The 114,539-nt window shown below is 65.3% G+C and carries 107 protein-coding genes, 1 tRNA gene and 3 pseudogenes (2 of these 111 running past the window's edge); 39 read left to right on the top strand and 72 right to left on the bottom strand.

Annotated features, from left to right (window positions below; genetic code table 11):
* The 3 genes from ACWDUN_RS06125 to ACWDUN_RS06115 all read left to right on the top strand — a co-directional run.
* On the top strand, positions 1-205 hold the 3' end of the coding sequence (locus ACWDUN_RS06125) for a hypothetical protein (protein ID WP_449925826.1). The gene continues 281 nt to the left of window position 1, outside the view; the window shows 205 of its 486 coding nt (coding positions 282-486); its start codon lies beyond the left edge, outside the window; the stop codon is at positions 203-205.
* Between the two features lie 61 nt (positions 206-266).
* Complete coding sequence (locus ACWDUN_RS06120) at positions 267-776, top strand: hypothetical protein (RefSeq protein ID WP_449925823.1); 510 nt, start codon at positions 267-269, stop codon at positions 774-776.
* A 3-nt stretch (positions 777-779) separates the two neighbouring features.
* Complete coding sequence (locus ACWDUN_RS06115) at positions 780-1,076, top strand: DUF503 domain-containing protein (protein WP_449925820.1); 297 nt, start codon at positions 780-782, stop codon at positions 1,074-1,076.
* Positions 1,077-1,079: 3 nt separating this feature from the next.
* Here the strand turns inward: ACWDUN_RS06115 and ACWDUN_RS06110 are convergent, their stop codons facing one another.
* The gene (locus ACWDUN_RS06110; RefSeq protein WP_449925818.1) at positions 1,080-1,916 is read right to left on the bottom strand and encodes a tRNA (adenine-N1)-methyltransferase; all 837 of its coding nucleotides are present in this window, start codon (positions 1,914-1,916) and stop codon (positions 1,080-1,082) included.
* Positions 1,917-1,989: 73 nt separating this feature from the next.
* Between ACWDUN_RS06110 and ACWDUN_RS06105 the strand changes: the two genes are divergently transcribed.
* From ACWDUN_RS06105 to ACWDUN_RS06095, 3 genes are read left to right on the top strand one after another with little or no spacing between them, the layout of a single operon-like run.
* Complete coding sequence (locus ACWDUN_RS06105; RefSeq protein WP_449925816.1) at positions 1,990-2,820, top strand: RecB family exonuclease; 831 nt, start codon at positions 1,990-1,992, stop codon at positions 2,818-2,820.
* Positions 2,817-3,608 (top strand): thioesterase family protein, encoded by a 792-nt coding sequence (locus ACWDUN_RS06100; RefSeq protein ID WP_449925813.1) that lies wholly within the window; start codon positions 2,817-2,819, stop codon positions 3,606-3,608. The genes ACWDUN_RS06105 and ACWDUN_RS06100 overlap by 4 nt, the downstream gene beginning before the upstream one ends.
* Complete coding sequence (locus ACWDUN_RS06095; RefSeq protein WP_449925810.1) at positions 3,605-4,096, top strand: DinB family protein; 492 nt, start codon at positions 3,605-3,607, stop codon at positions 4,094-4,096. Before ACWDUN_RS06100 ends, ACWDUN_RS06095 begins: the two co-directional genes overlap by 4 nt.
* A gap of 11 nt (positions 4,097-4,107) precedes the next feature.
* Here ACWDUN_RS06095 and ACWDUN_RS06090 read toward each other — a convergent pair whose 3' ends face one another.
* Entirely contained in the window at positions 4,108-5,148 is a 1,041-nt protein-coding gene (locus ACWDUN_RS06090; protein ID WP_449925807.1) for an Ldh family oxidoreductase, read from the bottom strand.
* Between the two features lie 137 nt (positions 5,149-5,285).
* Between ACWDUN_RS06090 and ACWDUN_RS06085 the strand changes: the two genes are divergently transcribed.
* The 4 genes from ACWDUN_RS06085 to ACWDUN_RS06070 all read left to right on the top strand — a co-directional run bounded on the left by ACWDUN_RS06085 (position 5,286) and on the right by ACWDUN_RS06070 (position 9,299).
* Positions 5,286-6,191 (top strand): LysR family transcriptional regulator, encoded by a 906-nt coding sequence (locus tag ACWDUN_RS06085; RefSeq protein WP_449925804.1) that lies wholly within the window; start codon positions 5,286-5,288, stop codon positions 6,189-6,191.
* A 128-nt stretch (positions 6,192-6,319) separates the two neighbouring features.
* Entirely contained in the window at positions 6,320-7,309 is a 990-nt protein-coding gene (locus tag ACWDUN_RS06080; RefSeq protein WP_449925801.1) for a Bug family tripartite tricarboxylate transporter substrate binding protein, read from the top strand.
* On the top strand, positions 7,306-7,794 hold the full coding sequence (locus ACWDUN_RS06075) for a tripartite tricarboxylate transporter TctB family protein (protein WP_449925799.1): 489 nt from the start codon (positions 7,306-7,308) through the stop codon (positions 7,792-7,794). Before ACWDUN_RS06080 ends, ACWDUN_RS06075 begins: the two co-directional genes overlap by 4 nt.
* A complete protein-coding gene (locus ACWDUN_RS06070) occupies positions 7,794-9,299 on the top strand; it encodes a tripartite tricarboxylate transporter permease (RefSeq protein WP_449926313.1) in 1,506 nt (501 codons plus the stop codon). Before ACWDUN_RS06075 ends, ACWDUN_RS06070 begins: the two co-directional genes overlap by 1 nt.
* A gap of 64 nt (positions 9,300-9,363) precedes the next feature.
* Here the strand turns inward: ACWDUN_RS06070 and ACWDUN_RS06065 are convergent, their stop codons facing one another.
* Complete coding sequence (locus ACWDUN_RS06065; RefSeq protein ID WP_449925796.1) at positions 9,364-10,221, bottom strand: fumarylacetoacetate hydrolase family protein; 858 nt, start codon at positions 10,219-10,221, stop codon at positions 9,364-9,366.
* 126 nt (positions 10,222-10,347) lie between these two features.
* Between ACWDUN_RS06065 and ACWDUN_RS06060 the strand changes: the two genes are divergently transcribed.
* Genes ACWDUN_RS06060 through ACWDUN_RS06050 form a run of 3 tightly spaced genes read left to right on the top strand, consistent with a single transcriptional unit; the run spans position 10,348 to position 11,769 of the window.
* A complete protein-coding gene (locus ACWDUN_RS06060; protein ID WP_449925793.1) occupies positions 10,348-10,665 on the top strand; it encodes an ArsR/SmtB family transcription factor in 318 nt (105 codons plus the stop codon).
* Positions 10,662-11,177, top strand: coding sequence for an SRPBCC family protein (locus ACWDUN_RS06055; protein ID WP_449925790.1), 516 nt, complete (start codon positions 10,662-10,664; stop codon positions 11,175-11,177). Before ACWDUN_RS06060 ends, ACWDUN_RS06055 begins: the two co-directional genes overlap by 4 nt.
* Positions 11,167-11,769, top strand: a complete 603-nt coding sequence (locus ACWDUN_RS06050; protein ID WP_449925787.1) for a flavodoxin family protein — start codon at positions 11,167-11,169, stop codon at positions 11,767-11,769. The genes ACWDUN_RS06055 and ACWDUN_RS06050 overlap by 11 nt, the downstream gene beginning before the upstream one ends.
* Here ACWDUN_RS06050 and ACWDUN_RS06045 read toward each other — a convergent pair.
* The 6 genes from ACWDUN_RS06045 to ACWDUN_RS06020 all read right to left on the bottom strand — a co-directional run bounded on the left by ACWDUN_RS06045 (position 11,753) and on the right by ACWDUN_RS06020 (position 18,671).
* Entirely contained in the window at positions 11,753-13,132 is a 1,380-nt protein-coding gene (locus ACWDUN_RS06045; RefSeq protein ID WP_449925784.1) for an FAD-containing oxidoreductase, read from the bottom strand. The two genes, ACWDUN_RS06050 and ACWDUN_RS06045, sit on opposite strands and share 17 nt — an antisense overlap.
* Positions 13,132-13,632, bottom strand: a complete 501-nt coding sequence (locus tag ACWDUN_RS06040) for a DUF4126 family protein (RefSeq protein WP_449925781.1) — start codon at positions 13,630-13,632, stop codon at positions 13,132-13,134. The genes ACWDUN_RS06045 and ACWDUN_RS06040 overlap by 1 nt, the downstream gene beginning before the upstream one ends.
* A 78-nt stretch (positions 13,633-13,710) precedes the next feature.
* Positions 13,711-14,556, bottom strand: coding sequence for an ATP phosphoribosyltransferase (gene hisG / locus ACWDUN_RS06035; RefSeq protein ID WP_449925779.1), 846 nt, complete (start codon positions 14,554-14,556; stop codon positions 13,711-13,713).
* Positions 14,556-14,837 carry a phosphoribosyl-ATP diphosphatase gene (locus tag ACWDUN_RS06030; RefSeq protein ID WP_449925776.1) on the bottom strand — a complete coding sequence of 94 codons (282 nt, stop codon included), beginning with the start codon at positions 14,835-14,837 and terminating at the stop codon, positions 14,556-14,558. The genes hisG and ACWDUN_RS06030 overlap by 1 nt, the downstream gene beginning before the upstream one ends.
* 27 nt (positions 14,838-14,864) lie before the next feature.
* Positions 14,865-17,189 carry a putative bifunctional diguanylate cyclase/phosphodiesterase gene (locus tag ACWDUN_RS06025; RefSeq protein ID WP_449925774.1) on the bottom strand — a complete coding sequence of 775 codons (2,325 nt, stop codon included), beginning with the start codon at positions 17,187-17,189 and terminating at the stop codon, positions 14,865-14,867.
* A 12-nt stretch (positions 17,190-17,201) separates the two neighbouring features.
* On the bottom strand, positions 17,202-18,671 hold the full coding sequence (locus tag ACWDUN_RS06020) for a sugar porter family MFS transporter (RefSeq protein WP_449925771.1): 1,470 nt from the start codon (positions 18,669-18,671) through the stop codon (positions 17,202-17,204).
* Between the two features lie 218 nt (positions 18,672-18,889).
* On the opposite strand from ACWDUN_RS06020, the gene ACWDUN_RS06015 reads away from it, so the two are divergent.
* Complete coding sequence (locus ACWDUN_RS06015) at positions 18,890-19,726, top strand: serine hydrolase (protein ID WP_449925769.1); 837 nt, start codon at positions 18,890-18,892, stop codon at positions 19,724-19,726.
* Here the strand turns inward: ACWDUN_RS06015 and ACWDUN_RS06010 are convergent, their stop codons facing one another.
* On the bottom strand, positions 19,727-20,410 hold the full coding sequence (locus ACWDUN_RS06010) for an HAD family hydrolase (RefSeq protein WP_449925766.1): 684 nt from the start codon (positions 20,408-20,410) through the stop codon (positions 19,727-19,729).
* Positions 20,411-20,477: 67 nt separating this feature from the next.
* On the opposite strand from ACWDUN_RS06010, the gene ACWDUN_RS06005 reads away from it, so the two are divergent.
* Positions 20,478-21,278, top strand: coding sequence for an NAD(P)H-binding protein (locus ACWDUN_RS06005; protein WP_449925763.1), 801 nt, complete (start codon positions 20,478-20,480; stop codon positions 21,276-21,278).
* A gap of 3 nt (positions 21,279-21,281) precedes the next feature.
* Here the strand turns inward: ACWDUN_RS06005 and metH are convergent, their stop codons facing one another.
* On the bottom strand, positions 21,282-25,022 hold the full coding sequence (metH, locus tag ACWDUN_RS06000; RefSeq protein WP_449925760.1) for a methionine synthase: 3,741 nt from the start codon (positions 25,020-25,022) through the stop codon (positions 21,282-21,284).
* Positions 25,023-25,416: 394 nt separating this feature from the next.
* Here metH and ACWDUN_RS05995 point away from each other — a divergent pair, with 394 nt between their 5' ends.
* Positions 25,417-26,286: a PAC2 family protein gene (locus tag ACWDUN_RS05995; protein WP_449925757.1), complete on the top strand. Its 870-nt coding sequence runs from the start codon at positions 25,417-25,419 to the stop codon at positions 26,284-26,286.
* Here the strand turns inward: ACWDUN_RS05995 and ACWDUN_RS05990 are convergent.
* The 8 genes from ACWDUN_RS05990 to ACWDUN_RS05955 form a co-directional block, all read right to left on the bottom strand.
* Positions 26,283-27,164 carry an SDR family oxidoreductase gene (locus tag ACWDUN_RS05990; protein ID WP_449925756.1) on the bottom strand — a complete coding sequence of 294 codons (882 nt, stop codon included), beginning with the start codon at positions 27,162-27,164 and terminating at the stop codon, positions 26,283-26,285. The genes ACWDUN_RS05995 and ACWDUN_RS05990 overlap by 4 nt on opposite strands.
* A 17-nt stretch (positions 27,165-27,181) precedes the next feature.
* Complete coding sequence (gene mshC, locus ACWDUN_RS05985; protein WP_449925754.1) at positions 27,182-28,420, bottom strand: cysteine--1-D-myo-inosityl 2-amino-2-deoxy-alpha-D-glucopyranoside ligase; 1,239 nt, start codon at positions 28,418-28,420, stop codon at positions 27,182-27,184.
* A gap of 95 nt (positions 28,421-28,515) precedes the next feature.
* Positions 28,516-29,283, bottom strand: coding sequence for a 3'(2'),5'-bisphosphate nucleotidase CysQ (locus ACWDUN_RS05980; RefSeq protein ID WP_449925751.1), 768 nt, complete (start codon positions 29,281-29,283; stop codon positions 28,516-28,518).
* Positions 29,284-29,334: 51 nt separating this feature from the next.
* Positions 29,335-30,165: an SCO1664 family protein gene (locus ACWDUN_RS05975; protein ID WP_449925749.1), complete on the bottom strand. Its 831-nt coding sequence runs from the start codon at positions 30,163-30,165 to the stop codon at positions 29,335-29,337.
* Positions 30,149-30,736 (bottom strand): DUF3090 domain-containing protein, encoded by a 588-nt coding sequence (locus tag ACWDUN_RS05970; RefSeq protein ID WP_449925746.1) that lies wholly within the window; start codon positions 30,734-30,736, stop codon positions 30,149-30,151. The genes ACWDUN_RS05975 and ACWDUN_RS05970 overlap by 17 nt, the downstream gene beginning before the upstream one ends.
* A 31-nt stretch (positions 30,737-30,767) precedes the next feature.
* Positions 30,768-31,469 carry a histidine phosphatase family protein gene (locus tag ACWDUN_RS05965; RefSeq protein WP_449925743.1) on the bottom strand — a complete coding sequence of 234 codons (702 nt, stop codon included), beginning with the start codon at positions 31,467-31,469 and terminating at the stop codon, positions 30,768-30,770.
* Between the two features lie 25 nt (positions 31,470-31,494).
* Positions 31,495-32,325, bottom strand: coding sequence for an undecaprenyl-diphosphate phosphatase (locus ACWDUN_RS05960; protein ID WP_449926310.1), 831 nt, complete (start codon positions 32,323-32,325; stop codon positions 31,495-31,497).
* Between the two features lie 36 nt (positions 32,326-32,361).
* Positions 32,362-32,673, bottom strand: a complete 312-nt coding sequence (locus tag ACWDUN_RS05955; RefSeq protein ID WP_449925741.1) for a hypothetical protein — start codon at positions 32,671-32,673, stop codon at positions 32,362-32,364.
* Positions 32,674-32,781: 108 nt separating this feature from the next.
* Between ACWDUN_RS05955 and ACWDUN_RS05950 the strand changes: the two genes are divergently transcribed.
* Genes ACWDUN_RS05950 through ACWDUN_RS05940 form a run of 3 tightly spaced genes read left to right on the top strand, consistent with a single transcriptional unit; the run spans position 32,782 to position 35,095 of the window.
* Positions 32,782-33,792, top strand: a complete 1,011-nt coding sequence (locus ACWDUN_RS05950; protein WP_449925738.1) for a hypothetical protein — start codon at positions 32,782-32,784, stop codon at positions 33,790-33,792.
* Complete coding sequence (locus ACWDUN_RS05945; RefSeq protein ID WP_449925736.1) at positions 33,789-34,031, top strand: DUF5703 family protein; 243 nt, start codon at positions 33,789-33,791, stop codon at positions 34,029-34,031. The genes ACWDUN_RS05950 and ACWDUN_RS05945 overlap by 4 nt, the downstream gene beginning before the upstream one ends.
* Complete coding sequence (locus ACWDUN_RS05940; protein ID WP_449926307.1) at positions 34,031-35,095, top strand: quinone-dependent dihydroorotate dehydrogenase; 1,065 nt, start codon at positions 34,031-34,033, stop codon at positions 35,093-35,095. Before ACWDUN_RS05945 ends, ACWDUN_RS05940 begins: the two co-directional genes overlap by 1 nt.
* 75 nt (positions 35,096-35,170) lie before the next feature.
* On the opposite strand, the gene ACWDUN_RS05935 is transcribed toward ACWDUN_RS05940, so the two are convergent.
* Positions 35,171-35,704 carry a YbhB/YbcL family Raf kinase inhibitor-like protein gene (locus ACWDUN_RS05935; protein ID WP_449925733.1) on the bottom strand — a complete coding sequence of 178 codons (534 nt, stop codon included), beginning with the start codon at positions 35,702-35,704 and terminating at the stop codon, positions 35,171-35,173.
* A gap of 17 nt (positions 35,705-35,721) precedes the next feature.
* On the bottom strand, positions 35,722-37,077 hold the full coding sequence (locus ACWDUN_RS05930; RefSeq protein WP_449925731.1) for a M20/M25/M40 family metallo-hydrolase: 1,356 nt from the start codon (positions 37,075-37,077) through the stop codon (positions 35,722-35,724).
* A 117-nt stretch (positions 37,078-37,194) separates the two neighbouring features.
* Between ACWDUN_RS05930 and ACWDUN_RS05925 the strand changes: the two genes are divergently transcribed.
* A tRNA-Leu gene (locus ACWDUN_RS05925) sits at positions 37,195-37,280 on the top strand.
* Here ACWDUN_RS05925 and ACWDUN_RS05920 read toward each other — a convergent pair.
* The 4 genes from ACWDUN_RS05920 to ACWDUN_RS05905 all read right to left on the bottom strand — a co-directional run bounded on the left by ACWDUN_RS05920 (position 37,262) and on the right by ACWDUN_RS05905 (position 42,490).
* Positions 37,262-38,908, bottom strand: coding sequence for a recombinase family protein (locus ACWDUN_RS05920; RefSeq protein ID WP_011560558.1), 1,647 nt, complete (start codon positions 38,906-38,908; stop codon positions 37,262-37,264). The two genes, ACWDUN_RS05925 and ACWDUN_RS05920, sit on opposite strands and share 19 nt — an antisense overlap.
* A 189-nt stretch (positions 38,909-39,097) precedes the next feature.
* Positions 39,098-40,603 (bottom strand): replication initiator, encoded by a 1,506-nt coding sequence (locus tag ACWDUN_RS05915; RefSeq protein WP_079612974.1) that lies wholly within the window; start codon positions 40,601-40,603, stop codon positions 39,098-39,100.
* Between the two features lie 4 nt (positions 40,604-40,607).
* The gene (locus ACWDUN_RS05910; protein ID WP_011560560.1) at positions 40,608-42,053 is read right to left on the bottom strand and encodes an FtsK/SpoIIIE domain-containing protein; all 1,446 of its coding nucleotides are present in this window, start codon (positions 42,051-42,053) and stop codon (positions 40,608-40,610) included.
* A gap of 92 nt (positions 42,054-42,145) precedes the next feature.
* On the bottom strand, positions 42,146-42,490 hold the full coding sequence (locus ACWDUN_RS05905) for an SCO3933 family regulatory protein (RefSeq protein WP_011560561.1): 345 nt from the start codon (positions 42,488-42,490) through the stop codon (positions 42,146-42,148).
* A 253-nt stretch (positions 42,491-42,743) separates the two neighbouring features.
* On the opposite strand from ACWDUN_RS05905, the gene ACWDUN_RS05900 reads away from it, so the two are divergent.
* A complete protein-coding gene (locus ACWDUN_RS05900) occupies positions 42,744-43,544 on the top strand; it encodes a hypothetical protein (RefSeq protein WP_011560562.1) in 801 nt (266 codons plus the stop codon).
* 6 nt (positions 43,545-43,550) lie between these two features.
* Entirely contained in the window at positions 43,551-44,018 is a 468-nt protein-coding gene (locus ACWDUN_RS05895) for an NUDIX hydrolase (protein WP_005110618.1), read from the top strand.
* Positions 44,019-44,026: 8 nt separating this feature from the next.
* Here the strand turns inward: ACWDUN_RS05895 and ACWDUN_RS05890 are convergent, their stop codons facing one another.
* The 7 genes from ACWDUN_RS05890 to ACWDUN_RS05860 all read right to left on the bottom strand — a co-directional run bounded on the left by ACWDUN_RS05890 (position 44,027) and on the right by ACWDUN_RS05860 (position 50,868).
* Entirely contained in the window at positions 44,027-44,563 is a 537-nt protein-coding gene (locus ACWDUN_RS05890) for an HD domain-containing protein (protein ID WP_005110615.1), read from the bottom strand.
* Positions 44,564-44,912: 349 nt separating this feature from the next.
* Positions 44,913-45,155 carry a hypothetical protein gene (locus ACWDUN_RS05885; protein WP_005110614.1) on the bottom strand — a complete coding sequence of 81 codons (243 nt, stop codon included), beginning with the start codon at positions 45,153-45,155 and terminating at the stop codon, positions 44,913-44,915.
* Positions 45,152-46,927, bottom strand: coding sequence for a ThiF family adenylyltransferase (locus tag ACWDUN_RS05880; protein ID WP_011768281.1), 1,776 nt, complete (start codon positions 46,925-46,927; stop codon positions 45,152-45,154). Before ACWDUN_RS05880 ends, ACWDUN_RS05885 begins: the two co-directional genes overlap by 4 nt.
* Positions 46,924-47,937, bottom strand: coding sequence for an SMODS domain-containing nucleotidyltransferase (locus ACWDUN_RS05875; protein ID WP_005110610.1), 1,014 nt, complete (start codon positions 47,935-47,937; stop codon positions 46,924-46,926). Before ACWDUN_RS05875 ends, ACWDUN_RS05880 begins: the two co-directional genes overlap by 4 nt.
* Positions 47,924-49,039: a CBASS cGAMP-activated phospholipase gene (locus ACWDUN_RS05870; RefSeq protein WP_011560565.1), complete on the bottom strand. Its 1,116-nt coding sequence runs from the start codon at positions 49,037-49,039 to the stop codon at positions 47,924-47,926. Before ACWDUN_RS05870 ends, ACWDUN_RS05875 begins: the two co-directional genes overlap by 14 nt.
* A gap of 177 nt (positions 49,040-49,216) precedes the next feature.
* On the bottom strand, positions 49,217-49,960 hold the full coding sequence (locus ACWDUN_RS05865; protein ID WP_011560566.1) for a nucleotidyl transferase AbiEii/AbiGii toxin family protein: 744 nt from the start codon (positions 49,958-49,960) through the stop codon (positions 49,217-49,219).
* Positions 49,957-50,868, bottom strand: coding sequence for a hypothetical protein (locus tag ACWDUN_RS05860; RefSeq protein ID WP_017205323.1), 912 nt, complete (start codon positions 50,866-50,868; stop codon positions 49,957-49,959). Before ACWDUN_RS05860 ends, ACWDUN_RS05865 begins: the two co-directional genes overlap by 4 nt.
* A 682-nt stretch (positions 50,869-51,550) precedes the next feature.
* Between ACWDUN_RS05860 and ACWDUN_RS05855 the strand changes: the two are divergent.
* Positions 51,551-51,817: pseudogene (locus ACWDUN_RS05855) on the top strand (transposase); the annotation flags it as partial.
* 12 nt (positions 51,818-51,829) lie between these two features.
* Here the strand turns inward: ACWDUN_RS05855 and ACWDUN_RS05850 are convergent.
* Together ACWDUN_RS05850 and ACWDUN_RS05845 are read right to left on the bottom strand one after the other, a co-directional pair.
* A pseudogene (locus tag ACWDUN_RS05850) lies at positions 51,830-51,991 on the bottom strand (DDE-type integrase/transposase/recombinase); the annotation flags it as partial.
* Positions 51,992-52,347: 356 nt separating this feature from the next.
* Positions 52,348-52,656 (bottom strand): transposase, encoded by a 309-nt coding sequence (locus ACWDUN_RS05845; protein ID WP_005110601.1) that lies wholly within the window; start codon positions 52,654-52,656, stop codon positions 52,348-52,350.
* A gap of 68 nt (positions 52,657-52,724) precedes the next feature.
* On the opposite strand from ACWDUN_RS05845, the pseudogene ACWDUN_RS05840 reads away from it, so the two are divergent.
* Positions 52,725-53,168: pseudogene (locus tag ACWDUN_RS05840) on the top strand (DDE-type integrase/transposase/recombinase); the annotation flags it as partial.
* A gap of 40 nt (positions 53,169-53,208) precedes the next feature.
* On the opposite strand, the gene ACWDUN_RS05835 reads toward ACWDUN_RS05840, so the two are convergent.
* The 14 genes from ACWDUN_RS05835 to ACWDUN_RS05770 form a co-directional block, all read right to left on the bottom strand.
* Entirely contained in the window at positions 53,209-54,408 is a 1,200-nt protein-coding gene (locus ACWDUN_RS05835; protein ID WP_011856018.1) for an acyl-CoA dehydrogenase family protein, read from the bottom strand.
* Positions 54,409-54,568: 160 nt separating this feature from the next.
* Positions 54,569-55,675 (bottom strand): NDMA-dependent alcohol dehydrogenase, encoded by a 1,107-nt coding sequence (locus ACWDUN_RS05830; protein ID WP_011560572.1) that lies wholly within the window; start codon positions 55,673-55,675, stop codon positions 54,569-54,571.
* Positions 55,676-55,823: 148 nt separating this feature from the next.
* Complete coding sequence (locus ACWDUN_RS05825) at positions 55,824-56,234, bottom strand: SCP2 sterol-binding domain-containing protein (protein ID WP_005110592.1); 411 nt, start codon at positions 56,232-56,234, stop codon at positions 55,824-55,826.
* A 91-nt stretch (positions 56,235-56,325) separates the two neighbouring features.
* Entirely contained in the window at positions 56,326-57,384 is a 1,059-nt protein-coding gene (locus tag ACWDUN_RS05820) for a BtrH N-terminal domain-containing protein (RefSeq protein WP_005086581.1), read from the bottom strand.
* 49 nt (positions 57,385-57,433) lie between these two features.
* A complete protein-coding gene (locus ACWDUN_RS05815) occupies positions 57,434-58,579 on the bottom strand; it encodes an acyl-CoA dehydrogenase family protein (protein ID WP_449925708.1) in 1,146 nt (381 codons plus the stop codon).
* Positions 58,580-58,617: 38 nt separating this feature from the next.
* A complete protein-coding gene (locus tag ACWDUN_RS05810; protein ID WP_017205326.1) occupies positions 58,618-60,237 on the bottom strand; it encodes a fatty acid--CoA ligase in 1,620 nt (539 codons plus the stop codon).
* A 26-nt stretch (positions 60,238-60,263) separates the two neighbouring features.
* Entirely contained in the window at positions 60,264-60,917 is a 654-nt protein-coding gene (locus ACWDUN_RS05805) for a transglutaminase-like domain-containing protein (RefSeq protein ID WP_011560574.1), read from the bottom strand.
* Complete coding sequence (locus ACWDUN_RS05800) at positions 60,914-62,371, bottom strand: cytochrome P450 (protein WP_011560575.1); 1,458 nt, start codon at positions 62,369-62,371, stop codon at positions 60,914-60,916. The genes ACWDUN_RS05805 and ACWDUN_RS05800 overlap by 4 nt, the downstream gene beginning before the upstream one ends.
* A gap of 115 nt (positions 62,372-62,486) precedes the next feature.
* Positions 62,487-64,016 carry a flavin-containing monooxygenase gene (locus ACWDUN_RS05795; RefSeq protein ID WP_011856019.1) on the bottom strand — a complete coding sequence of 510 codons (1,530 nt, stop codon included), beginning with the start codon at positions 64,014-64,016 and terminating at the stop codon, positions 62,487-62,489.
* A 76-nt stretch (positions 64,017-64,092) separates the two neighbouring features.
* Entirely contained in the window at positions 64,093-65,058 is a 966-nt protein-coding gene (locus ACWDUN_RS05790) for an alpha/beta hydrolase (RefSeq protein WP_012296509.1), read from the bottom strand.
* Positions 65,055-66,572: a flavin-containing monooxygenase gene (locus ACWDUN_RS05785; RefSeq protein ID WP_011560579.1), complete on the bottom strand. Its 1,518-nt coding sequence runs from the start codon at positions 66,570-66,572 to the stop codon at positions 65,055-65,057. The genes ACWDUN_RS05790 and ACWDUN_RS05785 overlap by 4 nt, the downstream gene beginning before the upstream one ends.
* A 44-nt stretch (positions 66,573-66,616) precedes the next feature.
* Complete coding sequence (locus tag ACWDUN_RS05780) at positions 66,617-68,104, bottom strand: flavin-containing monooxygenase (RefSeq protein WP_449925698.1); 1,488 nt, start codon at positions 68,102-68,104, stop codon at positions 66,617-66,619.
* Positions 68,101-69,024, bottom strand: coding sequence for a hypothetical protein (locus ACWDUN_RS05775; RefSeq protein ID WP_005086594.1), 924 nt, complete (start codon positions 69,022-69,024; stop codon positions 68,101-68,103). The genes ACWDUN_RS05780 and ACWDUN_RS05775 overlap by 4 nt, the downstream gene beginning before the upstream one ends.
* Positions 69,025-69,037: 13 nt before the next feature.
* Positions 69,038-69,892 (bottom strand): SDR family NAD(P)-dependent oxidoreductase, encoded by an 855-nt coding sequence (locus tag ACWDUN_RS05770; protein ID WP_449925694.1) that lies wholly within the window; start codon positions 69,890-69,892, stop codon positions 69,038-69,040.
* 197 nt (positions 69,893-70,089) lie between these two features.
* Between ACWDUN_RS05770 and ACWDUN_RS05765 the strand changes: the two genes are divergently transcribed.
* Positions 70,090-70,653: a TetR/AcrR family transcriptional regulator gene (locus ACWDUN_RS05765; protein WP_005131302.1), complete on the top strand. Its 564-nt coding sequence runs from the start codon at positions 70,090-70,092 to the stop codon at positions 70,651-70,653.
* A 181-nt stretch (positions 70,654-70,834) separates the two neighbouring features.
* On the opposite strand, the gene ACWDUN_RS05760 is transcribed toward ACWDUN_RS05765, so the two are convergent.
* Positions 70,835-71,704, bottom strand: coding sequence for a metal-dependent hydrolase (locus ACWDUN_RS05760; protein WP_011560583.1), 870 nt, complete (start codon positions 71,702-71,704; stop codon positions 70,835-70,837).
* A gap of 69 nt (positions 71,705-71,773) precedes the next feature.
* On the opposite strand from ACWDUN_RS05760, the gene ACWDUN_RS05755 reads away from it, so the two are divergent.
* The 6 genes from ACWDUN_RS05755 to ACWDUN_RS05730 all read left to right on the top strand — a co-directional run bounded on the left by ACWDUN_RS05755 (position 71,774) and on the right by ACWDUN_RS05730 (position 80,034).
* On the top strand, positions 71,774-72,448 hold the full coding sequence (locus tag ACWDUN_RS05755; RefSeq protein WP_011560584.1) for a TetR/AcrR family transcriptional regulator: 675 nt from the start codon (positions 71,774-71,776) through the stop codon (positions 72,446-72,448).
* 343 nt (positions 72,449-72,791) lie between these two features.
* A complete protein-coding gene (locus ACWDUN_RS05750; RefSeq protein WP_011560585.1) occupies positions 72,792-74,393 on the top strand; it encodes an acyl-CoA carboxylase subunit beta in 1,602 nt (533 codons plus the stop codon).
* Positions 74,394-74,398: 5 nt separating this feature from the next.
* A complete protein-coding gene (locus tag ACWDUN_RS05745) occupies positions 74,399-76,432 on the top strand; it encodes an ATP-binding protein (RefSeq protein WP_005116476.1) in 2,034 nt (677 codons plus the stop codon).
* A gap of 54 nt (positions 76,433-76,486) precedes the next feature.
* Positions 76,487-77,641 carry an acyl-CoA dehydrogenase family protein gene (locus ACWDUN_RS05740; RefSeq protein WP_011560586.1) on the top strand — a complete coding sequence of 385 codons (1,155 nt, stop codon included), beginning with the start codon at positions 76,487-76,489 and terminating at the stop codon, positions 77,639-77,641.
* Positions 77,642-77,667: 26 nt separating this feature from the next.
* The gene (locus ACWDUN_RS05735; RefSeq protein ID WP_011560587.1) at positions 77,668-79,221 is read left to right on the top strand and encodes an acyl-CoA synthetase; all 1,554 of its coding nucleotides are present in this window, start codon (positions 77,668-77,670) and stop codon (positions 79,219-79,221) included.
* 219 nt (positions 79,222-79,440) lie between these two features.
* Positions 79,441-80,034 (top strand): TetR/AcrR family transcriptional regulator, encoded by a 594-nt coding sequence (locus tag ACWDUN_RS05730; protein WP_011560588.1) that lies wholly within the window; start codon positions 79,441-79,443, stop codon positions 80,032-80,034.
* Here ACWDUN_RS05730 and ACWDUN_RS05725 read toward each other — a convergent pair.
* The 11 genes from ACWDUN_RS05725 to ACWDUN_RS05675 all read right to left on the bottom strand — a co-directional run bounded on the left by ACWDUN_RS05725 (position 80,031) and on the right by ACWDUN_RS05675 (position 89,166).
* On the bottom strand, positions 80,031-81,755 hold the full coding sequence (locus tag ACWDUN_RS05725) for an acyclic terpene utilization AtuA family protein (protein ID WP_011560589.1): 1,725 nt from the start codon (positions 81,753-81,755) through the stop codon (positions 80,031-80,033). The two genes, ACWDUN_RS05730 and ACWDUN_RS05725, sit on opposite strands and share 4 nt — an antisense overlap.
* Entirely contained in the window at positions 81,752-82,564 is an 813-nt protein-coding gene (locus ACWDUN_RS05720) for a TIGR03084 family metal-binding protein (protein WP_011560590.1), read from the bottom strand. The genes ACWDUN_RS05725 and ACWDUN_RS05720 overlap by 4 nt, the downstream gene beginning before the upstream one ends.
* 1 nt (position 82,565) lies before the next feature.
* Positions 82,566-83,333 (bottom strand): enoyl-CoA hydratase/isomerase family protein, encoded by a 768-nt coding sequence (locus ACWDUN_RS05715; RefSeq protein ID WP_011560591.1) that lies wholly within the window; start codon positions 83,331-83,333, stop codon positions 82,566-82,568.
* Positions 83,334-83,376: 43 nt separating this feature from the next.
* Positions 83,377-83,847: a hotdog family protein gene (locus ACWDUN_RS05710; protein WP_011560592.1), complete on the bottom strand. Its 471-nt coding sequence runs from the start codon at positions 83,845-83,847 to the stop codon at positions 83,377-83,379.
* A complete protein-coding gene (locus ACWDUN_RS05705; RefSeq protein ID WP_017205330.1) occupies positions 83,844-84,335 on the bottom strand; it encodes an FAS1-like dehydratase domain-containing protein in 492 nt (163 codons plus the stop codon). Before ACWDUN_RS05705 ends, ACWDUN_RS05710 begins: the two co-directional genes overlap by 4 nt.
* A gap of 32 nt (positions 84,336-84,367) precedes the next feature.
* On the bottom strand, positions 84,368-84,793 hold the full coding sequence (locus ACWDUN_RS05700) for a dihydroxy-acid dehydratase (RefSeq protein ID WP_011560594.1): 426 nt from the start codon (positions 84,791-84,793) through the stop codon (positions 84,368-84,370).
* Complete coding sequence (locus ACWDUN_RS05695; protein WP_011560595.1) at positions 84,790-85,248, bottom strand: FAS1-like dehydratase domain-containing protein; 459 nt, start codon at positions 85,246-85,248, stop codon at positions 84,790-84,792. Before ACWDUN_RS05695 ends, ACWDUN_RS05700 begins: the two co-directional genes overlap by 4 nt.
* Positions 85,241-86,284 (bottom strand): LLM class flavin-dependent oxidoreductase, encoded by a 1,044-nt coding sequence (locus tag ACWDUN_RS05690; protein WP_014382413.1) that lies wholly within the window; start codon positions 86,282-86,284, stop codon positions 85,241-85,243. The genes ACWDUN_RS05695 and ACWDUN_RS05690 overlap by 8 nt, the downstream gene beginning before the upstream one ends.
* A complete protein-coding gene (locus ACWDUN_RS05685; RefSeq protein WP_011560597.1) occupies positions 86,281-86,718 on the bottom strand; it encodes a Zn-ribbon domain-containing OB-fold protein in 438 nt (145 codons plus the stop codon). Before ACWDUN_RS05685 ends, ACWDUN_RS05690 begins: the two co-directional genes overlap by 4 nt.
* Complete coding sequence (locus tag ACWDUN_RS05680; protein WP_011560598.1) at positions 86,715-87,881, bottom strand: thiolase family protein; 1,167 nt, start codon at positions 87,879-87,881, stop codon at positions 86,715-86,717. Before ACWDUN_RS05680 ends, ACWDUN_RS05685 begins: the two co-directional genes overlap by 4 nt.
* 280 nt (positions 87,882-88,161) lie before the next feature.
* Positions 88,162-89,166, bottom strand: coding sequence for a helix-turn-helix domain-containing protein (locus tag ACWDUN_RS05675; RefSeq protein WP_011560599.1), 1,005 nt, complete (start codon positions 89,164-89,166; stop codon positions 88,162-88,164).
* Positions 89,167-89,280: 114 nt separating this feature from the next.
* Here ACWDUN_RS05675 and ACWDUN_RS05670 point away from each other — a divergent pair, with 114 nt between their 5' ends.
* From ACWDUN_RS05670 to ACWDUN_RS05660, 3 genes are read left to right on the top strand one after another with little or no spacing between them, the layout of a single operon-like run.
* Complete coding sequence (locus ACWDUN_RS05670) at positions 89,281-89,601, top strand: 2Fe-2S iron-sulfur cluster-binding protein (protein ID WP_011560600.1); 321 nt, start codon at positions 89,281-89,283, stop codon at positions 89,599-89,601.
* A gap of 30 nt (positions 89,602-89,631) precedes the next feature.
* Positions 89,632-91,020: a cytochrome P450 gene (locus ACWDUN_RS05665; protein ID WP_011560601.1), complete on the top strand. Its 1,389-nt coding sequence runs from the start codon at positions 89,632-89,634 to the stop codon at positions 91,018-91,020.
* The gene (locus ACWDUN_RS05660) at positions 91,017-92,216 is read left to right on the top strand and encodes an NAD(P)/FAD-dependent oxidoreductase (RefSeq protein ID WP_011560602.1); all 1,200 of its coding nucleotides are present in this window, start codon (positions 91,017-91,019) and stop codon (positions 92,214-92,216) included. The genes ACWDUN_RS05665 and ACWDUN_RS05660 overlap by 4 nt, the downstream gene beginning before the upstream one ends.
* A gap of 16 nt (positions 92,217-92,232) precedes the next feature.
* Here the strand turns inward: ACWDUN_RS05660 and ACWDUN_RS05655 are convergent, their stop codons facing one another.
* From ACWDUN_RS05655 to ACWDUN_RS05640, 4 genes are all read right to left on the bottom strand, one after another.
* Complete coding sequence (locus ACWDUN_RS05655; RefSeq protein ID WP_005110548.1) at positions 92,233-92,814, bottom strand: TetR/AcrR family transcriptional regulator; 582 nt, start codon at positions 92,812-92,814, stop codon at positions 92,233-92,235.
* Between the two features lie 90 nt (positions 92,815-92,904).
* Positions 92,905-93,816 (bottom strand): alpha/beta fold hydrolase, encoded by a 912-nt coding sequence (locus ACWDUN_RS05650; protein WP_011560604.1) that lies wholly within the window; start codon positions 93,814-93,816, stop codon positions 92,905-92,907.
* Positions 93,816-94,253, bottom strand: a complete 438-nt coding sequence (locus tag ACWDUN_RS05645) for a PaaI family thioesterase (RefSeq protein WP_011560605.1) — start codon at positions 94,251-94,253, stop codon at positions 93,816-93,818. The genes ACWDUN_RS05650 and ACWDUN_RS05645 overlap by 1 nt, the downstream gene beginning before the upstream one ends.
* A 45-nt stretch (positions 94,254-94,298) precedes the next feature.
* Positions 94,299-94,952, bottom strand: a complete 654-nt coding sequence (locus ACWDUN_RS05640; RefSeq protein WP_370474583.1) for a TetR/AcrR family transcriptional regulator — start codon at positions 94,950-94,952, stop codon at positions 94,299-94,301.
* Positions 94,953-95,036: 84 nt separating this feature from the next.
* On the opposite strand from ACWDUN_RS05640, the gene ACWDUN_RS05635 reads away from it, so the two are divergent.
* From ACWDUN_RS05635 to ACWDUN_RS05625, 3 genes are read left to right on the top strand one after another with little or no spacing between them, the layout of a single operon-like run.
* Positions 95,037-96,530 (top strand): acetyl-CoA acetyltransferase, encoded by a 1,494-nt coding sequence (locus ACWDUN_RS05635; RefSeq protein ID WP_024445489.1) that lies wholly within the window; start codon positions 95,037-95,039, stop codon positions 96,528-96,530.
* The gene (locus tag ACWDUN_RS05630; protein ID WP_011560608.1) at positions 96,527-97,627 is read left to right on the top strand and encodes a zinc-dependent alcohol dehydrogenase; all 1,101 of its coding nucleotides are present in this window, start codon (positions 96,527-96,529) and stop codon (positions 97,625-97,627) included. The genes ACWDUN_RS05635 and ACWDUN_RS05630 overlap by 4 nt, the downstream gene beginning before the upstream one ends.
* Before the next feature lie 35 nt (positions 97,628-97,662).
* Positions 97,663-98,241 carry a carboxymuconolactone decarboxylase family protein gene (locus ACWDUN_RS05625; protein WP_014382408.1) on the top strand — a complete coding sequence of 193 codons (579 nt, stop codon included), beginning with the start codon at positions 97,663-97,665 and terminating at the stop codon, positions 98,239-98,241.
* Positions 98,242-98,364: 123 nt separating this feature from the next.
* On the opposite strand, the gene ACWDUN_RS05620 is transcribed toward ACWDUN_RS05625, so the two are convergent.
* A complete protein-coding gene (locus ACWDUN_RS05620) occupies positions 98,365-99,207 on the bottom strand; it encodes a helix-turn-helix transcriptional regulator (RefSeq protein WP_449925664.1) in 843 nt (280 codons plus the stop codon).
* 78 nt (positions 99,208-99,285) lie between these two features.
* Here ACWDUN_RS05620 and ilvD point away from each other — a divergent pair, with 78 nt between their 5' ends.
* Positions 99,286-101,130, top strand: coding sequence for a dihydroxy-acid dehydratase (gene ilvD / locus ACWDUN_RS05615; protein ID WP_449925661.1), 1,845 nt, complete (start codon positions 99,286-99,288; stop codon positions 101,128-101,130).
* A gap of 4 nt (positions 101,131-101,134) precedes the next feature.
* Here ilvD and ACWDUN_RS05610 read toward each other — a convergent pair whose 3' ends face one another.
* The 4 genes from ACWDUN_RS05610 to ACWDUN_RS05595 all read right to left on the bottom strand — a co-directional run bounded on the left by ACWDUN_RS05610 (position 101,135) and on the right by ACWDUN_RS05595 (position 109,448).
* On the bottom strand, positions 101,135-101,293 hold the full coding sequence (locus ACWDUN_RS05610; RefSeq protein ID WP_449925658.1) for a hypothetical protein: 159 nt from the start codon (positions 101,291-101,293) through the stop codon (positions 101,135-101,137).
* A gap of 118 nt (positions 101,294-101,411) precedes the next feature.
* Positions 101,412-103,916, bottom strand: coding sequence for an ABC transporter (locus ACWDUN_RS05605; protein WP_449925655.1), 2,505 nt, complete (start codon positions 103,914-103,916; stop codon positions 101,412-101,414).
* A 33-nt stretch (positions 103,917-103,949) separates the two neighbouring features.
* On the bottom strand, positions 103,950-107,909 hold the full coding sequence (locus ACWDUN_RS05600) for a molybdopterin-dependent oxidoreductase (protein ID WP_449925653.1): 3,960 nt from the start codon (positions 107,907-107,909) through the stop codon (positions 103,950-103,952).
* 120 nt (positions 107,910-108,029) lie between these two features.
* Positions 108,030-109,448 (bottom strand): nitrate/nitrite transporter, encoded by a 1,419-nt coding sequence (locus ACWDUN_RS05595; protein ID WP_449925650.1) that lies wholly within the window; start codon positions 109,446-109,448, stop codon positions 108,030-108,032.
* Positions 109,449-109,806: 358 nt separating this feature from the next.
* Between ACWDUN_RS05595 and ACWDUN_RS05590 the strand changes: the two genes are divergently transcribed.
* Positions 109,807-111,471, top strand: a complete 1,665-nt coding sequence (locus ACWDUN_RS05590) for a DUF222 domain-containing protein (RefSeq protein WP_449925647.1) — start codon at positions 109,807-109,809, stop codon at positions 111,469-111,471.
* Between the two features lie 6 nt (positions 111,472-111,477).
* Here ACWDUN_RS05590 and lgt read toward each other — a convergent pair whose 3' ends face one another.
* The 3 genes in view from lgt to trpB are tightly spaced (each overlapping or abutting the next) and all read right to left on the bottom strand, a layout consistent with a single transcriptional unit that may run on beyond the window.
* Positions 111,478-113,625: a prolipoprotein diacylglyceryl transferase gene (lgt, locus tag ACWDUN_RS05585; RefSeq protein WP_449925645.1), complete on the bottom strand. Its 2,148-nt coding sequence runs from the start codon at positions 113,623-113,625 to the stop codon at positions 111,478-111,480.
* The gene (gene trpA / locus ACWDUN_RS05580; RefSeq protein WP_449925643.1) at positions 113,622-114,410 is read right to left on the bottom strand and encodes a tryptophan synthase subunit alpha; all 789 of its coding nucleotides are present in this window, start codon (positions 114,408-114,410) and stop codon (positions 113,622-113,624) included. The genes lgt and trpA overlap by 4 nt, the downstream gene beginning before the upstream one ends.
* Positions 114,407-114,539, bottom strand: the end of a protein-coding gene (gene trpB / locus ACWDUN_RS05575) for a tryptophan synthase subunit beta (protein WP_449925642.1). Its footprint extends 1,127 nt past the window's final position; the window shows 133 of its 1,260 coding nt (coding positions 1,128-1,260); its start codon lies off the right edge, out of view; its stop codon occupies positions 114,407-114,409. Before trpB ends, trpA begins: the two co-directional genes overlap by 4 nt.

The raw sequence follows: 114,539 nt of genomic DNA, 5'->3' as shown, positions 1-114,539 counted from the left end.
CGCGGCGCGTGAGGGTAAATTCCCGCTGACCTTCAACGTCGCCGACATCGACATCAACGGCCCGGTCGCGACCGCCAATGTGACGGCCACCGCCGCCACCGGCGGCACGGCGACCCAGCCCGTCACCTTCGTCGCCGGACCGAGCCCCACCGGCTGGCAGGTCTCCAAGCAGTCCGCACTCGCGCTGCTCTCGGCGGCCGGCTGACCGCGAGGCGATGCGCCGCACTGGATCGTCCCCCGTCGCTTCGCTCGCCTCGAAGCGGGCATTGAGCGCCGTCACCTCGGTGGCGGCGCTCTTGCTGTCGGGGTGTGCCGCCGATCCCGTCCCGCCGGCACCCGAGCCGACGACACCGTCGGCCGCGGCCTCGCTGACCGCCGGTGCCCCGGCCGCACCGCTGCCGGCCCCCGAGGCGCTGACCGGCGTGCTCAGCCGGCTGGCCGACCCTTCGGTTCCCGGTGCGCAGAAGGTGGCACTGGTGCAATTCGCCACCGCGGACGATGCGGCCGCGCTCGACCGATTCGCCAAGGCCACCGTCGATGCCGGCCTGGCCCCGTTGAGCTTCCAGGCCGCCGATCTGACCTGGTCGGCCACCGAATACGGCGACGTGGTGGCCACCGTCACCGTGGCGCCGGTCAACCCCGTCCCGGGCGCCACCCCGTTCACCTTTCCCATGCAATTCGCCCTGCACGAGGGTGCCTGGCAGCTGACCCGCGAGACCGCCGACCAACTGCTCGAGATGCAGGCGCAGACCCCGCTGCCCGAGCCGCCCCGCTGACCGATGTGGATCGGCTGGCTGGAGTGCGATCTGCTGCTCGGTGATGTGCACTCGCTCAAGCAGAAACGGTCGGTGGTCCGTCCCATCGTGGCCGAGCTGCGCCGCCGGTTCGAGGTGAGCGCCGCCGAGACGGGACACCTCGACCTGCACCGGCGCGCGGGGGTGGGCGTGGCGGTCGTCGCCGCCGACCGCGCACATGTGGTCGAGGTGCTGGACTCGGCCGAGCGACTGGTCGCCGCCCGCCCGGAGATCGAGCTGCTGTCGGCGCGCCGCGGGATGTCCCGCAGCGACGACGACTAGCTGTCAGACCTGCTGCTTGCGACGTTTCAGCGGCGTCGGCGTCACCGTCCCGGGAGCCAGCTTGCGGGCGCTGATCAGGAACGCGGTATGCCCTCGCATGTTGTGTTGTGGCCGCACCGCCAGGCCGACCACGTTCCAGCCGCGCTGCATGGTCTCCCATGATCGCGGCTCCGTCCAGCACTGCTGCTCGCGCAGTGCCTCGACGGTTCGGGACAGCTGGGTGACGGTGGCGACGTAGACGATCAGCACCCCGCCGGCGACCAGTGCGTCCGAGACGGTGCCGAGCACTTCCCATGGGGCCAGCATGTCCAGCACCACGCGGTCCACCTGCTCAGCGTCGGCCGGGTACTCGTTCAGGTCGGCAATGCGCAGATCCCAATTCGCCGGGCGCTCCCCGAAGAACGTCTCGACATTGCGGATGGCATGCACGGCGTGATCGTCACGCACCTCGTAGGAGATCACCTGCCCGGTCGGCCCGACGGCGCGCAGCAACGAGCAGGTCAGCGCGCCCGACCCGGCACCGGCCTCCAGCACCTTTGCGCCGGGGAAGATATCGCCCTCGTGCACGATCTGGGCGGCGTCCTTGGGGTAGATGACCTGAGCGCCGCGCGGCATCGAGAGCACGTAGTCGATCAACAGCGGCCGCAGCACCAGGAACGGGTCTCCGTTGGTGGATTTCACGACGCTGCCCTCGGGCTGACCGACCACGCTGTCGTGCGGGATCGCGCCGCGATGGGTGTGGAACTCCGCGCCAGGGCTGAGTACCAACGTGTAGTGCCGCCCCCGGGCGTCGGTGAGTTGCACACGATCGCCGATGACGAACGGACCAGTGATTGCCACGAGGGTCTAGCCTGCCAGACGCGCTGCCGCGCGATTTCCCGGGATTGTCGGGGCCCGGGCATAGGCTTGCGGTATGAGCGCCCCAGCTGCAACCGGCCGGCGGCCCGCCCTGTCCCCGTCCCGAGCCGGTGATTTCAAGCAGTGCCCACTGCTGTACCGGTTCCGGGCGATCGACCGGCTGCCCGAGCCGGTGTCACCGGCCCAGTTGCGCGGTTCGGTGGTACATGCCGCGCTCGAGGAGCTCTACGCACTGCCCGCCGCACAGCGTGTGCACGACACGGCGCTGTCACTCGTCGACCCCGCGCTGGAGCGCATCGCGGCCGAGACCGCCGAAGCCGGTCAGCAGCTCGACGCGCAACTGCGGGTCGAGCTGCTGCGCGACGCCCGCAAGCTGCTGTCGGGCTACTACCGGCTGGAGGATCCGACCCGCTTCGACCCGCACAGCTGCGAGCAGCGCGTCGAGGTCGAACTCGCCGACGGCACGCTGCTGCGCGGGTTCGTCGACCGCATCGATGTGGCGGCCACCGGCGAGATGCGGGTGGTCGACTACAAGACCGGCAAGTCACCCTCGGAACTGTGGGCGCTGGCCGAGGCTCAGGCGCTGTTCCAGATGAAGTTCTACGCGGTGGCGCTGTGGCGGTCACGCGGGGTGCTGCCAGCCCGGCTGCGGCTGATCTATCTCGCCGACGGCCAGGTGCTCGACTACTCCCCCGACGTCGACGAGTTGACCCGCTTCGAGCGGACCCTGACGGCCATCTGGAAGGCCATCCAATCCGCCGGTAGCACAGGCGATTTCCGGGCCAAGAAATCGCGGTTGTGCGCCTGGTGCGCCCACCAGGCGCTGTGCCCCGAATTCGGTGGCACCCCGCCGGCGTATCCGGGCTGGCCGCAGGTGGCCGAGTGAGCTCACCGCACTACCGCCGGATCGGTACCGACGGCGATATCGGCGTGTTCGAGTCGACCATCGGCACCGCCAGCAACTGGGATCCCCGCATCCAGCACGGCTCGCCGCCGTTGGCGTTGTTGACCAGGGCCATCGAGGACCTGTTCGCAGACCGCCCGCAGCTGCGGGTAGGCCGACTGGTGCTCGACATCCTGGGGGCAATCCCGGTGGCCCCGGTGCGGGTGCGGGCCTGGGTGGAGCGGCCGGGCGCCCGCATCGCGATGGCCGTCGCCGAGATGAGTACCGTCGAACGACCGGATCGCCCGGTGGCCCGGGTGAGCGCCTGGCTGCTGGCCACCAGCGATACCGCCGACGCCGCGACCGACCGGTACCACCCACTGACCGAGGGCGCAGCGGTGGACACCCCGCACGCCTGGTCGGGTGCCCCCGGCTACCTCGAGACCGTGAGTTGGCGTCGGCAGCACAGTGATCCGGGAGAGGCGGCGGTTTCCTGGATGGGACCGCTGGTGCCCTTGATCGACGATGAACCAACGACAGCGTTGCAGCGGCTGGCGCAGGTGGTCGACTCCGCCAACGGAGTGGGCGCCGCGCTCGATCCGAACGAGTTCGTATTCATGAACACCGATACCGCGGTACACCTGCACCGGGCCCCGCGCGGCAATGATTTTGCGCTGCGCGCCCGGGGTTCGATAGGCCCCGACGGTATCGGGGCCACCACCGCCGAGATCTTCGACCGTGATGGCTTCATCGGCACCGCCGCGCAGACGCTGCTGGTGCAGCGTCTGTGACCATCCTGAGCGAACAGTTCGACCTGGTCTGGGGATTGGCCGAGCTTCATCTGAGTGCGCTGGCCGAAGAAGACTTCCTATGGGAGCCGTCGGCAAACGTATGGACGGTGCACCGGGGCGCCGACGGGATCTGGCGACCGGATTTCACCACGGCCGAACTCGATCCGATTCCGGTGCCGACCATCGCCTGGCTGAGCTGGCACATCGACTGGTGGTGGTCCGCGACGTTGGCTGCATTGGCTGGTGACCATGTGCCGGCGCACACCGAGGTGCACTGGCCGGGCAGTGGGGCCGCTGCGGTCCAGCGGATTCGCGAGCTCGCCGACGTGTGGCGGACGGTGCTGTCCGACGCCGACCTCGCCCAACCCGTCCCGTATCCGTGGGATCAGCCGAAATCCTTGGCCCACACCGCATCCTGGCTGAACGTCGAGTTGATGAAGAACGTTGCCGAGATCGGTCAGCTGAGACTTCTGCGCGCCCTGTGCTAGATGAAATCGGTTCAGTTGATCGACCGTACCGCGCTGAGCTCATGCATCCGATCGAGATCGCTGGCCGGAATCTCCACACCGTCGCGGCGCTGGCGCTTCCAGTTCTGGAGTTCCAGCTGACCGGGCAGCCGCACCGGCGAGGCCGGGTCAGCGGCCGGCGTGTCGATCAGGCGCTGCCGGAAATCCGCTGTACGACTCCGTAATTCATCAGTGCTGCAGAACGTTGAAGTGTCGATCACCAGAAAGAAGTGGCCAAGGTCCTGCGGCACCTCGGGATGGGCGCTCCAGGAACTGATGCGGTCCAGATAGGACGCACCGGACAACAGTCCGGCGAACAGATCCACCATCACCGACAACCCGTAGCCCTTGTGACCGGCGATCGGCTGGAGGAAGCCGGCCAGTGCTGCCGCGGGATCATCGGTCGGGACACCGTCGGCGTCGGTGGCCCAGGTCGTGGGAATCTTCGTGCCGGCGGCGGCCGCCGCGCGGATCTTCGCCCGAGCGACGACGCTCAGTGCGACGTCGAACAGAATGGGTTCGTCATCTCCGCTGGGCACCCCCCACCCCAGGGGGTTGTTCCCGACCTTGGTGGCCTTACCGCCCCAAGGCGCGATGGTCGTGGTGGCATTGCTTGCGATGATCGAGGCGAAACCGCGACCGGCGGCCTCGAACAGATACGGCATCACCGGGCCGAAGTGATTGCTGCCCTTCACGAACGCGACGCCGACCCCCGTCGTCGCCGCCGCCTCGAGAGCCGCGAGCAACGCGCGACGGCCGACGAGTGGGCCGATACCGTTGTCCCCGTTGATCATTCGAATCGACGGGGCGGGATCGTGGACGGTGATGTTCGGCCGGGCATTGACTCCGCCGAGGTTCACCCTGTTCAGGTACTGGGGAATCCGCGCAACGCCGTGGGTATGGATGCCGAAAAGGTCCGCCGCGACGAGGACGTCGGCGATGTCGGCGGCGTCGGTCGCCGGGACACCACCTTGCGTCAGAGCTGAGCAGGCCAGGGTGTGGAGATCTTCGACGGCGATGGAACGGGTCTTCATTGGAGGTCCTGTCGAACGTGCACCGGTGCGGTTGGCAGTCGGGCTGGAGTGGTTGAGGCACCGAATCTGTCACGCTCCGTGAGTTAAGAGAAGAGATCATTTCTTCATTTAGAATGAAGAAGCTCTACTATCGCTGCATGAAGTTCGACCTTGAACGACTGGCCGTGCTGGTCGCTGTCGCCCAACACGGTTCGATGACGGCCGCCGCCGAGGAACTGTCCTACACACCGTCAGCGGTGTCTCAGCAGATCCGACGACTGGAATCGGACCTGCGCACGCCGATGGTCGACCGACATCCCCGTGGGGTCCGGCTCACCGAGGCGGGTCGGGCGGTCGTGGCCCGCGCCGAAGCCATCACGAGTCAGCTGCGCGGACTAGAGAACGACCTGAACGATCTTGCAGGTCTACGCGCGGGCATACTCCGAATCGGCGTCTTCCCGACATTTGCCGCGTCCCTGCTGCCGTCGGTGATCACCCGCTTCCGGTCCCGCCATCCGGGCGTCACGGTCGAGATCCGCAGCAGCCGCGATGCCCCCATCCGCGAGCTGTTGATCAGCGGCGAGATCGATCTCGGATTGGTCTGGGACTACGACTGGAATCGAGTGGAGGATGCGAGCGTGACGGCCGAGCAGCTGATGGACGATCCGACGGTGCTGCTGCTGCCCGCGTCCCATCCGCTGGCTGCCCGGATGACCGTCGACGTGCAGGATCTGCGGGCTGAAACCTGGGTCGTACGCGCCGATCACCAGACGCGGGACGTGCTCGAGCGCTGTGGCCGCCAGCACGGCTTCACGCCGGAGACGTCGGTCGAGACGCATGACTACCCCGAGATGCAGGCGATGGTGGCTGCCGGTTTCGGCGTCGCGATGTGCCCGGCGTTGGCCACCCAGCCACTGCGGGATGACCTGGTGATCAGGCGCATTGCGCCCGATGTACCGGCACGCCGGATCAGCACCGCCCACGCTCCCGGCCGGGCGCCCAGCCCGGCGCACCGGGCGATGGTATCGGCCATGCGCAGCGTGGCCGCAAGCCGCACGCTATGAGGTTGAAGCACGGCTAAACGAAGTTATTACAAATGCGCACTGGTCTTCAGGCAGTGAAGCGTGTCACTGTGGCGGTCGCCATATAGGCGCCAGCGGGGCGCCCGTGCGGAAGCGTGAAAGGTTCGACAATGCATAGGTCCAAGCTCGTCAGATTATCCGCCGTGCTGAGCTGCGTGGTGCTCGCGGCGACAGCCTGCGGTGCCACCGGGAAGTCGGCCGACAACGGAGAGACTTCGGTAGACAACCTGGAGATCCTGGTAGGAAACTCCCCCGGCGGCGGATACGACACGATGGCGCGCCAGATCGCCGCGGTGCTCGACGGCGACCAGATTGCCTCGGGTGTTCGGGTGATGAACAAACCCGGCGCAGGAGGGACAGTGGCGCTGCAGGACCTGGTGAACCTGAACGGCAATGGTCAGACGATCATGACCACCGGCCTGGCCGTCGTCGGTGCCGTCATCACCAACGACTCCCCCGTGACGCTCGCCGACGTGACGCCGCTGGCCCGCGTGCTGGAAGAGCCGATGATCATCGCAGTGGACGCCGCATCGCCGTTCCAGACTCTCGACGACCTGGTCCAGGCGTGGAAGGCCGATCCGGCGGCGGTCACCGCCGGCGGCGGCGCGATCGGCGGGCCGGACTATCAGCAGGTCATGTTGCTTGCCCAAGCCGTCGGCATCAACCCACAGGACGTCAACTTCGTGACCTACGACGGTGGCGGCGAGCTGTTGCCGGCAATCCTCGGCGGGCGAGTGCAATTCACGGCGTCCGGCTACGCCGAATGGGCCGAACAAGTCGACTCCGGCACCATCCGGGTGCTCGCCGTGTCCGGTGGGCAACGCCTGGAGTCGGTGGACGCACCGACCCTGCAGGAGGCGGGTGTCGATCTGGTGTTCACCAACTGGCGTGGGTTCGTCGCACCGCCGGGCCTCAGCGAAGAGCAACGAGAAGTGCTCGTGGACGTGTTCGAGCAGTTGCACGACTCCAGCGCGTGGCAGGACCGTCTCAAGACAAACGGTCAGCTCGACGCATTCCTCGCGGGTGACGAGTTCGACCAGTTCGTCGACGAGCAGCAACAATCGGTCGCCGGGATCCTGCACGAAGCCGGACTGCGATGATCCTCGCGCGAGTCCGTCGGCCGTCCGAGTTCATCATCGTCGGCGTTCTGGCGGTCTTGGCGGCACTTCTGATCTGGGACACGCTGACCGCCCCGGCGCAGACCATGGCCCGGGGTCCGTTGGGGCCGAGCGCTTTTCCGATCCTCGTGGGCTGCATGCTGTTGGTCTGCGCAGCGGGTATCGCCGTGGACCTGCTGCGCGGAGGTGTCGGTGAACCGGAAGAGGGCACCGTCGATGAGCGATCTGACTGGGTAACCTGGGCGGTGGTTCTCGGCGCCGTGCTGCTGGCCGCCGTCGCCATCGAACCGCTCGGCTGGGTGCCGGCCGGTGGCGCGGTGTTCTTTCTCTGCGTGTACGCATTCGGGGGTCGCCGGCATATCCAGAATCTGATCGTGTCTGCGGTGATGGCGCTGACCTCGTTCTACTTCTTCTTCAGCGTTCTCGGGATCAATCTGCCGGCCGGGATCCTGGAGGGAATCCTGTGATCGACACCTGGAACCTGTTGGCCGAGGGGTTCGCTACGGCGATGACGCCGACGAATCTGATGTACGCGGCGATCGGAGTTCTGCTCGGTACCGCTGTCGGTGTCCTGCCCGGGCTCGGCACCTCGCTCACCGTCGCGCTGTTGCTGCCCATCACCTTCGCCCTGGAACCGACCAGTGCGTTCATCATGTTCGCCGGTATCTTCTACGGCGGCGCCTATGGAGGGTCGACCACGTCGATCCTGTTGCGCACGCCAGGTGAGAGCTCGACCGTCGTCACGGCCATCGAGGGTCACCTGATGGCCAAGAACGGTCGTGCCCCACAGGCTTTGGCAACTGCGGCGATCGGTTCGTTCATCGCGGGCACCATCGGTTCGGCGCTGCTGGTCGGCCTGGCCGAACCAGTGGCCAAACTCGCGCTGAGCATGGGTGCACCCGAGTACTTCGCGGTCATGGTGTTGGCCTTCGTTTCGGTGACCGCCGTACTGGGCAACTCGCGCGTTCGCGGATTCGCTTCCCTGGGTATCGGTCTACTGATCGGGATGGTCGGCCTGGACATGCAGACCGGCCAGCAGCGGCTCACCTTCGGGATGCCCCAACTGTTCGATGGTCTGGACATCGTGTTGGTGGCGGTCGCGATCTTCGCGATCGGTGAGGCACTGTGGATCGCGTCGCGCACCAATACCGACCCCGAGCGGCCGATCCCGGTCGGCAGGCCGTGGCTCAGTCGCTCGGACCTCTCCCGATCGTGGCGCCCGTGGTTGCGCGGTACCGCGCTGGGTTACCCCTTCGGCGCGATCCCGGCCGGTGGAGCCGAGATCCCGACATTCCTGTCGTATGTGACCGAACGCAAGTTGACCAAACACCCGGAAGAGTTCGGCAGGGGCGCCATCGAGGGTGTCGCCGGACCGGAGGCCGCCAACAACGCATCGGCCGCCGGGTCGATGACCTCCATGTTGACCCTGGGGCTTCCCACCAGCGCTACCACCGCCGTGATCTTGGCGGCGTTCACGACCTACGGCATCCAACCGGGCCCTCAGCTGTTGGAAAGCGAGAGTCAGCTGGTCTGGGCGCTGATTGCCAGCCTGTTCATCGGCAATCTGCTGCTGCTGCTGATCAACCTGCCGCTGGCACCGCTGTGGGCGAAACTGTTGAAGATCCCGCGCCCGTATCTGTACGCCGGCGTCGTCTTCTTCGCGGTGCTGGGCACATATTCGGTCAACTCTCAGCCCCTCGACATCGTCTTCCTCGGTGTTATCGGTGTCCTCGGATTCATGATGCGCAAGTATGGGTTGCCGGCGCTGCCGCTCATTGTCGGCGTGATCCTCGGCCCGCGTGCAGAACTGCAGCTGCGCCGCGCCGTGCAGATCAGCGACGGCGACGCCTGGACGCTGGTGTCCAGTCCGCTGTGCATCGGCATCTACCTCGTGATCGCGGTCGTTATCGCGTGGCCATTGATCTCACGTCTTCGCAAGCGCAGCGTCGACAAGCAGTTGATCGAAAGCTAGACCGCACCACCAGGGCCCCTCCGCACCGAGTGCGAAGGGGCCCTGGTGGTCGTTCCGGCCCGGGTCAATTCATCGAACCCACCACACCGTTGACGAGTTCTCCGATGCCGTCGATTTCGATGACTACCCGGTCATCCGGATGCAGTGGCTCGGTGCCGCCGGGAGAACCGGTGAGAATGAGGTCGCCGGGGTGCAACGTGGCGAACGCGCTCAGGTACTCGATCACGAACGGTATGTCGTAGGTCATGTCTGCGGTCCAACCATCTTGACGCAGAACACCATTGACGCTGCATCGCAGGCGGACTCCGGTCACTGGGTCCAGGTCGGTCTCGATCCACGGACCGACCGGGCAGAATGTGTCGAACCCCTTCGCCCGCGTGATGTGCGGATCCTTGCGCTGTAGGTCGCGCGCGCTTACGTCGTTGGCACACGTGTAGCCGAAGACATAGCTCATGGCATCGGCCGAACGAACGTTTCGCGCCGTCCTGCCGATCACGACTGCAAGCTCGGCCTCATGCTCGACGTGGCGGGACAGGTGTTCGGGTGGCAGCACGATGTTCTCGTCGGGCCCGATGACGGTGGCGGGGCCTTTCATGAAGACCGATGGCGAACCGTCGTGCTGAAATCCCATCTCAGATCGGTGATCGGCATAGTTGCGGCCCAGACAGAAGATCTTCGACGGCGTCGCCGGCGCCAGAAGTTGTGCGGCCCCACGCGGAATGTCCGGCCCCACCACCTGGTGCTCACCGTAGAGATCCCCGGCGATGGCACGAAATCCGTTCTCATGCAACGTAGCCCAGCTGCAACATCCGTCCACCCGTATGCGCGCGTACTTCACATCTGCCCCTTCCCGCGTGCTCCGCGGTAATACCGGGCGCCGCCAACGGGCACCTCTCAGCAACCCAATGGTCGCAGTGCCCAAGGGTTTTGAGCCAGTGACGGTTAGTTGACAACGCGTTAAGCGGCGCTAATGGGCAGGGATCGGACTGAGCGGTCGTCCCCCATATATACATTTGCATCTATATAGATTGAATGCAATACTGGGGCGATGGATGTCTTTGAGGCGGTGGCCGAACCCAGTCGGCGCATTCTGCTCGACGTGCTGCGCGACGGTGAACGGACCGCGGGCGACCTGGTCGCCAGCCTGCCCGGGCTGACCCAGCCGACGGTATCCCGGCATCTGCGGGTGCTGCGCGAGGTCGGGCTGGTGGAAGTCCGTTCGGACGCCCAACGGCGGATCTACGCCCTGCGCGCCGACGGCCTGGTCGAGATGGACGAATGGCTCGACCGCTACCGGCATTTCTGGTCGGCGCACCTGGATGCCCTGGAACGACACCTCGACGCCACCCGCGGAGGCCGCACATGACCCATGCGCCAGGCGAACTCGTCATCGACGGCGACCGTGCGACGCTGCGCTTCGAGCGCTGGCTGCCGCACCCCGTGGAGGAGGTGTGGGCCGCGATCACCGAACCCGCCGAGCGCGCGCAGTGGATGGGCCCCACCACTGTCGAACCCCGCGAAGGCGGACTGATCGACATGGTGCCCGCCGACCCGCCCGCGCCCGCCGAGGCCAAGCGGATGACGGGACGGATCACGGTGTGGGATCCGCCGCGGGTGTTCGAACACGAATGGAACCAGCGGATCGTCGAGCCCGGCCTGGTGCGCTACGAACTACATCCCGAGAACGACGGCACCCGACTGCTGTTGATCCACCGCGGCCTCGGAGTGCGAAATGCCAACGGCTTCCGACCCGGTACCCATGCCTTCCTGGACCGGCTGATCGCCCTGCTCGACAACTCACCCATGCCGGACTGGTCGCAACGTTATCGACAACTGGCCCAATCGATCTACACCGAGGGAGACACCCATGACATCTGACATCGCGCCCACCGTCGCGGTGGCCTACCACTCCGGGTTCGGCCACACCGCCGCACTGGCGGCCGCCGTGGCCGATGGCGCCCGCGCCGCCGGGGCGCACGTCACCGTCGTCACCGTTGCGGAGATGACCGATGCGGACTGGGCGACCCTGGACCGTGCCGACGCCATCATCTTCGGCACGCCGACCTATATGGGCAACGTGGCGGCCGGATTCCAGGCCTTCACCGAGCAGACCGGGCGGCGATGCATCACCGGCGCCTGGCGCGACAAGGTGGCGGCGGGGTTCACCAATTCCGGGGCCAAGAGCGGTGACAAGCTGGCGACCCTGATCTCGCTGTCGGTGTTCGCCGCGCAGCACCACATGCACTGGGTCAGTCTGGGTCTGGGCCCGGGCTGGAACAGCTCGGGCGGCAGCGAACACGACCTGAACCGGTTGGGCTTCTGGCTCGGCGCCGGTGCGCAGACCGACGTCGATGCCGGGCCGCAGGATGTCCACGCCGCCGACCTGGCCACCTTCGCCCATCTCGGGCAGCGCGTCGCGGCGGTCACCGCACAGCTGAACGCGGGACGGGCGGCTACGTCAGCGGCTTGAGATCCTGCAGCAGCGTGGGCACCAACTCGCTGACGGTGGGATGGATGTGCATGGTGCGTGAGATCGCGGTGTAGGGCAGCTCGGCGGTCATCACGTCGAGGATCGCGTGCACCACCTCGTCGCCGCCGACACCGAGAATGGACGCCCCGAGGATCTGCTCGGTCTCGGCATCCACCACCACCTTCATGAACCCCTGCGTCTCGCCCTTCTCCACCGCACGACCGACCCGCGTCATCTTGCGCTTGCCCACCAACGCCTTTCGGCCGGAGCGACGCACCTCGTCGGCGGTCATCCCGGCGCGGCCCAGCGGCGGATCGATGTACAGGGCGTAAGTGGTCACGCGATCGCTGACCCGGCGCGGATCGTCGTCGAGCAGGTTGGCCGCGACGATCTCGTAGTCGTTGTAGGAGGTGTGGGTGAAGGCGCCCTTGCCGTTGCAGTCCCCCATCGCCCAGATGTGCTCGACATTGGTGCGCAACTGATCGTCGACCTGGATGTAGCCGCGGGCATCGGTCTGCACACCGGCGCGGTCCAGGCCCAGGTCGTCGGTGTTGGGTGCCCGCCCGACCGCGATCAGGGCATGGCTGCCGACGATGGGTTCGGCACCGGCCCGCGGGGTCACCTCGAAGCCGTTGTCCCGCTTGGCGAACCGGATATCGTCGGCGCCGGTGTGCACGACGATGCCCTCGTTCTCCAGGATCTCCCGGATGCCGGCCGACACATCCTCGTCCTCGCGCGAGGTCAGCCGCGGCCCGCGCTCGAGCACGGTCACCCGCGCACCGAACCTCCGGTACATCTGCGCGAACTCCAGGGCGATATAGCTGCCGCCCACCACCACCAGGTGATCGGGCACCGTATCGAGTTCCAGCACAGAGACATTGGTCAGATAGTCGATATCGGACAGCCCGGGCAGATCCGGCACCACCGCGCGTCCGCCGACATTGAGGAAGATGCGGTCGGCGCTGATCAACCGGCCGTCGACGTCCACGGTGTGCGGATCCACGAACCGGGCATGACCGCGCAGCAGGGTGGCGCCGGCCATCCCGTCGATCCACGATTCGACCCCGCTGCGGTCGGCGGCCACGATACCGTCCTTGCGCGCCTTCACCTTCGCCATGTCGACGGTGACCTCACCGGTCCCGATCCCGAAATCCGCTGCACGACGGGCGATATGGGCGGCGTGCGCGCTGGCCACCAAGGTCTTGGTGGGGATACAGCCGTAGTTGACGCACGTTCCGCCGACCAGTTTGCGCTCGATGACCGCCACCCGCTGGCCGGCCTGGGTGAGGCGTCCGGCCAACGGCGGTCCGGCCTGGCCCGCCCCGACGATGATGGCGTCGAACGCGGTTGTCTCGGCGGCCATCAGATCAGTGACGCGAGGAAGACGACGACGAAACCACCGACCACCGCGATGGCATCCTCGACCAGCGCGACCGGAAGGTCCTTGCCACCGTTGCGTTCGACGAGCGCCTTGCGCGCCCGGTAACCGCCCATGGTTCCCAGCACCGCGCCGACCACACCCGCACCGATACCGGAGATGACGTTGCCGACCGTCGCATCACCGATGACTCCGCTGACCAGAACGGCACCGGCGAACGCGCCGGTCAGCAGCCGCGCGGCGAACTGCATGGTGACCGTGCGCGGCGGCGTGCTGGGCAGCTGATCGGTGACCAGTTCCACCACCAGCAGGATGGTCAGCACCGCCACGGTGACGGGATGGGTCAGAAATCCCGCCCAGGTGCCGTCGAGATCGATCCAGCCGAGCATGCCGCCCCAGGCCACCACCGCCGGCGGGGTGAGGGCACGCAATCCGGCGACCACACCGATCAGCAACGCCAACAGCAGAACCAGAACAACCGTCATGACCACCTCCGCGCCGGACCACAGGATCTCCGGACGCTAACACGCACGACGGCCGTCGGCGCGGCGATCGGGCCGGTATCAGAAGCGGCAGAACCGGATGTCGGAGGCCAGGATCGCCTTGGCGCCGATCGCGGCGAGCTCGTCCATGATGGTGTTGACGGTGCGCCGGGGCACCAGCGCACGGACCGCCACCCAGTCGGGGTCGGCCAGCGGCGCGATGGTCGGCGACTCCAATCCGGGCGTCACCGCCGTCGCCTGCTCAAGCAGCGACCGGGGACAGTCATAGTCGAGCATCAGGTACTGCTGCCCGAAGACCACGCCCTGCACCCGGGCCGCCAGTTGATCGCGCGCGGGATCAGGCTCGGAGTCGGCCTGCTCGATCAGGATCGCCTCGGAATCGCACAGCGACTCACCGAAGGCCACCAGATTGTGCAGCCGCAGGGTGCGTCCCGAACCGACGATATCGGCGATGACATCGGCAACCCCGAGTTGGATCGAGATCTCGACCGCGCCGTCGAGGCGGATGACGGTCGCCTCGATTCCTTTGTCGGCCAGATCTTTCCGTACGAGGTTCGGGTAGGCCGTGGCGATCCGCTTGCCCGCCAGCTCGCCGACCTGCCAGTCCCGTCCGGCGGGCGCCGCATAGCGGAAGGTCGACGCGCCGAAGCCCAGTGCCAGTCGTTCCTTGACCGGGGCATCGGCGTCGGCGGCCAGGTCGCGGCCGGTGATGCCGAGGTCGAGTTCGCCCGAACCGACGTAGATCGCGATGTCCTTGGGCCGCAGGAAGAAGAACTCGACATTGTTGGCCGGGTCGACGACCGTCAGGTCCTTGGGATCCGTGCGGCGACGGTAACCGGCCTCCGACAGGATCTCCGAAGCCGATTCACTGAGCGCGCCCTTGTTGGGCACCGCGACACGCAACATCACAGATTCCGGTACACGTCGTCGAGGCTCAGGCCGCGCGACAGCATCAGCACCTGAGTCCAGTACAGCAACTGGCTGATCTCCTCGGCCAGGGCGTCGTTGCTTTCGTGCTCGGCGGCCAGCCACACCTCACCGGCCTCTTCGAGGATCTTCTTACCCAGGCCGTGCACCCCGGCGTCCAGCGCGGCCACGGTACCGCTGCCGGCAGGTCGGGTTCGAGCTTTCTCACTGAGCTCGGCGAACAGCACGTCGAAGGTCTTCACGGACAGCGATTGTTTCATGGGCGCACGTGTCGGCCCAAGACGGTATCAACCCGGTGGACCCGCGGCGCCGAGTGCGCCGATGGTGGTGAGCACCTGGGCGGGACCGATCGGCGCGCTGAAGTGGTAGCCCTGGCCGGTCTCGCAGCCATGCCGGGCAAGCCAGTCCGCAGTGTCGGCGTCCTCGACCCCCTCGGCGACCACCGAGATCCCGAGTATCCGGGTCAGGTCGATGACAGAGTTCACGACGGCCGCGGCGCGATGGTCGGTGGTGACGGCCGCGATGAAATGACTGTCCAGCTTCACCTCGTCGACCACCAGATCGCGCAGATACGACAGTGCCGAGTACCCGCTGCCGAAATCGTCGATTGCGACCCGAATACCCCTCTCCCGCAACTCGTTCAGCACCGTGGTGACGGTGTCCAGTTCGGTCAGGACCAGATCCTCGGTGATCTCCACGGTCAGCAGCCCGTGCGGCAGGCGGCGGCGGTCCAGTTGGCGGCACAGCTCATCGGGCAGCTCGGTGTCGCGCAGCATCGGGGCGAACAGATTGATCGCGACCGCGATGTCGAAGCCCTGAGCTCGCCAGTCCGCGGCGTCGTCGAGCACCTTGGTGACCACCAGTTCCGACACCGGTCGCATGAGACCGTGCTGGCGCACCAGGGAGAGGAAGACGTCGGGTCGCAGCGTGCCCAGCCGCGGATGCGGCCACCGCAACAGCGCCTCCACCCCGGTGACCTTGCCGGTGAGCAGGCTCACCTTGGGCTGGTAGGCGACCCCGATGCTGCCCTGATCGATCGCATCCCGCAATTCGCCGAGCAGGCGCAACCGCTCGACCCCGACGCTGGCCGGTCCGCCCGCGGTGCGCTGATGCCCGGCGACCTCGGTATGGGCCTCGGCGAGGTCCTCGTCGAAGATCCGCACCTCCGATGTCTTGGACTGTTTCGCCGCGGACATCGCGATATCGGCGCGGGTCAACAGCACCTCCGCCGTCACCGATGGTTCGTCGCTGGTCGCCGTGGCGACCCCGATGCTGGGGCGCACGACGACGTCCTGACCGTCGACGGCGAAGGGCCGGGTGAAAACCTCGGTCATCCGCCGCGCGACCAGGTGGTGATCGTCGGCGCCGCCCTCCATCAGGACCGCGAATTCGTCGCCGCTCATCCGCGCGACTGTGTCGCCGGTACGCACGCACTCGACGAAGCGTTGCCCGGCCTGCACCAACAGCCGGTCGGCAACCGAATGCCCGAGACTGTCATTGACCAGTGTGAAGTCGTCGAGATCGATCGACAGCACGGTGATCGTGCGGTCGTCGCGGGTGCGCAACAGCATCGCGTGGTCCAGCCGCTCGGTGAACAGCGTGCGGTTCGCCAATCCGGTCAGTGGATCTCGCAGCGCCTGATCGGCCGCGGCGGCCAACAGCCGCCGGTTCTCCCACGCCGTGAGCATCTGTCGACCGCAGATGACACACATCAGCAGCTGCACGAGCAGGCTCTCGAAACCGCGCATCACGACCGCCGGCCCCAGCACCCCGACCAGCAGCACCGGGACATAGGGCAACCACAACGATGACGGGGACGGGACCGGCGCGGGACGGTCGGGAACCGCGCGCGGGCGCCGGCTCAACAGTGCGGCAATCGCGAACAGCGCCATGGCGGTCGCCCACATCAGGTCGATCCAGTGGCCGGTGTGATAGCCGCCGCCGACGACCAGATATGCCAAGGTCGTGTCGCCGATGGTGATGAGCAGCAGCGCGATGGTGATGATCGACAGCGCCACCGGCCGTCGCCGCCGCGACCGGGCCAGGGCCAGCACCGCCACCGAGAGCACGACGACATCGACCAACGCGTTGATCATGGTCAGCGGGAGTCCCGCCCCGCCGCTGCGGTAGCTGTCGAACACCCGGTTCAGACTGAAGATCCACGTCAGCAGAAGCAGACACAACGATACGGTCAGCGCATCGAGCAACAGATTGAGCCGTGGTACCCGAGCGGTGGCGGTGAGCAGCTGTGACAGACCGGCCGCGACCAACACGGTGAACACGAGGTACAGCAGGTCCGCCGGCGACGGTGACGGCGGTTCGCGCAGGATCACGTCGTACACCAGCCAGACCGCGTCCCCGACCACCCATGCGGTCAGCGCCACCGTCAACGTCAGCCAGGCGCGGCGGTTAGCGCCGTCCGCCTCCCGCGTCGCCACCACCGCACACGCAGTGGCGAACATCGACAGCGCCAACGAGATGACGTCGTTGAGGATCGCCGCGACACCCGTTCGCCCACCGAACAGCATCGTCGCGGCCAACGCCGGCACCAGGGCGCAGGGCACCGCGATCGCGGCCGCCTCCGATGTCGAGAAAAACCGCCTATCGGTCACGCGGCACCACGGTCACTTCGCGATGGGTTTGTCCTCGCTGAGCAACTCGGCATGCATGTCCTCCAGTGACACACCCTTGGTTTCACGCACCCACTTCGAGACGAAGACGAACGACAGGACAGCGCACAGCGCGTAGAAACCGTATGCGATGCCGAGGTGATCGCGCAGTTCGGGGAAGCTGACGGTGATGGCCCAGTTGGCTGCCCACTGGCCCGCGGCCGCCAGGCCCAGGGCCGCGGCGCGGATGCGGTTGGGGAACATCTCGCCGAGCAGCACCCAGACCACCGGACCCCACGACATGCCGAACGCGACGACGAACAGGTTCGCCGCGATCAGCGCGATCACCCCGGACGCCCCGGGCAGGCTGGGCGTGCCGTCGGCACCGACGGTGGCGTTGGCGAAGATGACGGCCATGGTGGCCAGCGTGACCGCCATGCCGGCCGAACCGATGAGCAGCAGCGGTTTACGGCCGATCTTGTCGATCAGGGCGATCGCGATCAAGGTGGTCAGCACGTTGATCACCGAGGTGATGACGGTGTAGATGGCCGACTCGTCGGCACTGAATCCGACGGCCTGCCACAGCACATTCGAGTAATAGAAGATCACGTTGATGCCGACGAACTGCTGGAAGATCGACAGCCCCAGACCGACCCAGACGATGCCGTAGATCCCGCCCGTCGGCTTGCGCAGGTCTCGCCACGACGGCTTGTCCTCGCGTTCCAGGGTGTCCTGGATGCGGGTGATGGTGATCTCCAGGTTCTTCTGCCCCAGCAACATCCTGAGCACCCGGCGCGCCTCCGGGATCTTGTGGCTGGCAACGAGATAACGCGGCGATTCCGGGATGGTGTAGGCCAGCGCGCCATAGAGCACCGCAGGCACCGCCATGGCCAGGAACATCCATCGCCAGGCGTCCAGGCCCAGCCACAACACCTCGTTGGCACCGCCGGCCGCCCACTGCAACAGCCAGTTGACGGCGAATGAGGCGAAGATACCCAACACGATCGCGAGTTGCTGCAGGGAGCCGAGACGTCCACGGATCTGCGGTGGCGAGGTCTCGGCGATATAGGCGGGTGCGATCACCGATGCGACGCCGACGCCGACGCCGCCGACGATGCGGAACAGTACGACGGTCCAGACGTCATGGGCCAAGCCGGTGCCGAAGGCACTCACCAGGAACAGCACCGCCGCGATCTTCATCACCGCGATGCGGCCTATCCGGTCGGCGATCCGGCCCGCGGTCATCGCGCCGACCGCCGCACCGAGAAGCGCCGAGGCCACCGCGAAGCCCAACTCGGCATTGCCGATGCCGAAATCCTCCTGGATGGAGCTGACCGCGCCGTTGATCACCGCGCTGTCGTAACCGAACAGCAGACCGCCCAGCGCGGCCACCGTGGCGATCCGGACGGCAGTGCGCCCGGAAGTGAACTGAGAATCGTCATCGAGGAAAGAGGTGTCATCCCCGCCGACGGGACCGTGGGTCATCGGGTTGTCCTTCCGCAGCAATCAGTGATGCGTGACACCTCACGATGGCACAGACACCGCCCCGAATTGGCCGTATCCCATGGTCGAATTCCGCGGTCCCGGCCGACGGCCCGGTTCGCACGCCCGTCTCGGTGTGCCCGCAGTCGGTTAACGTGGCGCATCGGTGGGTACAGCCTTGTCACCATGTTCCGGCTGAGGCCCCGTACGAAGGAGATCCCATGCGTCGGAGGCTGGCGGTATGCGCCGCGGCACTGCTCGTGACGGGTTCTGCGGCGCAGGCCTGGGCCGAGCCGCCGGAGCCCGCCCAACCGGCGCCGCCGGCCGCCGGGCTCGACAACCGGGTGCGGCAGGCTACCGCCGAGGCGGCCGAATCCGGAGCGGATATCGAAGTGGCCGTGCTGGACCGAACCACCGGTCAGGTCTTCTCCGACGGCTCGACACAACCGTTCCCGATCGCGTCGGTGGTGAAGTTGTTCATCGCCGATGATCTGCTGCTGCGCGAGTCGCAGGGCGATGCCGAACTCTCCCCCGCCGACCGGGCGTCACTGGATGCGATGCTGCGCGCCTCCGATGACAGTGCGGCCCAGATGTTCTGGGACCGCGGCGGGCAGAACGCCATCAGCGCCCGCGTCAAGGAACGGTACGGACTGCCGGGCACCACCGCACCGTCGAACGGGCGCTGGGATGTCACACAGAGCACGGCAACCGATCTGGTCCGCTACTACGGCATGCTGTTGGACGGCTCCGGCGGATTGCCGCCGGATCGGGCCGCCATCATCGTCGAGAACCTCGCGCGGTCGACCCCGGCCGGGAACGACGGTTACCCGCAGCGGTTCGGAATTCCCGACGGGATACCCGGGGTTCCGGTCGCGGTCAAGCAGGGCTGGTTCTGCTGTTGGAACGGGGGCAACCAACTGCACGTGTCCACCGGCCTGATCGGCCCGGACCGCCGCTACGCGATGGCGATCGGCTCGTTGGAACCCGATGACGCCGCCACCGCCCGCGACACCGTCACCCGGGCCGCCGGCACGGTGTTCCCTGCCGGCACGGCCTGATCAGGCGCTGCGTGCGCCCCAGCCGCCGGTGAGTTCGGCGTGCACGGCGCGCAGATCGTCGGCGGTCAGGCCGGCCAGCGAATCGGCATGCCTGCGACGCGCACCGGTGGGCACCTCGATCTCGTTGGGCACGACCAACACCGCGCAGCCGGCGGCCTCCGCGGCGGCGGTCCCGGTCACCGAATCCTCGACCGCCAGACAGTCGGCGGGGTCGAGTCCGAGGCACGCCGCGGCGTGCAGGTACGGGTCGGGCGCGGGCTTGCCCGAGGCAACCTCGTCACCGCACACGGTCACGGTGAAATAGTCGCGCCCGATGCTGTCGAGAGCCTTCTCGGTCAACCCCCGGCGGGTATTGGTCACCAGCGCCATGGTGGTGCCGTCGGCGGTCAGCGCGTCGAGCATCTCGCGGGCACCGGCGCACCACGGCAGACCGCCGGCGAACAGTTCGCCGACATATTCGTGCATCCAATCGGCCGTGTCCGCCATGGCCACCGGATCGGGATCCAGTCCCAGATCGGCATAGACGATCTTCATGACGTTTTCACTGGATCCGCCGACGGTCGTGGTGCGCACCTGCGGGGTCAGCACCCGGTCGTGGCGCCGGTAGAACTCGTCGATCGCGAGGTCCCACAGCTTTTCGGAGTCGACGAGGGTGCCGTCCATGTCCCACAGCACCGCACGCATGACCGCATTGTCTCATCGACACACGCGCAACCGAAATCTGTCGGTGCGCGTAGATACGGTGTACGGCATGACGATTCTTGTGACGGGCGCCACCGGGAACATCGGCCGCCGGGTGGTCGACGAACTGATCTCGCTGGGTGTCAAGGATATTCGCGCACTCACCGTGAACCCCACCCGGGCGGCACTGCCCGAATCGGTGACGGCGGTCACCGGCTACCTGGGAAAGCCTGATTCGTTACCTTCGGCCCTGCAGGGTGTGGACCGGGTGTATCTGGCGCCGTATCCGCCCACGCTGGCGGTCACGCTGGAGCATCTCGCGGCGGCCGGTGTGCAGTACGTGGTGGCGCTGTCCGGCGGAGCCCACTGGACCGAGCACGCCGAGGCGGTCACCGCCTCCGGGCTGGCGCACACCCAACTCGGCCCCGGCGAGTTCTGCGAGAACTTCGCCATGTGGGCGCCCCAGATCCAGACCGGCGTGGTCCGCGATATGGCGCCCGATGCCGTCCAGTCACCGGTGTCGATGGACGATATCGCCCGGGTTGCCGCCCATCTGCTGGCCGAGCCTGCGGACGCGCACCTGCACCGGATGTACGACCTGACCGGGCCGCAGGCCATCACCCGCGCCGAGATCGCCCACCAGATCGGTGTCGGTCTGGGCAAGCCGGTGCGGATGCAGCGCTGCACCCGCACCGAGGCCGACGAGGTGCTGCGGCCGATCATGGGCGACGGCGTCGACTGGTACCTGGACCTCTTCGACGGCGCGCACCAACCGCAGGACGCCAACGACAATGTCGAGCGGTTGACGGGCACGCCGGCCGAGAGCATGGCTGCGTGGGCGGCCCGTCACCGCGACCAGTTCGACGGGTAGACCTCAGTCCTCGGGGTTGTAACCGAGATTGGGGCCCAACCAGCGCTCGGCTTCCTTGAGCGTCCAGCCCTTACGCCGGGCGTAGTCGGCCACCTGGTCCTGGGCCAGCCGGCCGACGACGAAGTACTGCGACTGCGGATGTGAGAAGTACCAGCCGCTGACGGCCGCGCCGGGCCACATCGCCATCGAATCGGTCAGTTCGATACCGGTGCGCGTCGTCACGTCCAGCAGGTCGAACAATGTCGTCTTCTCGGTGTGCTCGGGGCAGGCCGGGTAACCCGGAGCCGGCCGGATGCCGACATAGCGCTCCCCGATCAAGGCGTCGTTGTCGAGTTGCTCGTCGGGCTCATATCCCCAGAACTCGGTGCGGACCCGCTGATGCATCCGTTCGGCGAATGCCTCGGCCAGCCGGTCGGCGAGTGACTCCAGCAGGATCGCGCTGTAATCGTCGAGATCCGCCTTGAACTCCGCGATCTTGTCGGCGCTGCCCAGTCCCGCGGTGACGGCGAAGGCGCCGATGTGGTCGGACAGACCCGTGTCCTTGGGCGCGACGTAGTCACCGAGGCTCCGGTTCGGGATCCCGTCGCGGTGCTCACCCTGTTGCCGCAGGTTGCGCAGCGTGGTCAGCACCTCGGTGCGGGAGTCGTCGGTGTAGACCTCGATATCGTCGCCGACGGCGTTGGCGCAGAAGAAGCCGATGACCCCGTTGGCGGTCAGCCACTTCTCCTTGATCGCGGTGTCGAGCATCTCCTGGGCGTCGTCGTACAGCTTGCGGGCGGCCTCCCCCGACGCCGGGTTGTTCAGGATGTCGGGGAAGCGGCCCTTCATCTCCCACGCATTGAAGAACGGCTGCCAGTCGATGTACTCACGCAGTTCGGCCAGGTCGTAGTCGAGGAATTCACGCACACCGAGGCCGTGGGCGGGCACCGGCGGGGTGTAGCCCTCCCAGTCGACCGGCGTCCGGTTCGCCCGGGCCTTCTCCAGGGTGAGCATCGGCCGCTCGTTCTTCTGGGCGTGCCGTTCGCGAAGGGCCGCGTAATCCTTCTCGGTGGCCTCCAGCAGGGCCGGTCGCTGTTTGTCGTCGAGCAGCGCGGCGGCCACCGGCACCGAGCGCGACGCGTCCTTGACCCAGACGACCGGGCCGCCGCGGCGCGGGGCCACCTTCACCGCGGTGTGGGCGCGCGAGGTGGTGGCACCGCCGATCAGCAGCGGGATCTCCAGGCCTTCGCGCTCCATCTCGACGGCGAAGTTGACCATCTCGTCCAACGACGGGGTGATCAGGCCGGACAACCCGATGATGTCGGCGTTGTGCTCCCTGGCCGCGTCCAGGATCTTGCTCGCGGGCACCATCACCCCGAGGTCGACCACGGTGTAGTTGTTGCACTGCAGGACGACCCCGACGATGTTCTTGCCGATGTCGTGGACGTCGCCCTTGACGGTGGCCATCACGATGGTGCCGTTGCTGCGTTCGGCATCACCGGGCTGCTTCTCGGCCTCGATATAGGGCAGCAGGTACGCGACGGCCTTCTTCATCACCCGGGCCGACTTCACCACCTGGGGCAGGAACATCTTGCCGGACCCGAACAGGTCGCCGACGACGTTCATACCGTCCATCAGCGGGCCCTCGATGACCTCGATGGGGCGCCCGCCCGCGGCGGCGATCTCGGCGCGCAGTTCCTCGGTGTCGTCGTCGACGTGGGCGTCGATGCCCTTGACCAGGGCATGCGTGATGCGCTGACGGACCGGGAGCGAACGCCATTCGGCCGCTGCCAGGTCCTCGGACTTGTCGGACTTGTTGAACCGCTCGGCGATCTCCAGCAGCCGCTCGGCCGCGTCCTCGCGGCGGTTCAGCACGACGTCCTCGATCCGGTCCCGCAGTTCGGGGTCGATCGAGTCGTAGGGCACCAGCGCACCGGCGTTGACGATGCCCATGTCCAGGCCGGCCTTGATGGCGTGGAACAAGAACACCGAGTGGATGGCCTCGCGGACCGGGTTGTTACCTCGGAACGAGAACGACACGTTGGAGATGCCACCGGAGATGTGCACCCCGGGCAGGTTCTCCTTGATCCACGCGCAGGCCTCGATGAAGTCGATGCCGTAGGTGGCGTGCTCCTCGATACCGGTGGCCAGCGCGAAGCAGTTCGGGTCGAAGATGATGTCCTCGGCCGGGAAGCCGACCTCTTCGGTCAGGATCCGGTAGGCCCGCCCGCAGATTTCCTTGCGGCGCTCCAGATTGTCGGCTTGGCCCTGTTCGTCGAAGGCCATCACCACCACGGCCGCGCCGTACTTGCGGCACAACCGGGCCTCGCGGATGAACTTCTCCTCGCCCTCCTTCAGGGAGATCGAGTTGACGATCGGCTTGCCCTGCACGTTCTTCAGGCCCGCCTCGATGACCTCCCATTTCGAGGAGTCGATCATCACCGGGACGCGGCTGATATCGGGCTCGGCCGCGATCAGCTTGGTGAACCGGTCCATCGCGGCGATGCCGTCGATCATGCCCTCGTCCATGTTGATGTCGATGACCTGCGCACCGACCTCGACCTGCTGCAGGGCCACCGACAGCGCGGTGTCGTAGTCCTCGGCCTTGATCAGGTTGCGGAACCGCGCCGAACCGGTGATGTTGGTGCGCTCTCCGATGTTGACGAACAGCGAATCCTCGGTGATGTTCAGCGGCTCCAGGCCTGACAGCCGGGTGGCCACCTCGATCTGCGGGAGCCGGCGTGGGGTCTTGCCGTCGACGACCTTGGCGATCTCGGCGATATGCGGCGGTGCCGTGCCGCAGCAGCCGCCGACCAGGTTGACCAGCCCGGCGTCGGCGAACTCGGCGATATAGGAGGCCTGCCGCTGCGGGGACTCGTCGTACTCGCCGAAGGCGTTGGGCAGCCCGGCGTTCGGATAGCAGGACACATAGGTGTCCGCGATGCGCGCCATCTCGGCGATGTAGGGCCGCATCTCCGGTGCGCCCAGCGCACAGTTCAGCCCGACCGCGATCGGCTTGGCGTGCCGGATGGCGTTCCAGAACGCCTCGGTCACCTGACCGGACAGCGTCCGCCCCGATGCGTCGGTGATGGTGCCGGAGATGATCACCGGCCAGCGGCGCCCGCGGTCCTCGAACAGCGTCTCGACCGCGAAGACGGCGGCCTTGGCGTTCAGCGAGTCGAAGATCGTCTCGACGATGATGAGATCGGCGCCGCCGTCGACCAGACCATTGGCGGCTTCGAGGTAGGCGGCGACCAGTTGGTCGTAGGAGACATTGCGGGCGCCCGGGTCGTTGACGTCGGGCGAGATGGAGGCGGTCCGGGTGGTCGGGCCGAGAGCACCGGCGACATAGCGCGGCTTGTCGGGCGTGCTGAACTCGTCGCAGGCCGCGCGCGCCAGCGCGGCGCCGGCGTAGTTGAGCTCGTAGGCCAGTTCCTGCATGCCGTAATCGGCCAGGGAGACCGCGTTCGCATTGAACGTGTTGGTCTCCAGGATGTCGGCGCCGGCCTGCAGATACTCGCGGTGGATTCCCTCGATGATGTGCGGCTGCGTCAGGTTCAGCAGATCGTTGTTGCCCACCAGATCACTGGGCCAGTCGGCGAACCGTTCGCCGCGGTACCCGGCCTCGTCGGGCCGGTCGCGCTGGATGGCCGTGCCCATCGCACCGTCGATCACCACGATCCGCTGTTCGAGTGCGGCCTTGAGTTCGTCGGTGCAGTCGGGACGGACGTTCGGCGCGAAGGCCTTGCTCTCGACGGCGCTCATGTGCACTCCTTCCGTGGCGGAAGGCGTCCTTGACTCTGCCGAGCGTGGCGGATACCGGAGGACCAACCCCCCTAGCAGCCGTTGCAACGCCTCTCGACCTCGATGAGTCTACGTCGTTGTCCCGCCGACGTGCGGACGCCCAACTCGGTGCCGCGAGTCACGACTCACGGAACTGTCGGCCATATCGCGGGCACCGAAGTCAACCAGCCTGCCACCGACGGTATTTCGTCGCGACGGCGGCCGGCGTGGTCGCGGTCCCCGTTACCGCTACAAGGGTAGTCCGGCTAGCCAACTCGTTTTGCCCGGCGCCGCCCGCGACGTGCCGAAATGGCCGACGTTTCGCCACGCGGCCCGGCGCGGCTCAGGACCGCCGGTCAGGGCTTACGCTGGCAGTGTGACACCGTCGGATACGAGCGGACCCCGCCTGCCGAACCTGCAGAACACGGTCGTCGTGGCGGCCTTCGAGGGCTGGAACGACGCCGGTGACGCGGCCAGCGGTGCGCTCGAACACCTCGACTCCATCTGGGAGGCCGAGACCCTCGTCGAGATCGACGACGAGTCCTACTACGACTACCAGGTGAACCGTCCGGTGATCCGGCAGGTGGATGGGGTCACCCGCGAGCTGGTGTGGCCGTCGATGCGCATCTCGCACTGCCGACCACCCGGCAGCGACCGCGACATCGTGCTGATGCACGGTGTCGAGCCCAATATGCGCTGGCGCACCTTCTGCGCCGAACTGCTGGCGATCGCCGACAAGCTCAACGTCGACACCGTGGTCATCCTCGGCGCTCTGCTGGCCGACACGCCGCATACCCGCCCGGTGCCGGTGTCCGGTGCCGCCTACTCCGCCGATTCGGCGAAGTTCTTCGGCCTGGAGGAGACCCGTTACGAGGGCCCGACCGGTATCGCCGGGGTGTTCCAGGACGCCTGCGTGCAGGCCGGGATCCCGGCGGTGACGTTCTGGGCCGCGGTGCCGCATTACGTGTCGCAGCCACCGAACCCGAAGGCGACGGTCGCGCTGCTGCGCCGTGTCGAGGATGTGCTGGACATCGAGGTGCCGCTGGCCGACCTGCCGACCGCGGCCGAGGAGTGGGAACAGGCGGTCACCGAGATGACCGCAGAGGACGACGAGATCGCCGAGTACGTGCAGTCGCTGGAGGAACGCGGTGACGCCGAGGTCGACATGAACGACGCGCTGGGCAAGATCGACGGTGATGCGCTGGCCGCCGAGTTCGAGCGTTATCTGCGCCGGCGCGGCCGCTAAGGCTGCTCCAGCGCCTCGGTGCGCGCGCTGAGCGAGCGACCGAGTGCAGCCACCTCGGCGTCGAGTTGCGGCAGCAGCTCCGGGGTGAAGCGGCGGATATCGCGTTCGGCGACCGGCGTCGACACCACCGGGCGGATCCACCGGAACACCCCCACCCAGCTCGGGCTGTAGATCCGCTTGCTGCGCCGTTCGATACCGCGGACGAACGCCGCGCCGCAGTCGGCGACCGTGGTGGTCTTCTTCAGCGGTCCGGGCATCCGGGTGAGCATCTCGCGGAAGGTGGACAGGTCGGCCTTGGCGTCCTGCACGAGCGGGGTGTCGATCCAGCTCATGTGCGCGCAGCCGACGTCGACGCCGCGGTGCGCCACCTCCAGGCGCAGCGTGTTGGCGAAGTATTCGGCCCCGGCCTTGGACGCGTGGTAGGCGGCCAGCCCGGGTGCGGAGGTGAATGCCGCCAGCGAGGACACCACCAGTACGTAGCCGCGACGCTGCAGGACGGCGGGCAGGGTGGCGCGGACGGTGTTGAACACGCCGATGATGTTGACGTCGATGACCCGCCGGAACGCGTCGGGATCGACCTGCAGCACCGAGCCGAAACTGGCGATGCCGGCGTTGGCCAGCACGATGTCGATACCGCCGAACCGCTCGACGGCGGCATCGGCCGCCCTCTGCATGGCGGCCAGATCGCGGACGTCGGCCAGCGAGGTCAGCACGTGGGCGTCCCCGCCGAGTTCGTCGGCCAGCGCACTCAGCGGCGCCTGGTCCAGGTCGGTCAGGACCAGCTTCGCGCCCTTGCGGCGCAGCCTGCGGGCCACCTCCGCGCCGACGCCGCGCGCTCCTCCGGTGATGAAGACGACCTTGCCGTGCAATGAGCCCATGGCGTCAACCTACTCGCTCAGAGCTGCACGCCCAGCAATGCGTCGACGAGCTCGGCGACCAACCGCGGTGCGGCCGGGTCGGCGCCACCGTAGGTCAGCGCGTCGGTACACCAACCATCAATGGCGGCAAGGGCTTTCGGGGTGTTCAGATCGTCGGCGAGATATCCCCGGACACGGCCGAGCAGATCACCGGCCGCCGGGCCGGACGGCAACGCGGCGGCGGTTCGCCACTGCTGCAGGCGCGTCCGGGCCTGCTCGAGCACCTCATCGCTCCAGAACCGGTCCTCGCGGTAGTGCCCGGCGAACAGCCCGAGCCGCACGGCGGAGGGATCCACCCCGTCGGCCCGCAGGCGCGAGACCAGGACCAGGTTGCCGCGGCTCTTGCTCATCTTGTGGCCGTCCCAGCCGATCATCCCGGAATGCACATAGTGCCGCGCGAATCGGCGCTCGCCACTGGCAGATTCGGCGTGTGCGGCCGAGAACTCGTGATGGGGGAAGATCAGATCCGATCCGCCGCCCTGGATGTCGAGCCCGGATCCGATCCGGGACAGCGCGATCGCGGCGCACTCCACGTGCCAGCCGGGACGGCCGTCGCCGAACGGTGAGGGCCAGCTCGGCTCCCCCGGCCGCTGGATCCGCCACAGCAGCGCGTCCAGCGGGTCCACCTTGCCGGCGCGGTCCGGGTCGCCGCCGCGCTCGGCGAACAGGCGCGACATGGTGTCGTGGTCGTATCCGGACTCGTAGCCGAACTGGCGGGTGGCATCGGCGCGGAAGTAGACGTCGGGATACTGCGCATCGTCGACGACGTAGGCGGCTCCGGACGCCAGCATCTTCTCGACCAGTTCGACGACCTCGGCGATGGCATCGGTGGCGGCAACGTAATCCCGCGGCGGCAGCACCCGCAGGGCGGTCATGTCCTCGCGGAAGAGTTGCGTCTCACGGTCGCCGAGCATCCGCCAGTCGATACCGTCGCGCTCGGCCCGCTCGAACAGCGGGTCGTCGACGTCGGTGATGTTCTGCACGTAGTGCACGTCGTGGCCGGCGTCCCGCCAGACCCGATTGACCAGGTCGAACGTCAGATAGGTGGCGGCGTGGCCGAGGTGGGTGGCGTCATAGGGGGTGATACCGCAGACGTACATGGTGGCGGTCGGGCCCGGCGAGACCGGCCGGACCTGACGGTCGGCGGTGTCATAGAGCCGCAGCGGCACGCCCGTTCCGGGCAAGGTGGGAACGGTCGGCGCCGGCCAGGACTGCATGACGTCGACTCTAGGTTGTCCGGTCACCTGTTCCCTCCGGTGGTTGGGCACTCTCGTGCAGAACCGACACGTTCGGCGGCTGGTTCATTCCCGACTCAGAACGCCGAGCGGATGGTCTCGAGCAGGACCGGCGCCAGTTCGGGCCGGCACATCAGCAGATCGGGCAGATACGGGTCGCGGCGGTTGTAGAGCAACGGGGCTCCACCGAGTCGCGTGGCGTGCAGCCCGGCCGCCTGCACCACCCCGGCGGGAGCGGCCGAGTCCCACTCCCATTGGCCACCGGCGTGGATGTAGGCGTCCACATCACCGCGCACCACGGCCATCGCCTTGGCGCCTGCCGAACCGATGCGCACCACCTCGATGTCCATCTGCTCGCGCAGCCACCACAGCACCGCCGGCGGACGGTAGGTGCTGGCCGTCACGCGGATGGGTCCGTCGCGGCGTGGGGGCGGCGGTGTCACCGTGTCGGTGCGGTACACCTGGCCCACCGCCGGCAGCGCGACGGCGGCATCGGTGATCGACCCCTCATCGCTGGTGCGCTGCCACAGCGCGATGTGCACCGCCCAGTCGGCGTGCCCGGGCATGGAGAACTCCCGGGTGCCGTCCACCGGGTCGACGATCCAGACGCGGTCGGCGTGCACCCGGGACAGGTCGTCGACGGCCTCCTCGGAGAGCACCGCATCACCGGGGCGCAGTTCGGCCAGGCGTTTGAGGATCAGGGTGTTCGCCCGCCGGTCACCGGCATCGCCCAGGTCATAGGAGTCGTAGAAGCCGACCTCTTCCCGGACGGCCAGCAGCAGCTCGCCGGCCTCGGCGGCCACCTGCGCGGCCACTGCGGCGTCGGACTGCTCAGCGAAATTCACACCCACCAGTATTGCGTGGCGATGGGCGCCACGGACGTTCGGTCCGGGCCGCTAGAACGCCGGCCACGGGATCGGACGATGCCGGTCGGGTGATGGCATCACCGGATCATCAAGCAGCGCAAGAGCTCTGGCCTTCAGCGCGGCCACCTCGGAGCCTGTCAGGTGTTCGCGCAACCGGTCACCGAGCCCGTCGCGCAGATCGGCGCTCAGCTTGTCGATCGCCCCCAGCAGTTCATCGTCGACGGGCTTGCCCGCCCACCCCCACAGGACGGTGCGCAGCTTGTCCTCGGTGTGCAATGTGACGCCGTGGTCGACACCGCGCACCCGGCCGTCCACCCCGGCCAGGATGTGGCCACCCTTGCGGTCGGCGTTGTTGACCAACACGTCGAACACGGCCATCCGGCGCAGCCGATCGTCGTCGGCATGCACCAGGGTGACCGCGTCACCGGCCTGGTCATAGGCCTGCAGGATGGCCAGATACCCGGCGGGCACCCGGCCGGCGGGCACCAGGTCCACCAGATCCAGGGTGCCGTCTTCGACGGGCGGGGTGTCGGTCAGCCCGTCGCCGGGCTGGTCGACCCACAGCTGCACCATCCCCGGGCCCGCGGGCCCATCCCGAATGATGGTGTGCGGCACGACATCCCAACCCAGCGCCGCCGATACGAGGAAGGCGGCACGTTCCCGGCCGGCCAGCGTCCCGTCCGGGAAGTCCCACAGCGGCGCCTCACCGGCGACCGGCTTGTACACGCAGTGGGCGCGGTGCTCGCCCAGTTCGGCCTCGCACAGGAAGGTCGCGTTGCTGGCCGAGCGGATCCGGCCGATCACGCTCAGCGTGCCCGCGCTCAACACATGCTCGACGGAATCCTCAGAAGGGCGGTTCATCGTCTGTCCCACCGAAGGCCCCACGCCGATAACCGTTGGTGCGCACACAGATGTGGCCCTCCGGGTCGAGCGGTTCGTCACACAGTGGACACGGCGGCCGGCCGGCCGAGATGACGCGGTTGGACCGTGTCGCGAACTCGCGGGCCGACTCCGGGGTCAGGAACACCCGGACGGCGTCGGGTCCGTCCTCGGCGTCATCGAGCACCACCGAGGCGTCGAACTCGGTGTCCGAGACGGCCAGCAGTTCGACGACGACGGTCTGTGCCTCCGAATCCCACCCCAGACCCATGGTGCCCACCCGGAACTCCGCGTCGACGGGCATCTCCAGGGGATGCAGATCACCGACCTCGCCGGTGTCGGGCGGGATCGGGGTGCCGAACCGGCGGTTGATCTCCACCAGCAGCGCGGCGATGCGTTCGGCGAGCACGGCGACCTGCTGCTTCTCCAGCATCACCGAGACCACCCGCTTGTCGTGCACGGCCTGCAGGTAGAACGTGCGGTTCCCGGGCTGCCCGACGGTCCCGGCCACGAAGCGGTCGGGTGAGCGGAAGACGTGAATTGCGCGGGCCATGGCACCTTTCAAAATACCGGTATCGGTCGGTTCAATCGGTCGAGCCACCGACCACCGCGTCCCCGGCGGGTGCGGCCTGCCCATCAGACTTCCCCTCGGGCTTGACGATCAACCCGGCGGTCAATCCGTCACCGGTGTGGTTGACGTGCAGCACGAACGGTCGGGTGTCGGTGTAACGGATGACGCTCATCGACGCGGGGTCGGCGGTGATGCGCTGGAAGCTGTCCAGGTGGGTGCCCAGCGCGTCGGCCAGGACCGACTTGATGACATCACCGTGCGTGCATGCCACCCACAGCGCGTCGCCGCCGTGCTCTGCGGCCAGCCGCCGGTCGTGCTCGCGGATCGCCGCGACGGCCCGCGCCTGCACCTGCGCCAGGCCCTCGCCCTCGGGGAAGACGGCCGCACTGGGTTGGGCCTGGACCACCTTCCACAGCGGTTCGGAGAACAGTTCGCCGATCTTGCGCCCGGTCCAGGAGCCGTAGTCGACCTCGATGATGCGGTCCTCGATGATCGGCTCGATCCTCAGCGCCGCCGCCAGTGGCGCCACCGTGCTGGCGCAGCGCAGCAGCGGCGAGCGCACGATCGCCTTGACCGGCAGCCCGCCGATCCGGCTCACCACGGCCAGGGCCTGCTCGCGGCCCTTGTCGTCCAGGTCGACGCCCTCGGAGCGGCCGGCCAGGGTGTGCGCGGTGTTCGAGGTCGAGCGGCCGTGCCGCAGCAGGATCACGGTCACGCGCGGCCTCCTCGGGTGGGCGATATCACTGCGCCGCCAGGACGCCGGTGGCCAGCAGCACCAACACCAGCGTGCCCAGGATGATCCGGTAGCCGACGAACCAGTACATGCTGTGGTTGACCAGGAATTTCAGGAACCAGGCGACCGCGGCATAGCCGATCACGAAGGCGACCAGCGTGCCGAGCACGATCTGGGGAACGGTCGCGCTCATGCCGGTGGTCCCCGGGTCGAAGACGTGCCGCAGTTCATACAGCCCCGAGCCCAGCACCGCGGGGATTGCCAGCAGGAAGCCGAATCGCGCGGCGGCCGCCCGCTTCTGGCCGAGGAACAAACCGGCGCTGATGGTGACGCCGGACCGTGACACGCCCGGGATGAGGGCCAGCGCCTGCGCCGAGCCGATGATGAGGCTGTCGCGCCAGGTGAACTGCTCGATGGCGCGGGTCTGCTTGCCCAGGTACTCCGCGGCGGCGATGACGAACGAGAACACGATGAGCGCCGAGGCGATGATCCACAGGTTGCGGATGTCATCGCGGATGAAGTGCTGCAGGGTGAAGCCGAACACCCCGATCGGGATGGTGCCGATGATCACCCACCAGCCCAGCCAGTAGTCCGGGGTGCGCCGGTCGGGGTTGCGCAGGCCGCCGAACCAGGCCCCCAGGATGCGGCCGATATCGCGGGCGAAGTAGAGCAGAACCGCCACCTCGGTGCCGATCTGCACCACGGCGGTGAACGAAGCGCCGGCGTCGCCGCCGAAGAAGGCCTCCGAGACGATCGCGAGGTGACCGGAGGACGACACCGGCAGGAATTCCGTCAGGCCCTGGACCACCGCAAGCACGACGACCTGCAACCACGACATCTCAGCCACGCGGACGACCGTACCGTGGCGGGAAAGTCAGCGCGCCGTGCGCACCGGCTCCGCTCCGGCGACGGCGTCCCGCACGGTGGCGGCTACGCTGCGCTCATCGGTCACGTCGATATCGGTCAGGCTGCGGGTCGTCCTGGCAACGATGTCCTCGTCCTGCGGAACGGGACCGCTCAACCGCGGCCGGTACACCTCGACGACCAGGCTTGAGCGGTCCTCGACGTGAAAGGAGAAGCTGCGGCCATCGCCGAGCGTGCCGAAACCGCTCGCGTGCACACCGGTGGAGATGTGCTCGATGGCAAACTCTTGTTCGGACAGTTCGGTTTCCGGCGCGAGTGCCATAGCTCGCACCATACCCAGAAACTGACGATTAAGTTCGTTCTCACGAACTTTGCGCAAAGTTTGAAAGCGGAAACACCGCAGATACGGAATCAGGAGTTTTCAGGGCCTTTGAATACGAAATCCGCATTCTGGGTCCGTAGAACCCTGATATTGACCCTGGCCGCGGCCCTCGCTTCGGGGTGCTCATCATCGTTGGTGGATTCGCCACCACCGACCATCCCGGTCGCCACGCCGGTGGCATCACCACCGGTCAGCGCCGAGCCCGAGGGTGTCGTCACGCCGCTGCCGGGACCCGGTATCGCGGCGAGCTTCGATATCAGTACCGCTGCCCTGGCTGTCCTCGGCCCGGCCGACCGGCTCACCGTGCTGCCGACCGACGGGCCGCCGCGGACGGTGACCCTGCCGTCGGAGGCGACCGCGCTGATCACCGACGGGGCCGGGACGGCGATGCTGGCAACGCGCGGCGGGTATCTGCGGGTCGACATCGCCGGCGGAGCGGTGACCGAGGTGCCCGTCGAGGGGCATCCCGATACCGACTTCACCGCCATCGCACGCTATGCCGACGGTCAGTTGGTGCTCGGCAGCGCCGACGGCGCCGTCTACACCCTGAACGCCGAATCCGGTGTCGCCGCCACCCTCGAACACTTCGCGCGGGTCGATGCCCTTGTCACTCACCACGATTCGGTGGTCGTGCTGGATCGCGGGCAGACCTCGGTCACCGAGATCGACCAGGACGGCACCACCGCCGAGCAGGCCCTGCGCGCCGGTGAGGGTGCCACCTCGATGGCCGTCGACCCCGCCGGCCGGGTGCTGGTCGTCGACACCCGCGGGGGCGGCCTGCTGGTCTACGGCACCGAACCGCTGATCCTGCGCCAGCGCTACCCCGTGCACGACTCGCCGTACGGGGTCACGGGCTCATCCGAGTTGGCCTGGGTGTCACAGACCGCGACCAACACCGTCGTTGGTTACGATCTGGCCACCGGAATACCCGTCGAGAAGGTGCGTTATAGGACCGTGCAGCAACCCGACACCCTGGCCTTCGACGACGCCACCGACACGCTGTTCGTGGTGTCCGGGTCCGGCACGGGGGTGCAGACGATCAGGGGGGCCACACGGTGACGACAGTTCAGCGCGGACGTATGCCCGATGGTTGGGCCGGCGACCTGTCCGATGAGTACGAATGGGTGCCGCTGCGGCTCCCGCCCGATGTGACCCGACTGTCGGCCTCGGTGCGGCTGTCCATCGAGGCGCAGTACCGCGGTTGGGAACTCACCCGGGTCCGGCTCTACACCGATGGCAGCCGTCGCGTACTGCTGCGCAGGAAGAAGACCATGCTCGGCGAGCAGCCCGCACTGTGATCTATCAGCTGTTGCGGCGCGGGTTCTTCCTCGTCGCTCCGGAACGCATCCACACCTTCGTCTTCGCGGTCCTGCGGTTGGCGACCGCGGCCGGCCCGAGCCGGCGGTCGCTGGCGCGCCGACTGGCTCCCGCCGATCCGATCCTGGCCAACACCGTCTGGGGCGTGCGCTTCCCCGGCCCGCTGGGGTTGGCCGCCGGTTTCGACAAGGACGGGCACGGGCTACGCACGTGGGGCGCGCTGGGTTTCGGCTACGCCGAGGTCGGCACGGTGACCGCCCAGGCCCAACCCGGCAATCCCCGACCACGCATGTTCCGGCTGCCCGCTGACCGTGGGCTGCTCAACCGGATGGGCTTCAACAACCACGGTGCCGCGGCGCTGGCGCGGCAACTGAGCCGCCACACCGCCGACGTGCCCATCGGGGTGAACATCGGCAAGACGAAGGTGACCCCGGCCGAGGCCGCCGTCGACGATTACGTCACCAGCGCCCGGTTGGTGGGTTCGATGGCGTCGTATCTGGTGGTCAACGTCAGTTCCCCGAACACGCCGGGGCTGCGCGACCTGCAGGCCGTCGAGTCGCTGCGGCCGATCCTGGCGGCGGTCCGCGAGGTCGCCACGGTGCCGGTGCTGGTGAAGATCGCCCCGGACCTCTCGGACTCCGATATCGACGATATCGCCGACCTTGCGGTCGAATTGGGGCTGGCGGGCATCGTCGCGACCAACACCACGGTGTCCCGGGCGGGACTGCGGACACCCGATGTCGAGGCGCTGGGCGCCGGCGGCGTCTCCGGGGCACCGGTGGCGCGGCGCTCGCTGGAGGTGCTGCGCCGGCTCTACGAGCGGGTCGGCGACCGACTGGTATTGGTCAGCGTCGGCGGTATCGAGACCGCCGACGACGCCTGGGAGCGGATTATCAACGGTGCCACGCTGCTGCAGGGCTACACCGGCTTCATCTACAGCGGCGGCCTGTGGGCCAAACAGATCCACGACGGCATCGCCCGCCGCCTGCGCGAGGGCGGATTCGCCTCGCTGTCGGAGGCAGTCGGAAGCGCTTACACCTTCTGACGCGAGCGGCCGTGGCGGTACGTCGACACGCCGTGCCGGCGAGCACTCTCGGGCCGCTCGCGCCAGAGGCGTCGACTACTTCTGCTCGTAGGTGAAGTGGATGACGGCCCGTGCGATCGCCTGACCGAACAGGTTGAAACCGAGATAGGCCGGCGTAGCCCCGTCGGGCAGACCGAGCGACTCGACGGGCAGCGCATGCACGGCGACGTAGTAGCGGTGCGGGCCGTGTCCGGCCGGCGGGGCGGCACCGATGAACCGCTTGGCGGAGGCGTCGTTGGCCAGCGTCACCGCGCCCCCGGGCAGCGGATCCCCGTTACCGGCGTCGGCGGGCAGTGACGTCACCGACGCGGGCACGTCGGCCACCGCCCAGTGCCAGAACCCGGACAGCGTGGGGGCGTCGGGGTCGTACACGGTCACCGCGAAGCTGCGGGTCTCGGCCGGGAAACCGGACCAGCTCAGCTGCGGCGAGATATCGGAGCCGCCGGCCCCCATGATGCCGCTGACCAGATCGTTGCCGGCGGGCTGACCGTCGGCGAACGACTCGGAGGTCAGCTCGAAGGTCGGCAGCTTCGGCAGGTTGGCGTACGGATCTACGGATGTGGAGGTCATATCGCCCTTCTCGTCGGTCAGCAGTTGGTCAGGAAGTGTTCGAGCACCTCGGTGCCGAACTGTAGTGCGTCCACGGGTACCCGTTCGTCGACACCGTGGAACAGCGCGGCGAAATCGAGGTCCGCCGGCAACCGCAGCGGAGCGAAGCCGAAACACCGAATGCCCAAGCGCGAGAACGCTTTCGCATCCGTGCCTCCGGACAGCATGTAGGGCACGATGCGGGCGTCGGGATCGACGGCCAGCAGCGCGGCGTTCATGGCGTCGACCAGGTCGCCGTCGAAGGTGGTCTGCACCGAGGGCAGGTCACGCTCCCAGGTCCATTGCACATCGGGGCCGATGAGCGCGGCGACCTCACGTTCGAAGGCCTCCCGCCGCCCCGGCAGCACCCGGCAGTCGATCACCGCCTCAGCCGTGGCGGGAATGACGTTGGCCTTGTAACCGGCCTTCAGCATGGTCGGATTGGCGGTATCGCGCAGCGTGGCCCCGATGATCCGGGCGATACCACCGAGTTTGGCGATGCTGCCCTCCAGATCGGGTGAGTCGATATCGAACTCGTAACCGGTCTCCTCGGCCACCGCCTGCAGGAACTGCGCGACCGGTTCGCTCAGCACCAGCGGGAACTCATGCCTGCCAAGCTTGGCCACCGCCTCGGACACCGCGGTCACCGCGTTGTCCTGGTGCACCATCGACCCGTGCCCGGCGCGGCCCCGCGCCGAGAGCCGCATCCAGGCGATGCCCTTCTCCGCGGACTCCACGAGGTAGAGCCGGCGCTCTCCCCCGTCGCGGGTGGGAACCGTGAGGGAGAACCCGCCGACCTCGCCGATGGCCTCGGTGACGCCGGTGAACAGATCGGGCCGGTGGTCGACGAGCCATTGCGCGCCGAAGGTGCCACCATGTTCCTCGTCGGAGACGAAGGCGAACACGAGATCACGCGGCGGCACGATGTTCGCGCGTTTGAAGTGCCGCGCCACGGCGATCATCATGCCGACCATGTCCTTCATGTCGACCGCGCCACGGCCCCACACGTAACCGTCCTTCACCGCGCCGGAGAACGGATGCACACTCCAGTCGGCCGGCTCGGCCGGGACGACATCGAGATGACCGTGGATGAGCAGCGCACCGCGGTCCGGATCGGCGCCCGGCAGCCGCGTGATGAGGTTGCCCCGGCCCGGTGCGCCGGCCTCGACGTACTCGCAGGTGTACCCGACCTCGCGCAGTCGGTCACCGACCCACTGCGCACAGTCCGCCTCACCTTTGAGGGTCGCCGGATCACCGGTGTTCGACGTGTCGAATCTGATCAGCGTGCTGACGAGGTCCACCACCTCGTCGACAGCGGTCACGCCGGCCGCGGAAGACTGGGTCACAGTGTCCATTCGTACCATCGGACCGGGCGTTTCGGGCCGGTGCACCGTGCTGCGGGCCGCCGGGTTTGGGTCCGACCGCCCCTATCCGTTAGCCTTAGTCGCTCCTTGCCGACGGCGCGGAGAATTGTCCGAGTGGCGGAATGGCAGACGCGCTAGCTTGAGGTGCTAGTGCCCTATTAACGGGCGTGGGGGTTCAAGTCCCCCCTCGGACACATCCGGCGACACGACTCAGGTCGGCAGTCGCCGTGACTCGCCGAAGATGCGGGTCGTAGTCGAGACGCAGGCCCAAGCTTGCGTACACCTCGGCGCGCTCAGCTCCGGTTGCCGCGCCGAGGATGACCGACAGTCCGCCTAACTCCTTAACTAACTCACTGATCTCGGCGGCACACATGGCGCGGGGCCGCTCCACTCGCTCAACGCGTGCCCTCAGCTCGTCGCGCTCGGCGGTACGTTGACGCAACGCAGCAGTTAGATCCTCAACGGCCACGCCAGACTCCACGGCGGTGATCAAGGCAGCCACTTTGGCATTCGCCTCGCTCAGCTGGCGCTGCAAGGCGGCGTAGCCAGGTCCGGCCGCCGGGTCCACGTCTTGCCCGCGTGCGAGGTCTTCTGGATCGGCCAGAGTGGCGATCCATTCGTCGAGTCGCGCTGTCACTGCGTCTTCGCGGAGATAGACGGTGCGCGGATGATCACTCAGGTCCACAGGTACAGAACGTGACTTGCCGAACTCACAACGGTAGAGGATCCGCGTTGTTTGCTTCCCCGGCCGGGCGGCGCCCTGCATTCGCCGTCCACATGCGGCGCAGAACAGCAGCCCACGCAGCGCATACGGCACTGTCGATTCTCTGCTGCACACGCGACCGGGACCACGCCGCGCCTGCATCCGGAGACGAACAGCCTGCGCCAGCTCATCAGGGATCAGCTCTTCGTGCGTGCGTCGATCGGGTGCGATCCAGTCGGCCCGATCGCGCCACCGCATGCGAGTCTCATATCCCGCGGCGACATCATCGGGGTTCAAAAGGACCTCATACTTCTCCTGCTTGCCCCAGACACGGATACCGCGGTACGCAGGGTTGTCGAGAATGGCGCGGATCGCCGAATGGGACCATCCACGTGGGTCACGATGCCGGTTCCGTGCCGGGTCGTATTGGCTCGGTGATGGCACTCCATCGTCGGTGAGCTGCTGTGCGATGAAGCGCAAGCCAGCACCATCGGCATACATGCGATAGATCCGCTCGACGGTCGGGGCGGTCTCGGGGTCAGGCTCCAGGCGGTGAAGACGCTGCCCAAGACTTGCCTTGGCGGGGTTTGGGTGCGGGCCGGCATCGACGAGTTGATAACCGTACGGTGGGCGACCGCCGAGGTATCTGGTTGTGTCCTGCGCGAGTGCCGACATCGCGGTACGCACGCGCATCTGGATTCGCGCACGTTCTCCCTTGCTCATTCCGCCAAAGAGCGTCATCACGAGGTCGTGTGCCTCGGATCCGGGATCAACCGCTCCGCCAACTTCAGGCACCCATAGGCCGACCCCGTAGTGCGTGAGCACCGGGAAGGTGAGCGCAAATTGCGGTCCGTAGAACGCGCGAGCAGGTTCCCCGATCACGACGGCATCGAAGCCACGGCCACGAGAAGTGACATCTGCGAGCAGACGTGAAGCCTCCGGCCTGCGTTTCCAGGGAAGCGACCGGCTCTGGCCTATATCGAAGTAGTCGGCGGCGAGGACGCCGCCATGCGGACTGATCAGATCGATGGCACGACGTTTCTGCCAGCTGCGGCTCGCCTCCGGATCTTGGGCGTCCTCGGTACTCACTCGGCCATAGAAGGCGAACCTGAGGCTCATGCCACTCCCCTCCCTGATCTAGGCGTCCGGTCCCGCATAGCCAGTATGACGTTTACCAGCGCGCGGTTGGCCTCGCGCGGGAGCCGATACCGGTTCGGCAGGTCAATTTCAACACCTCCCTCTGACATGTTCGGAGCATCGACTCGAACGTCACACTCGGAGCGAGCATGTGTCGTAGTCGGGCATCTTTCAGCCATCGCTTGCCCCTAGCGGATCCCATTGTTCGTTGTGGGCTTGGCGACGTGCTTCTACCAGTCCGATGAGGCGGGAGTGGATGCGTTGGAGGGCCGCGGAATAGACGAGACTGCGATCGCCGAGGCTGCCGAGGCCGGCACGTTCGAACTCCCACGCCACCAGATCATCGCGACCGGCGAAGTCACAGTTGGGATCGTATTGGTATGCAGTGCTTTTCAAGCGTTCTTCACGCGTCCAAATGGCGCGCTGTTCGCGCAGCACGGTCATGGTAGTGGAATAACGGCGGGATTTGCTGGTGATGTGGCCGCGGAATCCGAGGGTGTGCAACCACCGCCCGATGCCGGACAGTCCTTTGTCCGCGAGATCGCTGATGGTGGTCAGGATGGTCCGCACATGCTCTGACACGTCCAGGTCGGGTATGGCTTCCGTAGATAGGCGGCGCGCGCTGATTCCGAGGTCTACCAAGGATTTGGTGACATACTTGGCGAGATAGCGTGCCACCAGCCGGCCAGACATGGACCGTCCTGAGCCTGACCCTGGTTCTGGTTCTGGTTCTGGTTCTGGTGGAGCACTTTTCACTGGTTTTGCGGATGCGGCGAGGGGTTGGGTGTCGATCTGTGTGCCGAAACGCATCGTCCGCGCATCGGTATCAGCGGTCGGATCGTCGATGGTGAGCGTGACGGTGCGGGCGGCGTGTTGGATGATGGTGGCGAGTTCGACTGCACCGATGGGTGATTCCCAATCGGTCTGATCGGGGTCGTCTTGGGGGTCCAGGCGGATCAGGGCGTGGATGTGTGGGATGGCGCGGGCTTGCAGTTCGACGATTTTGATGAAGCTCACCCGCACCGCATCCGGATCCACACCGGTGGCTTTCAGTTCTTTGCGGAGGGTGCGCCGCATGGTGATGGTGAAGCGTCGCCACAGTTCGGGAAGATGCCAGGCGAACAGGACATGCCCGGCATAGTCGTAGCACTCCGGACAGAGCGGCTGACCGACCCGCTCGTCGCCATGATCATGGGACATGCTGCACCACAATTGTTTTCCATGCGGGCAGCGGCGGTAGCCGCCGATCCGGTGCTGGTCTCGGCATACCTGCGCTTTCTTGTCCCCCGACGTCGTGGCGGTGTGGACGGCCCCGAAGCTGGGGGCAGTCAGGGTGAGGAAAACTTGCGGATGATCGCCCACCGCGGTGGGCATGCCGTGGTGGCCTCCCGCAGCGCCGGCGTGCACGAGTTGCCAGGTGTCGCGGGCGTAGAGATCTGAACACGACGGGCAAATGTGGGCGCGACGGTTGTTGCACCGCGTCCACACCACCCGCTGACGCCCGTACTCATCGGTACCGATCAGCTGGATGGGGTGAGCGCAGAATCCGACGGATTCTGCTCGTCGCCACCAGGATTGGTATCCCATCGACGCGGCCCGGCGCACCATCTGCTCGACCACTCGGGTGGTATCAACTGTATCCGGAACACCCGGCAGGGCAAGCTGCGCCGATGTCATGGAGCTATTCACCGCTGCCCTCACCCACGGTGTGCCCGGTATCGGTGTTGTGTGGATGGTGGGTCTTGTTCGGTCGGCTCGGGGGTCGGCGGAACCGAGTGGCCAGCGCGGTGATGTCGTGGTCGGTGACGTGGAAGGCCCGCACCCGCTGGGCGTAGGCGGTGCCGTCAACCATCATGTAGCCAACACCCGGTGTCGCGTCGGGGATGCGGTCACATTCGGCGCCGGCATCGCGTGCTCCCTGTCCCAGGACCATAGTGGTTTGGGTGGCTTCAGTCAGGCGCAACCCGATCCGCACCGTGAACAGCTGCCTTAACGGCAGGGTGTCTTTGGCGGGGTCTTGCACCGCGGCGACGACGCTGATGCCGACTGCGCGGCCTTGCGAGAGCAGGAGGCCCAGGAGTTGTTCGATTTCGGTGCGGACCTTGCGGTCGGTCACATACGCACTCAGTGCTGCGATTTCATCGATCACTACCACGAACAACGGCTCCGACGTCGTGGGAGTGTGTAGTCGGGTGTGGCCGCGCAGACGATTCGCCCGGGCGTGCATCACCGTGACGAGCTGGCGTAGCAGCTCCAGGGTGGTGTCGGTGGCGTCGTGGGTGAACACGGTGAACAGGGGTGCTCCGGCACCGAGTTCCATGCCACCTTTGGGGTCGATGACACATAACCGCACCAGTCCGGTCTTCACCGCGGGGGCGATGCCGGCGATCAACGACCACAGCACTGAGCCTTTACCTGCGCCGGTTGCCCCGGCGATCAGCACATGGTGACCGAGCAGCGGCACTTGCCACCAATGCCGCGTTTCGGTGATCCCGACCCGCACCAGCGCCAGGTCCACCGGGGTTGCCGGGGCGGGCATGGGCAGGACGATCGGTTCAGCGAGCACGTCTGCCCGCATTAAAGTGATGCGCAGTTCGCCAGGCGAGGTGGCGGTGATGCTGATGCGGTCGGCGCGCCACGCGGCGGCCAGCGCGTCGGACTGTTTATGCCAATCTGCCACGGACTGGCCGGTGACGATGCGCACCGCCAGCACATCGGTGGTTTTACCGATTGTCACCGTGCGCAGGGTGGGAGTGAGGGTGCGGCCGCCGAGTGTGGCCGTCAGGCCGTGCAAGGTGCAGGTCGATTCCCAGGTGCGGGTGTAGCGCGACCACGTGAGCCAGCGCCGCCGTACCGGTTCGGTCACCCAGGCGCGAAATGACCCCGGTTGGAGCCAGGCCCAGCCCGCATACCCGGCACTGCACACGATCGCGCAGATCAGGCCCACGCGTGGGCCGTGGCTGATGGCAAGCACGAGGCTGGCGATGATGGGCACGTTGATCGCCGGGAACAGCACCGCCCACCAGAGCACATACCCGGCTGCGGTGAACAGCGACATGACCAGTTCTCCGAACCAGTCGTCATCGCCTGATCCACTGTTGGTGGTGTTCTTATTGTTCGATGTCATGAGAGATGCCCTCCGTGAGCGTGTGGTCAACAGCAATGCCCGGGGTGGCGGGGTGCGGTGATCGGTTCACCGCACCCCACACCCGCTTGGGGTTACTTCTGCGGGCGTGTCTGCTCACTCGGCGCAGCACCACTGGCGGTGGCGGGGGTGAGGGCATCAGCGCGGAACGCCACCCCGCTGCGATCACCTTGGGCCCACGGGATGGCCACCAGACCAACCACCGAAATAGACTGCGTGACTGTAACTTTGGGGTCTCCTGCCACGGTGACATTGAGTACTTCGCCGCCGGAGTCATCCAGCGCGAGGACCTGGGTGGCGTACATCGGCATCCCGGTGGCGGTGTCGACTTTCGGGGCGCCGGTTTCGAAGTTCAGCCGTGGCTCCGGAGCGCGGGTGACGATAAAACGAGTTCCAGACGTATCGATTCTCAAACGCATTGTCCTACTAGTCCTTTCGTGAGATGTTGACGCCGGTCCGGCGCTGGATTCAGTTCACGTGGACATCACGGACGTTGCGAGAGACATGTGCCGACATTTCCGACACATCCACGGGCATTTCGGACACGGCCGGACATACCCACGGACATCACACCGACACTATCGCCGCAGGGTGGCGGCAATCGCATGGCAAACTAGACACCACGCGCTGAAGGATGGATACGGACGACACGGGAAGATGTGCGCTGACACGATGGACGAGCAGGACGGCACCGAGGCCGCCATCACTCCCAACGATCGCCTCGCGCAGCGGCTACAGGCCAAAGGTCTGTCCTCGCAGCGGTTCGCCACCGCGGTGGGTGTCGATATCAAGTCGGTGCGACGCTGGCTGGCCGATAGCGACTACAGAATTCGCGAACACAACGCCCGCAGCGCCAGCGAGGTGCTCGACTGCACTCCGCATGACCTGTGGCCCAAGCAGTACCCGGCCGCTACCCCCCGTGCAGTGACAACAGCGTCTGCGGGTGGGCCATTCACCGCGACCCTGTATGCCAGCCGTACTCAGCTGCCGATCACGACGTGGCAGCAGCATTTCGCCGACGCCACCACCGGCATCGACATCCTCGTGCTCGCGGCCACGTTCCTGTTCGACACCCTCGACGGATTCCTCGACACCCTGCTCGCCGCCGCCGCCCGCGGTGTGTCGGTGCGGTTTCTCGTCGGGGATCCCGACACTGCGACCACGATCTTGCGCGGTGAGGAGGAAGGGATCGGCGAGGCTGTCATCGCCCGCTGCCGCACGTCGGTGGAGTTGCTCGCCCCTCACGCTTGTACCCCGGGGCTGGACATTCGCACCCACGACACCGCGCTCTACACGTCGATCTTTCGGGTCGATGACGCCATGATTGTCAACTTCCACATCTACGGCTCACCCGGGCGCAACAACCCTGTGCTGGTTCTGTCACGTCACCATGAGCCAAGGCTCTGGACCACCCTCGAAGACGCTTTCACCCAGGTCTGGAACCGCGCCAGACCGCTGACCGCGAAAGGCTGACCCCCGATGCGCACCGACTACTACAATGACCCCAACGCCCCGGCGCCCAACAGTGTCGTTCCGTCCGCCTCGGCCATCGTCACCGACGAACAAGGTCGTATTCTGCTGATCAAACGCCGCGACAACACCCTGTGGGCGTTACCCGGCGGCGGACACGACATCGGCGAAACCATCGCCGACACCGCCGTGCGGGAAGTCAAAGAAGAAACCGGGCTCGACGTCGAAGTCACGGGTCTGGTCGGTGTCTACACCAACCCCCACCACGTGGTCGCGTTCACCGATGGCGAAGTGCGCCAACAATTCTCGCTACTGTTCGCCACCACGGTGCTCGGCGGGACCCTCGCCATCGACCACGAAAGCACCGACATCGCCTGGACTGCCCCCGACGACATCGCTGGCCTGGATATGCATCCGTCGATGCGACTGCGCGTCGAGCACTACCTGCAACGCCGCGACAGCCCCTACCTCGGCTGACCGCTGGGCTACAGCCAGTCGCGTACTCGCCGGACCGCCGCCAACAATTCGTCGCGGCCCGCGTCGACCGCCCGGTGCACCGGGTCCTCGGATCCATAACGCGCCAACACGTCGCGTAGTCGATCTCGCGGTGATATCGGCGCCCCGTCAGGTCCAGTCGTCAGATCGCAAAAAGTCAACGCATCAAGGACATTGCTGGGCGGATCGCTGAACGCGGACAAACCCGACAAGCCCCGCTCGGCAGCCTCCGCGTGCGCTCCGGTATGAAAGGCCACCAAGGAAGCGACCAGCTCCCCGAAACCCGCCGATCGCACGAACTCCGCTCCATCAAGGGGATGAAAACCGGTCCGGCGCACCGACGGTGCGTAACCGATATCGTGCAACCACCCCGCCGCGACCAGACAGTCCGCCGTTTGAGCATCGAAACGCCGGCTCAACCGCTCGGCAGTCGTCGCGACCCCCCGGACATGCGCCAACCGCCGCGGCTGCTCAGCCAGCCGCGCCTCGGCCTCGCGCCGTGCACGCTGCGCCAAAACTACGCTCACAGCCGCCAGCCTACGAGCCCCAGCACCATGCCGCAGCCCCGTCGCGGCTGATGGCGCAGATCCTGGACACCCGCGACCCGCAGGAACCGGCGGCCACCAGCAGGCTTCGCTACGCTCGCTCTGCTCCCGTCCGCTGGCGCTCCCGTCCGCGCCGCTCCCTGCGCTCCGCCCTCCGTCCGCCGCCACGCATGCATGCACCCACGACCGGCGCCGGAACTAAGTCGCAGGCCACAGCGCTGGCATCACGACGAGGCGCAGCTGCCCTCGCTGCTCGCCGCATCGAGACGCCGCGAGCGGCAGGCCGGACCAATAGCCTGACCGTCGCTGACCTGCGATGTGAGAACTTTCTTTACTGGTATCGAGACACCTGCTCGATACAGCGGCGAAGGCGTACCGCCGCTAACAGGAAGAAGTGCAGGTCACGTTCAAGAGTTTGGAGTTCCACGTGGTCGGCGTGCCGCTTGTTGAAGCGTCGGTCGATGCGTCCTGATTGGAGCGCCACGGCGTTGATCCAGTTGGTTGCCTCGGTGCGAAGACGCTCGACAATGACGCCCTCTGATGGGGCATTGCGTTGACGTTCCGTTGCCCTCATTCTGTCCCTGCTGTGTGATCCATGGGGTGCGTTACACCGGGGAGGAAGTGGTGTCGGGGGCCGCTGGCCGCGTGCGGCAGAGCGATGAGGTGTGTGCCCGAAACCGCGGAGTCCGGTTGTTGGAGGTGGCTTCCGATCAGGTTGACGAGTGTGGCTGCGACCGCTACGAGGTCGGCTGCCGAGCCGTGGAATGTGGGGACCGAGCAGCCCCTGGTTGGTATAAGTTCGTCATCGCTGGGTTCTTGCCACAGCGTGTGGTAGAGCTCAAGTCCGCTGTCGCCCTGGATTGTTCGGCCAGCGTCTTGATCGATGCTGGAAACTGTCGCTGTTGCGCTTGCGGCGCACAGCACGGCTAGGCCGAGCGTGCCAGAGCGAGCGTCTGTGGCGACCTGAGCGATCAATGCCTTTCGCGTCGGCGCAGTTGCCAACGCATCGAGACAGCTCGTGATGCCGTTGTTCACTGTGGCGTCGATGATGAGATCCGCTGCCAGGCATGACGTGTGGTCTTCTGGGAGGTGCCCTTCTGCGACGGTGACCGTCAGGTCATCACGGATCGCGCGGAGCCGTCCAGCGAGTGCCTCGGCTTTGGAACGGCCAATGTCGTCTTCGACGTAGTTTTGTCGGACGAGCAAGCCGCCGGTGACGATGCCAGGGTCGCACACGGTGATCTCCGATGCTCCTGCGCGAGCGATGAATTCGGCGATCCATGATCCGAGCCCGCCGCAGCCCCAGATGTGGACAGTCTTTCGTTGAAATCCGTTCACGGGGCGGCCGTCGTCGCGGCGGGTTGTCACTTCGGGTCGTTCGTCGGACATCCTGCACCACTCAATCGGGATTTCAGTGTTGATCTTCGCGGGGTCGAGAACAACCCCCACACCCCGTTGCTGCGCGACCTCGCGGAGCGCATTCGCCGTTGGGGTGGGGAGCCGTCCGCCCAAGAGGTGGGGTGGGCCTCCAGCGGGGTGCGGCACGGCGAGGACGAAGTATTGCTCGGCGTCGTGGTGATTTCGTAACGCACTCGCCAGGAGGGCGGTGAGGAACGCCGGCGATTGCGGTGCGATCCGGGGAGCCCGTCCTTCGAGGCGGTCAAGGTAGGGGTCGTCCAGGAGAGCAAGCAGTAGCGCGAATGTGGATGCGGCACCGAACGGCAGCGCGGTGGCCAGGGTAATTACCGGTACGCGATGCCCGGCAGCTCCAGGCGAGTACGTCAGGTCGTATCGGTGCGTTGACCGGGCGATCAGGTGAGCCGTTTGGTGGCGCTTCGCCGGTCCGGGTTCTCGGGTAACGATCGTCGGTGTGTCATGTGCCTGATGCGGCACTCCGCCAACAGCGTGGTACATGGCGGTGGCGGCGTCGAAGTTTCCGGCGGCCGCGTCGACGAGCCAGTCCCAAAGGCGGGTGAGTAGGCCGGCCACACCAAGCGTCGGCTGCCATTCCCGTGAAGGATCCAAATAGATGCATAGTCGTTGACCCGCGAGCACATGGGGGTAGCCGAGAAACCGAGTGTGATCAACGTCGATAGCCGGTAGCGAGTACGAAGAGGGGCGAAGCTGAAGGATGAACTCCTCGGTCTCTTGAAGTTGCAGGCCACCCGGATGATGCGGGATGGCGGCCGTGCGTAGCGAGATGCGGAGCGACGCCTCGCCGCTAGCGTCGAGCGTGGGTCTTCCTCGGACCTGGATTTCGTTGGGACGTTGTTGCGCTAGCGCTTTGAGTTCGGCGAGGAGATGCTTCTGCCAGCCCGTCAGCGTGGGCTGGTGGCGTCTGGTCACCCTGCCCGACCAGAGCGCCCCACTGTTGAGTCCGCGGCAGAGGTGGCTGCTGGAAACTTCGCGCTAGCGGTTGTTGTGGCCGGCGCCTTGAATCCGTCGCCGAAGATGTTCTGCCACAGCTGGACACTGCGGTCTTTGTCTTTCTCCTCGTAGGCCGCTTCGATGTCGGCGGCATGCACGTGGATTCGGTCACGGAAGTAGCTGTAGGTCGCCTGAGCGCTCTCGGGGTCTGGTCCCCACCGGTGGTCGAACGTCACGCCGGAACCGGACGGGTCGGCGATGGAGGGCTTGATCGGGTTCGCTTGCAACCAGGTGTCGAGGTCTTGCACGACATGAAGAAGAGTTGTGGGGACGTTGCTGTAGTAACTCGGGTCCAGGAGCTTGCGCAAGTCTGTTACCTGCTCCCCCAGCATGGTGGTCAGCAGGACTGAACGTGTGCCGGTGAACGAATTCTTGTGATCACGAAGGTATTTCATGAGTCTGATCACTTTGCGTAAGTTCCCGCTGGCGATAGAGTCCTGTTTCTTCATCCAATCGGTGAAACCCTGCGGGTTCGTCAGCTCCCACTCGTTGTCGTCGCGGTTGACGATGACCTCTCGACCGTCGGCCAGGTTGAGGTGAGGGACGATGTCGACGTGCATGGAGTTGGCGTAGACGAGCCGCGCGCAGCGGCACTTACGTGAGTGCGGCATGGTGCCGTAGGTGCTGTGCCGATGCAGGGCTGCGTAGACCTCATCGATGTAGGTCTTGGGGTTGTCGGCCCAGTCCGGGTTCTGGCTCATGTCGAGCATGAAGTCGGCGTCGAACTCGTTGTCACCGACGGGGTTGATGATCGTGCGGTGTGCCCAGGAGCCTTGCGGCGTCTTGCCGGTGATCAGCGCACCGATTTCGACGTCGGCTTTGAGTGCCTTGTAGATGGCTTCGACGCGCTGGTTGAGTAGGTCCAGTTTGAACTGGCTGAGATTGACCGTGTCTTTCAGCAAGACGTTGAAGTGGTCAGCGAGTTGCATTGGGGGCCTCCGTGTGTGAAATGCTGCCCGGATCGTCGCGGTGTCGGCGTCCGTTCACCGGTGTGTATGCGGGCGCCTGGTGGTCAGCGAATTTCGCGGTGTAGCTAGGGCTGAGTTCTCGGCTGACTGAGGCAGCGAGGCCGGCCACGTCCTTTGGGTCCGCCGAGTCCAGTGCGTAGAGGCCGCCGGGCACTAGAGCGTCGAAGCGCGTGTAGTTGGATTTGCCGATCAAGTGTTCGGCGAGGCCCTGTCCGCCACGGCTGCTGGCGTTAAGGATCAGCGGGGCAATCGGTCTTGCCCAGTGTAAGAGTCCGCCGCGGTCCAAGCGCTTGGGGTGATCGGTCAGCTGATCAATGGTGCCGACGTTGAGGACGGTAATCGCGTCGAGAGGAACACCGAGCATGCTGACGGCCTCGGCGATCGCGACGACAGCCGGGTTGTTGGCCCATACTCCGCCGTCAATGAGCCTGTGTCCGTCGACGTACGCCGCGGGGAAGTACAGCGGCGCCGCCGAGGTCGCCAGTGCAACGTCCACCATCGGTATGCGCCAGTCGCGGGTCAGCCGTGTGTGGTGCGGAGTCTTGAAGATGTGCACGGCCCCGCGTTGTACATCCCACGCGGGAATGACGAGTCGCTTCGTGCTGTCGCCAAGGAGTCGGGCTCCGAGGACGCCGGTCAACGCTTGCCGCAGCGCCTCTGCGTCATAGATGGGCGATCTCAGCTGCCGTGGTCGGCGCCATCCTCGCCGCCTCGACGCCGGAAAGACTTTCTCGACCAGTTCTTCGTAGTGGGAGACAATCTCCTTCGGCGTGAGGCCCGCACCGAGACCCAGTGCGACGATGCCGCCCGCCGACGTGCCAGCAATGAGGTCGAAGGAATCGGTGATCCTAACGCCCAGATCCTGCTCCAGACGTGCAAGCACATGCGCAGTGAACAACGCCTTGGCGCCCCCTCCATCGAGAGCGAGGACCTGGAAGCGCTCGGGGCGCGGGCCAGCCGCCTCGCGCTCGGCTGCTGGATAGACCTGCGCGGCGAATTCGCCAGGTCCCGGCGAGGACGTACCATTATCAAGGTTGGCAGGCGTCGCGGGAACTACATCCATGTAACTAGACTACGCCGCTCCGCCGACAACGACCTAGCCGTTATTGCCACCGGCGTGGGGACCCGCGCAGCCAGCAGCCATGTCAATGCTCCGGCTCAGCATTTGCCGGCTCCGTCGAGACCGAAACCGTTTCGCTCGGCGTAGCCGCACGGAAACGAACGACTGTCTGCTGGTGCGTCATCGCGACACGATGGCGACATGGCGCCGGAGCAGCGCCCGCACTCTGGCCGGCACCCTCGTCGGCGGACTGGAGATCATCTGCGCTGCCACACGCGCAGCGTCGCCGCGCTCGCCGGCCTTTGTGATCTTGGGGTCGCCCAGGCGCCACGGCGAAGCGTGGTAATCGGGTTGTGACGCGACGATCTCCAGTAGTGTCTCGATATCCTGGAGGTCACGTTCGGAGTCGCGAACGGTACGTGCCAGCATCTTCAACACGAATGCTGCCTCGACGTCGGGAACCGGAATTTCGAACTCAACCGTGTCGCCGTCGGTGAGTCGGGCTGTGACGGCGACTTCGATCGGCGGTAGGGCGAGCGCCAACCGCAGCCCTGGCGCTCCGTCGAAGGCTCGTTCGCCGATGATCCGCTTGCCTGGTTTGGCTGCGGTGGGAACTAAGAGGTCGACCGCTTGCTCACCCCGCTCGTAGCGGTTGCCGCACTCAGCGGTGTACCCCAGTGCGGTGAGTCGATCGTGGAGGTTCCCGGTGGACGCCACGTTGACGTCGATCCCGGTGTCTGCGTCGGAGGTCAGTCGCGGTATGCCCGACACGTTGTAGACGTGCCGCAGCAGTCGCACCATGTGACCGCCGATGACGCGGTACTCGATGTCGGCAGTGACTGCGGCCACGTCACGCAGTGCACGCATTCCGTTGTCGTCGGCCACCGCAGTGCAGGCGATTTGCACCGATGCTGTTCCGGTCACCGGTGCACGATCCAGTCGCTGAGATGCTGCGGTGCACCGTCGCCAAGATCGGCACCGCCGCTGAGGTCCTGAAGCGCAATCACTGGATCCACAGTGATGATGTCGGAACGCTGCGTATCACGAACCCGCCGCCACCAGGCCGCGGTCGTCCAGACGGTCGGGTCGGCGGGAACCCGCACAGTCAAGGTCGCTTCCTCGGCGGTGGCCTCCACCAAACCGAACTCGGAGAGGTCGACCAGTTCTTTGGCATAGACCAGACCTCTGGTTGGTACCTGCCACGGTCGCAGGACGTCGGCGGCGACCTCGCCGCCAGCAAGGATCGGCACGGTGAGCTCGGCGCCGAGTCGGGTCGCACTGCGCACCTGCTCCACTACCGGATCCATTCCATACCAGTACGTTTCGACAAGTCCGCTGTCCGCAGGTACCAATGCCAGTTTCACCAGGAGCTCCCGGCGCGCAGCCTCGGTCATCGGCGTGTCCGGCAGCGGATCCTTCTCGGTCATTTTGGACACCGCCTGCTGGCTAACTCCGATGGCCGCGGCAATGTCGCGTTGGCGGAGGTGACCGCGCGTAAGCACACAGACCCGTTCAGCCGCCCGCCGCCGCCAGCTGCGCTCGCTGGCGGCGCGGGGCGGCCGTCCTGGTGTTGGCGTTCGGTAGGTTCGCCCGGAGAGCACCAGTTCGCCGGTGCTGCCGACGCTGAGATCCACGTCAGCCTGAGCCAGGAGCGCTGAACGTGCCTCATCTGAGATGGTCTCGCACACCACGAATACGCGGCGGCCTGGATGGCGGCGCACACGACTAAGGACTGCGGCCGGAGATGGCACACGTTCTGCCAGAACCAGGTCCGCTACTACGGCGCGGCCATCGATTCGGTATGTGATGCTGTGTGCATCACCAGTCACCATCCGCACGCCTGCGTCGACCAAGCGGGCAGGAATCGAAGCAGAGAGCACGTCTGTTACTCTACTCAGTGACTACTTGTCAAACAACCTATTGTCGATAAATAGCGTTCTGGTTGTTTGACTTCGACCAACCAGTGGCGTACAAACCGTCCATTGATCCGTCATACGCTGGTGGAGTTTAACGGGCCTAGCGTCGAGGAACCTGAGCAGATAGAGCTACTCTGACGTTTTCGCGGCGACGCCGGTAGCCCAGGCATCGCTGACAGCCGCTGACTCTTAATCAGCGGGTCTGGGGTTCGAAACCCTGACGGCGCACCATGCAAACGCAATGCTCAGGCAGGGTTGTTGTCGTTTCGGAGTGTTTGCTGCCTGTGACAGATGTGACCGATGTGACCGAAAGGTCTCCATATTGTCCCCGCGCTGCGGAAGCAGACCCACCACAGCAAACGGCGCGTCGGCGTGACATGTGAGACCGCCGTCCTAAGGTCGTGCCGTGTCTAATATGCCTCCCGACCCCGATGCATCTGACTCACGCGAGGACGGTGCACCTACCAAAGAGGCCTGTGCCAAGCTCTATCAGGAAGTGGGTCTGCTGCACGATCAGGTGACAATTTCGGTCGGGACTGCCCCCGGTTTGGTTGATTCCTGACCTGTGAGGATTCGTCCTTGCTGGAAGGATCAACCCGTGCCGAAACCGTTTCCTGCCGAGTTCCGTGCCGATGTCATCGCCGTGGCCCGCAAGGGCGAGGCGCCGTTGCGCCAGATCGCGAAAGACTTCGGGATCTCTGAGGCCTGCCTGCATCGTTGGCTCAAGATCGCCGACCGCGACGATGGTGTCGACCGGAGCGGGTCTGCGGCAGCCGATGGCGACCTGTCGGCGCAGCTGCGCGAGGCGCACAAGCGAATCAAGCTCCTTGAGCAAGAAGCCGAGGTAATGCGCCGCGCAGCCGGCGACCACCCCACGGCGGCCGACCGCGTTGCGCAGCGCGGCGGTCGCCAGGCGTGACTTCATTCGGGAGTCGATCGAATAACCCACGATGCGGTTGGAGAATGCATCCTTGATCGCGCAGAGGTAGAGCTTGCCCTCGCCGGTATAATGCTCAGTTATGTCGCTGAGCCACAACATGTTTGGCGTTTCAGCGGTGAAGTCGCGCTGGACCAGATCGTCGTGCACCGGCGGTCCTGGTTTGCCGTTCTTGCCGCGCTTCTTGCCGAACACGCTCCACAACTGCTGCTGTGAGCAGATGCGCCAGGCGGTGCGCTCGGCCATCGGCTCGCCGGCCTCACGGGCCTCCTCGACGAGGTAGCGGTAGCCGAACTCGGGGTCCTCGCCGTGCGCGTCGAACAGGGCGTTGGCGCGGTATGCCTCGACGAGTTCGGCATTGGTGATGGGATTTGCCCGCCAGCGGTAGTAGGGCTGGCGGGCGAGCTTGAGTACCCGGCGCGTCACCGCGACGGGAATCCCGTCGGCGGCGAGCTCACTTACGAGCGGGTAGACCCTTTTCCCGGCAGATTGGCCTGCGACAAGTACGCCGCTGCCCGCCGTAAGACTTCATTCTCTTGTTCCAACAACCGATTTCGGCGTCGTAGCTCGCGCAGATCAGCGGAGTCATTGGTGCTCTTACCTGGCTTGGCGCCCTCGTCGACGTCGGCTTGGCGCATCCACTTGGTCAACGTCATCGGGTGCACGCCGAAATCGGTGGCGATCTGCTCGATCGTCACCCCGTCGTCGCGGTTACGGGCAACGCGGACGACGTCGTCGCGAAATTCACGGGGGTAGGGCCTAGGCACACTGACATCCTTCCAGCCCGCCCGCTTTGGGCAAGCCAACTCAGATGTCACCTATTGGTGCAGCAGACCCGATGATCGTGGGCTGGCGGGTAGCGTCGCACATGCGTACCACCATGGTGCTGGATGCGTTGGAGATGGCTCGTTGGTCACGCGGAAACACATTGCCGGGCTTGACATGTCACTCCGATGCCGGATCGCAATTCACCTCTATCCGCTATGGCGAACGGCTCGCCGAGATCGGAGCGGTCCGCTCGATCGGCACGATCGGAGACAGCTACGATAATGCCCTGGAGACGGTGAACGGCTACTACAAGGCGGAGCTGATCTACGGGCCAGTCCGCACCAGGCCGTGGAAGACCGTCGAGGACGTCGAACTCGCGACCCTGAGCTGGGTGTACTGGCACAACACCAGCCGCTTACACAGCTACCTTAATGACATCCCACCCACCGAGTTCGAAGCCGCGTTCCACGATGCACATGGGACCGACCAACCCCTGGCCGGAATCCAATAACCCGAGCCTCCGGGAAAGTCAGGGCGATTCAATCAAGTAGCTAGAGTCCGATACGTTTGGCGATGACCTCGTTCATGATTTCGTTGGTGCCGCCGCCTATTCCGAGAATTCGGCAATCTCGATAGTGTCTCTCGATCTCAGACTCACGCATGTAGCCCATCCCACCGAAGATCTGAACCGCCTCATTGACCACGTAGTCGCACGCATACACAGCGGTGTTCTTGGCCATCGACACCTCGGCAACGACATCCTCCCCCGCTAGCCACCTCTGCATGACCGCACGGGTGTAGGTGCACGCCACGTCGACCTGTCGAGCCATCTCCGCAAGCTTATGGCGAATGATCTGGCGCCCCGTCAAGGGTCTACCGAACGTTTCACGTTCCCGCGCCCAACTCTTGGCAAGGTCGAGAGCCCGACCCGCCGTCGCGTACGCCTGGACGGCGATGCCGAGCCGTTCAGCCTGAAATTGCTGCATGATCTGCAAAAACCCACTGTTCTCTGCCCCCACCAGGTTGTCAGCCGGTACGCGAACGTCGACGAAAGACAACTCGGCGGTGTCGCTACATCGCCACCCCATCTTGTCTAACCGGCGGGACACTTCGAATCCAGGCGAATTCTTGTCGATCACAAGCAATGAAACTCCACCGTAACCCGGTCCGCCGGTGCGTACCGCCGTAGTAACGAAGTCCGCTCGAACTCCGCTGGTGATGAACGTCTTTGCTCCGTTGACCACGTAGGTGTCCCCCTCGCGCACCGCGCGTGTGCGCAGATTCGCGACATCTGAGCCTGCCCCAGGCTCGGTAACGCCCAGCGAGCCGATCATCTTTCCTGCGAGCGTAGGACGGACATATCGTTGAATCAGGGCGTCGGAGCCATTGGCGGCAATGTGGGGAAGGGCAATGCCATGGGTGAACAAGGCGGCGCAGACGCCAGTGGACCCGCCTGCGGCCAGGATGGCCTCAGTGACCAGTGCAGAGTCAATCGCATTGCCGCCGCTGCCGCCGACTTCTTCCGGGAACCCGATTCTGAGAAGCCCCACCTCGGCAGCATTGAGATGCAGGTCGCGCGGAATCTCACCCACGTGCTCCCATTCCGCTAGCTTCGGCGCGATTTCACGTTCCGAGAAAGACCGCGCCATTTGGCTCAGCGCTCGTCGCTCCGGCGTGGTCCACACCTCCGGGGCGATAGCGAAACGAGCAGCCCCATCCCTGCTTGCCGTGGTCGTGCCAGCGTCCGTCATCTCAGCCTCCCAGAGAATGTGATAGATGATCGATGAGGTGTCTGATGCTTGCCGTCCTCACGACGGGAAAGAAGGACCCGACGCCAACCACCCAAGGGGCCCGGCCGCATGATCTGCAGCAACGCAAGGACATGGAGACCAGCAGTGGGCATGATGCTCTTCAGAACCGGACCAGCCCTCGGATATTTTTTCCTGAACGCATATCCTGGTAGCCCTCATTAATTTGGTCGAGGGAGTATTCGCGGGTGACCAACTCATCGAGCTTCAACAACCCAGCGGAGTACAGCTCGACCAGTCGCGGAATATCGTGCGGCGCATTGGATGAGCCATACAAAGCGCCACGAATCTGCTTCTCGTAAAGCGTCATTTCAAGCAGTGATCCTGAGATCGATGAGTCGTCGGGGTGCCCGATGGCCGTGACCACGACGCGCCCGCGCTTTCCGACCAAGGCCAGCGCTTCCGCGGTGTAGGAGGCCTCAGCCACATCGGTGGTGAGGATGCAGACATCAGCCAGCTTGCCCAGCGTCATATCGCTGACCAGCGACCAAGCTTCATCCATCGAGGCCGCGGTGTGCGTCGCACCGAACCCGCTCGCTTGCTCTCGCTTGAACTTCACCGGATCGACCGCCACAATCGCCAGCGCTCCCGCGATTCGCGCGCCCTGAATCGCATTCATTCCGATTCCGCCCGCTCCCACTACCACGACGGTGTCCCCGGCGCGCACCTCCCCAGTCCGCACCGCAGATCCGTAACCGGTCGTGACGCCGCAACCGATCAAGGCTGCCCGATCCAGGGGGATTCCGCCGTCAATCTTGACCACGGACGCCTGCGGCACCACTGTGTACTCGGAAAACGTCCCGAGCAAACACATCTGCCCGACGTCCTCGCCTCGTGCGTGAAAGCGATAGGTGCCGTCGATCTGCGGTCCCATCATGAGCGCCGCTCCCAACTCACAGAGATTGCCCATGCCGCGCGCGCAGTACGAGCAGCGCCCACACGAGGGAAGGAAGGTCAAGATGACAGAATCACCTTCGGACAGTTCCTCAACCCCTTCGCCGCACTCCACGACTGTGCCAGCACCCTCATGACCCCCCACTACCGGCAATGGGATCGGGAGGTCGCCGGTCACCAGATGTTCGTCGGAATGGCACAAGCCGGTGGCCGCCAGCCGCACGAGGACCTCCCCGGGACCTGGCGGATCCAAATCGACTTCTTCGACCTCCCACTTCTGCTCCAAGCCCCACAAAACAGCCGCACGTGTCTTCATGTTGAAGTCCCTTCTATCGAATTACGCTTCTCGAGTAGTTATCCCGACCGCGCACGGTGGTCGCGCGAACTGTCCTGGATGATCTCCGGGCACATCGCCCAGAGGCCCGCGCCGCTCACCCGGGCCCGGGCGCGGTACCGCACCGACATCACACATTGAGCAGGTCGTGACGCTTGTCGGCCTCAAGGATTGCCCGGTATTCCGGAAAGAGGTTCTTTGCCTGCGGTATGAGCTTGATCAGTTTGGTGACAGGACCTTTCGCTCGTACAGTTCCTTTCGCCATCGCCATGGTCAAGTTCACCTTCCCCAACCAGAACCTGTTGCCGGTATCCGCGGACATGAACAATTCGACATTCGGTGTAACGCCACTGTCCGCGCCGGTCTCTACGACCTTCTCCGGCATATCCACGGTTACTACCGCATCCGGATCGGTGTAGTGGATCCGTAACACCACCCCGGACCCGGCAAGTCTGTTCGCAAGGTCTTCGTTCTCCAAACCTCGTCGAAAGATGCCGGCGAGGTAGCGGTAAACCTCTTCCGCATCAGCGAAGACAGCCATCGTGATTCTCCCTTCCTATGACACAATTCAAAGCGCTCAAATAAATCTGCTGGGTCGCAACCAGTTCGGCTTGCTCCGAAGCAATCAGAACTCATAGGAGTAGATCTCCTGCCTCCCTCAGCGCCTCCGCGAGTCGACGTTCGGCTGTTGGCAATTGCGCAGCCACGGACGCGGCGCCGCTCGCTCTTCGGTGCGGATCTGCACCGCGGTCATAAGCGGCGTGCGCAACCGCGGTCCACAACTCAGATGCGGTCTTTGCAGCCTCCGCTGCTTTAAACGCAGGTTCGAAACTCAACTCTTCAGCGACGCGCCGACATCCACGTGCTTGCAGATCTCGGAACAGACCGCCTCCGGTTCCGGCTTTTTCGATGAAGGCGCTCAGCGCAAACAAGGCTCCGTCGAGGGTGTCGTCGTCAAAGATCTTCGGCCACCGCTTGAGATCCTCCACAAAAGTCGATACCCCTGGTAGCCCACGCACCTGAATTTCACAATCGGAGTCCTCGGTGATCGGCGCGCTCACACACGAACCCTGCATCGCGTCCGCGGACCTACGGAAGGCCGACCGGGCAGCATTGCCGAGATCTGGTGCCGCGCCGGGCCACTCGACTACGTAGGTGGTGTGCCGCGTGGGGACGGGAAATCCCGTCGATGCCCGCGCCTTCCGTAGATTCTCGTAAGGCACGGCTTGAGGTGTATCGCGATCGTTATCGACCACGAAGGCGAGTTCCTCGTCGTCGTCGTACCCTACGATCACGACATCGTGCCGGCTCATACTCAGACGCGTTCTCAGATAGGGCAATTCGGCGATGTCAGTCCACACCATGACCGGCGTACCGGCATCGATCTGTTCGGTCACCCATTTCCACCCGAGATCGGGGTCGTCTGTCGAACGACACTCGAAGCGCGCGCCCAACCGGGTCAAGTATTCGTCTTCGAGGTCCGCGCTGCGTCCAACGAGGTAGATCGGTGGACGTAGGTGGGCCGAGCGAACATACGAGAAGTCGAGGGCCCCGCCGAGAGCAAACACGATGCCTTCGTCCGGGGTGTCATCACCCCAACGGATCCCGGCCCATTCGGTCAAATCCCGAAGAGCCCCCGATCCGCAGTGGCCGCCCATGTCGTGGCGATACGGCACCACCATCGATGCCATCAGTCCTCCTCCTCTAGATGACTAACGTGCGGGCGGCAACTCCTCTGAGTCATAGGGAACGCGAGATGATTTCCTTCATCACCTCGTTCGTGCCGGCATAGATTTTTTGCACGCGCTGATCCACCCACAACCTCGAGATGGGGTACTCGGTCATGTAGCCATATCCGCCGTGAAGCTGCATACAGTCATCGAGTACCTTCATCGCTCGCTCAGTGGTCCACCACTTCGCCATGGCGACGGTCTGCACGTCGAGTTGACCCGCAAGGTGCAGGTCGATGCAGTAGTCGAGGAACACTCGTGCGATGCGCGTTTCTGTCGCGGCTTCAGCCAGCGTGAACTTGGTGTTCTGAAAGCCAAAGACAGGCCGACCGAACGCCTCCCGCTCACGCGTGTACTTGAGCGTCTGCTCCAGGGCAAGTTCCATCGCTGCGACAGCCCTCACCGCGACGATGAGTCGCTCTTGTGGCAGCTGCGTCATCAGCTGAATGAAGCCCTGTCCCTCAGACTGGCCCAGTAGATGCGAGCGCGGAACTCTCACTTCATCGAAGAACAACTCGGAGGTGTCCTGGCCGCGCTGGCCGATTTTGTCGAGAACCTTGCCGCGCCGGAATCCCGCCCGGTCAGCCTCGACAACGATCAAAGAGATGCCCGCAGCGCCCTGGCTCGGATCTGTCTTGGCAACAACGATGATGAGGTCGGCCTGTTGGCCGTTGGTGATGAAAGTCTTGGAGCCGGTGATCACGTACTCGTCACCGTCCAGGAGGGCTTTTGTCTTGACGCTCTGCAGATCGGACCCGGTCCCCGGTTCTGTCATGGCGATCGCCCCGATCATTTCACCGGACGCCATCTTGGGAAGCCACTGCGCGCGCAGCTCTTCAGTCGCGTACTGCAGGATGTAGTGGGCGACGATTCCGCTGTGCAGTCCCGCGCCCCATGAGCTGTCACCTATGCGGGCCTGCTCTTCAAGCACGACCGCTTCGTGCGCGAAAGTGCCACCGCCTCCGCCGTATTCCTCAGGTATAGACATGCAGAGCAGGCCCAGCTCGCCTGCTCGGTTCCACAGTTCTCGGTCGACGTGGTGCTGGTCTGCAAAGCGGTTCGCATGCGGCGCCAATTCGGCCGAGAAGAACTTCGCAGCGAGGTCACGAAGCTCGAGTAATTCGGCATTCATCCAGGGAGAGATTGGTGAGGACATGATTACCTTCCGACTGTTGGAATTCCAGGGATTTGACGTTATGACGTTTCGATTTCGATGAGGTATTCGCCGGCAGAGTGGCGCGCACGGATGACCTTTTTGTCGTACTTTCCGACGCTCGTCCTCGGAATATCGGACACGAAGCTCCATCGCTCGGGAATCCACCATTTGGCGACTTTGTCCGCAAGGAACGATCGGAGTTGGTCAATGTCAACGTCGGTTCCGGGGTGGACGACGACAAGCGCCAACGGCCTTTCCTGCCATTTATCGTCCGCGACGCCGACTACCGCCGCTTCGTACACGGCAGGGTGGCCGATCAGCGTGTTTTCCAGCTCCACCGAGGAGATCCATTCGCCACCTGACTTGATGACGTCTTTCGAGCGGTCGGTCAGTGTCAGATAGCCCTCGGCGTCGATCTTGCCCACATCACCGGTACGCAGCCATCCTTCGTCGAACTTCTCCGTATCGTTGTTTCCGAAATAGGACCCGGTGATCCAGGGACCGCGCGCCTGGATCTCCCCAACTGATTGCCCGTCCCACGGCACGTCTTTCCCGTCGTCGTCCCGCAACCGGATTTCGACACCGCAGATCGGTCGGCCCTGGGATGCGCGCAGCTCCCAGCGCCGCGTCGCGTCGGCTCTGTGAGCCGGACGTGCAACGGTCGCCAACGGAGAGGTTTCGGTCATACCCCAGGCCTGCACAATGGGCACGTCGTACTTCTCTTCGAATGCCCGCATCAACGAAAGCGGAACAGCAGACCCCCCGCACGCGACCAGCCGTAACGAAGAAATGTCCCGCTCAGGGTGCGAATCCAGATATCGGTCGACATCGTTCCAGATCGTCGGCACTGCACCGGCCAAGGTCGGTCTGGTGTCTTCGATGATCGACACCAACGGTTCGGCTTGGAGATACCGGTCAGGCAGTACCAGATCCGCACCGGACATCAACGCTGCGTAAATAAGCCCCCACGCATTGGCGTGAAACATTGGGACGATGGCCAGCACACGGTCGGCCTCGCTGACTGACAAAGCGTTAGCTGTGCAGGCGGTCAGGGAGTGAAGGTACGTCGAACGGTGGCTGTAGACGACGCCTTTGGGATCTCCGGTGGTACCGCTCGTATAACACATGGCCGCGGCGGACAGCTCGTCGAGCTCAGGCCAGTCAAATGATTCTTCTTGGCCGGCAAGCACTTCCTCGTAACGCAGAACGGTCTTCCCGCATCCCTGGAGCGGGGCAAGGTCGCCCTCTCCGGTGACGATGACGGTGTGCACCGACGCCATCGCTGGGAGCGCGCGCGCCAACAACGGGGCAACCGAAGCGTCGACTAGGACGATCTGATCGCTCGCGTGATTGGCGATGTACGCCAGTTGCTCTGGGGCCAAACGAATGTTGAGCGTGTGCAGGACCGCGCCCATGGAGGGAATCGCACAGTAGGCCTCCAGATGTTCCTGGTTGCTCCACTGGAAGGTGGCCACGCGTTGGTCTGCCGTGACGCCAAGACTGCGCAGCGCATTGGCAAGGCGAGCCACTCGCGCCAGCACAATGCGGTAAGGCGTTCTCCGATATCCATTTCCGGTCGGAGTGACGACCTCGCTGTCACCGTGTATGGCTGCCGCATGCTGGACGATCGCCGACACCGTGAGCGGAACATTTTGCATTGTGCTTTGCATCGTGTAGTGCCCTTTCAGGCGAAGAGGTCGGGACGGCTGTTCGGCTGATCGATGAATGTGCCGTAATGCGTTCTCAGTGCTTGCAGGATGTCTGCTAGGGGTAGATCGTCGTAGGCTCCCCGGTCGCGCAGATACTCCATGTGCTGGGTGCCGTCAGCGGTGAAACCATGGAGTAGCGCGTCGCTACGGCCGTCGAATTCGATCGGCGAGACACCGAAGCGTGCGCACAGCTCGCGATTGAACGCCGGGGTGGCCTTTACCCACGCACCGTTGAGGAACATGAGACTGTAGCCGTGGTAGACGAAAACGTCGCTACCACCCATCCGCTCGCGCAATGCCTTGGTCTGGAGGTGGTTTCGGACGTCGGCGAACCCCAGCCGCGCCGGGATTCCCGCCGCTCGGCACGCTGCAGTCAAGAGCACGGCCTTCGGGACGCAGTAGGCCCGTTCTGCGGTCGCGACGGTGCTGGCGCGATACGCGTGCGGGTTGTCGGTCACCGTGTAGGGGTCGTACCAAATGGAGTCACGGACCGCGGTGAAGATGGCGATGGCCTTCTCGGTGTCGCCGCAGGCACCACGGATCGCCGATGACACGAAGTCACGTACCGAATCTTGTTGCCAGTCAAGAAACTCCGTGGGTTCGAGGTAGGGGCTGTGGTCGACGGTCATCGGCGCTTCATCTCCAACGGAAGTCCGTCCACCGGAATGGGCAGCGAGGTGTTGTCCCATCGGACGTGATAGTTCTCCGGAACCTTCCAAGTGAACGAACGCAGCATCCTGTGCAGGATTGCTTTGACTTCGAGCGTCCCGAATTGCATGCCGATGCACTTGTGCGCTCCACCTCCGAACGGAACCCAGGCGAATCGGTGGTGTTGGTCTTCGCGCCGAGGCTCGTCGAAACGTGAGGGATCGAACCGCTCCGGATCACTCCAGATCGTTCGATCGAAGTGATTCACGGCAGGCGTTATAGCGCATAACGTGTTCGAGGGGATGTGATATCCATCGATGGCGACATCTCGAACCGTCTTGCGCATCACCAGCGGAACAGGTGCAAGCAGTCTGAGCGCTTCCTTGATCACGAGGTCGATGACCGTCATCTTCTCCAGGGCCTCGATGTCCGGCAACCCGTCACCGATGGCCGCGGCTTCCGCAGCCGCAGCCTCCTGCCACTGCGGATACTTGGCAAGGAAATAGGTGACCGCTGTGGTGGTGATCGTCGAGGTGTCGTGGGCCGCCATCATCAAGAAGATCATGTGATTCACCACATCCTCGTCGGAAAACCGCTCCCCGTCTTCGGTCGTGGCTTGACAGAGAGCAGCGAACAGATCCTCCGTTTCACCGGCTCGCGCGGCCGGCAGATGCCGGAAGAAGTAGTCCTCCAAAACGCGCCGCCCTTGCACACCAGCGCGGAATCTGGTTCCCGGAAGCGGAGCACGCACAAGGGAACTCGCCGCCCGGACCGTAGCGACGAACGCCTTGTTGACAGCATCGCTCTCGTCCTTGCCGCGGCCGCCCATGAAGACGTCGGTAGCGATGTCGAGGGTGAGTTCCTTCAACAGTGGGTAGATTCGAACCGACGGGCCCACCGGCCACGCAGGCACTGCCGAGCGAACGCATGGCGTTACCTGTTCGACGTATCCGGTCAGGCGCGGACGCGTAAACGCCTCCTGCATGATGCGCCGGTGCATCAAGTGCTCGTCGAAGCTCATGAGCATCAAACCGCGATGGAAGAAGGCGTCGATCAGGAAGGACCAGCCATCCTGAGAGAATGCTTTCGCTTCGCTCGTGAACGCCTCTCGAGTGGCGTCAGGGCCGGCGATGACCACCATCTTGGTGCCGAACGCGCCCATCCACGACACCGAACCCAGACGGTCGTAGCGCTCTCGACTGAAATCCGAGCCGAATCGGATGTAGTCGAGCGTGTGACCTACGAAGGGCAGTCCGGCATCCCCCCGGACGGCTTTCAATCCACTGCCCGCGGGTGCCGGTGCCAGTTCACGAACCGGCCAGTCCCGGCTCCATCGACGCCATCTGTCGTCGACGGCGTGAGGCGCGGGGACCATGATCACAGAGGACAACCGCTCCTTCACGTGGTGCGCAGGTGCGAGAAGGTGATTCGTCATGGTTCCTCCTGGACGCTGGGCCGCTTTGACGGCGTCCACCAGTCTTTACAAAGATGCCATTGATGTCAATATCTAGACATTATTGGCCTAGCGGTTAAGTGCGCGTCTCGTGCCCTTAGTCGGCCAGGCTCGGTTCTGCAGGGTCTCCGACCTTTAGACGCCCGACGTTTCTCAAGACGTAATCGCCGCTGTGCGGCTTCCGGGTAAGGAGTCGATAAACCAAGGTAGGCCCCGGCCAGTTCGTCGGGATTTCCCCGCTCGAGGTTCGATACCAGCTCGCACACAGCGCCCACACCGACCTCCGTAGTCGCCTTCTCAAGCGCGTGTTGTAGCGTTGCGCGCTCTCCGTCCTGACATCGATCGCATGACCCGGATGAGCAGCCACGGCTTTGATGAGCGTTGCGATGTGACGGACTTGTGACTCGATCATGTAGAGGATCGACCCCGAGCCCACATTCGTGTTGGGACCATAAAGCAGGAACAGGTTCGGGAACATGGGGACAGTGATGCCCAGATATGCGTACGCCTGGGTCTTCCACACCTCGGCCAAGGAGACTCCGCGAGAGCCGCGCACGGACATCGGGGCGAGAAAATCGGTGGCGCGAAACCCGGTTCCGTAGATCACGACATCTGCAGGACGAAACTCTCCATCCACGGTCTTGACACCGTTGTCGCAGAGCTCTGCGATAGCCTTCGGCACCAACGACACGCGATCACTCGCGATTGCTGGATAGTAATCATTCGAGAACAGCACTCGCTTGCACCCTGGCGCGTCCGAAGGCATCAATTGCTCGCGCAAAGATGGGCTAGCAACCTGCCGATGTAGGTGGCGGCGCGCGATCGCACCGAGGACGCGTGAGAGGGGCTTCGCGTCGACTAGCGTCACAGCGAGCAACTCGAAAATTAGCCATACCGCGAAACGCTCGAGGCGCAGCGCCATCGGCAATAACTCGCTCACCCTGTCGTGAAGGACTCCATACCTGCTGTCCCACTTCGGCAAGATCCACGGAGCCGTGCGCTGATATAGCGTGACATGCTCCGCCTCCTGGGCGATGTGTGGCACGAATTGGATGGCACTAGCTCCTGTGCCGATGACGGCTACTTGCTTGCCGCGAAGCGAAACCGATCGGTCCCAACGCGCCGAATGAAAGCGCGGCCCCTGGAAGGTGTCTGCGTCGGCAATAACGGGTACGTGGGGCAAGGAGAGCTGACCCACGGCCGAGACGACGACATCGCAGGTTATTGTCTCGTTCGAGTTCGTAACCAGGGTCCAACGCCCTAGCTGGTCATCGAAGGTCATTGCGACAACTTCGGTCTGGGTACGCAGATGCGCGGCCAGTCCGCCACTCTCCACGAGTTGTTGGAGGTACTTGAGTATCTCGGGTTGCTCGGCATATCGCCGTGACCAACGAGGATTGGGCTTGTACGAGAGTGAGTACAACGCTGACGGCACGTCGCAGGCCGCTCCCGGATAGGTGTTGTCACGCCAAACACCCCCGATGTCTGCAGCCTTTTCCAGGATCGTGAAGTTCGTGAACCCGTCCTTCTTCAGCCGGTGGGCCATCGCAACCCCGGCGAAGCCGGCCCCGATGATCACGATCGACGGATCGTATGCGCGACAGGCCGTCGCGAAGTTGCTGCTCATGAGGCAGAGACGACTGACTTCACGCTGCGGCGGTCGAGGTGGTGTAGGTGTAGGAGCATTGCCTGTTCGGACACTTTCACCTGACTTCCGAGGCTTCAAGGAAGCGTCCCGCTCGATGAATCGCGTCTCGGGCTTCGGGAAGAATCCGGAACATAGCCTGGAATACATGGATCTGTCCCCGGTATACCTGGATCTCGACGTGGGATCCAGCTGATTGAAGTCGCTCGGCGAGACGGCGCGAGTCATCGATCAACATTTCTCTCCCGCCCACCTGAATGAGGATCGGCGGCATCGAGGTGAGGTCCGCGTCAAGCACGCTGAGGCGCGGATCTCCGCGATCTGCGCCACCTACGTAGAGGTCAAGAGCGCGCGCCGCTGATTGAGCGGAGGCAAAAGGATCCCGGCGGCGAATTTCACGCGCTCTGGCAAGTTCGCACCTGAGATCCAGGACGGGAGACATCAGCAGCATCGCATCAGGGAGCGGCAATCCAACTGCACGTGCGCCCAAGGCCGTGGCCATCGTGAGCTGACCGCCCGCTGAATCGCCGGCAACCGCGACGGTGCGCTGACAAGAACCCGGGGACCCTCCGCTGGTAAGCCAGCGATACGCATTCAGCGCATCGTCCGCGGCTGCGGGATAGGGATACCGCGGGGCAAGACGATACTTCACTGCGAAGATGGGGCGCCCGCTCGCCGAGGCGAGTTCACCAAGAAGACCGCGGTGCGTCTCCGGCGAGCACATAGAATAGGCGCCGCCGTGGATGTACAGCAAAGGGTTGGCATGCGGATTAATGGCAGGCGTGGTGATCCAGTCCCCACGAACCGGGCCTCCGGCGAATACAGTGTCAACCTTGCGCACTGTGACGCCGCGCCGAGGCCGTGAGGCTACGAGCGCTGTTCGAAGCACGCGATCCATCACCGCAAGTCCGTAGGCGTTTGATGGCATCAGCTGCGCCAGTGGCCGCAGCGTGGTTCGCGAGGACATCGCGACGAGATGACTGGCAAGACTGGGCTGCCAGTCAGGGGCATCCATTCTGGTCACCGGGGACACACCTCTTCGGGCCGATTCTCGAATCGGTAGTCCGAGAGGCGAAAGGTGCGGCTCCGCCAATAGGTCTCCAGAGTCGTTGATGGACGGAGTGGAACGTCACCGTGCCTGTCGAAGTAGTAGCTGTTGGCATTGGAACAGCTCGGCTGCCAGAAAACCTGTCTGTGACGCCGCCTTAGCACTTCGGCGAAATAACGGTCGTTCGCCTCCTTCTTGACCTCCACGCAGTTAGCACCCAGCGCCCGCGCGCGACGAAGACACCGGACGATGTGCCGACTCTGCGCCTCGATGAGCGTGAAGTACGAGGAACCGTTGTAGCCGTACGGGCCGAAGATGTTGAAATGATTCGGAAATCCCGGGACGCTCACCCCTTCGAAGGCCTGCAGTCGATGCTCGTCCCACCATGTAGCCTGCTCCAGCCCGCCGCGTCCCTTCAATACGTAAGTTGGCATGTTGCCCGACTCCATCACTTTGAAGCCGGTGGCCAGGATCAAGACGTCAATGGGATGAGCTTTGCCGTCTCGAGTATGGACGGATGCATGGTCGATATGGGTTATGCCGCTCGTCTCGAGCGAAACGTTGGACCGGTTGTACGTTGCGAGATAGGAATTGTGGAAGCTGGGTCGTTTACAGCCCAACGAGTAGCGCGGAATGAGTTGTTCTCTCGTCGTCGGGTCATGGACCTCACGCCGCATGTACCGCTTTGCGGCGCTCTCCATGACATCGGCGAACGGTATCACCGTATGAAAGTGAGCGGCGATTGGGAAAGTGATTTCCACGAACGCCTGGCTGGCGGTCCGGGTCGCCAATTGTGCCCCCGGCAGGAAATGTAGAAGCCTTCCACCCCACGTCGGTATGGGGAAGTCTGGCTTCGGCAGACAATAAATTGGAGTTCGCTGAAATACCGTCAGACTCTCTGCTTTCTTTGCGACTTCGGGTATCAGTTGCACCGCCGATGCACCGGTACCGATTACTGCAACCCTCTTCCCGCTGAGATCTTTGGCATTGTCCCATCTAGCCGTGTGGAGCGTAACGCCGGCGAAATCTCGCACCCCCTTGATTTCAGGCCACTTTGGCCGACTGAGAACGCCGGAGCAATTTATCACGAAGCGTGCCGTGAACTCCTCACCATTGGCACTGGTCAAATGCCACCGTGTTGCGTTCTCGTCGAAACAAGCCTCGGTAATGGTTGTGTTGAAACGAATATGGTCCCAGAGCCGATACTTTTCAACACATCGCTCGGCATAGGCTTTGAGCTCATTGCCGTGGGCGTACGTGCGCGACCAAGAGGGCCGCATTTCGTATGAGAATTGATAACTGAACGACGGTATATCGACAGCGATACCCGGGTAGGTGTTCCAGTGCCACGTACCACCTACGCCATCGGCGTCATCAACCATCAAGAAGTCGGTAAATCCCGCCTTCATCAAGCTAATGCCAGACCCGATGCCGGAAAATCCAGCTCCTATGATAATTATCTCGTAATTACGGTCGGACTTGCGATCCATTCCTGTATTTCACCGTTCTGACGGTCAGCCTTGCAAACTTGTATTCAGAGTGATTGCGTCAGCTCGATATCGTCGCGCCGGGTTATCACGTAATCATGAGGATCCAAGCGGGATAGTTCTCTCATAAACTGGGTCGCGAAACCTGGGTACATCGTGCCGTTGTAGCCGTCCTGGGTCAAATACCAACTGCTGCACCCCGAATTCCAAGTCGTTCGTCGAAGGCGGCGCTGAATTTCGGAGTGATAGCGGTCCTGACGATCCTCCCTCACATCCAAAGTGCCGATGTCATTTTGCTGAAGGAGCTTGATCGCCTTGACTATATAGTCAATTGCAGCCTCCATATATACGAGCGCCGAGTTGTGGCCTGGCCCGGAATTCGGTCCGAAAGTGAAGAATAAGTTCGGATACCCGGCCACGCTCACGCTCTTGAAGGCAAATGTCCCCTGAGACCATTCATCGCCGAGCTTCCGACCGCCGAGGCCGCTAATCGGGAACGGGGTGCCACGTTTGGCCACATCGAAGCCAGTGGCAAATACGATACAGTCCACTTCGTGCTCGACACCGTCGGCGGTCCGAACACCGTTGGGTGACAATGTGGCGATCGGCCAGCTGATCAGCTTGCAGTTATCCGCCTGTAGCGCAGGGTAATAATCACTGGTCATGAGCATGCGCTTGCATCCAGGCCTGAAATGGGGCGTCAACTGACGTCTCAACCAGGAGTCTTTCACCTGCCGACGGAGATGAGCCTTGGCCGCCAGCTGTATCGCGGACGTCGCGGCGGTGTTCCAGACCATACCCACTGCCATCACTTCGTGGGCCCAAAACCACGCGTCGCGGAGCGCTTGTTCGCTCACCGGCAGGTGTGTGAAGGTCGAACGCGCCCAGGCCGGATGCCTGAAGTTCACCCTGGGCAACACCCAGCCGGGCGTTCTCTGGAAGACTTTGACCGAGGCAGCCGACTTTACGAGCTCGGGAATGATCTGAACCGCGCTCGCGCCTGTCCCGATGACTGCAACCCTCTTACCGCCGAGATCGTAGCCATGGTCCCATCGAGCGCTGTGGATCTTTTTTCCACCGTACGAGTCAATACCCCGAATATCGGGAAAGCTGGCGTTGGCAAGTGGTCCACTGGCCATCACAACTGACCGGGTGTGATACCGCTTTCCATCTGCCGTGTCGGCCATCCAGATGCCGGCACTCTCATCGAATTCCAAGGCAGTCACGTCGGTATCAAACTGGATGAACCGGGCAAGATCGTACTTGTCGACCATATCGTCGATATATTCGAGGATCTCAGCGCTCCCCGAGTAGGTACGAGTCCAGCCCGGATTCGGCTCGAACGAGTAGGAGTAGAGAAGCGAGGGAATATCGCAGGCCGCACCGGGATAAGTATTGTCTCGCCAGGTGCCTCCGACGCGATCTGACCGTTCCAGGATGACGAAGTCATCCGTGCCCTCTTGAAGCAGTCTGATCGCCGCACCGATACCTGCGAACCCGGCGCCGACGATCAACGTCGTCGTGGTGCCTGTCATTTGGCAACCGGTTCGTAGGTCAGTTCGTCCGTCCAGGATGGCGGCCGACCGAAAATCTGAACAGGGAAAACATCGATCGCATTGCCAAGGCGCTGAGACACGAAGTGCAGAGGCTGGGACCGCTTGATGGACGACGACATGTGCGCCTTCAAGATGTGATAGCCGGGCACCCTCCGCGTATGCTCACTGCGATCGCCGACATTGGCATACCGCGTCACTGCGTTGTATAACTTCTCCTCGGACAGACCCATAGCGTTGAGATTCATCAACATGCGCGTCAGGAGCGGGATATACAGCAACGCGCCGGTGAGAATGCGCGGGTCGACAAGAGCACCCGCAGTTTGAATGGCGTGGATTCGCATCGGGCTGGCGCCCAGGTCATTCAAGACCTGGAAGCCAACCGCGAGATGCCTTGATTCGTCGCTGTTGACCTTGTTGAACACCTCCCCGCACACAGGGTCGTCAACCTCATCGAGGAGAAACTTCAGCAGCGCTCCATCGAGCGCAGTCTCCAGTGCCGGAATCGCGGCCCCGATGACGGTCAGGGGCAGGGCTTCCGCATAACGGTCCAGCCATTCGATGACCAGCCGAATATTCTTGTTCGGGACCGGTTTCTCGCCTTCCTCGAGCATGCCCCAGCGACGCATCAAGGCAAGTTCGGCATTGGCGTGACGCTGCTCCTCGGCGTGAAAGTAACGGTAAATGTCTCCGAGCGCTTCGAATGGCGCCTTTGGAGCCATCGCGGCGAAGGCACGTGCTCCAACATGCTCAATCCACACCACGTCGGACATGAATTGCTTGAGTTTGGGACGCTGTTCATCGGTGATCAGTTCCGCGCCAGGGGCGTTCCAATCGATATCGGCAAGAGCCCATTGCTTGTTTTTGATTGTCTCGAGCATGTCACTGTATGCGAAAGCCATTTTCCCTGCTCCTCTACTCGGCTGAATCGTTCCATGAGGCCATGCGCTCCACGAGGCCCAGCGTGCGAGTAATGGGGCCGGGTAGGGCTCTCTTGAGTTGCCACAAGACTTTGGCATCGAGTTGGGGTACTACATAAATTTGTCCGCGATCGTGCGCGTTCAACGTCGTTCGAGCAACGTGCTGTGGCGAAATGCCGGTCCATTTCATCAGGTTGGCCGCGAGTCTTGCAGCCGCCTCGTCGATTTGAGGATTGTTGACGATGTTCGTCTTCACGAAGGTGGGGCAAAGCACTGTGACGTTGATGTCAGTACCGCTCAGTTCGGCCGCCAATGTCTCCGACAGAGCGAGCACCCCGGCCTTGCTCACGTTGTAAGCCGCCATCCGAGGGGCCGAGCCAAAGCTCGCTGCCGACGCCACATTGATGACTCCGCCATGCCCATTGCTGCGGAGCCGAGGCACAAAAGTCTCGCAGCCGTAGATAACGCCCCAGAGGTTGACAGAAATCGCCGCGTTCCAGTCCTCGATCGACGTCGCGCCGATGCGGTTGCCGCCCGCACCGATTCCGGCGTTGTTGATGACGAGGCTCGCAGCCTTCTCGAACCAGTCTTCGCTCACATCAGCGAGGTTGCGGACCTGCTCAAGATCGGTGACATCGCATTCGATGTCGAAGCCCTCGCCGCCAGCCTGCCTCACCAACTCTGCCGACTCTTTTGCAGTGACGGGATCTTTGTCGGCGCACACCACGCGTCCACCTCGGCGCGCAAGCTCCACGGCGAATGCGCGGCCGATACCGCTTCCTGCGCCCGTGACGACTGCATCGGCGCGGTGCGTTCTGCCTGGTGCGCCGCCGAAGGGCAGCAATCTCATCCGTCTGCCTTTCGGGTCGCGACATGGACGTCTGCTGTGGGGAAACTCTCATCTGGGGGCACCAGCCACCATTGGTGTCGCATGCCACCAGTTTGGTGGTGGAACGAGCACCTTGTCAAGATGGAGAGGTGCGGTCGAGAAACAAGCGCTGGGGTGGTCGGACCGGGGCCGAGCGTCGTGCCGAGCGACGGCAGCAATTGATCGAGGCCGCAACCGAGATTTGGAGTGAGAGCGGTTGGGCCGCGGTCACTATGCGCGGCGTATGCGCCCGCACAGGGCTGAACGATCGATACTTCTACGAGGGCTTCAAGACGCGCGATGAGCTGCTCGTTGCTGCGTGGGATGGCGTCCGCAATGACATGCTCGGCGAGGTCGCCGCGCTCTTCAACGAGCGTGCGAATCGGCCGCCGATCGAAACCATCACCGCGGCGATCACCATCGTGGTCGACCGGATCGCACGCGATCCCGGCCGGGCACGCATCCTCCTCGCTCAGCATGTCGGTAGCTCACCGCTACAAGACCGCCGCGCCGTGGCGCTACAGGAAGCAACGCAGTTGGTCGTTGAGGCAAGCCGGCCACACCTCCGACAAGATGCCGACGAGATAGCCCTTCGCATGGACACCCTGATCGCTGTCGGGGGATTCGTCGAAGTCATCACCGCCTGGCACTCCGGTTTGCTTGCGGTGACCGAGAAAGAAGTGGTCGCGCACACCAGCAGACTTGCTGAAACCCTGGCTCAACGCTATGTCATCAGCGACTGATCGAGGCTCACAACAGGCCAGCCAGCCCCGTGGCGATCGCTGCGAACCGCATTTGCGGGTCCGACCGCCACCTTCACCGGCCACCGAGCACCGAATCCGTGAGTCACCGACGCGTCGCACCCTGTTCGGAAGGAGCGACGCAGGAACGGTGCTCCTGCGTCGCCGCACTTCCGCATCTTTGCTATCCCGACGAAGCGATAACTCGCTGTGAACCGTCTTGGTCGAACAGTTCTTTGCTCCAATGCTCCAGGACCGCGGCGCTGTCCCAATCATCAGGATGGAAACCCGGGCGATTGTAGGAACGGAAACGCCGCAGCGCATCGGCGGTGAACATCGGGGTGCGACTAAAGCGGTACAGACTGCGCACCAGGGTGACCGGGTTATATGAGGCTCTATCAGCGGCCATAGACAAGGCAGTCTGCAGAATGAGCTCGCCGAACAGAATTACTGAAGCGATCCGCATGCCCCGTACACGGGTGCGCTCGGTTGCTCCCACCAGCCGATAGACATCAAAGGCAACCGCTTTGTGCTCCGACTCCTCGAAGGCATGCCACAGCAGAATCGGTCGAACCTCTGTCTGGCCGATGAGCTTCTGGGCGTCTTCGCTGGTAAGAATGATTTCTGCCAGCGTAGCGGTGTAGTGCTCCAACGCGGAGGTCATGGACAGCCGCATTTCCGGCGAAAAGCGCCGTTCCAATCGCTTGATCAAGCGTCCGACATGACGGTCGATTCGCGCGGTCGGATAACCCATGACCTGGAGTCGCTCGTTTAGGAGACGATGCTGGTGTCGATGTGTGGCCTCTTGTCCGATGAAACCCTTGACCGCTGTCTCTAGTTGGGGATCGTCGATGGAACTCTGGAAGTTCCTGACCGAGCGGATGAAGAAATCCTCGCCTTCCGGGAACGTCGCAGAAAGCACCGAGATGAAATGGCTCATCACCAGGTCGCCATCGACAAAATGTTGCCGCTTCGTGGAGGTCGGCATCGGAAACCGAACGCGCCTGGGTTTTGGCAGCACCCGGGTCGGGGTCGGGGCTTGATCGTCCGACATTTGAGGTCCTTCCTCGAAGTTTGGATCTGACTTTATGCCTTGTCAGATAAGACTGCCAGACTGTAGGACATGAGTCCAGCACGTGTCTATGGCGGGCTGTCCGCAACTCAACGCGATGCACAGCGTCGCGTGATGTTGATTGATGCCGCGGTCTCAATCATGGGCACCCACGGAGCTACCGCGTGCACCGTGACCGCCGTGTGTGCGAAATCAGGAGTGACGAGCCGGTACTTCTACCAACAGTTTCGCGATCGAGACGCGCTCTTGCGTGCGGTATTTGCCAAGATCTCCACTACCTTCCAAGCGGTGATAACCAGCGCCATTCCGGACGACACGGTTGCTCCTCAAGAACTGGCTTACGCTCCGATCAAGGCCCTGGTTCAGGTGATCGAGAACGATCCCCGCATGGCCCGCATACTGTTTGTCGAGTCGGGCGCAGAACCCCTCCTTCGGCAGCTGCGAAGCGATCTGATGACCGATTTTGCGGAGCTGGTGCTCAGAGAGGCCCGCTTGCACCTCGATATACCCAGCGATGTGCTCCAAGTCGCAGATCTCGCCGCTACCTACGGTGTCGGGGGCCTGTTCGAGATACTCCGTCGCTGGATAGATGGACAACTGAACCTCTCGACTGAAATGCTCATCGAGCACTGTGCGGGTTTTCTCGGCATTCTCGGCCTGTATACCCTCGGACAGGCGCCTGATCAGGCCGCTCCGCCGCTGGCCAAAGCCGAGGAGACCCGATAGATTCTGGCCGACCGGCGTTATGCACTACTCGGTTGGCTGAAGGGCATGGCGCGACACTGACAATCGCTGCGGGTGTTCACCCGAGATCGCGAACCGTAGACTCCACGCGCGCCGGACGAGGAACTCGATACGACCTCGCACGGGCCCTGTGTGCCGTCCCTCCCCAGTCAATTCCTTCGATCGCTCGATCTGCAGCGAACGCACCGCTTCGATCCTCGCCATTCGACGGAACCACGGCGCGGAACAAATCCGACGCCCGCCTGCGCCGTTGTCACCTGATGTTAATTGCGGCTAACATCAGCGCCTAGTAGATCGACGTCGATGCTCGCCCGGAAGGAAAACTTTGGTACAGGTCCTGCCCGATCGGGTCGACGACACCGCGCCCGGCTATCTCAAGAACCGCGAAGGACTGAGCGCGCAACTCGACACCATCGCGGAGCAACTGGCGCTGGTCAACGGCGGCGGCGGCGCGAAATACGTTGCGCGCCACCGTAAGCGGGGCAAGCTGCTTGTCCGCGAGCGCATCGAGCTGATGCTCGACCCCGACACGGCGTTCCTCGAACTATGCCCCTTCGCCGCCTGGGGCAGTAAGTTCCCCGTCGGCGGTAGCGTGGTGGTAGGCATCGGCGTGGTCGAGGGCATCGAGTCGATGATCATCGCCCACGACCCCACCGTCCGCGGCGGCGCATCGAACCCTTATACCTTCCGCAAGGTGTTCCGCGGCATGGCCATCGCGCGGGAGAACCGACTGCCCATCATCAACATCGTCGAATCTGGCGGCGCCGACCTGCCCACACAGGCAGAGATCTTCGTGCCCGGCGGACAGCTGTTCCACGACTTGACCCAGCACAGCGCAGCGGGGCTGCCGACACTGGCCCTGGTCTTCGGCAACTCGACCGCGGGAGGTGCGTACGTCCCGGGCATGTGCGACTACGTCGTGATGGTGCGCAACCGTTCCAAGGTGTTCCTCGGCGGTCCGCCGCTGGTCAAGATGGCCACGGGCGAGGTCTCCGATGACGAGTCGCTCGGCGGCGCCGACATGCACGCCCGCACCTCGGGGCTGGCCGATTACATGGCCGAGGACGAGCAGGATGCGATCCGCATCGGCCGTCGCATCATGGCGCGGCTCAACTGGCGGAAGAACGGCCCCGGACCCACCACGCCGCCGCACCCACCGGTGCACGACCCCGATCAGCTGCTCGGCATCGCGTCGGTCGATCCGAAGGTGCCCTTCGACCCCCGCGACGTCATCGCCCGAGTGGTCGACGGCTCGGCCTTCGACGAGTTCAAACCTCTCTACGGCACGTCACTCGTCACCGGCTGGGCCTCGATCCACGGCTTCCCGGTCGGCATCCTCGCAAACGCACGGGGCATCCTGTTCAGTGAGGAGGCCGAGAAAGGTTCGCAGTTCATCCAACTGGCAAATCAGATCGACACCCCCCTCATCTTCCTGCAGAACACCACCGGTTTCATGGTCGGTGCCGAGTACGAACAGGGCGGCATCATCAAGGACGGCGCCAAGATGATCAACGCCGTATCAAACAGCACGGTCCCCCACGTGACCATCACCATGGGTGCGTCCTACGGTGCCGGGAACTACGGCATGTGCGGGCGATCGTACTCACCGCGTTTCCTATTCGCTTGGCCTAACTCGAAGTCGGCCGTGATGGGTCCGGCGCAACTGGCCGGAGTGCTGTCCATCGTGGCGCGCGAGTCCGCCGCCGACCGCGGGCTGCCCTTCGACGAGCAGGCCGACGCCCAGATGCGCGCCGCCGTCGAGGAACAGATCGAGCGCGAATCCGTCGCACTGGCCAACAGCGGCCGACTTTACGACGACGGGATCATCGATCCCCGCGATACGCGGACCGTTCTCGGGTTCTGCCTGTCGGTGATCCACAACGGCGAGGTCCGTGGCCAGCGTGGCTACGGCGTGTTCCGGATGTGATGGCGATGCCCAAGATCCGCAAGGTCCTGGTCGCCAACCGTGGCGAGATCGCGCGGCGGGTGTTCCGCACTTGCCGCGATCTCGGGATCGCCACCGTCGCGGTCTATTCCGACGCCGACGCCGACGCGTGGCACGTCGCCGACGCCGACGAGGCCGTGCACCTTCCCGGCTCGTCTGCCGCCGAGACCTACCTCGACATCCACCGGATCATCGCCGCTGCCTCGCTCACCGGCGCGGACGCAGTACACCCCGGCTACGGCTTCCTTTCGGAAAACGCCGGGTTCGCGCGCGCCTGTGCCGCCGCCGACCTCGTCTTCATCGGTCCGCCGCCCGGGGCGATCGACGCGATGGGCTCGAAGCTGCAGGCCAAGAAGACGATGTCCGACGCGGGGGTGCCTGTGCTGCCCGGTGGCGACACGACGGGGCTATCGGCCGAGCAGCTGGCGAAGCTGGCCGCCGACGTCGGCTACCCCGTGCTGGTCAAGGCCAGCGCCGGCGGCGGTGGCCGAGGCATGCGCATTGTCGCGTCGCCGGACGAGCTCGACGAAGCGGTCACCTCCGCTTCGCGTGAGGCCGCCGCCGCGTTCGCCGACGGCACCGTCTTCCTCGAGCGTTACGTCCAGCGCCCACGCCACGTCGAGATCCAGATCATGGCCGACACGCACGGAAACGTCGTCTCTCTGTTCGAGCGCGAGTGCTCCGTGCAGCGTCGACACCAGAAGGTGATCGAGGAGGCGCCGTCACCGGTCGTCGACGACGCGTTGCGCGCTCGGATGAGCGAGGCCGCCATCGCCGCCGCGCGCGCCGTCGGCTACGTAGGCGCCGGGACGGTCGAGTTCGTCTACGACGCCGCTCAGGATGGCAAAGCCGACTCCTTCGCCTTCCTAGAGATGAACACCCGGCTGCAGGTCGAGCACCCGGTTACCGAGCTGATCACCGGCCTCGACCTGGTGCGTGCCCAGCTGCTCGTAGCCATGGGCCGCCCGCTGCCTGAGGAGATGCACAACCCGCGAATTCGCGGTCACGCGGTCGAGGCCCGGCTGTGCGCCGAGGATCCGGCCGATGACTACCGGCCCTGTACCGGCACCCTGCGCACCTTGGATGTCCCGGCGCTTGCCGGCGTGCGGGTTGACTCGGGTTTTCGTGCCGGTTCGGTCATCAGTCATTACTACGATTCGCTGCTGGCCAAGGTCATCGCGTGGGCACCAACGCGCGACGAGGCACTTGCCAGCCTCTCGGCGGCGCTGGCCGGCGCCCGTATTCACGGCGTGACCACCAATCGCAACCTGCTTGTTCGCGTCCTGCGCCATGACGAGTTCGCCGGGCGGGGCACCGACACTGGGTTCCTTGACCGACACGACGTCGCCCAACTCGGCGCTGCCCTCCCAGACACGCAGTCCGAGCGCCTGCACGCCGTCGCGGCGACCGTGGCCGGGGTGGCCGCGCGGCGTGCCGTCGCAACTCTGCAGGCCACGTTGCCCGCCGGCTGGCGCAACAACCCTTCGCAGCCGCAGACCACAACCTGGCAGACCCAGGGCGGGCGCGAAGTGCGCGTCGGGTACACGTTAGGTTCGACAGGGACCTGCCTGCAGGTCGACGACGAGCCGTTGGCCGACGTCGAGGTTGTCGAGGGCAGTAGCGAGCGGGTGGTGCTGCGCGTCGACGGGGTGCGCCGCACTTATGATGTCGTCCTCGACGGCGATGTTGCCCACCTCGACTCGGTCGCCGGCTACTCCGCCCTGCGGCTGGCGCCACGCTTCGTCGACCCGAGCACTCTGAACCCGCCCGGGTCGCTCACCGCGCCGATGCCGGGCTCGGTGATCCGACTACCGGTCGCCGAGGGCGAGACGGTGTCAGCCGGTCAAACGCTCGTCGTCCTGGAGGCGATGAAGATGGAGCACACCGTCGCGAGCCCGATCGACGGGGTGCTGAGCGCCCTGCCGGTCCAGGTCGGCCATCAGGTCTCGAGCGGTGACGTCCTCGCCGTGGTCGAGGCGGTGGACGGCGGTGAAGTGGCGTCGGACGCCACGGAGCTCTAATGAAGCCGGCGCGCTCCCGATCGGTGGCGCGTCGATACCGATGTGAGGAGTGTCATGGAATTGCACGAGACAGAGGAACGTCAGGACCTGCGCAAGGCGGTCGCCGAGATCGCCAAGGACTTCGGACACGAGTACTACCTGGAAAAGTCGCTGGCCGGCGGGAAGAGCACCGAGCTGTGGCAGGCCGTGGGCAAACAGGGCTTCCTCGGGGTGAACCTTTCCGAGCAGTACGGCGGCGGCGGCGGCGGCATCTACGACATGCAGATCGTCGGTGAGGAGCTCGCCGCGGCGGGCTGCCCGCTGCTGATGACCGTCGTCTCGCCGACCATCTGCGGCACGATCATCCAGGCATTCGGCAGTGAGGAACTCAAGCAGCAGTGGCTGCCGGGCATCGCCAGCGGCGAGACGATCATGGCATTCGCGATCACCGAGCCGGACGCGGGCTCGAACTCGCACAACATCTCCACGACCGCGAAACGCGACGGCGACGACTGGGTCATCAACGGCACCAAGTACTACATTTCTGGTGTCGACGAAGCCGAAGCGATCCTGGTCGTCACCCGAACGTCTACCAACGACAGTGGTCGCGGACTACTCAGCTTGCTCGTCGTGCCCACCGATGTCCCCGGGCTCACCAAGTCACTCATCCCGGTGCAGGCGGTCACTCCAGAGAAGCAGTTCACTCTATTCTTCGATGACGTCCGCGTGCCGGCCGCCAACCTTATCGGCGCGGAGAACGAGGGCCTGCGCCAGGTCTTCATGGGCCTGAACCCGGAGCGAATCATGGGGGCGGCGCTCGGCAACGGCATCGGTCGCTACGCGCTGGATAAAGCCGCCGATTACGCCCGCAACCGCCACGTGTGGGGAACGCCGATCGGCTCGCACCAAGGCGTATCGCACCCGCTCGCCCACGCCAAGATCCAGGTTGAGCTGGCCCGGTTGATGACTCAGCGTGCCGCCTCCCTGCACGACGCCGGCGATCCGGGGTCGGGTGAGGCGTCGAACATGGCGAAATATGCCGCAGCCGAGGCGGGCATCCTGGCGCTCGACCAGGCGATTCAAACCCACGGCGGCAACGGCATGGCCACCGAGTACGGCCTCGCCACGTTGTGGGGTCCGGCCCGGCTCATGCGCACCGCGCCGATCAGCCGCGAAATGATCCTCAACTTCGTGGCGCAGCACAGCCTGAAACTGCCCGCGTCCTACTGAGTCGCCGCGGAATGAAAGGGAATCGAATGCAACTCGGCATCGGTCAGTGGGTGAGCCGGCGCGCCTTCCTCAACGGCGGGCGCACCGCGTTGATCAGCAACGGCGCGCACATCACCTACGCCGACCTCGATCGGCGCACCAACCAGGTCGCCGCCGCACTCATCGCCCTCGGCGTGCGCAAGGGCGATCGGGTCGCGATGCTGCTGGTCAATTCGACCGAGTTCATCGAGGTGCTGCTGGGCTGCGCCAAAATCGGCGCACTTGCAGTTCCGCTCAACGTGCGCCTTGCCGGACCCGAGATCGGCTACATCCTGGCCGACTCAGGCGCCGATGTTCTGGTCTTCCACGAGCCGTTCGCCGCGCAGGCCAGGAGCGCCGTCACCGAGTCCGGAGTCCGCGTGCGCCATGTCGTGCGCGCCGGTGGGGTGCCGGCGCCGGGCGAGCTCGGCTACGAAGACGTCGTCTCGGGCGCCGCGCCCGAACCGCTCAACGGTGACGTCGACGGCCGCGACCCCGCGTTCATCATGTACACGTCGGGGACGACGGGCCGACCCAAGGGCGCGATCCTCACCCACGACAACCTGCTATGGAACGCGATCAACGTCCTCGGCACCGACATCGGCCTGCGGGGCGAGGACGTCACCGTCGCGGTGGCGCCGATGTTCCACATCGGCGGGCTGGGAGTACACACCCTGCCGCTGTTGTACGTCGGCGGCACCAGCGTGATCATGCCGTCCTTCGAGCCGCGAGCGACGTTACAGGCGATGGCCGACCACCACGTCACGGTCCAGTTCATGGTGCCGGCCATGTGGACCGCACTCACACAGGTGCCCGACTTCGACTCCTTCAACCTGTCTGCGCTGCGTTTCGCCATGGGCGGCGGGTCGCCCGTCCCCCTCACGGTCATCGACTTCATGCGCGAGCGAGGCGTGCCCTTCACCGAGGGCTTCGGCATGACCGAGACCGCTCCCTTGGTGACCGTCCTCGACGCCGAGAACGTCAGCACGCGGGCCGGGTCGATCGGCCGCGTCGCAATGCATGTCGACGCCCGCATCGTCGACGACGACGACCGCGACGTCGCGACCGACACCGTGGGCGAACTGATCGTGCGCGGCCCGAATGTGTTCACCGGCTACTGGATGAAGGCCGAGGCGAGCGCCGAGGCGTTACGCGGGGGCTGGTTCCACACGGGCGACCTCGGGCGCATGGACGCCGAGGGCTTCATCACCCTCGTCGACCGCAAGAAGGACATGATCATCTCCGGCGGCGAGAACGTCTACCCGATCGAGGTCGAGCAGGTTCTCTTCCGCCACCCGGCGGTGTTCGACGCCGCCGTGATCGGCGGTAAGGACGCGAAGTGGGGCGAACGCGTCGTCGCGGTCGTGGTCGCCGACCCGGCGACACAGGCGCCGAGCGCCGAGGAGATCGTAGCGTGGTGCCGGGAGCGGCTGGCACACTTCAAGTGTCCGCGTGACGTGCACTTCGTCGCCGAACTGCCGCGCAATGCCACCGGCAAGCTGCTCAAGACCGAGCTGCGCGCGCAGTTCACGGGCATCGAGGGCGGAGTCGTTTTGCGCTGAGTCGTGCCGCTGCACATCGCGGGTTCGAAGCAGGGCCCCTAAATCATGAACTGAGAAGAGGATGCGACAGCATCGGCGGGGGCTAGCGGTTTCGTTCACCTCCCTTGATTTGGTGCGGCGGGTGCCGACGCAGGCAACCCCAGCGCCGGTAGGATCCCAGCCCGGCCCAGCGGATCGGACGGCGAACAACGTAACCACAAATCGACAGGAGGCCTGAAAGTGGCCGGTTTGCGCCGCAAACTGCTCCTCGAGGCCGCCGCCGACCTGTTCGCGCGGCAAGGCTTTCACGCCGTGGGCATCGACGACATCGGTGCCGCAGCAGGGGTGAGCGGGCCGGCCGTCTACCGGCACTTTCAGAACAAGGACGCGATCCTGCGCGAGTTATGCGACGCCGCCATGACTGAGCTGCTGGCCGGCGCCCGGCGCGCCACCAACGCCGGCACACCGACGGAGGTCCTGCACGCCCTTGTCGACCTACACGCGGCCTTCGGCGCGCGACGACGCGGCCTGTTGGCCGTCTACGCCCGCGAGCACCGCTCGCTGTCGCCGCTGGCGACCCGTGCCCTGCGACGCCGACAGCACAGGTACGAGTCCTTCTGGGTCGACGCGCTCGTACGAGCACGGGGCGATCTGGACCGTGAGCGCGCACAGGGCCTGGTCGCCGCCGTGCTGTCATTGCTCAACGCGTCCGCGTACATGCCGGCGTCGCTGGACGACGCGACGATTGAGGCGATGCTGGCCGCCGCGGCCGTTGCGGCGCTGTTCAGCCGCGCGGTTACACAGCAGGTAGACGGCGCCCCGCACCGGATTTAGTGTGTGTCGAGCAGCGATTCGGGAACGTCCACCACTCGGGATCGCACGTACTCCCCGAGCCCCTTGGCCTGCGCGTCCGGCCGGGTCGAGGAGGCCACCCCGTCACCGAGCAAGCCGTGCACCACCACGTTGAGCGCGCGCAGGTTCGGCAGTTCGAAGCGCTCGATGCGCAGGTGCGCCGTCTCCGGCCCGAGCAGTGTGCGCAGCCGCTCGACGCTCAGGTACTCGCGCGCCCACGCGTAACCGGGGTCGTCGCGTGCCCACAGTCCGAGGTTGGCGTTGCCGCCCTTATCTCCGGACCGCGCACCGAGTACCGACCCGAGCGGCGCGAGCCGCGTCGGCCCGGATGGCGCCGGCAGCTTCGCGGGCGGGGCGATCCCAGCCGGCGGGACCGCACCGGTCGGCGGGTCAGGGATCACGTGCCGATTGCCGTCGGCGTCGACGAGCACGTGCGTGAGGGCCGAGCGCGGAACGTAGGCCGGCCGGTAGACGCCGAACGCGGTCTCCGAGGACGGTGGCGTGGTGGTGTGGAAGCCGGCGAAACCAGCCAGGGCGATCTCCATGACCCCGCCGGAGAAGGCTCGGCCCACCTTTCGCGGGTCGGCGTCCTTCACCGTCACACGCAGGTGCGCGCAGGCTTGCTCGTTCGTCGGCGCATCGGAGACGTCGAAACGCAACAGTCGCACGTCGACTTCGTCGAAGGCGTCGCGTCCGCCGAGAACGTCGAAGAGCTGCTGTTCGGCGAAGGCCGCCTTGGCCTCGATGTCGAGGCCGGTGAGCACCATGGTCATCGTGTTGCGGAAGCCGCCCACCTCGTTCAGCGCCACCTTCAACGTGTCCGGCGGCGGACTGCCTTTCGTACCGCTGATCGCGACACGGTGCTCACCCTGTTGAGCCAGGCGAATGGTGTCGAAGTGGGCGACGACGTCGGGGCCGAGGTAGGCAGGTTCAGCGATCTCGTAGAGCAGCTGGGCGGTGACCGTGCCGACTGAGACCAGTCCCCCGGTGCCGGGATGCTTCGTGATCACCGAAGAGCCGTCCTCGGCGACCTCGGCGATCGGAAACCCCGGGTAGCGGCGGTCGGTGATCTCGTCGAGGAACGCGTAGTTGCCGCCCGTCGCCTGAGGGCCGCACTCGATCACGTGCCCGGCGACGACCGCACCCGCGAGCCGATCCCAGTCGGCGCGTGCCCAGGCGTGCCACCAGGCCGCGGGACCGACCACGAGGGATGCGTCGGTGACCCGGCCGGTCACGACGACGTCGGCGCCCGAATGCAGCGCCTCGGTGATGCCCCAGGCGCCGAGGTAGGCGTTGGCCGACACCGGTTTGATGTCGCCGACGGGCGGCGTGATTGCGTGGAGGTCGCCACGTAGGTCGTCGCCCTCGACGTGCGCGACGCGCGCGGTGAGGCCGAGACGTGCGGACAGCTCGCGCAACGCGGCGGCCAAGCCGGCGGGATTCAGCCCGCCCGCGTTCGCGACGACCTTGATGCCACGATCGAGACAGGTGCCCAGCACCTGTTCCATTTGGGTGAGGAAAGTCCGCGCGTACCCGCCGGACGGGTCTTTGGCCTGGGCCTTGGCCAGGATGAGCATGGTCAGCTCGGCCAGATAGTCACCGCACAGGACGTCGATCGGTCCGCCCTCGACCATCTCGCGGGCTGCGGCGATGCGGTCGCCGTAAAAGCCGGAGCAGTTGCCGATGCGGACCGGGACGCTCACCGCTGACCCCCTGCGAACTGGCCCGCCACGCGCCCGCCGCCAGGGGGCCCCGCGAAGGCCTGGGCGATCGCGAGCCACTGGTCGGCCAGCGGTCCGTCGGCGACCAAAGCGGTGTCGTCGCGGTGGCGGCGTTGGGTCACCAACAGGCAAAAGTCCAGCGCCGGCCCGCTCACGCGGTTGGCGGCGTCGGCTGGCCCCCACGTCCAGACGCTGCCGTCCGGAGCGGTCAGCTCGACGCGTACCGGGTCCGCGGGGAGGTCCAGACCGTTGGCCAGGTAGCTGAAAGCGCGCGCACCCACCCCGATGTGGGCCACGTGCCGCAGCCGTGCCGTGGCCTCGCGGGTCGCGCCGAGCGCGTCGACGATGTCCTGGCCGTGCGCCCAGGTCTCCATGAGTCGCGCTGTCAGCGACGAGACCGCGCTCATCGTCGGCCCGAACCACGGCAGGCGGGTCGCCGGGGCAATGTCCGCGAACGCCGCAACGAGGGCTGCACGCGACGTGTCGAACCACGCGAGCAGGTCGGCAGCCGGCATTTGACGGTAGCGCTCAGCGATGACGTCGGGTGAGATGCTTCCGTCGGCCATCATCGGCAGGTAGTCGCTGCTGAAACCGTCGGGGTCGGTGGCCGAGCGCACCGCCACGTCGTCGAAGAACGCCAGATGGCTGATCTGGTCGCGGATCGCCCAGCCCACGGCCGGAGTCGGCGCGTCCCAGCCGCGCGGACCTTCGGGCAGCGGTGCGATGAGTTCGCGCAACGCGGCCGTTTCGGCTTCGATGTCGGCGATTACCGACTGCATGGTCACCGCCATGTCAGCGTCCCTTCCACTGTGGTGCGCGCTTCTCGCGGAACGCCGTCGGGCCTTCCTGCGCGTCGTCGCTCAGATAGACCGGCTCCCATATCTCGTCGGCCAGGTCGTAGGCGGCGGCGAGGTGGTGCTGTGCCGAGAGGTACACGGTGCGCTTGGACGCAAGCACCGATAGCGGTGCGTTCGCGGCGATGCTGAGCGCCAACTGCCGGGTACGCTCGCGCAACTGATCGGCCGGCACCACCTCATTGACTAAGCCGACCTGGTGGGCGCGCTCGGCGGTGATCGGGTCGCCGGTCAGCAGGATCTGCATGGCAACGCGTGGGGGCACCAGCCACGATAGCGGTGCCGCCCACGGCGACCCGCGGCCGACTTTGACCTCGCTGACGGCGAAGGTCGCGTGTTCGGCAGCCACGACCAGGTCGCACTGCTGCGCGAGCAGGAAGCCCCCGGCGAACGCGACACCGTTGACGGCCGCGATCGTCGGCTTCGCGACATCGATGTTGCGGCCGAACTGCGGAGCGAAGTCCTTCGGGGGCACCTTGAGCGCGTTCTGCGCCATCTCCTTCAAGTCCCCGCCGGCGCAGAACGCCTTATCGCCCACGCCGGTGAGGACGAGCACCTTCGCCGCGTCGTCGTCATTGAAGCGGCGTACCGCGTCGAAAAGCCCCGTGCGCACAGCGTTGTTCAGCGCGTTGCGCGCCTCGGGCCGGTTGATCGTCAGCCAGGCCACGCTGTCGACGACCTCGTAGCGAACCGGTTGCTCGGCCACCGAGCCTCCGTCCCTCACCGTCGCCTCGCATGTGAGTGGCAGCTCACCCCGGCACCTCGACAAACGGGTCGGCCAGCTCAACGGTGGCTTCACTCGGCACGCACGGACCATCTTCGCTCGAGACGAGCAACTCGAGGTCGACGAGGCGCCGTCCGCCATCGTCGCGTTTGGCCACGACCTTGCCGCTCAGGGTTGCGGTCTGGCCCGGATAGATCGACCGGATCATTGAGATTCTGCGGCGCCGGATGAGCGCGTCGGGTCCGGCCCATTCGTTGAGGCCGCGGTCGATGAAGCCATGGAAGAAGAGGGTTGACAGGTAGATCGTGCGCTGGCCCTGGCTGCGCGCGTAGTCGGGGTCGTGGTGACCGGGGAACCAGTCCCATGTCGAAGCCGCGTTCATGCAGATGCGCTTGTAGCTGATCTCGATCGAGACGGGCGTCAGGGTGTCGCCGACGGCGATGTCCTCGAACCGCACGGGGACGCGGACCATGCTGCGCTCGGTGGAGTCGTTCATGATGCGCCTTCACTATCGGCGGTGTCGTATCGGAAGAGCACGTTGGTGTTGCGGCCGATGACCTCACCGTGCTGGTCGGAGAAGGTGCTCACCGTGGTGATGAACACACCGGTGCCCACCCGCGTCGTCTTGGGCTCGGAGATCGAGGCGATCTCCTCCACGATCGACACGTGATCGCCTACCCGGGGCCGGCGTTCGAACTCCGTCGTCGTCGAGGCGTTGATGATGTGGTGGCCCGGCAACGGGACGCTGAGCGCGAACATCATGTCGGCACGCGCTAGGTACCCGGGCACCCACTGCGGCGCGAAGCCGAGGCTCATCAGCAGCCCGGGCGGGCAGTCCTCACCCTCCCAGTAACGGGGGTTCGCGTCCTCGACGAGCGAGCAGTAGTACAACACCATCGAGCGGTCGATCGGGAACCACGCATGCCGCGGTTCGGAGCGATGACCGACCCACGCCCGGCCTTCGTCGAAGGTCCCGAACGTCATCCCGAGGCCGGTGACGTCGCTCGTTGGCGCGCTCACCGGGTCACCTGCACGACGGCGCTCCCCTTTATCGCGGGTTCGCCGGTCTGGCGCGTGACCACGAGTTCGAGGTCTGCCACCTGCTGCCCTCCGGCCTCGCGCACGCCGGTGACCCTGCCGCCGAAGCTGAGCAGGTCACCGGGCCATACCTGACCGGTGAACCGGATGCGGAACGAGCGGATGTTGGCCAGCCCCACCCAGGCGGTCAGCCGCTGCGCGAGCACACCGCCGTGCAGCAGTCCCATGCCGAACACACCGGGCATGCCGGCCGCGCGGGCGAACTCTTCGTCGTGGTGGATCGGGTTGAAGTCGCCGCCGGAGCCGGCGTAGCGAACGATGTGCGAGCGCGTCAGCGGGCCGAACTGTGAGGTCGGCATCTCGTCGCCGATGGCCAACGCCACCGGCGCGGGGGATGTCGTCATTGGGTGGAGCCTCCGGTTTCGATCAAGACGTCGGTCTGGCGCACGACGAGTTCGTCGCGCTGGTTGGTGAAGTCGGTCTCGATCGTCACGATTGTCATGATGCCGCCGCGCTTCCCCTCGCGGCTGGTCACGTTCGACACCCGACGAGTCTCGGTGAGCTCGTCGCCGACGAACACCGGCGCGAAATACTCCCAGCCGCACTCACCGTGCAGTACGCGTCGCAGGTCGAGCCCGAGGGCGCCGAACATGTCGTCGTCGGCGCGCCAGTGAGCCGAGGAGACGACGAAGGTCGGAGGAGCGGGGATCGCGCCGAAGCCGGCGGCGCGGGCGGCCGCGACGTCCTGGTAGATCGGGTCGCGGTCGCCGAGCGAAAGTGCGAACTCGCGCACTTTGGACCGGTCGACGGGAAACGTGGTCCTCCCGAGTTGCGTCCCGATGAGCGATGCGTCAGCCACTCTGGTCACCTTTCCCGCCGGCGAAGGCCGGCGCACAATCGCGAATGAGGCTGCCGAGGTTCTCGGCGATGCGCTCGGGCGCGAGACCAATCGAGGGTGAGTAGAGAACGATGTGGTCCAGCACGCCCTCGTAGCGGCGCAGCCCTTCTCGGACCTCGGCGGCGGTGCCGGCCACCGCCATCGCGTCGATCATGTCGTCGGTGACCGCGGCGAACATGGCCGGCAGGTCACGCCGTGCGAACGCGTCGCGGATGGCCGCTGCCTGCCTGGCGAAACCGCTGACGTCGAGCACGTGCTCGTAGGTCTTCACCGAGGAGTAGAACGCGATCTGCTGCGCGGCCTCACGACGTGCGATCTGTGGGTCGTCGTGCACCGCGCAGATGACCATCGAGACGATCTCAATGTCGGCGGGATCGCGTCCGGCCCGCTCCGCACCGCGCACGACGGCTGGGCGGGCGACCTCCTCGACGTAAGTCGTGGTGAACAGCGGATGACCAGCCAACCCGTCGGCTACGCGCCCTGCCACCTCGCACATCCGCGGACGCACGCCCGCGGTGATGATCGGGATCGCTCGCTTCGGCGGCGCGACGTCGCCGGTTGGGACGAGATTCATCCGGTAGAAGCGCCCCTCATGGCGCACGGGGCCCTCGTGCAGGTTCCAGATCCGACGCACGAGCGGGACCAGCTCCTCCATGCGCAGAGCGGGAGCGGAGGTGTCCTCCACGCCGTGCCAGTCGCTCATCATGCGGCGTGTACCGTTGCCGAGCCCGAGTACGACGCGCCCGCCTGAAAGCTCGTCGAGGTCACGCGCCTCGGTGGCGAGCACGAGCGGGCTGCGCCCGACGCCATACAGGATCGACGACCCGATGCGGCAGCGCTTTGTGCGCGCGGCCATCGCGGCCATCGAGATCGAGCCGGAGCGCGAGTAGAACTCCGAGGCCCAGGCGGCGTCGAAGCCGGCGAGGTCGGTAGCCTCGGCGGTCTCGACAAGGGTGGCCAAGTCCGCGCCGAGCACCGAGACCCCGTACGTGGTCACGACGCCGCCAGCCTGAATCGGACCAGCCCAAGGTCCTCGTTCACCCGCTCGAACACTGCGCGCACTCTCGCCCCGATCGCAACTTCATCTGGGGCCACGCCCTCGAGACTGGCCAACAACTGCGGCCCCTCGTCCAGACGAACGAGCACGACGACGTACGGCTCGCTGCGCGGGAACGAGTCCCACGGGGGGCGGTACACCGGCGCGAAACTGACGATCTCACCAGTACCCGCCGCGGTCTCCCAGGCCAACTCACCGTCATGGCAGACGGGACACACCAGCCGCGGGTAGAGGAAAGGGTGGTCGTTCGCGCACCGCTGGAAGACGAGTACACCGCGGGCCGCTGCTGCGAAGTAGGGACGGTTGACATCGGTCAGCGGCGGCAGCGCCTCAGGATCGTGCAGACCGTCGAGAGAACTCGAAGCTGCGGTCATGACGCTCCCTCCATCACCATGCTGACGTGACTGCACAGCATCGAGCCGTAGCTGTGCACGAACGCGGTATCCGCCCCGGGCACCTGACGGCCCTCGGCGCGACCGGACAACTGCCAGTAACCCTCAAGGATCTGCGAAATGCCAGAGGAGGTCCCGGTGTGCCCGAACCGGATTAGGCCGCCGTCGGTGTTCACCGGAAGGTCGCCCCCCGGATCGGCGCAGCCGTCACGGTAGAAATCGCCTGCCCCACCGGGCTTCACGAAACCCGCCTCCTCAAGGATCATCGCCGGGTTGGAGGCGAAGGCGTCGTAGAGCAAAGCGATGTCGACGTCGGCCGGCGCCCGTCCGGAGCGCTCAAAGGCCATCGGACCCGAACGGGCGGCCCCGGTACGACCCGGCCGGGCCAGCGAGGTCAGAAAACCGTGGGTGTGACCCTCTCCAAAGCCCAGCAAATGCACCGGCCGGTGCTTGCCCGCGCGAGCCCGGCGGGCCGAGCCCAGCACCAGCGCGCCACCGCCCTCGCAGGGAATCGAGCAGTGGTAGAAGTGGAACGGCCCGGCGATCGGCCGGGACGCCAGCACGTCCTCCACAGTCAGGCGTTGAGCGCCGTGCGCGATAGCCGCGGGGTTCAGTGCGGCCCAACGGTCCTGCGACACGGTGACCTCGGCGATGTCCGCCTTGCCCTGTCCCGTCTCGTGCATCCAGGCCTGCGCGATCAAACCGTAGAGCGCCGGCACGGACGGTCCATAGGGCATCTCGAACGCGTGGTCACACACCAGCGCCATCAGTTCGCGCCCGCCATCGCGGATCGGTGGAAACTTGCCCGCCGACACGACCAGCACCGTCTCGGCCTCGCCCCGGGCGATGACGTTACTCGCCATGCGCGTCATGGCGAGATGGGTCCCGCCGCCAAGCTGACAGGTCATCTGAAGTTTCAGATTGTGCAGCCCGAGATAGTCCATGAGGTCCTCGGACAGGAAGATCGAACCCTCGTTCGTCATCGGCCCGGCGCACACCAGACCGTCGACCTCGTCTGGGACCACCCCTGCGTCGGCGAGAGCCGCGACCGCGGCGCGCACATGCAATTCAGTGGAGGTGTACGGAACGTTTCTCCCTGGAGCGAGTTCGGCGGCACCGATGATGGCCGGCTGGTCGTGTGGCATCCGGACTCCTCTCGACCACGCGTCCAACGCCGGTCCCGACGTGAACGACGGTTAGCATAGCGTGCCTAGAGGTCCGCGTCACCCCCGCCCGCACCCGCCGCTAGCGCGGTATGGATTCTCTGGAATGTCCTTGCGCCTCTTCCCAAGAGGGTGCTGCGATGACCGAAACCCGCGCCGATCGTGTCGTTTCTCGACGATGTCCAGGTGACAGATGAGGCCGATCGTGAAGCCCGCTGGTTCCGATGGTCGCCCGGCACACGCCGGGGCGGATCTATAGCCCTCAGTCGCGCGTTTTTCTGAAGTGGCGCGGTGAACGACCGGTCCACCGTTTGAAGGCATGTGTGAAGTTCGTGAGCTCCGCGTACCCGAGTTCTGCCGCGATCTCGCTTACAGACAACGATCTGTCGAGAAGTCGCAGAATTGCTCGCTCCCGCAAGAACGACTGACGCAATTCGCGAAAGGTGGTCCCCTCTTCGCGGAGGCGCCGCTTCAACGTGCTCGGGGATATCGAAAGCTCGCCCGCCGTCCGGCTGATGTTCGTTTTTCCGGGATCTTTTTCGAGCAGGTCCCTTACTTTTTCGGAGACCGACGTGTCACGTCGTTGATCGAGAGTTCGCTGCAAATCGGTGACGGCAATCCGGTACGCCACAGGATCGGAGAATCGACAGACCTCCTCGAGCGAAGCCGCGGGAACGTGGACGAACGAGCTGGGGGCGTCGAAGAAGATCCGACCCGCCAACACTTCGTCATGAAGAACCCACGACTCCGGCGCTGAATGACTTAAATGCAGTTCAATATTCGGTACGGCACCCGCGAGCATGTCGAGCAGACGCAACAGCGCCAGCCCACCGTAGGTGACGGCCAGGCAGTTCAGGCCCGCGTCACCGGTGCGACCGGTGAGCCCGATCGTGAGGCCGCGTTCCGTCGAATGGAACGTCGGGCTGAGGGCTGTGGTGATCACCGGCAGATAAGCAAGCAACTCGACAACCTCGGCTACCGAGCCCGCGCTGACCAAGGGAACACTGAGTGCCCCAAAGGACGTCAGTTTGGCGTGTTCAGCGAACGCGAAACCCAGACGGGTTCCCTGATCACAATCGAAATCGGAATATATCTCCCTGAACCACCGTAAGGGGACCTGCGCGTCGCGACCCACCAACATCGACTCGGTAACGTGCTCGCGAACCATGATGCTGCGGAGCGCAATGCTGGCGTCATGCCCCAGCGCCTCACTGTCCAGCATCTGCAGGAAAGCCAGCGCTGGCATACCCGAGTCGTCGAGTTTCACGTGCCTCCCTGCGCGTGAGCTAAAAACACAACTTTTTGACTCCTGCGAGCCTAGCGACGCTGGTCACGCGCGACAACGCTAAATAGAGGAGTTCCAAATTGAGGAGAGTTAATCATGGCAGTCGTCACCTTCGTCTCTCACGACGGCGAGAAGTACGAAGCCCCCTTGGCCGAAGGGCAGTCCTTGATGCAGGTTGCGGTCAACAACGCGGTGCCCGGCATCGACGGCGATTGTGGAGGGGAAGCCGCATGCGGAACGTGCCACGTGATCGTCGCTCCCGAGTGGTCGGACACGGTGGGACTCTGCGGCGCCAACGAAGAGGAGATGCTCGCGATGAACCCCGAGCGTCAGCGGACGTCGAGGCTGTCTTGCCAGATGTCCGCCTCCGAGGCATGGGATGGCTTGACGGTCGAGCTACCTGAGTTCCAGCTCTGAAACAACGTCATGGATTTGGAGGAAACAATAATGAGTATTCCCGCGGCAGTGGCCGCCAAAGCCCAGTCTGCCGTGCCTCTGGAGCTGCAAATCCGCGGCGCACACCTCTACGACAAGACACGCCGGTGGGTAACCGGAACCAATGGTAAGAAGATCTTCACCGAGACGCCCATTCCTCCGGTCGAGGACGTTGATATCGCCGACATCGATCTCAGCAACCCGTTCCTCTACCGCCAAGGCCGCTGGAAGTCCTACTTCGAACGCGTGCGCAACGAGGCGCCGGTGCACTACCAGGCTCACAGTGCGTTCGGCCCGTTCTGGTCGGTGACCCGCCACGCGGACATCATCGCCGTCGACAAGAACCACGAGGCTTTCTCCGCAGAGCCGTTCATCATCATCGGGAGACCGCCCCGCTTCATGGACATCGCCATGTTCATCGCGATGGATCCGCCACAACACGACTTGCAGCGCGCTTCCGTCCAAGGGGTTGTCGCGCCGAAGAACCTGCGCGAGATGGAGGGGCTGATCCGCTCGCGTGTCCAGGAAGTGCTGGACGATCTACCGGTGGATCAGCCGTTCAATTGGGTGCACCACGTCTCCATCGAACTGACAGCGCGCATGCTCGCGACCCTGCTGGACTTCCCGTACGAGCAGCGGCACAAGCTCGTGGAATGGTCGGACCTCGCCACCTCCATGGAGCAAGCCAATGGTGGTCCTTCCGACAACGACAGAGTGTTTCGTGGCATGGTCGACATGGCGAAGGGTCTCAGCGCTCTCTGGCATGACAAGGCGGCCCGTACCGCCAACGGGGAGCGACCGGGCTTCGATCTGATCACGATGCTGCAGGCCAACGAGGACACTAAGGATCTCATCGACCGCCCGATGGAATTCCTCGGCAATTTGGTACTGCTGATCGTCGGGGGAAACGACACGACTCGCAACTCGATGAGCGGAGGGGTTCTCGCCTTGAACCAGTTCCCCGATCAGTTCGAGAAGTTGAAGGCGAACCCTGACCTGATTCCCAACATGGTATCCGAGATCATTCGCTGGCAGACCCCGTTGGCGTACATGCGCCGAGTCGCGAAAAAAGACATCATGTTGAACGGGCAATTCATCCGCAAGGGCGACAAGGTCGTGATGTGGTACGCCTCTGGTAACCGCGATGAGCGTGTCTTCGAGCGGGCCGATGAGTTGATCATCGATAGGAGCAACGCCCGCAATCACATCTCGTTCGGGTTCGGCGTGCACAGGTGCATGGGAAACCGACTTGCTGAGTTGCAGCTTCGAATCCTGTGGGAGGAATTGCTCCCTCGCTTTGAGAACATCGAGGTGGTCGGCGAACCCGAGTATGTGCAATCGAATTTCGTCAGGGGTATCAGCAAGCTGATGGTTCGCCTCACTCCCAGGCCAAGTGCGTGACTCCCGAACGAGCGGTGATCGTCGGCGCGAGCCACGCCGGCGCGCAGTTGGCAGCTAATCTTCGAAGGGAGGGGTGGTCTGGGGAGGTCGTGCTCATCGGCGACGAGGGGGGACTGCCCTACCACCGGCCTCCGTTGTCGAAGGGATACCTGGCCGGCAAGAACGGCCTCGACGACCTCCTGATTCGCGGCGCTGATTTCTACGAAAAGCAGCACATTCGACTCTTGAATGCGACCGTGGAGGCGATCCACCGGAGTGCCAAGCGTGTGTCTCTGAGCACCGGCGACACGCTGACGTACACCAAGCTCGCGTTGTGCACCGGCGCAAGGGCCAGACGACTCCCCACACCAGGGGTGGATCTTCCCGGAATTCACTACCTGCGTACCGCTGCAGACGTCGAGTTGATCCGTGCCGCCGCTACACCGGGTCGGAGGGTTGTGATCGTGGGCGGCGGTTACATCGGGTTGGAAACGGCGGCCTCGCTGTGTTCGCTCGGCATGAACGTCACCGTCCTCGAGGCAACCGAGCGTGTACTCGAACGGGTCACCGCGCCGGAGGTTTCCGCGTTTTACACCCGAATCCACAACGGCGAGGGAGTGGAGATCCGAACACACGCTCTCGTCGAAGCCTTCTCCGGCAACGGCAGAGTGCAGGAGGTCGTGCTGGCAGGCGGCGAACCGATCCCCGCCGACTTGGTCATCGTCGGCGTCGGTGTGGTGCCGAACACCGAGCTCGCCTCGGCCGCAGGATTATCCGTCGACAACGGCATCGTGATCGACGACCAGGCCCGCACCAGCGACCCCGACATCGTGGCCGCCGGCGACTGCACCAGCCACACCATGGCTCGATACGGCTCGCGTATTCGTTTGGAATCCGTATCGAGCGCCGGCGAGCAGGCCAAGATCGCTGCGGCGACAATCTGCGGAAAACACAGCGCAATCGCTGCGCTTCCGTGGTTCTGGTCCGACCAGTACGATCTCAAACTCCAGATCGCCGGTCTCAACACCGGATACGACGAAGTGGTCTTCAGCGGCGACCCGTCGCGTGACCGTGACTTCAGCTGCTTCTACTTCCGCGATCGTGAACTCATCGCCGCCGACTGCGTCAACCGTCCTCGCGATTTCATGTTCAGTAAGCGGGCCATCAGCCAGCAGCTCCGAGTTGACCGCTCAGAGCTCCTCGCCGGCTCGATCTGACACGAGAGCTTGCTAGTTACAAACTGTGGACAACTCCCAGGTACCTGAGTGCTACGCGGGAGATCCGCTCACCGGTGGTGGCGATGTCCGCGGCTGGGAGTACAACATGACTCACTGTCAGTCGCACCAGAACATCTGCGACCTCCTCAACGTCTTCGGGATCGAGATCGTCGAAGTGGTCGTTAAACCACGTGATCAGAGCCGCGGAGCAGAGCTGAAGCAGGGAAGCCGACGTCGGCAGAAGAGGTAGGACTCCAGTAGACGACGAGCCACCGCGATCATTCCCCGAAGGGTTGGACGTCAGAACTGCCTTGAGGAGCGGGCTGTCTTCTGCTTCACAGAGGGTGAATTGCACCGCTGCGGTGATGCCGCCCCGCACGTCGCCCACGTGTTCGGCAAGGACGGCAAGAATGCCTTCCATAAAGCGCTGGCCCTCCGACACCACAAGCGCGTCGCCGAGCCCCTGTTTGTCGCCGAACTCTTTGTACAACGTCGGGCGGGAGACGCCGACCGATTCGGCAACCTCGCTCATCCGGACCTGATCCCAGCCCTTCTCGATGGCGAGTTCTCGTGTCGCCCTCAAAACCTTTTCGCGCACATGCCGGCGGAAAGACACCCGCGCTGGTTCAGTTGGCATAGGAGCAGGATAGGCGCCAGCCCTACATGGGCAGTCAACCGACAGCAGGGTTCATGTGGTCCTGTCGAGGAATTCGACGACCGCCGTCGAGAATGCGTCGTTGTTGTCGCCGGCAATCATGTGTCCCGCGCCCGATACGTCAACGGTTTGCGCGTGCGGAACGACGGTCAGGAAATGCTTTACTGTCTCTTCGGAGACCATGTCAGATAGTAGGCCCCGGACCAGCAGCGTTGGCGCGGACACCTGCCTCGCACCATCAAGAAGGAACGCGCTCATCATGTCGAAGTCTTTAGCGCCTTCGTCTGGATCACCCTGCAGGAACTGGAAATTCGACGTCACGAAAGCTGGATCCCATCGCCAGGCCCAGCGACCGTCTTCGCGACGGGCGAGGACTTTTCGGAGGCCGTCGAGGTTTTCGGGGCGAGGGCGGTGCGGGTTGTAGGCGGCGATCACGTCAGCGGCCGACTCTAGGCTGTCGAAACCTTCGGGGTGTGCCGACATGAACGCTACGACTCGTCGGGCGCCTTCCATCTCCATTCGCGGAGTGACGTCAACCAGGACGACGGCCTGCCATAGGTCCGGCGGGGCGAGCAAGTGTGTTCCGAGAATGGTCAAGCCGCCCAGAGAGGCGCCGATCGCGGCGACGGGGCGGCCGGAATCGGCGTATGAGCGCACGGCCAATAGGTCGGATCCAAGCCGGTCCCCGTCGTAGCGTCCGTCGGGGTCCCAGTCGCTGTCCCCGTGTCCCCTGGTGTCGTACGCGGCCACCGTGTAGCCCCGCTGGTGCAGGCGTTGGGCGGTGACGTCCCAGGCGTGTCGGCTTTGACCTCCGCCGTGAAGGAGCAACACGACCGCCCGCGGCGCATCACAGCGGTAGAGGTCGACCGCCAGCGTCAGCCCGTCCGCCGTGGGCACGCGCTCGACCACAGGAGCCGACGAATCGCCTGTTCTCTTTGCCGACATCAGGAGCTCGTCTTCGGTGCGACGACGGTGACGGTTCCCTGGGCCGCACACACCGCTCTGCCGTCGTTGCAGATGTCGATACGCGCCACACCGCTGGTTCTGCCCAGCGAGATGATCTCGGCTGTGGCTACACAGGTGCCGCTAGAGACCGGACGAAGCAGATTCAGTTTGAACTCCGTTGTCGCGACCCAAGATCCCAGTGGAATCACGGGATAAAACACCACTCCGAGGCAGTGGTCGACCATGGCCGATAAGCAGCCCCCATGCAGGTTCCCGAAAGGCGTCTTCAGGTCGTCGCGTGCGTCCATCTCCGCGACGAGCCGTCCCGCAGTGAATTCGGTGTGACGGAAGCCGAGGTAACCGGCCAACCCGCCCGTGGTTTCTGCTGCGCTCTTTAGTTGCTCAGCGACCTGTTCGTTGAACGTGGTGAATTGCACAGGCCCTCCTACCTCATCTGCCGTCGAGACATTACGCCATAGATGTCACATCGGTCGAGCGTGGTCACCCGCCAGGATCGCCGGAAGGAGAAACCTCGACAGAAACGCCCGGAGTCCGTCACGACTGCGCTCCCGCGGCCCTCGAACAGTCAGCAGGCTCAATATCGTGCGGACAACCCACTCGGCGGCGTCGTCGACGGAGACGCCCGGTTCCACGCAACTCCAGTGTCTCGTGAAGATGGGACGCAGAAATTCGGTGACGATTTCGAAGAGGGACGTCGAGGTCCCCGCCGCGAGACCCACGCCGGCGAGTTCCTCGTCGCTGCCGAACAACAATCCGATGATCTCTTCGCGGCGCGCGGCCTCAACCGTGTATTCCACGAAATCGACGAGCGCGGAGCCCAGGTCGGCGTGCGCCGCGATCCGCGGGCTGATGCGGTCGAGATAGCGCTCGGCGGCGCGAATGATGACACCCGACATCACCGCCTCCCGACTGGGGAAGTAGCGATACACCGTTGCCCTGGACACACCCGCTGTTCTGCCGATGTCCTCCATGGTCGTGCCCACCACACCGCAACTCTCGAGGCACCGCTCGGCAGCATCGAGCAACCGGTCGCGAGCGGACCCACGATCTGTCGGCGCGGCGGCGCCCCATCTCAACAACCTCGTCGACACACAGCCAGTATGCCGCGAGCGCACACCATTGTGACTTGCCCACGCACATGACACCATCGCAGTTATGTCTCAAGTCAGCCCCGTGGCCCTGAGCGGATGCCGATGCCGATGTTGGTAGAAGCGCGTACCCCGGTTGTCGTCGGCGTGGGCGAAGTTACCCATCGCGGGAACGACTTCGTGGACCCGATCGACTTGGCGGTAGAAGCCGCACGCCGCGCGGTCAAAGACGCAAGTCGCCCGGTCGAGCGGCGCATCGACACCGTCGCGACTCCGGGCATCCTGGTCATACCGCGCGACAATCCCGCCAGCAGGATCGCCGAAGCGATGCACATCAGTCCCGCCCGCCGCATCAGCTGTCCCGTCGGCGGAAACACCCCGCAGTATCTCGTCGAAGTGTTGGGTGGCGAAATAGGCGAAGGCCGTGCAGATGTCGTCCTGGTCGTCGGGGCGGAGAGCGGGCATTCCGCACGCAAGCTTCAGGGCGGGGCACTTCTCGACTCGCCGCCCCCACCCCGCTCCGACGACGAATCCCTGGGCGACGCCCGCCCCGGGCTGAGTCAAGCCGAATTGTCGGTGGGTCTGAGTTGGCCGCACGAGGTGTATCCCATCTTCGAGTCCGCGATCGCCGCGCGCCACGGCCGCGACTTCGATGCTCAACGGGAGTGGCTGGGCACGCTGATGGCCCCGTTCACAGCCGAGGCGGCACGCCATCCGGAACAGGCCTGGTTCCCACGCGCACGAAGTGCCACCGAACTCAGCGAAGTCACCGCGGAAAACCGCATGGTCTGCTTGCCCTATCCCAAGCTGCTCAACAGCATCATGTCCGTCGACATGGCTGCCGCCTTCATTCTCATGGCGGCCGAGGTGGCGGACGAATTAGGCGTCGCGCGCGATCGTTGGGTCTTTCCCTGGTCAGCAGCGACTTGCAACGACGTGTACTTCCCCGTGGAACGGCCGGACCTCAGCCGCTCATCGGGTATCGAGGTAGCGGCACGGAAGGCTCTCGATGCGGGCCGGTTGACCACCGACGACATCCGGTGGTTCGACCTCTACTCCTGCTTCCCGTCGGCAATTGAGATGGCTGCCGAGGCTCTCGACTTGGACCCCCTCGACGACAGAGGCCTCACAGTAACCGGAGGCCTGCCTTATCACGGCGGTCCCGGAAACAATTACGTCAGCCACTCGATCGTGGAGATGGTCCGACGGTGCCGACGCGACCCAACCGATGCCGGACTCGTCACCGGCCTCGGGTGGTATTCGACGAAGCATTCGGTCGGTGTGTGGTCGGCCACCCCGCCACCAGCCGGGTGGCGACTGCTCGACACGGCGGTCGAACAAGCTCAAATCGATTCATCGCGGCTGGCCGTCGCAGGCGCCGACGAGGCGACCGGTTGCGCGACAGTCGACGGATACACCGTCGTCTACGACCGAGACGGCCAACCTCGATGGACTCCGATCATCGCGCACCTGTCCGACGGGCAAAGAGTCGTCGCACGCAGCGACGATCCGCAGATCGCCGAGGCGATGGGCGCGGAAATGTACGTAGGTAAAACGGTGTGCCTCCGAAACACAGGGTCGTTCACCGGGTTCGAGCTTCCATGATCGCCGAGGCGATGGTGCTGACCGGACCGCGGAGTCTGCAGCGGCGCCAGATGACCATCCCCGACGTCGGCGACCGGGGTGCGATCCTGCGAGTTGAAGCATGCGGTCTGTGCGGAACAGATCACGAACAATTCACCGGACACCTGCCTGCCGGCTTCTCATTCGTTCCAGGGCACGAAATCGTCGGCATCGTCGAACATGTTGGCGCTGCGGCTGGCCAACGCTGGGGTGTACAAGCCGGCCAGCGCGTGGCCGTTGAGGTGTTCCGGTCCTGCCGAGACTGCCCCGAGTGCCGCCGCGGCGAATACCGGCGGTGCGCGGTGAACGGCATCGCCACCATGTTCGGGTTTGTCGACGTGGAGGTCGGCGCGGGCTTATGGGGCGGATACGCCACCCATGTGGAGCTTCCGTGGGACGCGATGCTGCTCCCGATTGCCGAAGACATGGACCCCGTTCTCGCCACGTTGTTCAACCCTCTCGGGGCCGGTATCCAGTGGGGGGCGACTCTTCCCGACACCAAGGCCGGGGACGTCGTAGCGATCCTGGGGCCCGGCATCCGCGGAATCTGTGCGGCGGTGGCGGCCAAAGAGGCGGGAGCCGCGTTCGTCGCGATGACCGGCGTAGGCCCACGCGACGAACAACGACTGGCCATAGCCAGATCATTCGGTGTCGACCTGCCCATCGATGTATCGCAGGACGATGCAGTGACCGCGCTCCAGCGTGAGACAGGCGGACGGCTTGCCGACGTGGTCGTCGACGTCACCGCTAAAGCACCCTCCGCGTTCGCCGATGCCGTCGGCCTTGCCAGGCCCGGCGGCACAATTGTGGTGGCCGGCACCCGTGGAGGAGGCGGCGCGCCCCGGTTTGAACCAGACTTGTTGGTCTATAAAGAATTACACGTCGTAGGCGCACTCGGCGTGGAGTATCCCGCCCACCGGGCAGCCCTCGAGATTCTCGCCCTGGGCCGCTGGCCGTTCGACCGGATCACCAGAGAATCAACCGGATTCGCTGGGCTCGCGCAGCTGCTCACTTCGCTTGCAGATGAAAGTGCCCGATCAAGTGGGGCGCTGCACAACGTCTTTTTGCCCACGCCCTAACGGCGTGGGCAGAGGTTCAACAGAGAGGGCCACCCGTGACCATGGCGGAACGCGTACCGATGCTCGACCGTGAGCAGGCCCAGCTGCGAGCTGCCGAATGTGGGTTGCCCGAAGAGTTGGCAGACCTGTCGGTATTCCGCGTGGCACTTCATCAGCCGCGTGTGGCGGTTGCGCTGTATGGGCTGCTAGACGCGTTACTCTTCCGCGGTTCCCTTGACGCGCGGCTACGCGAGCTGGTCATCATGCGCATCGGCTGGATTACTGGCTCCGAATACGAATGGACTCAACATTGGCGAATCGCCACACTGCTCGGCGTGCCTGAGCATGATCTCCTGGCGGTGCGCGACTGGCAGAATTCCGAAAGCCTCGGGCCAGTCGAGCGTGCGGTCCTCGCAGCGACCGATGATGTGGTACGCGACGGGGTCATCTCCGAGGAAAACTGGGCTGGGTGCCAGAAGGCATTCAATAGCGATCACGCCGTTTTGGTCGAACTTGTCGGAGCAATCGCCAATTGGCGGCTCTTTTCGATCCTGCTTCGATCTCTGAATATTCCGCTTGAGTCCGGTACCGACGGCTGGCCGCCCGATGGGCGAGCTCCTCAGGGTTGCGATTGAGCGAAAAACGTGGACCGGTGCTTGACCGAAGCGGTCAGCGCCCCAATCGCCAGACCACGACCCGTGTCGTAGACGGACAAGTCCCCCCTCGGACACACACTCTTCTCCCCCGATCCCGCGGGTTCAGCCCGTGCGGCGGTCGATCAGATCCTGCAGCCGGGCCGCGGCCACACCGCCGGGCACCGGGAGGTACGCCACGATCTGCACGCCGGGCGCGTCGGCGGGGCTGAGCTGATGATGCTCGAGCAGGAGTTCGCCGACATCTCGGTGGAAGAACCTGCGCTCGCGGGAGGCGAACCGTTCGATATTGCTGGCCGACCAGCCCGCCCGGAAATGCTCGCTGTCGGCCAGCAGCCGGTCGATCAATCCGGTGTAGGCGGGCTCACCCAGACGCGGCCCGGCCTCGGCGCGGAACTCGGCGAGGAACCGCTGACTGTCGATCTCCCAGTCCGGCAACAACTCCCGGATGGCCGGGTCCTCGAAGACCAGCAGCAGCAGATTCCGGTCCGGCGCCACCGTGCTCTCTACAGCCGGGTACAGCGCGGCGTACGCGCGATTCCAGGCCACGATGTTCCAGGTGGGCCCGATGGCGAACGCCGGGTAACCGGCCATGGCGTCCAGGAAGCGTTGGATATGTGGTGGCGGCGGACCGTTCTCGGCGATCTGCGCCGGTGGCGCGGTATAGCCGCCTAACGCCAACACATAATCGCGTTCGGCCGGTGACAGCCGCAGGGCACGGCCCACCGCCTCGAGCACCTGCTGGGACGGGTTGATATCGCGGCCCTGTTCCAGCCACGTGTACCAGGTGGCGCTCACCCCGGACAGCACCGCCACCTCCTCGCGCCGCAGACCCGCCGTGCGCATGCGAGCGGTGGCCGGGAATCCGAGTTCGGCGCGCGGCGCCGCTTCGCGGCGGGCCCGCAGGAACTCCCCCAACGCCGTCCGCTGTGGGCTCCGTGTGCTCATCCCTGCAGCGTAGTAGTACCAGTACTAGCATCACCACCGTCTTTCGAGGTGGAGACCCGCGTTGGCACCATGTGTGGTATGCCAGAACTCAGGTCCCGCACGGTCACCCACGGTCGCAACATGGCCGGTGCGCGCTCATTGCTGCGCGCCGCCGGCGTCGCCGGTTCCGATATCGGCAAGCCCATCGTGGCGGTGGCCAACAGCTTCACCGAGTTCGTGCCCGGGCACACCCACCTGCAGCCGGTCGGGCGCATCGTCTCCGACGCCATCTCGGCCGCCGGCGGCGTCCCCCGCGAGTTCAACACCATCGCCGTCGACGACGGCATCGCCATGGGCCACGGCGGCATGCTGTACTCGCTGCCGTCCCGCGAGCTGATCGCCGACTCGGTGGAGTACATGGTCAACGCCCACTGCGCCGACGCATTGGTGTGTATCTCCAACTGCGACAAGATCACTCCGGGGATGCTGATGGCCGCGCTGCGCCTGAACATCCCGACGGTGTTCGTCTCCGGCGGCCCGATGGAGGGCGGTACCGCCGTGCTGGTCGACGGCACCGTGAAGACGCGCCTGAATCTCGTGTCGGCCATCGCCGATGCCGTCAACACCGACGTCTCCGATGACGACATCGCCCGCATCGAAGAGGCGGCCTGCCCGACATGTGGTTCGTGTTCGGGCATGTTCACCGCGAACTCGATGAACTGCCTCACCGAGGCACTCGGTCTGGCGCTGCCCGGCAACGGGTCCGTGCTGGCCACCCACACCGCACGCCGGGCCCTGTACGAGAAGGCCGGTGCCACCGTGATGGACATCGTCCGGCGGTACTACGACGACGATGATGCCGGCGTGCTGCCGCGCGCCATCGCCACCCGCGATGCCTTCGACAACGCCATGGCACTCGATATCGCCATGGGCGGGTCCACCAACACGGTGCTGCACCTGCTGGCCGCCGCGCGTGAGGCCGAACTCGACTACACGCTCGAGGACATCGAGAAGCGCAGCCAGATGATTCCGTGCCTGTGCAAGGTGGCGCCCAACGGTCACTATCTGATGGAGGACGTGCACCGCGCCGGCGGGATCCCGGCCATCCTCGGTGAGCTCTGGCGGGGCGGTCACCTGCACGAGACCGTGCACACCGTGCACGCCGATTCGATCGCAGAGTGGTTGCGCGCCTGGGATATTCGCGGCGGCTCACCGTCGGACGAGGCCGTCGAGCTGTTCCACGCGGCACCCGGGTGTGTGCGGTCGGCGTCGGCGTTCTCCCAATCCGAACGCTGGGACAGCCTGGACACCGATGCGGAGAACGGTTGCATCCGTGACCTGGCCAACGCTTATTCCGCCGACGGCGGACTCGCGGTGCTGCGCGGCAACCTGTCGGTGGACGGCTGCATCGTCAAGACCGCCGGCGTCGACGAATCGATCTGGAAGTTCTCCGGTCCGGCCGTGGTGCTGGAATCGCAGGAGGACGCGGTGGACGCGATCCTCAACAACCGTGTGCAACCCGGCGATGTCGTGGTGATCCGCTACGAGGGTCCCAAGGGCGGGCCCGGAATGCAGGAAATGCTCTATCCCACGGCGTATCTGAAGGGCCGCGGACTCGGCACACAGTGCGCGCTGATCACCGACGGCCGGTTCTCCGGTGGTACGTCGGGCCTGTCGATCGGCCACGTGTCCCCGGAGGCCGCGGCGGGCGGCACCATCGCACTGGTGGCCGACGGTGACCTGATCACCATCGACATCCCGCATCGCAGCATCGAGATCGACGTTCCCGCCGATGAACTGGAGCGTCGCCGGCGGGACCTGGAGGTCTCCGGCGGATACCGACCGAAGAATCGACAGCGCACGGTGTCGGCCGCACTCCGCGCCTATGCAGCGTTGGCGCTTTCGGCCGACAAGGGCGCCGTGCGCGATATCGACGCGGTCTAGGTCCTCAGCCCGCCAGTTCCACGTCACCCCGGTGCACCTGTACGCAGGCGCGCTTGGTTCCCCACACGGTGGGCACCGTGAAGCACACCACCTTGGGCTGACCGAACACGGTGGTCTCCTCCACCGTGCCGACCGCACCCTCGGGCACTGTCTGAACATCCATGTGATCGATCTCACGGCTCGCGGTCACAGTGTCACCCGTGTGCCAACTCATGTTCTGCGTCTCCCTGACCCCTGATCCATCCGTACCGAAGGTGCAACGGTCGCCACCCCGTTTTTATTCACGACGGGTCGATCAGCGCCGCCAGATAGGGAGCGGTGCGGCTGCCGTTGTGTGCTGCGACGTCCCGGGGTGTCCCGGCCACCACCACCGCGCCACCGTCGTCGCCACCTCCTGGACCGAGGTCGATGACGTGATCGGCGCCCGCCACCACGGACATGTCGTGTTCGGCGACCACGACGGTGTTCCCGGCGTCCACCAGGCGGTGCAACTGGCGTTCGAGCAATGCGACATCGGCGGGATGCAGGCCCGTGGTGGGCTCGTCGAGCACATAGAGCGTGTGGCCGCGTTTGGCACGCTGCAATTCGGTGGCCAGTTTGATGCGCTGCGCTTCGCCACCGGACAGTTCGGTGGCCGGTTGTCCGAGACGCAGATACCCCAGACCGACATCACGCAGGGTGTCCAGGCTGCGGACCGCGCCTGGCAGATCAGCGAGGAACGCGGCGGCGTCCTCGACGGTCATGGCGAGCACATCGGCGATGCTGTGACCCCGGTAGGTGACCTGCAGGGTCTCCTCAGAGTAGCGGGCGCCGCGGCACGTCGGACACGTGGCGTAGGTGCCGGGCAGGAACAGCAGTTCCACCGAGACGAAGCCCTCGCCCTGACAGGTCTCGCACCGGCCGGCGGCGACGTTGAACGAGAAACGCCCGGCATTCCAGCCGCGGCGGCGGGCCTCGTCGGTATCGGCAAACACCTTGCGCACGGCGTCGAAGAGTCCGGTGTAGGTGGCCAGGTTCGACCGTGGTGTGCGCCCGATCGGTTTTTGGTCGACGGTGACCAGTCGTCCGATGATCTCGGCGCCCTCGACGACGACCCCGGTGCTCGCGTCATGGTCGATGTCGAGCAGTTCGCCGTCCCCCTCGGCCGAGTCCTCGACCGTTTCGGTGGTGCCGAGATGAGCGGCCATGACGTCGCCGAGCACCTTGCACACCAGCGTCGACTTACCCGATCCGGACACCCCGGTGACGGCGACCAACGAGCCCAGCGGAATGTCGACGTCGACACCGCGCAGATTGTGGAACCTGATGTCCCGCAGCCGCAGGATGCCCACCGGGGTCCGTGCAGGGCCGGTCTTGTTCTCGGTCGCGTCGAACAGGTGGCGCCGGGTCACCGAGCGTTCGACGTCGGCCAGGCCGGCCACCGGTCCGCTGTAGAGCACCTCGCCGCCCAGTTCGCCCGCGCCCGGGCCCACGTCGACGATCCAGTCGGCACGGCGGACCACATCCATATCGTGTTCGACGACGAAAAGTGAGTTCCCGGCGCGGCGTAGCCGGTCGAGCACCACGAGCAGCGTCTCGGTATCGGCCGGGTGCAGACCGGCAGACGGTTCGTCCAGGACGTACAGGACGCCGAACAACCCGGCGCGCAACTGGGTGGCCAACCGCAGCCGTTGCAGCTCACCGGGTGATACCGACGGCGTGCGGCGGTTCAGGCTCAGATAACCGAGACCCAGATCCACCAGCACCGCGATCCGGCCCACCAGGTCGGCGGCGATCATGGTGGCCACCTCGGTGTGCTCACCGGACTCGGTGGATTCGTATGCGGCCGCGAATTCCGTTCTGACTGCGGCGGGTTGGAGCACGTCGGCGAGCGCGTGCAGGGGTAGCGATACCAGCTCGGCGATATTGCGCCCGGCGAAGGTCACCGCGAGCGCCTCGGGCCGCAGTCCCGCCCCGTCGCACGCCGGGCAATCGATACTGTCGACGTACTGCAGTGCCCGGCGCCGCATCATCGCGCTCTGCGAGTTCGCCAGGGTGTGCCGGATGTGGCGCTCGGCGCTGGAGAAGGTGCCGTTGTAGTAGTACTCGGCGATCACGGGATGCTGACTCGGATCGATCTCGACGGTCGGTTGTTCCTCGGTGAACAGGATCCAGTCGCGTTGCCGCTTGGGCAGTTTGCGCCACGGTTTGTCGATGTCATAGCCCAGGGTGATCAGGATGTCACGCAGGTTCTGGCCCTGCCAGGCTCCCGGCCAGGCCGATACCGCGCCCTCACGGATGGTCAGCGCCGGGTCGTGCACCAGCGTCTGTTCGGTCACCCGGTGGATGCGGCCGAGGCCGTGGCACTCCGGGCACGCGCCGACCGCGGTGTTGGCCGAGAAACTGTCGGAATCCAACCGATCGCTTGCGCCCGGCGGGTAGGTGCCGGCTCGAGACAGCAACATCCGCAACAGATTCGACAGGGTGGTGACTGTTCCGACGGTAGAACGACTGCTGGTGCTCCCCCGGCGTTGTTGCAGCGCCACCGCCGGCGGCAGGCCGGTGATGTCGTCGACCTTGGGCGCGTCGTTGGGCAGCAGCAACCGGCGTGCGTAGGGTGCCACCGACTCGAAGTAGCGCCGTTGCGCTTCGGCGTAGATGGTGCCGAAGGCCAGCGACGACTTGCCCGATCCGGAGATTCCGGTGAACACCACGAAGGCATCCCGGGGTGCGGCGACGTCGACGGCGCGCAGATTGTGCACGCGCGAGCCGTGGACCCGGACAAAGGCGTCTGGTGCGTCGCTCACCAGTCCATTGTGCGTCCCGTGGCGCGCGGCGTCTCAGTACACGTCGCGCACGTACCGCTTGGTCGCGATGAGTTCGCGCTTGTAGTCGTGGGCGGCCTCGGCCGACAGCGACCCGTGCTTGCGCATGATCTTGATCAACGCGGCATCGACATCGGCCGCCATCCGGGTGGCGTCACCGCAGACGTAGAAGTGCGCGCCGTCTTCGAGCCAGCGCCACACATCGGCGCCGCGTTCGGTCATCCTGTCCTGGACGTACACGCGGCGGGCCTGATCCCGGGAGAACGCCAGATCCAGCCGGCTCAGGAAGCCGTCGTCGACCATGTCCTCCAGATCGTCTCGATAGTAGAAGTTCTCGCTGCGGTGCTGATCGCCGAAGAACAGCCAGTTGCGGCCGCGGTGCCCCAGTGCCCGTCGCTCCTGCAGAAAGCCCCGGAACGGCGCGATCCCGGTACCCGGCCCGACCATGATCATCGGCGTCTGCGAGTCCTCGGGCGGGCGAAAGTTGGGCGAGCGCTGCACGAAGACGGGGGCGGTCTGCGCGCGGTCGGCCAGAAACGTCGACGCCACCCCGCCACGGAGGGTGCCGCGGGCGCTGCGGTAGCGCAGTACCGATACCGTCAGCTGCACCTCGTGCGGACTCACCAGCGGGCTCGAGGAGATCGAATACTGCCGTGGCGTCAGCCGCACCAGCGCGTCCTGCCACTCCTCGGCGGTCGCGCGCACCGCGAACTCCTCGATGACGTCGAGGGCATTGCGATCGGCCAGCCAGCCATCCAGCTTCTCCTTCGAGCGACGCAGCAACTTGGCCTGCGGGCACCGCTCGGCGACGAAGTTCGCCAGGTTCGGTGTCACCCGGCAGATGTCGTATGCCGTCATCAGTGCGCTGCGCAGCTCGGTGTCGGCGCCGTCGACCTCGATGATCTCGGTGCCGGACAACCCCGTCGCCGCCAACCACGCGGCCACCGTCGCCTCGTCGTTGGTGACGAACACACCGAGCGAATCACCGGCGGCGTAGCTCACGCCGTGTTCGGCGACATGCTCGGAGATGTCGAATCCGAACTGGCGCACCTCTTTGTGGGCCGATTCCGGAGTCAATCGGATGTTGCGGCACAACGGGGCCGGCAGCGGGGCGTTGCGGGTCAGCGGGGCGGCGGCTTGCGGTGTCACGGCCGGCTTCGCTGTGGCCACCCGGTCGGCCCAGGCGGCCATCGGCGCGTCGTCGTGCGATTCGCAGTCCATGCGCTCGTGTGCCCGGACAGCACCCAACTCGGCGAGCCGGGCGTCCAACGCCTTGGCATGACCACAGAAATTGTCATACGCCCTGTCCCCGATGCCCAGCACCGAGTAGCGCACGCCGGTCAGCGCCGGCGCGTCCGCGCTGGACAACCGGTCCCAGAACTGCGCACCGTTGTCCGGGGGTCCGCCGTCGCCGAAGGTGCTGGTGATGAACAAGATTTCGCCGGCAGACGCGATGTCATCGAGGGACGCGTCGTTCATCGTGATCAAACGTGCGCCGGTGATCCGTCCGGCGAGGCGGGCCGCGAACTCCTCGGCATTGCCGGTCTGGGATGCCCACAGCACCAGCGGGCCGGTGGCCGTCTCCTCGGTCCTGCGCGAGTAGGTGCCGGCCAGCAGACCGTCCACCCACAGCCGGACGCTGTGGCGCACCGGCGCCGTCGGCGGCAGCACCGGTACGCCCGGGGTGCCTGCGTCCAGGCCGGCCAGAAAGCCTGACAGGTAGAGAGTTTCGTCGTCATTGAAGTCGGGACGGCCGACACCGAGCGGCGCTGCCGCCAAACCCGGCCCGGCCGTCGGTGCCTGCACCGCGATCGGCCGGAGTTTGACCGCGCAGACCTTGAGCTCCGGTTGCAGGGAGTCTGCATCGACGGCGTCGTTGGTCAGCGCGTTGACGGTGAGGTCTTCGCCGTGCTCGTCGTTCCAGTGAAACGGCGCCCACACGGTGCCCGGCCGTACCCGGTCGGTGATCGACGGGGGCAGCACGGCCCGCCCGCGCCGCGACGTCAACTCGACATGGTGGTCCTTGCTGACGCCCAGCGCGGCGGCATCCTCGGGATGGACCTCGACGAACGGTGCGCCGTTGAGTTTGTTGAGCTTGTCCACCCGGCCGGTCTTGGTCAGGGTGTGCCATTGATGTTGGAGCCGACCGGTGTTGAGCACCAGTGGGTACTCCTCGTCGGGCAGTTCCCGGGCGTCCATATGGGGCCGAGCGAGGAACTGCGCCCGCCGCGAAGGTGTGGGGAATGCCAACCGCGGTCGGTGACCGTCGGTGTCGATGTGCAAGGTCTGGGACACACCGTCGTTGAGGTAGCGGATGGGGTGACGGTCGGCCTGATCGTCCGGTGGGCAGGGCCACTGCAGCGGAGATTCCCGCAGCCGTTCGTAACTGGCGCCGCGCAGGTCATACCCGGTGTGCGGATTGCTGAACCGGCGGATCTCGTCGAAGATCTCGGCACTGGACTTGTACGCGAAGTCGTCACCGAAACCGAGATACTCGGCCACACCGCAGATCAGTTCCCAATCGGGTCTGGCCTCGCCGACCGCCGGGACCGACTGCTGCAGCAGGGTCATATTGCGCTCGGAATTGATCATGACGGCGTCGCTTTCGGCCCACAGCGCGGCGGGCAGCGCGATATCGGCGTAGCGATTGGTCGCGGTGTCGATATAGGCGTCCTGCGTGATGACCAACTCGGCACGTTCCAGGCCGGTGATCACGGTGGCCCGGTTCGGCACCGAGGCAACGGGGTTGGTGCAGATGATCCAACATGCCTTGATCTGTCCGGCCGCGACCTGTTCGAACATCGCGACGGTGCCGGGGCCGACGTCGGGGCGGATGGTGCCCGGCGCCAGGTCCCACTGTTGCTCGCAGAAGGCGCGATCCTCGGCCGAGAGCACGCTGCGCTGTCCGGGTAACCCGGGACCCATGTATCCCATCTCCCGGCCGCCCATCGCGTTCGGTTGTCCGGTCAGCGACATGGGACCGCTGCCGGGACGGCAGATGGCGCCGGTGGCCAGGTGCAGATTGCAGATGGCGTTGGTGTTCCAGGTGCCGTGGGTGCTCTGGTTCAGACCCATCGTCCAGCACGTCATCCAGTCACCGGCCTCGGCGATCATCGCTGCGGCAGTGCGGATATCGGATTCGGTGATTCCGGTGATCGCGGCGACCCGCTCCGGCGGATAGTCGGCCAAAAAGCCCGGCATGGCCTCCCAGCCCTCGGTGTGCTCGGCGATGAAGTCGGCGTCGATGTCACCTTCTGCGACGAGCAGATGTAGCAGGCCGTTGAGCAGAGCCAGATCGGTTCCGGGCTTGATCGGCAGGTAGAGGTCGGCCTTGTCGGCGGTGGCGGTCCGCCGCGGGTCCACCACGATCAGCTTGGCGCCGGCCTTCATGCGGTCGGCCATGCGCAGGAACAGGATCGGATGGCAGTCGGCCATGTTGGCGCCGATGACGAAGAACAGGTCGGCGGTGTCGAAGTCGGTGTAGGAGCCGGGTGGTCCGTCGGCGCCCAGCGACTGCTTGTAACCGGTGCCCGCGCTGGCCATGCACAGCCGCGAGTTGGATTCGATGTGCACGGTGCGCAGGTAGCCCTTGGCCAATTTGGTGGCCACGTACTGCGCTTCGATCGACATCTGCCCCGAGACGTAGAGGGCCACGGCGTCGGGACCGTGTTCGTCGACGATGGTCTTCAGGCGCCGGCCCGCCTCGGCGACGGCCTCGTCGACCGGTGTGGAGACGGCGTCGGCGTCCCGTGCGGGACGGACCAGCGCCGTGGTGAGACGGTTTTCGGTGGCGGCCATCAGCTCGGCATGAGTGGCGCCTTTCGTGCACAGTCGACCGAAGTTGGCGGGATGCAATGTGTCGCCGCTGACCTTGGCGATCACCGGTAGTCCGGTGACTCCGTCGGCCTCGGTGGTGACCTCGACACCGCAGCCCACACCGCAGTATGAGCACGCAGTCCGCGTTTTCACCGACATGGCACCATCGTCTGCGGGCAGTGTTCCGGCTCCTTTGAGGCGACGTTATGGCGAAGAAAACTCGACCTCACAGCACGCTCATCCCCGCGGTGAGCCGCTGTGAGGCCCGAGTTCGCCCGGTTATGCGGTGGCCACCGTCTCGGGAAGTCCTTTACTGACCGGCGCCTTGGCCGACGACGACAGCCGCAGGAACACGAACCAGGTGACGATGGCGCAGATCACGTAGAAGCCGAGGAAGACCCAGAAGGCGTTGGTCGCCGACTTCGCATCGCTGACATAGGACATCCGCAGCACGATGTTGATGAAGACGCCGCCCAACGCTCCGACGGCCCCGGCGAAACCGATCAGGGCGCCCGACATGCTGCGCGACCAGGCGGCCTTCTCGTCCTTGCTCCATTCGTCGCGGCCCTGTGCCTTGGCCTCGAAGATCGACGGGATCATCTTGTAGGTCGACCCGTTTCCGAGGCCGGACAGGACGAACAACAGGATGAAACCCGTGACGTATGCGGCCATCTGGCCGCCAGTCGGGGCACCGGCCATACCGTCGTCGAGAACGCCTGCGATGACCAGGATTCCGGCCGCGAAGATCATCGCCACGAACACGTACAACGTGATCTTGCCGCCACCGATCTTGTCGGCGAGCTTGCCGCCGAAGGGCCGCGAAATGGAACCCAGCAGCGGGCCGAGGAAGGCGATCTGCGCGGCGTGCAGGGCGGCCTGCGCCGGGGTGTCGCCGCCGGCGAGGAAGTTGATCTGCAGCACCTGACCGAAGGCGAAGCTGAAACCGATGAACGAGCCGAAGGTTCCGATGTAGAGGAAGCTCATCACCCAGGAGTGCTTGAAGCGCATCGCCTCGACCATGGCGCCCAGGTTGGAGCGCTGATTGCCCAGGTTGTCCATGAACAGTGCGGCGCCCAGGGCGGCCAGGCCGACCAGGACGAGGTAGATCGCGCACACCAGATACGGCGCGGTGTTGCTGACGGTCGCGATGACCAGCAGGCCGATCAGCTGGATGACCGGAACGCCGATGTTTCCGCCACCGGCGTTGAGTCCCAGCGCCCAACCCTTGAGTCGCTGGGGGTAGAACGCGTTGATATTGGTCATCGACGAGGCGAAGTTTCCACCGCCCAGTCCGGCGAAAGCCGCGACGAGCATGAAGGTGGTGTAGGACGTCCCGGGCCGCGACATGACCCAGAGGGTGAGCGCCAGCGGGATGAGCAGCAGCAGTGCGCTGACGATGGTCCAGTTGCGCCCGCCGAATCTGGCCGGTGCGATGGTGTACGGGATGCGCATGAAGGCACCGACGAGAGTCGGCATCGCGACGAGATAGAACTTGCCTGCCGCGTCGATGCCGTAGACGTCCTGCGGCATGAACAGCACCATCACCGACCAGATGGACCAGACCGAGAAGCCGACGTGCTCGGCGAAGATCGACCAGATCAGGTTGCGCTTGGCGATGTTCTTTCCGCCTGACTCCCAGGCTTCGACATCCTCGGCGTCCCAATGCGCGATATCGCGATTGCGGCTTGATTTGAGCACGGGTTCCTCCCAGCAGCGGAAACGGTTGAGACAGAAGTTATGTTTCGGCCATTCCGCATCGGTTGCACCACCGTGTCGGCTCTGTCAACAGCTACTCACATCGCAGTCAGCTGCTTCCGTGCGCCATGGGATTCATGGCAGAAGCACGGTGGAAACCGAAACGAAACAAACCAGGGCGTGCGGCAATGTTCTTGTGCGCACCTCGAATCCGCGTATCGACGGCGTTCGAACCCAACGCAGAAACGTGTCTATACTCCTCGATCTAGTTGCGCGCCAATGCTTTTTGAGCATCTGTGGATGGATGAGGCGCCTGTGGACAACCGGTTGTCATGTCGGTGTGCCGCGATAAAATTCGAACATGCTTGCGAATCGGGTGGCGGATCGGGAGGCCGTGCTGGCGGCCTTCGATGCCTACGATCGCGCCTGCGAGCAGCTGGCGATGATGGATTTCACCCGCATGACCCCGGCCGAGCTGTTCGATCTGCAATCGCGTCGCGAGCACCGGTCCCGTACCACCGCCGGGGTGGATCACCGCATCCTGGCCGCACTACAGGCCCAGGCGACCCCGAAGGACATCGGGGCGCGGACATGGCCGCAGATCCTGACCACCCGGCTGCGGATCTCGGAGTCCGAGGCCGAGCGTCGTGTCCGTGATGCCCGCGACCTCGGGCCTCGGCACGGTATGAACGGTGAACTGCTGGATCCGGTCCTGCCATCGTGCGCGCGGGCGCTCAGCGAGGGCAGCATCAACCTGGGCCATGTCCGTGAGATCCGCGACGCCGTCAGTACCGCGGCAAAGCATGCCGATCCATCGAGATGCGCGCAGATCGAACAGGATCTGGTCGACGCGGCGACCGGCATCACCCCGCGCACCCTGCGTGAGGTCGCCGATTACGCGGTCTACTGCCTCAATCCGGACGGTGACGGTCCGGATGTGGCGGCCCACCAGCGTGGCATCACGTTGGGTCGCCAGGACGCCGACGGGTTGATCCGGGTGAGCGGGTGGGTGGATCCCGAACTGGGCGCGTATCTGAAAACGGTGAATCAGGTGTGGGGTGCACCCGGGGTCAACAATCCCGCCGACGAGCACCCGGTCAACAATCCGAGCCCGAATCTGCTGCGCAACGTCGACGGGCTGCCCACACCCGAACCGATGCCGCCAACTCCCCGGCCGCAGCCCGAGCCCAAGTCTGATGCGCCGGTCACGGTGCCCGCCCAAGATGCCGGCTTCCCCGAGGCCAGCGTGCTCGCCGAGTTCGTCGTGCCCGCACCCGAACCGTTCGACCAACGCCGCACCGACCTCGACCTCGCGCTCGCTGCACCCCCGGTCGCTGAGGCCGACGCAGCCGAACTCGCCGAACGCCGACACCTGCTGGACATCGATGCCGGCAGCGCGGCCGCCCGCGACACCCGCACCCGCGCGCAGCGCCACCACGATGCCCTCAAAGCAGTGGTGCGTCATGCGTTGATGTCCAAAGAACTGGGCCAACACAACGGGTTACCGGTGACCGTGATCGCCTCCACCACGCTGGCCGAGTTGCAGAAGGCGGCCGGGATCGCCCGGACCTCGGTAGGCACGAAAATGCCGATCCGGGACCTGATCCGGCTGGCCGAGCACGCCTACCACTACCTGATCGTCTACCGCGAGCACACCGCCGAACCGCTCTACCTCGCCCGATCGAAACGGTTGGCCTCCAAGGCCCAACGCCTGGTCATGATCAACCGCGACCGCGGCTGCACCAAGCCCGACTGCCCCGTCCACGGAGCAGGTTGCCAAGGCATGCACGCCGAACAAGACTGGGCCGCCGGCGGACACACCGACATCACCGGCCTCGGCCTGGGCTGCGCACCCGACAACCAACTCGCCTTCGACACCAAATGGGCCACCAGCATCGGCGAAGACGGCCGCATCCACTGGCACCCACCACCACTACTGGACGTCGGCCAAGACACCCTCAACCACTACCACCACCCCGAAGAACTTCTCAGACGTCGCGAAGAAGACTCCGGCGAGGACCCGTAGCTGTTCTCAGCGGCGGCGCTGCCACCACCGCTTGCGCGGTTGGGGCGCTGCGGGCGGGGTTGTCACGGCCGGGGATGCGGCGGGCTCGGGTTCTGATGCGGTGGCGGTCTCGGTGCTCGGTTCCTCGGAATCGGTCGACTCGTCCTGAGAAGAGTCGACATCCCCGCCATCCTCGGCTTCGGCGGCCGGTTCTTCCGCGACGGCGCCGGCCGTGTTGGCCTCGGCCAAGACGGCGTCATCTACGGCCGGTTCATCGGCTTGCCCGTCAGGTGGTGTCGCATCGACGTCGGTCACGGCGAGAAGCTCGGCGTCGGGCCCGGTCTGAATGACATCGCCAGCATCGCCTGCTGCGTCATCTTCGAGAGCAGCTGCCGCGGCCTCGATCTCGTCATCGGCGGCGTCTGCGCCATCTGTTTCGGCGGGCTCGTCGACGTCCGCATCCGCGGTGTCGGCTTCCGCCTCGACCTCGTCCTCCGGGGTGGGCTCGGACTCCGGTTCAGCCGGCTCGCCTTCGGTCGCGGTCTTGCCGTCTTCGACATCGTCCGCGTCATCTGAGGCCTCGGTGTCAACGGCGGCTTCCGCCTCGACCTCGTCCACCGAGGTGGCCTCGGACTCCGGCCCAACCTGCTCGGTCTCTTCGGTCGCGGTGTCGCCTTCTTCGACAGCTTCCGCGTCGGCGTCTTCGACATTGTCCGCGTCATCCGACGCCTCGGTGTGATCGGCGGCTTCCGCTTCGACGAGTTCCTCATCCGCAGAGTCGGTCGCTTCTTCCGCGTCGGTCGCCGGGGTCGGCTCGGAGTCCTGCTCGGCCTCGGCGTCATCAGCGGCGGCATCTGGCTCGACGTCGGTCACCGCAAGGAGTTCAGCCTCCGGCCCGTCCGGCTCGGCACCGGCCTCGTCGGCCTCGACCGCACCGTCTTCGGCAGCCTCGGCCTCGAACTCGTCGGCGGCCTCCGCCTCGGGCGAACTCTCGACCTCATCCGCCGCCACCCCGTCCTGTTCTGCGGGCTCGGCTTCGGCATCAGAATCGGTCGCTTCAGTCTTGACATCGGTCACCGCAAGGAGCTCAGGTTCCGGCTCGCCTTGTTCATCCTCGGCGGCATCATCCGGTTCGACGACCTCGAGCACCTCGGTCTCTACGGCCACCTCTTCGGCATCAGCCCGGTCCGCGGCCTCGGACACGCCCGTACCGCCGCCGCCATCGGCGACCACGACCGCAGCAGCAGCACCACCGGCGGCGCCCGTCGCGATCACCTTGGTGTCCAGGTCCTCGACGACGAGCTGGCGAGCCTGGTCACCGGCCAGCGTCGCGGGTGCTTCACGGCCCTTCGGCGCGACCATGATGTACACCACCGCCGCGATGAAGACGAACGTCGCGGTGAACGAGTTGATCCGGATGCCGGCGATCAGCGTCGCGGTATCGCTGCGCAGCAACTCGATCCAGAACCGGCCCAGGCAGTAGCCCGCGACGTAGAGCGCGAAGAGCCTGCCGTGCCCGAACTTGTACCGGCGATCGACCCAGATCAGGATCACGAAAACCAGCAGATTCCACAGCAGCTCGTACAGGAACGTCGGGTGCACGACGCCGATCACCTCACCCGTGGACACGCCGTTGAGCGTGTCCCGGAAGCCGGCGGCATCCCTGCGTTCGTAGATCTCCAGGCCCCAGGGCACCGTCGTCGCCCGACCGTAGAGCTCCTGGTTGAAATAGTTACCCAACCGGCCGATCGCCTGGGCCAAGATGATCCCGGGCGCGATCGCATCCCCGAACGCCGGCAGCGGTATCCCACGCCGTCGGCAACCGATCCACGCCCCCAGGGCGCCCAGGGCCACCGCGCCCCAGATCCCCAGTCCGCCATCCCAGATGCGGAAGGCCGCCGCCAGGCCGGCCCCGCCCTCGCCGAAGTAGGTGGGCCAGTCGGTCATCACGTGGTACATCCGCCCACCGACCAACCCGAACGGAACGGCCCACAACGCGATGTCGTAGATGACGCCGCGCTCGCCACCGCGCGCTGCCCAGCGGCGATCACCGATGACCAGGGCGGCGATGATGCCGGCGATGATGCACAGTGCGTACGCCCGCAACGGAACGCTGCCGATGAACCACACGCCCTGATCGGGGCTCGGGATATAGGCCAGCGTCGTCACCGTCATGCGCGGACCGCCTGCCGAACACCCTCGGCCAGTTCGGCGGTCAGCGCGCGCAACGCATCGACCCCGTCATCCAGCGCGGACACCAGTGCCGACCCGACGATCACCCCGTCGGCATACGCACCGATCTCGGCGGCCTGTTGCCGGGACCGCACGCCCAGGCCGACACCCACCGGGATATCGGAGATCGCCTTGACCCGGCTCACCAGTTCGGGAGCCGCGTTCGACACCGCGTCGCGCGCGCCGGTGACACCCATGGTGGAGGCGGCATAGACGAAACCCCGCGAGGCCCGCACCGTCGCCGCGAGCCGCTCCGGCGTCGAGGACGGCGCCACCAGGAAGATCCGGTCCAGATCGTGTGCCTCGGAGGCGGCCAGCCAATCATCGGCCTCGTCGGGAATCAGATCCGGAGTGATCAATCCCAGCCCGCCCGCGGCGGCCAGGTCCCGGGCGAAGGTGTCAACACCCTTGCGCAGCACCGGATTCCAATACGTCATGACCACGGCATGCCCGCCGGCGTTGCTCACCGCCTCGACCACCCGCAGCGCGTCGTACACCCGCACCCCGCCGGCCAGCGCCGTTTCGGTGGCCCGGGCGATGGTGGGCCCGTCCATCCCGGGATCGGAGTAGGCGACTCCGACTTCGACGATGTCGCAACCGGATTCGACCAGGGCCGTCATAGCCGCGATCGAGGTGTCCACATCGGGATAGCCGGTCGGCAGATAACCGATCAGGGCCGAGCGGCCTTCGGCGCGGCACGCATCGAACACCGTCGCAAGCCGACTCACGACTTCTCCTCCAACAGCCCGAACCACTTCGCCGCGGTTTCGACGTCTTTGTCGCCCCGGCCGGACACGTTCACCAGGATGATCGCCGAGGGCCCCAGCTCGGCGGCGAGCTTGCATGCTCCGGCCACC

The organism is Mycobacterium sp. NPDC003323 (genome assembly GCF_053589535.1).
The sequence above is the reverse complement of the archived record's forward strand: the minus strand, read 5'-3'. Positions and strand labels throughout refer to the sequence as shown.

Coding starts and splice junctions, on each gene's coding strand:
- ACWDUN_RS05975 (WP_449925749.1), bottom strand. CDS start 30,165: ATGAACCGCCCTTCTGAGGATTCCGTCGAGCATGTGTTGAGCGCGGGC.
- ACWDUN_RS05760 (WP_011560583.1), bottom strand. CDS start 71,704: ATGTCGGACGATCAAGCCCCGACCCCGACCCGGGTGCTGCCAAAACCC.
- ACWDUN_RS05635 (WP_024445489.1), top strand. CDS start 95,037: ATGTTGGTAGAAGCGCGTACCCCGGTTGTCGTCGGCGTGGGCGAAGTT.
- ACWDUN_RS06090 (WP_449925807.1), bottom strand. CDS start 5,148: ATGAAGACCCGTTCCATCGCCGTCGAAGATCTCCACACCCTGGCCTGC.
- ACWDUN_RS06015 (WP_449925769.1), top strand. CDS start 18,890: ATGCGTCGGAGGCTGGCGGTATGCGCCGCGGCACTGCTCGTGACGGGT.
- ACWDUN_RS05610 (WP_449925658.1), bottom strand. CDS start 101,293: ATGGATGTTCAGACAGTGCCCGAGGGTGCGGTCGGCACGGTGGAGGAG.
- ACWDUN_RS05960 (WP_449926310.1), bottom strand. CDS start 32,325: ATGTCGTGGTTGCAGGTCGTCGTGCTTGCGGTGGTCCAGGGCCTGACG.
- ACWDUN_RS05755 (WP_011560584.1), top strand. CDS start 71,774: ATGAGTCCAGCACGTGTCTATGGCGGGCTGTCCGCAACTCAACGCGAT.
- ACWDUN_RS05700 (WP_011560594.1), bottom strand. CDS start 84,793: ATGACGACATCCCCCGCGCCGGTGGCGTTGGCCATCGGCGACGAGATG.
- ACWDUN_RS05860 (WP_017205323.1), bottom strand. CDS start 50,868: ATGGTGACTGGTGATGCACACAGCATCACATACCGAATCGATGGCCGC.
- ACWDUN_RS05885 (WP_005110614.1), bottom strand. CDS start 45,155: ATGAGGGCAACGGAACGTCAACGCAATGCCCCATCAGAGGGCGTCATT.
- ACWDUN_RS06010 (WP_449925766.1), bottom strand. CDS start 20,410: ATGCGTGCGGTGCTGTGGGACATGGACGGCACCCTCGTCGACTCCGAA.
- ACWDUN_RS05795 (WP_011856019.1), bottom strand. CDS start 64,016: ATGAGCAGCAACTTCGCGACGGCCTGTCGCGCATACGATCCGTCGATC.
- ACWDUN_RS06105 (WP_449925816.1), top strand. CDS start 1,990: ATGAGCGCCCCAGCTGCAACCGGCCGGCGGCCCGCCCTGTCCCCGTCC.
- ACWDUN_RS05830 (WP_011560572.1), bottom strand. CDS start 55,675: ATGAAGACACGTGCGGCTGTTTTGTGGGGCTTGGAGCAGAAGTGGGAG.
- ACWDUN_RS06075 (WP_449925799.1), top strand. CDS start 7,306: ATGATCCTCGCGCGAGTCCGTCGGCCGTCCGAGTTCATCATCGTCGGC.
- ACWDUN_RS06050 (WP_449925787.1), top strand. CDS start 11,167: ATGACATCTGACATCGCGCCCACCGTCGCGGTGGCCTACCACTCCGGG.
- ACWDUN_RS05815 (WP_449925708.1), bottom strand. CDS start 58,579: ATGTCCTCACCAATCTCTCCCTGGATGAATGCCGAATTACTCGAGCTT.
- ACWDUN_RS05970 (WP_449925746.1), bottom strand. CDS start 30,736: ATGGCCCGCGCAATTCACGTCTTCCGCTCACCCGACCGCTTCGTGGCC.
- ACWDUN_RS06020 (WP_449925771.1), bottom strand. CDS start 18,671: ATGACCCACGGTCCCGTCGGCGGGGATGACACCTCTTTCCTCGATGAC.
- ACWDUN_RS05620 (WP_449925664.1), bottom strand. CDS start 99,207: ATGAGCACACGGAGCCCACAGCGGACGGCGTTGGGGGAGTTCCTGCGG.
- ACWDUN_RS05720 (WP_011560590.1), bottom strand. CDS start 82,564: ATGGCGGTGACCATGCAGTCGGTAATCGCCGACATCGAAGCCGAAACG.
- ilvD (WP_449925661.1), top strand. CDS start 99,286: ATGCCAGAACTCAGGTCCCGCACGGTCACCCACGGTCGCAACATGGCC.
- ACWDUN_RS05685 (WP_011560597.1), bottom strand. CDS start 86,718: ATGACCGCAGCTTCGAGTTCTCTCGACGGTCTGCACGATCCTGAGGCG.
- ACWDUN_RS05905 (WP_011560561.1), bottom strand. CDS start 42,490: ATGCGTTTGAGAATCGATACGTCTGGAACTCGTTTTATCGTCACCCGC.
- ACWDUN_RS05800 (WP_011560575.1), bottom strand. CDS start 62,371: ATGACGAATCACCTTCTCGCACCTGCGCACCACGTGAAGGAGCGGTTG.
- ACWDUN_RS05680 (WP_011560598.1), bottom strand. CDS start 87,881: ATGCCACACGACCAGCCGGCCATCATCGGTGCCGCCGAACTCGCTCCA.
- ACWDUN_RS05745 (WP_005116476.1), top strand. CDS start 74,399: ATGCCCAAGATCCGCAAGGTCCTGGTCGCCAACCGTGGCGAGATCGCG.
- ACWDUN_RS06030 (WP_449925776.1), bottom strand. CDS start 14,837: ATGAAACAATCGCTGTCCGTGAAGACCTTCGACGTGCTGTTCGCCGAG.
- ACWDUN_RS05710 (WP_011560592.1), bottom strand. CDS start 83,847: ATGAACGACTCCACCGAGCGCAGCATGGTCCGCGTCCCCGTGCGGTTC.
- lgt (WP_449925645.1), bottom strand. CDS start 113,625: ATGACGGTGACGACGCTGGCCTATATCCCGAGCCCCGATCAGGGCGTG.
- ACWDUN_RS06045 (WP_449925784.1), bottom strand. CDS start 13,132: ATGGCCGCCGAGACAACCGCGTTCGACGCCATCATCGTCGGGGCGGGC.
- ACWDUN_RS05835 (WP_011856018.1), bottom strand. CDS start 54,408: ATGACGGACGCTGGCACGACCACGGCAAGCAGGGATGGGGCTGCTCGT.
- ACWDUN_RS05775 (WP_005086594.1), bottom strand. CDS start 69,024: ATGGCTTTCGCATACAGTGACATGCTCGAGACAATCAAAAACAAGCAA.
- ACWDUN_RS05915 (WP_079612974.1), bottom strand. CDS start 40,603: ATGACATCGGCGCAGCTTGCCCTGCCGGGTGTTCCGGATACAGTTGAT.
- ACWDUN_RS05825 (WP_005110592.1), bottom strand. CDS start 56,234: ATGGCTGTCTTCGCTGATGCGGAAGAGGTTTACCGCTACCTCGCCGGC.
- ACWDUN_RS05805 (WP_011560574.1), bottom strand. CDS start 60,917: ATGACCGTCGACCACAGCCCCTACCTCGAACCCACGGAGTTTCTTGAC.
- ACWDUN_RS05780 (WP_449925698.1), bottom strand. CDS start 68,104: ATGACAGGCACCACGACGACGTTGATCGTCGGCGCCGGGTTCGCAGGT.
- ACWDUN_RS05820 (WP_005086581.1), bottom strand. CDS start 57,384: ATGGCATCGATGGTGGTGCCGTATCGCCACGACATGGGCGGCCACTGC.
- ACWDUN_RS05735 (WP_011560587.1), top strand. CDS start 77,668: ATGCAACTCGGCATCGGTCAGTGGGTGAGCCGGCGCGCCTTCCTCAAC.
- ACWDUN_RS05870 (WP_011560565.1), bottom strand. CDS start 49,039: ATGGATGTAGTTCCCGCGACGCCTGCCAACCTTGATAATGGTACGTCC.
- ACWDUN_RS05650 (WP_011560604.1), bottom strand. CDS start 93,816: ATGTCGGCAAAGAGAACAGGCGATTCGTCGGCTCCTGTGGTCGAGCGC.
- ACWDUN_RS05910 (WP_011560560.1), bottom strand. CDS start 42,053: ATGACATCGAACAATAAGAACACCACCAACAGTGGATCAGGCGATGAC.
- ACWDUN_RS05900 (WP_011560562.1), top strand. CDS start 42,744: ATGGACGAGCAGGACGGCACCGAGGCCGCCATCACTCCCAACGATCGC.
- ACWDUN_RS06040 (WP_449925781.1), bottom strand. CDS start 13,632: ATGACGGTTGTTCTGGTTCTGCTGTTGGCGTTGCTGATCGGTGTGGTC.
- hisG (WP_449925779.1), bottom strand. CDS start 14,556: ATGTTGCGTGTCGCGGTGCCCAACAAGGGCGCGCTCAGTGAATCGGCT.
- ACWDUN_RS05785 (WP_011560579.1), bottom strand. CDS start 66,572: ATGGATCGCAAGTCCGACCGTAATTACGAGATAATTATCATAGGAGCT.
- ACWDUN_RS06080 (WP_449925801.1), top strand. CDS start 6,320: ATGCATAGGTCCAAGCTCGTCAGATTATCCGCCGTGCTGAGCTGCGTG.
- ACWDUN_RS06005 (WP_449925763.1), top strand. CDS start 20,478: ATGACGATTCTTGTGACGGGCGCCACCGGGAACATCGGCCGCCGGGTG.
- ACWDUN_RS06055 (WP_449925790.1), top strand. CDS start 10,662: ATGACCCATGCGCCAGGCGAACTCGTCATCGACGGCGACCGTGCGACG.
- ACWDUN_RS05810 (WP_017205326.1), bottom strand. CDS start 60,237: ATGCAAAATGTTCCGCTCACGGTGTCGGCGATCGTCCAGCATGCGGCA.
- ACWDUN_RS05665 (WP_011560601.1), top strand. CDS start 89,632: ATGAGTATTCCCGCGGCAGTGGCCGCCAAAGCCCAGTCTGCCGTGCCT.
- ACWDUN_RS05955 (WP_449925741.1), bottom strand. CDS start 32,673: ATGGCACTCGCGCCGGAAACCGAACTGTCCGAACAAGAGTTTGCCATC.
- ACWDUN_RS05895 (WP_005110618.1), top strand. CDS start 43,551: ATGCGCACCGACTACTACAATGACCCCAACGCCCCGGCGCCCAACAGT.
- ACWDUN_RS05920 (WP_011560558.1), bottom strand. CDS start 38,908: ATGAGCCTCAGGTTCGCCTTCTATGGCCGAGTGAGTACCGAGGACGCC.
- metH (WP_449925760.1), bottom strand. CDS start 25,022: ATGAGCGCCGTCGAGAGCAAGGCCTTCGCGCCGAACGTCCGTCCCGAC.
- ACWDUN_RS05600 (WP_449925653.1), bottom strand. CDS start 107,909: ATGTCGGTGAAAACGCGGACTGCGTGCTCATACTGCGGTGTGGGCTGC.
- ACWDUN_RS06060 (WP_449925793.1), top strand. CDS start 10,348: ATGGATGTCTTTGAGGCGGTGGCCGAACCCAGTCGGCGCATTCTGCTC.
- ACWDUN_RS05990 (WP_449925756.1), bottom strand. CDS start 27,164: ATGGGCTCATTGCACGGCAAGGTCGTCTTCATCACCGGAGGAGCGCGC.
- ACWDUN_RS05770 (WP_449925694.1), bottom strand. CDS start 69,892: ATGAGATTGCTGCCCTTCGGCGGCGCACCAGGCAGAACGCACCGCGCC.
- ACWDUN_RS05930 (WP_449925731.1), bottom strand. CDS start 37,077: ATGGACACTGTGACCCAGTCTTCCGCGGCCGGCGTGACCGCTGTCGAC.
- ACWDUN_RS05740 (WP_011560586.1), top strand. CDS start 76,487: ATGGAATTGCACGAGACAGAGGAACGTCAGGACCTGCGCAAGGCGGTC.
- mshC (WP_449925754.1), bottom strand. CDS start 28,420: ATGCAGTCCTGGCCGGCGCCGACCGTTCCCACCTTGCCCGGAACGGGC.
- ACWDUN_RS06085 (WP_449925804.1), top strand. CDS start 5,286: ATGAAGTTCGACCTTGAACGACTGGCCGTGCTGGTCGCTGTCGCCCAA.
- ACWDUN_RS05875 (WP_005110610.1), bottom strand. CDS start 47,937: ATGCAACTCGCTGACCACTTCAACGTCTTGCTGAAAGACACGGTCAAT.
- ACWDUN_RS05705 (WP_017205330.1), bottom strand. CDS start 84,335: ATGACGTTCGGGACCTTCGACGAAGGCCGGGCGTGGGTCGGTCATCGC.
- ACWDUN_RS05935 (WP_449925733.1), bottom strand. CDS start 35,704: ATGACCTCCACATCCGTAGATCCGTACGCCAACCTGCCGAAGCTGCCG.
- ACWDUN_RS05590 (WP_449925647.1), top strand. CDS start 109,807: ATGCTTGCGAATCGGGTGGCGGATCGGGAGGCCGTGCTGGCGGCCTTC.
- ACWDUN_RS06115 (WP_449925820.1), top strand. CDS start 780: ATGTGGATCGGCTGGCTGGAGTGCGATCTGCTGCTCGGTGATGTGCAC.
- ACWDUN_RS05670 (WP_011560600.1), top strand. CDS start 89,281: ATGGCAGTCGTCACCTTCGTCTCTCACGACGGCGAGAAGTACGAAGCC.
- ACWDUN_RS05630 (WP_011560608.1), top strand. CDS start 96,527: ATGATCGCCGAGGCGATGGTGCTGACCGGACCGCGGAGTCTGCAGCGG.